126 protein-coding genes, 1 tRNA gene, 1 other RNA gene and 2 pseudogenes are annotated in these 109,918 nt (G+C 57.1%); 63 read left to right on the top strand and 67 right to left on the bottom strand.

The features are described 5' to 3' along the window. Positions 1-195 precede the first annotated feature (195 nt). The 4 genes from V7730_RS06035 to V7730_RS06020 form a co-directional block, all read right to left on the bottom strand. Positions 196-801 carry a hypothetical protein gene (locus tag V7730_RS06035; protein WP_335746693.1) on the bottom strand — a complete coding sequence of 202 codons (606 nt, stop codon included), beginning with the start codon at positions 799-801 and terminating at the stop codon, positions 196-198. A 168-nt stretch (positions 802-969) separates the two neighbouring features. Then, a complete protein-coding gene (locus V7730_RS06030; RefSeq protein ID WP_335746692.1) occupies positions 970-2,145 on the bottom strand; it encodes a M48 family metallopeptidase in 1,176 nt (391 codons plus the stop codon). Beyond that, entirely contained in the window at positions 2,142-3,458 is a 1,317-nt protein-coding gene (locus tag V7730_RS06025; RefSeq protein WP_335746691.1) for a DUF898 family protein, read from the bottom strand. Before V7730_RS06025 ends, V7730_RS06030 begins: the two co-directional genes overlap by 4 nt. Continuing rightward, a complete protein-coding gene (locus tag V7730_RS06020) occupies positions 3,439-5,742 on the bottom strand; it encodes a DNA topoisomerase IV subunit A (protein WP_335746690.1) in 2,304 nt (767 codons plus the stop codon). The genes V7730_RS06025 and V7730_RS06020 overlap by 20 nt, the downstream gene beginning before the upstream one ends. Before the next feature lie 198 nt (positions 5,743-5,940). Here V7730_RS06020 and V7730_RS06015 point away from each other — a divergent pair, with 198 nt between their 5' ends. The 6 genes from V7730_RS06015 to V7730_RS05990 all read left to right on the top strand — a co-directional run bounded on the left by V7730_RS06015 (position 5,941) and on the right by V7730_RS05990 (position 10,146). Then, positions 5,941-6,513: an SH3 domain-containing protein gene (locus V7730_RS06015; RefSeq protein WP_335746689.1), complete on the top strand. Its 573-nt coding sequence runs from the start codon at positions 5,941-5,943 to the stop codon at positions 6,511-6,513. 73 nt (positions 6,514-6,586) lie between these two features. Beyond that, positions 6,587-7,414, top strand: coding sequence for an SDR family NAD(P)-dependent oxidoreductase (locus V7730_RS06010; RefSeq protein WP_335746688.1), 828 nt, complete (start codon positions 6,587-6,589; stop codon positions 7,412-7,414). 59 nt (positions 7,415-7,473) lie between these two features. Continuing rightward, complete coding sequence (locus V7730_RS06005; RefSeq protein ID WP_335746687.1) at positions 7,474-7,671, top strand: twin transmembrane helix small protein; 198 nt, start codon at positions 7,474-7,476, stop codon at positions 7,669-7,671. A gap of 5 nt (positions 7,672-7,676) precedes the next feature. Next, the gene (locus tag V7730_RS06000; protein ID WP_335746686.1) at positions 7,677-8,249 is read left to right on the top strand and encodes a cob(I)yrinic acid a,c-diamide adenosyltransferase; all 573 of its coding nucleotides are present in this window, start codon (positions 7,677-7,679) and stop codon (positions 8,247-8,249) included. A gap of 212 nt (positions 8,250-8,461) precedes the next feature. Then, positions 8,462-9,220 (top strand): electron transfer flavoprotein subunit beta/FixA family protein, encoded by a 759-nt coding sequence (locus tag V7730_RS05995; RefSeq protein ID WP_335746685.1) that lies wholly within the window; start codon positions 8,462-8,464, stop codon positions 9,218-9,220. Continuing rightward, the gene (locus tag V7730_RS05990) at positions 9,220-10,146 is read left to right on the top strand and encodes an electron transfer flavoprotein subunit alpha/FixB family protein (RefSeq protein WP_335746684.1); all 927 of its coding nucleotides are present in this window, start codon (positions 9,220-9,222) and stop codon (positions 10,144-10,146) included. Before V7730_RS05995 ends, V7730_RS05990 begins: the two co-directional genes overlap by 1 nt. Before the next feature lie 63 nt (positions 10,147-10,209). Here the strand turns inward: V7730_RS05990 and V7730_RS05985 are convergent, their stop codons facing one another. Beyond that, complete coding sequence (locus V7730_RS05985; protein ID WP_335746683.1) at positions 10,210-11,034, bottom strand: DUF6473 family protein; 825 nt, start codon at positions 11,032-11,034, stop codon at positions 10,210-10,212. A 159-nt stretch (positions 11,035-11,193) separates the two neighbouring features. Between V7730_RS05985 and V7730_RS05980 the strand changes: the two genes are divergently transcribed. Next, positions 11,194-12,069, top strand: coding sequence for a 3-hydroxybutyryl-CoA dehydrogenase (locus V7730_RS05980; protein WP_335746682.1), 876 nt, complete (start codon positions 11,194-11,196; stop codon positions 12,067-12,069). Positions 12,070-12,078: 9 nt separating this feature from the next. Here V7730_RS05980 and V7730_RS05975 read toward each other — a convergent pair whose 3' ends face one another. From V7730_RS05975 to V7730_RS05945, 7 genes are read right to left on the bottom strand one after another with little or no spacing between them, the layout of a single operon-like run. Continuing rightward, positions 12,079-12,954 (bottom strand): lysophospholipid acyltransferase family protein, encoded by an 876-nt coding sequence (locus tag V7730_RS05975; RefSeq protein ID WP_443070191.1) that lies wholly within the window; start codon positions 12,952-12,954, stop codon positions 12,079-12,081. 54 nt (positions 12,955-13,008) lie between these two features. After that, positions 13,009-13,278, bottom strand: a complete 270-nt coding sequence (locus V7730_RS05970) for an HPr family phosphocarrier protein (protein WP_335746680.1) — start codon at positions 13,276-13,278, stop codon at positions 13,009-13,011. 12 nt (positions 13,279-13,290) lie between these two features. Beyond that, positions 13,291-13,683, bottom strand: a complete 393-nt coding sequence (locus V7730_RS05965; RefSeq protein ID WP_335746679.1) for a PTS sugar transporter subunit IIA — start codon at positions 13,681-13,683, stop codon at positions 13,291-13,293. After that, positions 13,680-14,576, bottom strand: coding sequence for an RNase adapter RapZ (rapZ, locus tag V7730_RS05960; protein WP_335746678.1), 897 nt, complete (start codon positions 14,574-14,576; stop codon positions 13,680-13,682). Before rapZ ends, V7730_RS05965 begins: the two co-directional genes overlap by 4 nt. Then, positions 14,573-15,004, bottom strand: a complete 432-nt coding sequence (locus V7730_RS05955; RefSeq protein WP_335746677.1) for an HPr kinase/phosphorylase — start codon at positions 15,002-15,004, stop codon at positions 14,573-14,575. The genes rapZ and V7730_RS05955 overlap by 4 nt, the downstream gene beginning before the upstream one ends. 3 nt (positions 15,005-15,007) lie before the next feature. After that, on the bottom strand, positions 15,008-16,726 hold the full coding sequence (locus tag V7730_RS05950; protein WP_335746676.1) for a sensor histidine kinase: 1,719 nt from the start codon (positions 16,724-16,726) through the stop codon (positions 15,008-15,010). A 9-nt stretch (positions 16,727-16,735) separates the two neighbouring features. Next, positions 16,736-17,437, bottom strand: a complete 702-nt coding sequence (locus tag V7730_RS05945; protein WP_335746675.1) for a response regulator transcription factor — start codon at positions 17,435-17,437, stop codon at positions 16,736-16,738. 401 nt (positions 17,438-17,838) lie between these two features. Here V7730_RS05945 and V7730_RS05940 point away from each other — a divergent pair, with 401 nt between their 5' ends. Further along, complete coding sequence (locus V7730_RS05940) at positions 17,839-19,437, top strand: phosphoenolpyruvate carboxykinase (protein WP_335746674.1); 1,599 nt, start codon at positions 17,839-17,841, stop codon at positions 19,435-19,437. Positions 19,438-19,514: 77 nt separating this feature from the next. Here V7730_RS05940 and V7730_RS05935 read toward each other — a convergent pair whose 3' ends face one another. Beyond that, on the bottom strand, positions 19,515-20,231 hold the full coding sequence (locus tag V7730_RS05935) for a hypothetical protein (RefSeq protein ID WP_335746673.1): 717 nt from the start codon (positions 20,229-20,231) through the stop codon (positions 19,515-19,517). A 64-nt stretch (positions 20,232-20,295) separates the two neighbouring features. Next, positions 20,296-21,249, bottom strand: coding sequence for a LysR family transcriptional regulator (locus V7730_RS05930; RefSeq protein ID WP_335746672.1), 954 nt, complete (start codon positions 21,247-21,249; stop codon positions 20,296-20,298). 127 nt (positions 21,250-21,376) lie between these two features. Between V7730_RS05930 and V7730_RS05925 the strand changes: the two genes are divergently transcribed. Then, positions 21,377-21,739, top strand: a complete 363-nt coding sequence (locus tag V7730_RS05925; protein WP_335746671.1) for a helix-turn-helix domain-containing protein — start codon at positions 21,377-21,379, stop codon at positions 21,737-21,739. Here V7730_RS05925 and V7730_RS05920 read toward each other — a convergent pair whose 3' ends face one another. Then, a complete protein-coding gene (locus tag V7730_RS05920) occupies positions 21,740-22,507 on the bottom strand; it encodes a sulfite exporter TauE/SafE family protein (RefSeq protein ID WP_335746670.1) in 768 nt (255 codons plus the stop codon). A 144-nt stretch (positions 22,508-22,651) separates the two neighbouring features. On the opposite strand from V7730_RS05920, the gene V7730_RS05915 reads away from it, so the two are divergent. The 3 genes from V7730_RS05915 to V7730_RS05905 all read left to right on the top strand — a co-directional run bounded on the left by V7730_RS05915 (position 22,652) and on the right by V7730_RS05905 (position 25,311). Continuing rightward, a complete protein-coding gene (locus V7730_RS05915) occupies positions 22,652-24,334 on the top strand; it encodes an acyl-CoA dehydrogenase family protein (RefSeq protein ID WP_335746669.1) in 1,683 nt (560 codons plus the stop codon). 63 nt (positions 24,335-24,397) lie between these two features. Beyond that, positions 24,398-24,919 (top strand): TetR/AcrR family transcriptional regulator, encoded by a 522-nt coding sequence (locus V7730_RS05910; RefSeq protein WP_335746668.1) that lies wholly within the window; start codon positions 24,398-24,400, stop codon positions 24,917-24,919. Then, a complete protein-coding gene (locus tag V7730_RS05905) occupies positions 24,916-25,311 on the top strand; it encodes an META domain-containing protein (RefSeq protein WP_335746667.1) in 396 nt (131 codons plus the stop codon). Before V7730_RS05910 ends, V7730_RS05905 begins: the two co-directional genes overlap by 4 nt. On the opposite strand, the gene recO is transcribed toward V7730_RS05905, so the two are convergent. The 11 genes from recO to folK all read right to left on the bottom strand — a co-directional run bounded on the left by recO (position 25,295) and on the right by folK (position 33,982). Further along, positions 25,295-26,020, bottom strand: a complete 726-nt coding sequence (gene recO / locus V7730_RS05900) for a DNA repair protein RecO (RefSeq protein ID WP_335746666.1) — start codon at positions 26,018-26,020, stop codon at positions 25,295-25,297. The genes V7730_RS05905 and recO overlap by 17 nt on opposite strands. After that, positions 26,020-26,349 (bottom strand): DUF1491 family protein, encoded by a 330-nt coding sequence (locus V7730_RS05895; RefSeq protein WP_335746665.1) that lies wholly within the window; start codon positions 26,347-26,349, stop codon positions 26,020-26,022. Before V7730_RS05895 ends, recO begins: the two co-directional genes overlap by 1 nt. A 49-nt stretch (positions 26,350-26,398) precedes the next feature. Continuing rightward, complete coding sequence (gene era, locus V7730_RS05890) at positions 26,399-27,316, bottom strand: GTPase Era (protein WP_335746664.1); 918 nt, start codon at positions 27,314-27,316, stop codon at positions 26,399-26,401. After that, complete coding sequence (gene rnc / locus V7730_RS05885) at positions 27,313-27,999, bottom strand: ribonuclease III (RefSeq protein WP_335746663.1); 687 nt, start codon at positions 27,997-27,999, stop codon at positions 27,313-27,315. Before rnc ends, era begins: the two co-directional genes overlap by 4 nt. Then, positions 27,996-28,832 (bottom strand): signal peptidase I, encoded by an 837-nt coding sequence (gene lepB / locus V7730_RS05880; protein ID WP_335746662.1) that lies wholly within the window; start codon positions 28,830-28,832, stop codon positions 27,996-27,998. Before lepB ends, rnc begins: the two co-directional genes overlap by 4 nt. Positions 28,833-28,898: 66 nt before the next feature. Continuing rightward, positions 28,899-29,300, bottom strand: coding sequence for a holo-ACP synthase (gene acpS / locus V7730_RS05875; RefSeq protein ID WP_335746661.1), 402 nt, complete (start codon positions 29,298-29,300; stop codon positions 28,899-28,901). Positions 29,301-29,345: 45 nt separating this feature from the next. Then, the gene (locus V7730_RS05870) at positions 29,346-30,098 is read right to left on the bottom strand and encodes a pyridoxine 5'-phosphate synthase (RefSeq protein ID WP_335746660.1); all 753 of its coding nucleotides are present in this window, start codon (positions 30,096-30,098) and stop codon (positions 29,346-29,348) included. Beyond that, positions 30,091-30,774 (bottom strand): DUF2062 domain-containing protein, encoded by a 684-nt coding sequence (locus V7730_RS05865; RefSeq protein ID WP_335746659.1) that lies wholly within the window; start codon positions 30,772-30,774, stop codon positions 30,091-30,093. Before V7730_RS05865 ends, V7730_RS05870 begins: the two co-directional genes overlap by 8 nt. Next, positions 30,771-32,924, bottom strand: a complete 2,154-nt coding sequence (locus V7730_RS05860) for a RelA/SpoT family protein (protein ID WP_335746658.1) — start codon at positions 32,922-32,924, stop codon at positions 30,771-30,773. The genes V7730_RS05865 and V7730_RS05860 overlap by 4 nt, the downstream gene beginning before the upstream one ends. Positions 32,925-32,967: 43 nt before the next feature. Continuing rightward, positions 32,968-33,321 (bottom strand): DNA-directed RNA polymerase subunit omega, encoded by a 354-nt coding sequence (gene rpoZ / locus V7730_RS05855; protein ID WP_335746657.1) that lies wholly within the window; start codon positions 33,319-33,321, stop codon positions 32,968-32,970. Positions 33,322-33,391: 70 nt separating this feature from the next. Then, on the bottom strand, positions 33,392-33,982 hold the full coding sequence (gene folK / locus V7730_RS05850) for a 2-amino-4-hydroxy-6-hydroxymethyldihydropteridine diphosphokinase (RefSeq protein ID WP_335746656.1): 591 nt from the start codon (positions 33,980-33,982) through the stop codon (positions 33,392-33,394). A gap of 176 nt (positions 33,983-34,158) precedes the next feature. Between folK and V7730_RS05845 the strand changes: the two genes are divergently transcribed. The 9 genes from V7730_RS05845 to V7730_RS05805 all read left to right on the top strand — a co-directional run bounded on the left by V7730_RS05845 (position 34,159) and on the right by V7730_RS05805 (position 39,949). Beyond that, positions 34,159-34,713 carry a LabA-like NYN domain-containing protein gene (locus tag V7730_RS05845; protein WP_335746655.1) on the top strand — a complete coding sequence of 185 codons (555 nt, stop codon included), beginning with the start codon at positions 34,159-34,161 and terminating at the stop codon, positions 34,711-34,713. A gap of 210 nt (positions 34,714-34,923) precedes the next feature. Next, positions 34,924-35,736 (top strand): helix-turn-helix transcriptional regulator, encoded by an 813-nt coding sequence (locus V7730_RS05840; RefSeq protein WP_335746654.1) that lies wholly within the window; start codon positions 34,924-34,926, stop codon positions 35,734-35,736. Positions 35,737-35,755: 19 nt separating this feature from the next. Continuing rightward, positions 35,756-36,706: a 4-hydroxy-3-methylbut-2-enyl diphosphate reductase gene (gene ispH / locus V7730_RS05835; protein ID WP_335746653.1), complete on the top strand. Its 951-nt coding sequence runs from the start codon at positions 35,756-35,758 to the stop codon at positions 36,704-36,706. A 7-nt stretch (positions 36,707-36,713) separates the two neighbouring features. Then, on the top strand, positions 36,714-37,175 hold the full coding sequence (locus V7730_RS05830; protein ID WP_335746652.1) for a pyridoxamine 5'-phosphate oxidase family protein: 462 nt from the start codon (positions 36,714-36,716) through the stop codon (positions 37,173-37,175). Positions 37,176-37,239: 64 nt separating this feature from the next. After that, complete coding sequence (locus tag V7730_RS05825; protein ID WP_335746651.1) at positions 37,240-37,854, top strand: LysE family translocator; 615 nt, start codon at positions 37,240-37,242, stop codon at positions 37,852-37,854. After that, positions 37,854-38,291, top strand: a complete 438-nt coding sequence (locus tag V7730_RS05820; RefSeq protein ID WP_335746650.1) for a DUF3429 domain-containing protein — start codon at positions 37,854-37,856, stop codon at positions 38,289-38,291. The genes V7730_RS05825 and V7730_RS05820 overlap by 1 nt, the downstream gene beginning before the upstream one ends. Beyond that, positions 38,288-38,881 carry a class I SAM-dependent methyltransferase gene (locus V7730_RS05815; RefSeq protein ID WP_335746649.1) on the top strand — a complete coding sequence of 198 codons (594 nt, stop codon included), beginning with the start codon at positions 38,288-38,290 and terminating at the stop codon, positions 38,879-38,881. Before V7730_RS05820 ends, V7730_RS05815 begins: the two co-directional genes overlap by 4 nt. After that, positions 38,874-39,329, top strand: coding sequence for a ribonuclease HI (gene rnhA / locus V7730_RS05810; protein ID WP_335746648.1), 456 nt, complete (start codon positions 38,874-38,876; stop codon positions 39,327-39,329). Before V7730_RS05815 ends, rnhA begins: the two co-directional genes overlap by 8 nt. Next, on the top strand, positions 39,326-39,949 hold the full coding sequence (locus tag V7730_RS05805; RefSeq protein ID WP_335746647.1) for a trimeric intracellular cation channel family protein: 624 nt from the start codon (positions 39,326-39,328) through the stop codon (positions 39,947-39,949). Before rnhA ends, V7730_RS05805 begins: the two co-directional genes overlap by 4 nt. Before the next feature lie 51 nt (positions 39,950-40,000). Here the strand turns inward: V7730_RS05805 and V7730_RS05800 are convergent, their stop codons facing one another. The 5 genes from V7730_RS05800 to def (V7730_RS05780) are packed head-to-tail and all read right to left on the bottom strand — an operon-like array spanning position 40,001 to position 42,664. Then, complete coding sequence (locus tag V7730_RS05800; RefSeq protein ID WP_335746646.1) at positions 40,001-40,237, bottom strand: hypothetical protein; 237 nt, start codon at positions 40,235-40,237, stop codon at positions 40,001-40,003. 4 nt (positions 40,238-40,241) lie between these two features. Continuing rightward, positions 40,242-41,156, bottom strand: a complete 915-nt coding sequence (gene fmt, locus V7730_RS05795) for a methionyl-tRNA formyltransferase (protein ID WP_335746645.1) — start codon at positions 41,154-41,156, stop codon at positions 40,242-40,244. Positions 41,157-41,160: 4 nt separating this feature from the next. Beyond that, positions 41,161-41,658, bottom strand: a complete 498-nt coding sequence (gene def / locus V7730_RS05790; RefSeq protein ID WP_335746644.1) for a peptide deformylase — start codon at positions 41,656-41,658, stop codon at positions 41,161-41,163. After that, on the bottom strand, positions 41,655-42,149 hold the full coding sequence (gene def / locus V7730_RS05785; protein WP_335746643.1) for a peptide deformylase: 495 nt from the start codon (positions 42,147-42,149) through the stop codon (positions 41,655-41,657). The genes def (V7730_RS05790) and def (V7730_RS05785) overlap by 4 nt, the downstream gene beginning before the upstream one ends. Further along, positions 42,146-42,664, bottom strand: a complete 519-nt coding sequence (def, locus tag V7730_RS05780; protein ID WP_335746642.1) for a peptide deformylase — start codon at positions 42,662-42,664, stop codon at positions 42,146-42,148. The genes def (V7730_RS05785) and def (V7730_RS05780) overlap by 4 nt, the downstream gene beginning before the upstream one ends. Positions 42,665-42,763: 99 nt before the next feature. Here def (V7730_RS05780) and V7730_RS05775 point away from each other — a divergent pair, with 99 nt between their 5' ends. After that, on the top strand, positions 42,764-43,933 hold the full coding sequence (locus V7730_RS05775; protein ID WP_335746641.1) for a MalY/PatB family protein: 1,170 nt from the start codon (positions 42,764-42,766) through the stop codon (positions 43,931-43,933). A gap of 50 nt (positions 43,934-43,983) precedes the next feature. Here the strand turns inward: V7730_RS05775 and V7730_RS05770 are convergent, their stop codons facing one another. Then, positions 43,984-44,328, bottom strand: a complete 345-nt coding sequence (locus tag V7730_RS05770; protein ID WP_335746640.1) for a hypothetical protein — start codon at positions 44,326-44,328, stop codon at positions 43,984-43,986. A gap of 173 nt (positions 44,329-44,501) precedes the next feature. Between V7730_RS05770 and V7730_RS05765 the strand changes: the two genes are divergently transcribed. Next, complete coding sequence (locus tag V7730_RS05765; protein ID WP_335746639.1) at positions 44,502-45,476, top strand: glutathione S-transferase family protein; 975 nt, start codon at positions 44,502-44,504, stop codon at positions 45,474-45,476. On the opposite strand, the gene V7730_RS05760 is transcribed toward V7730_RS05765, so the two are convergent. After that, positions 45,473-45,868: a response regulator gene (locus V7730_RS05760; protein ID WP_335746638.1), complete on the bottom strand. Its 396-nt coding sequence runs from the start codon at positions 45,866-45,868 to the stop codon at positions 45,473-45,475. The two genes, V7730_RS05765 and V7730_RS05760, sit on opposite strands and share 4 nt — an antisense overlap. Positions 45,869-45,998: 130 nt before the next feature. Between V7730_RS05760 and cobD the strand changes: the two genes are divergently transcribed. The 4 genes from cobD to V7730_RS05740 are packed head-to-tail and all read left to right on the top strand — an operon-like array spanning position 45,999 to position 49,498. After that, the gene (gene cobD, locus V7730_RS05755) at positions 45,999-46,988 is read left to right on the top strand and encodes a threonine-phosphate decarboxylase CobD (RefSeq protein WP_335746698.1); all 990 of its coding nucleotides are present in this window, start codon (positions 45,999-46,001) and stop codon (positions 46,986-46,988) included. Beyond that, positions 46,985-47,896, top strand: coding sequence for an adenosylcobinamide-phosphate synthase CbiB (gene cbiB, locus V7730_RS05750; protein ID WP_335746637.1), 912 nt, complete (start codon positions 46,985-46,987; stop codon positions 47,894-47,896). The genes cobD and cbiB overlap by 4 nt, the downstream gene beginning before the upstream one ends. Positions 47,897-47,913: 17 nt before the next feature. Continuing rightward, positions 47,914-49,086, top strand: a complete 1,173-nt coding sequence (locus V7730_RS05745; protein ID WP_335746636.1) for a lytic murein transglycosylase — start codon at positions 47,914-47,916, stop codon at positions 49,084-49,086. Between the two features lie 13 nt (positions 49,087-49,099). Further along, entirely contained in the window at positions 49,100-49,498 is a 399-nt protein-coding gene (locus V7730_RS05740) for a rhodanese-like domain-containing protein (protein ID WP_335746635.1), read from the top strand. 6 nt (positions 49,499-49,504) lie between these two features. Here V7730_RS05740 and smc read toward each other — a convergent pair whose 3' ends face one another. Together smc and V7730_RS05730 are read right to left on the bottom strand one after the other, a co-directional pair. After that, positions 49,505-52,960, bottom strand: coding sequence for a chromosome segregation protein SMC (smc, locus tag V7730_RS05735; RefSeq protein ID WP_335746634.1), 3,456 nt, complete (start codon positions 52,958-52,960; stop codon positions 49,505-49,507). 117 nt (positions 52,961-53,077) lie between these two features. Continuing rightward, positions 53,078-53,491: a hypothetical protein gene (locus V7730_RS05730; protein WP_335746633.1), complete on the bottom strand. Its 414-nt coding sequence runs from the start codon at positions 53,489-53,491 to the stop codon at positions 53,078-53,080. A 136-nt stretch (positions 53,492-53,627) separates the two neighbouring features. Here V7730_RS05730 and V7730_RS05725 point away from each other — a divergent pair, with 136 nt between their 5' ends. After that, positions 53,628-54,395, top strand: a complete 768-nt coding sequence (locus V7730_RS05725; protein WP_335746632.1) for an FCD domain-containing protein — start codon at positions 53,628-53,630, stop codon at positions 54,393-54,395. Between the two features lie 127 nt (positions 54,396-54,522). Here V7730_RS05725 and V7730_RS05720 read toward each other — a convergent pair whose 3' ends face one another. From V7730_RS05720 to V7730_RS05700, 5 genes are all read right to left on the bottom strand, one after another. Beyond that, on the bottom strand, positions 54,523-55,083 hold the full coding sequence (locus tag V7730_RS05720; RefSeq protein ID WP_335746631.1) for a F0F1 ATP synthase subunit B: 561 nt from the start codon (positions 55,081-55,083) through the stop codon (positions 54,523-54,525). A gap of 4 nt (positions 55,084-55,087) precedes the next feature. Further along, positions 55,088-55,651: a F0F1 ATP synthase subunit B' gene (locus V7730_RS05715; RefSeq protein ID WP_335746630.1), complete on the bottom strand. Its 564-nt coding sequence runs from the start codon at positions 55,649-55,651 to the stop codon at positions 55,088-55,090. Positions 55,652-55,735: 84 nt separating this feature from the next. Then, positions 55,736-55,960, bottom strand: a complete 225-nt coding sequence (locus V7730_RS05710) for a F0F1 ATP synthase subunit C (protein ID WP_025046967.1) — start codon at positions 55,958-55,960, stop codon at positions 55,736-55,738. A 61-nt stretch (positions 55,961-56,021) separates the two neighbouring features. Then, positions 56,022-56,780, bottom strand: coding sequence for a F0F1 ATP synthase subunit A (locus tag V7730_RS05705; RefSeq protein ID WP_335746629.1), 759 nt, complete (start codon positions 56,778-56,780; stop codon positions 56,022-56,024). A 61-nt stretch (positions 56,781-56,841) separates the two neighbouring features. Then, positions 56,842-57,135, bottom strand: coding sequence for an AtpZ/AtpI family protein (locus tag V7730_RS05700; RefSeq protein ID WP_443070190.1), 294 nt, complete (start codon positions 57,133-57,135; stop codon positions 56,842-56,844). 312 nt (positions 57,136-57,447) lie between these two features. Here V7730_RS05700 and V7730_RS05695 point away from each other — a divergent pair, with 312 nt between their 5' ends. Next, positions 57,448-57,789 carry an ArsR/SmtB family transcription factor gene (locus V7730_RS05695; protein ID WP_335746697.1) on the top strand — a complete coding sequence of 114 codons (342 nt, stop codon included), beginning with the start codon at positions 57,448-57,450 and terminating at the stop codon, positions 57,787-57,789. Positions 57,790-58,089: 300 nt separating this feature from the next. On the opposite strand, the gene V7730_RS05690 is transcribed toward V7730_RS05695, so the two are convergent. Both V7730_RS05690 and V7730_RS05685 read right to left on the bottom strand, forming a co-directional pair. Further along, complete coding sequence (locus tag V7730_RS05690) at positions 58,090-58,998, bottom strand: DMT family transporter (protein ID WP_335746627.1); 909 nt, start codon at positions 58,996-58,998, stop codon at positions 58,090-58,092. Beyond that, positions 58,998-59,873, bottom strand: a complete 876-nt coding sequence (locus V7730_RS05685) for a LysR family transcriptional regulator (protein WP_335746626.1) — start codon at positions 59,871-59,873, stop codon at positions 58,998-59,000. The genes V7730_RS05690 and V7730_RS05685 overlap by 1 nt, the downstream gene beginning before the upstream one ends. 278 nt (positions 59,874-60,151) lie before the next feature. Here V7730_RS05685 and ffh point away from each other — a divergent pair, with 278 nt between their 5' ends. The 12 genes from ffh to V7730_RS05625 are packed head-to-tail and all read left to right on the top strand — an operon-like array spanning position 60,152 to position 67,946. Further along, a complete protein-coding gene (gene ffh, locus V7730_RS05680) occupies positions 60,152-61,627 on the top strand; it encodes a signal recognition particle protein (RefSeq protein WP_335746625.1) in 1,476 nt (491 codons plus the stop codon). After that, positions 61,624-61,956 carry an NIPSNAP family protein gene (locus V7730_RS05675; RefSeq protein ID WP_335746624.1) on the top strand — a complete coding sequence of 111 codons (333 nt, stop codon included), beginning with the start codon at positions 61,624-61,626 and terminating at the stop codon, positions 61,954-61,956. Before ffh ends, V7730_RS05675 begins: the two co-directional genes overlap by 4 nt. Continuing rightward, a complete protein-coding gene (locus tag V7730_RS05670; protein WP_335746623.1) occupies positions 61,953-62,255 on the top strand; it encodes a chorismate mutase in 303 nt (100 codons plus the stop codon). The genes V7730_RS05675 and V7730_RS05670 overlap by 4 nt, the downstream gene beginning before the upstream one ends. Positions 62,256-62,268: 13 nt before the next feature. Further along, a complete protein-coding gene (gene rpsP, locus V7730_RS05665) occupies positions 62,269-62,655 on the top strand; it encodes a 30S ribosomal protein S16 (protein WP_335746622.1) in 387 nt (128 codons plus the stop codon). Between the two features lie 19 nt (positions 62,656-62,674). Further along, positions 62,675-63,304, top strand: coding sequence for a 5,6-dimethylbenzimidazole synthase (bluB, locus tag V7730_RS05660; protein WP_335746621.1), 630 nt, complete (start codon positions 62,675-62,677; stop codon positions 63,302-63,304). After that, positions 63,304-63,453, top strand: coding sequence for a hypothetical protein (locus tag V7730_RS05655; protein WP_335746620.1), 150 nt, complete (start codon positions 63,304-63,306; stop codon positions 63,451-63,453). The genes bluB and V7730_RS05655 overlap by 1 nt, the downstream gene beginning before the upstream one ends. Beyond that, a complete protein-coding gene (gene rimM / locus V7730_RS05650; protein ID WP_335746619.1) occupies positions 63,450-63,983 on the top strand; it encodes a ribosome maturation factor RimM in 534 nt (177 codons plus the stop codon). Before V7730_RS05655 ends, rimM begins: the two co-directional genes overlap by 4 nt. A gap of 2 nt (positions 63,984-63,985) precedes the next feature. Continuing rightward, positions 63,986-64,774 (top strand): hypothetical protein, encoded by a 789-nt coding sequence (locus V7730_RS05645; protein ID WP_335746618.1) that lies wholly within the window; start codon positions 63,986-63,988, stop codon positions 64,772-64,774. Continuing rightward, complete coding sequence (locus V7730_RS05640; RefSeq protein ID WP_335746617.1) at positions 64,774-65,562, top strand: hypothetical protein; 789 nt, start codon at positions 64,774-64,776, stop codon at positions 65,560-65,562. Before V7730_RS05645 ends, V7730_RS05640 begins: the two co-directional genes overlap by 1 nt. Continuing rightward, positions 65,559-66,356 carry a tRNA (guanosine(37)-N1)-methyltransferase TrmD gene (gene trmD / locus V7730_RS05635; protein ID WP_335746616.1) on the top strand — a complete coding sequence of 266 codons (798 nt, stop codon included), beginning with the start codon at positions 65,559-65,561 and terminating at the stop codon, positions 66,354-66,356. Before V7730_RS05640 ends, trmD begins: the two co-directional genes overlap by 4 nt. Next, positions 66,349-67,095 (top strand): polysaccharide deacetylase, encoded by a 747-nt coding sequence (locus V7730_RS05630; RefSeq protein WP_335746615.1) that lies wholly within the window; start codon positions 66,349-66,351, stop codon positions 67,093-67,095. The genes trmD and V7730_RS05630 overlap by 8 nt, the downstream gene beginning before the upstream one ends. A 2-nt stretch (positions 67,096-67,097) precedes the next feature. Then, a complete protein-coding gene (locus V7730_RS05625) occupies positions 67,098-67,946 on the top strand; it encodes a GNAT family N-acetyltransferase (protein WP_335746614.1) in 849 nt (282 codons plus the stop codon). On the opposite strand, the gene V7730_RS05620 is transcribed toward V7730_RS05625, so the two are convergent. Continuing rightward, positions 67,943-68,185 (bottom strand): YdcH family protein, encoded by a 243-nt coding sequence (locus tag V7730_RS05620; RefSeq protein ID WP_335746613.1) that lies wholly within the window; start codon positions 68,183-68,185, stop codon positions 67,943-67,945. The two genes, V7730_RS05625 and V7730_RS05620, sit on opposite strands and share 4 nt — an antisense overlap. A 13-nt stretch (positions 68,186-68,198) precedes the next feature. Then, complete coding sequence (gene ppk2 / locus V7730_RS05615; protein ID WP_335746612.1) at positions 68,199-69,080, bottom strand: polyphosphate kinase 2; 882 nt, start codon at positions 69,078-69,080, stop codon at positions 68,199-68,201. Between the two features lie 317 nt (positions 69,081-69,397). On the opposite strand from ppk2, the gene rplS reads away from it, so the two are divergent. From rplS to V7730_RS05585, 6 genes are all read left to right on the top strand, one after another. Beyond that, positions 69,398-69,772 carry a 50S ribosomal protein L19 gene (gene rplS / locus V7730_RS05610; RefSeq protein WP_335746611.1) on the top strand — a complete coding sequence of 125 codons (375 nt, stop codon included), beginning with the start codon at positions 69,398-69,400 and terminating at the stop codon, positions 69,770-69,772. A gap of 5 nt (positions 69,773-69,777) precedes the next feature. After that, on the top strand, positions 69,778-69,999 hold the full coding sequence (gene rpmE, locus V7730_RS05605; protein WP_335746610.1) for a 50S ribosomal protein L31: 222 nt from the start codon (positions 69,778-69,780) through the stop codon (positions 69,997-69,999). 61 nt (positions 70,000-70,060) lie between these two features. Then, positions 70,061-70,270: a hypothetical protein gene (locus V7730_RS05600; RefSeq protein WP_335746609.1), complete on the top strand. Its 210-nt coding sequence runs from the start codon at positions 70,061-70,063 to the stop codon at positions 70,268-70,270. Positions 70,271-70,675: 405 nt separating this feature from the next. Beyond that, positions 70,676-71,485, top strand: a complete 810-nt coding sequence (locus tag V7730_RS05595) for a division plane positioning ATPase MipZ (RefSeq protein WP_335746608.1) — start codon at positions 70,676-70,678, stop codon at positions 71,483-71,485. Positions 71,486-71,573: 88 nt separating this feature from the next. Further along, positions 71,574-72,809, top strand: a complete 1,236-nt coding sequence (locus tag V7730_RS05590; protein WP_335746607.1) for an amidohydrolase family protein — start codon at positions 71,574-71,576, stop codon at positions 72,807-72,809. A 357-nt stretch (positions 72,810-73,166) separates the two neighbouring features. After that, entirely contained in the window at positions 73,167-74,840 is a 1,674-nt protein-coding gene (locus V7730_RS05585; RefSeq protein ID WP_335746606.1) for an ABC transporter substrate-binding protein, read from the top strand. 288 nt (positions 74,841-75,128) lie between these two features. Here the strand turns inward: V7730_RS05585 and V7730_RS05580 are convergent. The 5 genes from V7730_RS05580 to clpS form a co-directional block, all read right to left on the bottom strand. Beyond that, a tRNA-Met gene (locus V7730_RS05580) sits at positions 75,129-75,205 on the bottom strand. 75 nt (positions 75,206-75,280) lie between these two features. Next, the gene (gene hemF, locus V7730_RS05575; protein WP_335746605.1) at positions 75,281-76,171 is read right to left on the bottom strand and encodes an oxygen-dependent coproporphyrinogen oxidase; all 891 of its coding nucleotides are present in this window, start codon (positions 76,169-76,171) and stop codon (positions 75,281-75,283) included. A gap of 78 nt (positions 76,172-76,249) precedes the next feature. Further along, positions 76,250-77,050, bottom strand: a complete 801-nt coding sequence (locus V7730_RS05570) for an SDR family NAD(P)-dependent oxidoreductase (protein WP_335746604.1) — start codon at positions 77,048-77,050, stop codon at positions 76,250-76,252. A 19-nt stretch (positions 77,051-77,069) separates the two neighbouring features. After that, the gene (locus V7730_RS05565) at positions 77,070-78,062 is read right to left on the bottom strand and encodes a class I SAM-dependent methyltransferase (RefSeq protein WP_335746603.1); all 993 of its coding nucleotides are present in this window, start codon (positions 78,060-78,062) and stop codon (positions 77,070-77,072) included. Positions 78,063-78,065: 3 nt separating this feature from the next. After that, a complete protein-coding gene (gene clpS, locus V7730_RS05560) occupies positions 78,066-78,404 on the bottom strand; it encodes an ATP-dependent Clp protease adapter ClpS (RefSeq protein WP_335746602.1) in 339 nt (112 codons plus the stop codon). A 90-nt stretch (positions 78,405-78,494) separates the two neighbouring features. Here clpS and V7730_RS05555 point away from each other — a divergent pair, with 90 nt between their 5' ends. From V7730_RS05555 to V7730_RS05545, 3 genes are all read left to right on the top strand, one after another. Beyond that, positions 78,495-79,217 (top strand): HAD family hydrolase, encoded by a 723-nt coding sequence (locus tag V7730_RS05555; protein ID WP_335746601.1) that lies wholly within the window; start codon positions 78,495-78,497, stop codon positions 79,215-79,217. Beyond that, positions 79,204-79,527, top strand: coding sequence for a hypothetical protein (locus V7730_RS05550; protein WP_335746600.1), 324 nt, complete (start codon positions 79,204-79,206; stop codon positions 79,525-79,527). The genes V7730_RS05555 and V7730_RS05550 overlap by 14 nt, the downstream gene beginning before the upstream one ends. A gap of 238 nt (positions 79,528-79,765) precedes the next feature. Further along, the gene (locus V7730_RS05545) at positions 79,766-81,310 is read left to right on the top strand and encodes a D-alanyl-D-alanine carboxypeptidase family protein (protein WP_335746599.1); all 1,545 of its coding nucleotides are present in this window, start codon (positions 79,766-79,768) and stop codon (positions 81,308-81,310) included. Positions 81,311-81,441: 131 nt separating this feature from the next. Here the strand turns inward: V7730_RS05545 and V7730_RS05540 are convergent, their stop codons facing one another. The 5 genes from V7730_RS05540 to V7730_RS05520 form a co-directional block, all read right to left on the bottom strand. Beyond that, complete coding sequence (locus tag V7730_RS05540) at positions 81,442-83,022, bottom strand: ABC transporter ATP-binding protein (protein WP_335746598.1); 1,581 nt, start codon at positions 83,020-83,022, stop codon at positions 81,442-81,444. Next, a complete protein-coding gene (locus tag V7730_RS05535; RefSeq protein WP_335746597.1) occupies positions 83,022-84,134 on the bottom strand; it encodes an ABC transporter permease in 1,113 nt (370 codons plus the stop codon). The genes V7730_RS05540 and V7730_RS05535 overlap by 1 nt, the downstream gene beginning before the upstream one ends. Then, entirely contained in the window at positions 84,134-85,279 is a 1,146-nt protein-coding gene (locus tag V7730_RS05530) for a microcin C ABC transporter permease YejB (RefSeq protein WP_335746596.1), read from the bottom strand. The genes V7730_RS05535 and V7730_RS05530 overlap by 1 nt, the downstream gene beginning before the upstream one ends. A 3-nt stretch (positions 85,280-85,282) precedes the next feature. After that, positions 85,283-87,211, bottom strand: coding sequence for an extracellular solute-binding protein (locus V7730_RS05525; protein ID WP_443070189.1), 1,929 nt, complete (start codon positions 87,209-87,211; stop codon positions 85,283-85,285). Positions 87,212-87,385: 174 nt separating this feature from the next. Beyond that, on the bottom strand, positions 87,386-87,886 hold the full coding sequence (locus V7730_RS05520) for a c-type cytochrome (RefSeq protein ID WP_335746595.1): 501 nt from the start codon (positions 87,884-87,886) through the stop codon (positions 87,386-87,388). 131 nt (positions 87,887-88,017) lie between these two features. Here V7730_RS05520 and V7730_RS05515 point away from each other — a divergent pair, with 131 nt between their 5' ends. Beyond that, positions 88,018-88,872, top strand: a complete 855-nt coding sequence (locus V7730_RS05515; RefSeq protein WP_335746594.1) for a prephenate dehydratase — start codon at positions 88,018-88,020, stop codon at positions 88,870-88,872. On the opposite strand, the gene V7730_RS05510 is transcribed toward V7730_RS05515, so the two are convergent. Next, entirely contained in the window at positions 88,869-89,333 is a 465-nt protein-coding gene (locus V7730_RS05510) for an SRPBCC family protein (RefSeq protein WP_335746593.1), read from the bottom strand. The genes V7730_RS05515 and V7730_RS05510 overlap by 4 nt on opposite strands. 95 nt (positions 89,334-89,428) lie before the next feature. Beyond that, a complete protein-coding gene (gene nudC, locus V7730_RS05505; RefSeq protein ID WP_335746592.1) occupies positions 89,429-90,397 on the bottom strand; it encodes an NAD(+) diphosphatase in 969 nt (322 codons plus the stop codon). Between the two features lie 181 nt (positions 90,398-90,578). Here nudC and V7730_RS05500 point away from each other — a divergent pair, with 181 nt between their 5' ends. Together V7730_RS05500 and ffs are read left to right on the top strand one after the other, a co-directional pair. Further along, positions 90,579-92,351 (top strand): 5'-nucleotidase C-terminal domain-containing protein, encoded by a 1,773-nt coding sequence (locus V7730_RS05500; RefSeq protein ID WP_335746591.1) that lies wholly within the window; start codon positions 90,579-90,581, stop codon positions 92,349-92,351. Between the two features lie 37 nt (positions 92,352-92,388). Next, positions 92,389-92,486, top strand: an RNA gene (ffs, locus tag V7730_RS05495) — signal recognition particle sRNA small type. Positions 92,487-92,615: 129 nt separating this feature from the next. On the opposite strand, the pseudogene ypfJ reads toward ffs, so the two are convergent. Then, positions 92,616-93,450: pseudogene (gene ypfJ / locus V7730_RS05490) on the bottom strand (KPN_02809 family neutral zinc metallopeptidase). A 59-nt stretch (positions 93,451-93,509) separates the two neighbouring features. Between ypfJ and V7730_RS22600 the strand changes: the two are divergent. From V7730_RS22600 to recR, 4 genes and pseudogenes are all read left to right on the top strand, one after another. After that, positions 93,510-93,802 (top strand): annotated as a pseudogene (locus V7730_RS22600) (DUF202 domain-containing protein). Between the two features lie 86 nt (positions 93,803-93,888). Next, positions 93,889-95,640 (top strand): DNA polymerase III subunit gamma/tau, encoded by a 1,752-nt coding sequence (locus tag V7730_RS05480; RefSeq protein WP_335746590.1) that lies wholly within the window; start codon positions 93,889-93,891, stop codon positions 95,638-95,640. Between the two features lie 65 nt (positions 95,641-95,705). Next, a complete protein-coding gene (locus tag V7730_RS05475; RefSeq protein WP_335746589.1) occupies positions 95,706-96,050 on the top strand; it encodes a YbaB/EbfC family nucleoid-associated protein in 345 nt (114 codons plus the stop codon). 63 nt (positions 96,051-96,113) lie between these two features. Next, positions 96,114-96,707: a recombination mediator RecR gene (recR, locus tag V7730_RS05470; protein ID WP_335746588.1), complete on the top strand. Its 594-nt coding sequence runs from the start codon at positions 96,114-96,116 to the stop codon at positions 96,705-96,707. Positions 96,708-96,720: 13 nt separating this feature from the next. Here recR and V7730_RS05465 read toward each other — a convergent pair whose 3' ends face one another. Together V7730_RS05465 and V7730_RS05460 are read right to left on the bottom strand one after the other, a co-directional pair. Then, a complete protein-coding gene (locus tag V7730_RS05465; protein WP_335746587.1) occupies positions 96,721-97,812 on the bottom strand; it encodes an endonuclease/exonuclease/phosphatase family protein in 1,092 nt (363 codons plus the stop codon). Positions 97,813-97,923: 111 nt separating this feature from the next. Beyond that, the gene (locus V7730_RS05460) at positions 97,924-98,688 is read right to left on the bottom strand and encodes a DUF1013 domain-containing protein (protein WP_335746586.1); all 765 of its coding nucleotides are present in this window, start codon (positions 98,686-98,688) and stop codon (positions 97,924-97,926) included. Positions 98,689-98,815: 127 nt separating this feature from the next. On the opposite strand from V7730_RS05460, the gene V7730_RS05455 reads away from it, so the two are divergent. Further along, positions 98,816-99,454 (top strand): ribonuclease T2, encoded by a 639-nt coding sequence (locus tag V7730_RS05455; protein ID WP_335746585.1) that lies wholly within the window; start codon positions 98,816-98,818, stop codon positions 99,452-99,454. 69 nt (positions 99,455-99,523) lie between these two features. Here V7730_RS05455 and V7730_RS05450 read toward each other — a convergent pair whose 3' ends face one another. Next, positions 99,524-100,510, bottom strand: a complete 987-nt coding sequence (locus tag V7730_RS05450; RefSeq protein ID WP_335746584.1) for an NAD(P)H-quinone oxidoreductase — start codon at positions 100,508-100,510, stop codon at positions 99,524-99,526. A 138-nt stretch (positions 100,511-100,648) separates the two neighbouring features. Between V7730_RS05450 and V7730_RS05445 the strand changes: the two genes are divergently transcribed. Beyond that, positions 100,649-101,848, top strand: a complete 1,200-nt coding sequence (locus V7730_RS05445; protein ID WP_335746583.1) for an AMP-binding protein — start codon at positions 100,649-100,651, stop codon at positions 101,846-101,848. Then, complete coding sequence (locus tag V7730_RS05440; protein WP_335746582.1) at positions 101,845-102,945, top strand: thiolase family protein; 1,101 nt, start codon at positions 101,845-101,847, stop codon at positions 102,943-102,945. Before V7730_RS05445 ends, V7730_RS05440 begins: the two co-directional genes overlap by 4 nt. On the opposite strand, the gene V7730_RS05435 is transcribed toward V7730_RS05440, so the two are convergent. The 4 genes from V7730_RS05435 to V7730_RS05420 form a co-directional block, all read right to left on the bottom strand. Beyond that, positions 102,934-103,485, bottom strand: a complete 552-nt coding sequence (locus V7730_RS05435) for a biotin transporter BioY (RefSeq protein ID WP_335746581.1) — start codon at positions 103,483-103,485, stop codon at positions 102,934-102,936. The genes V7730_RS05440 and V7730_RS05435 overlap by 12 nt on opposite strands. Continuing rightward, a complete protein-coding gene (locus V7730_RS05430) occupies positions 103,482-104,096 on the bottom strand; it encodes an energy-coupling factor transporter transmembrane protein EcfT (protein ID WP_335746580.1) in 615 nt (204 codons plus the stop codon). Before V7730_RS05430 ends, V7730_RS05435 begins: the two co-directional genes overlap by 4 nt. Further along, positions 104,071-104,784, bottom strand: coding sequence for an energy-coupling factor ABC transporter ATP-binding protein (locus V7730_RS05425; protein ID WP_335746579.1), 714 nt, complete (start codon positions 104,782-104,784; stop codon positions 104,071-104,073). The genes V7730_RS05430 and V7730_RS05425 overlap by 26 nt, the downstream gene beginning before the upstream one ends. A gap of 96 nt (positions 104,785-104,880) precedes the next feature. Next, positions 104,881-105,573 (bottom strand): COQ9 family protein, encoded by a 693-nt coding sequence (locus tag V7730_RS05420; protein ID WP_335746578.1) that lies wholly within the window; start codon positions 105,571-105,573, stop codon positions 104,881-104,883. Positions 105,574-105,681: 108 nt separating this feature from the next. On the opposite strand from V7730_RS05420, the gene rpsU reads away from it, so the two are divergent. Next, positions 105,682-105,888 carry a 30S ribosomal protein S21 gene (gene rpsU, locus V7730_RS05415; protein WP_005851231.1) on the top strand — a complete coding sequence of 69 codons (207 nt, stop codon included), beginning with the start codon at positions 105,682-105,684 and terminating at the stop codon, positions 105,886-105,888. A gap of 78 nt (positions 105,889-105,966) precedes the next feature. On the opposite strand, the gene V7730_RS05410 is transcribed toward rpsU, so the two are convergent. Together V7730_RS05410 and V7730_RS05405 are read right to left on the bottom strand one after the other, a co-directional pair. Continuing rightward, entirely contained in the window at positions 105,967-106,695 is a 729-nt protein-coding gene (locus tag V7730_RS05410) for an STAS/SEC14 domain-containing protein (protein ID WP_335746577.1), read from the bottom strand. Positions 106,696-106,776: 81 nt separating this feature from the next. Then, positions 106,777-107,232 carry an Lrp/AsnC family transcriptional regulator gene (locus tag V7730_RS05405; RefSeq protein ID WP_335746576.1) on the bottom strand — a complete coding sequence of 152 codons (456 nt, stop codon included), beginning with the start codon at positions 107,230-107,232 and terminating at the stop codon, positions 106,777-106,779. A gap of 140 nt (positions 107,233-107,372) precedes the next feature. Between V7730_RS05405 and ald the strand changes: the two genes are divergently transcribed. After that, on the top strand, positions 107,373-108,488 hold the full coding sequence (gene ald / locus V7730_RS05400) for an alanine dehydrogenase (protein WP_335746575.1): 1,116 nt from the start codon (positions 107,373-107,375) through the stop codon (positions 108,486-108,488). 55 nt (positions 108,489-108,543) lie between these two features. Here the strand turns inward: ald and mscL are convergent, their stop codons facing one another. Next, a complete protein-coding gene (gene mscL / locus V7730_RS05395; RefSeq protein ID WP_335746694.1) occupies positions 108,544-108,951 on the bottom strand; it encodes a large conductance mechanosensitive channel protein MscL in 408 nt (135 codons plus the stop codon). A gap of 174 nt (positions 108,952-109,125) precedes the next feature. On the opposite strand from mscL, the gene V7730_RS05390 reads away from it, so the two are divergent. Further along, complete coding sequence (locus tag V7730_RS05390) at positions 109,126-109,827, top strand: glutathione S-transferase family protein (protein WP_335746574.1); 702 nt, start codon at positions 109,126-109,128, stop codon at positions 109,825-109,827. The last annotated feature ends 91 nt before the right edge of the window (positions 109,828-109,918 follow it).

Genomic DNA, 109,918 nt, shown 5'->3' with positions numbered 1-109,918 from the left:
ATTGTGCCGATGTTGACGTGTGGTTTGTTACGTTCAAACTTTGCCTTTGCCATGGGGGCGCCCTTCCAAAAGTCCAAGGGCCCAACGCGGGCCCATATTGCGTATGGCGCGCGGCATATTTGGTCTGGCCGATAAAATCAAGCGGGTCTTGCCCTCTCGCTGCAGTTTCATGCCAAAGGGCCACAGCAAAAGGCGTCACTCGTCCTCGACCACGGCTGCGGCTGCGATCTCCGAATCTTCTGAAACGTCTTTTTTTGCAGCGCTACCGTTGAACCAGTCCTCTTCTCGGTTCTGGCGAACAAGGTAATTTTCGATTTGTTTAACCGCGTTCTGGCTAAGGTTCTTGAACTGCTCTTCAGCGGTCTTGGTATAGCCGGAACCGACCAACGGCCCCTGGTCCAGCGACTCGAATACCGTGATCTGATGCGCCTTGGAGTTAAGCTTTTTGTTCTTGGCGTCGTCCCAGACGGTAATGCGAATAATCATCACCGATTTTGGGGCCGCAACAACCGGAACACCCGGAGGGGCAAGGCAGTAGCCTTCGATGGAAACTCCGAAATGATAGAGGCGGTCGCCGTCATACCGCTCGAAACGTTCAGCCACGGCTTCTTGCAGCATTTTGGTCATAGTATCGGTGTCCATTTCGCGGCACAGCGGCACTTTCTGGACCTTCGGAGCAACGACGATGTTGTGGCCAAGGTGAAAGTCCCCCAGCGGCACGGCGGCTTTGTTAAGGTCGGAAGCGCCGTTACAAGCAGCCAGCGCGCCCACCAAAAGCATTGCGCCTGTTTTCCGCATCATCGTCATCCGACCCATTTCGCATTCCCTCCGAAATTGCTGGCACCGCGATACCTTAACCGCATGTTTGGTGCAATGCGCGCGCACAGTGGCAGGTATGGGCAAAGACCGTATGTTGTTAAGCGGACGCACAGAAGATTTCTGCCTGCCAAGTCAGGCTTCGTTATCTCGCTATTCATCATCGAAACTGGGCAACACTGTTTGGTCGCAAACAGCCTTCAGGGCCGACCATTCTTCATCCGACAGAATGTCGCTGTACTCCGATTCCGCAAGCGCGGCATCGCGGGATCGATCAATACGGCTCGACAAGGTCGGGTGGCTGACAAAATGCGAGACGACCCCTTCCGTATCGCCATATTTGGCCCGCAAACGTTCAAACATATCGCCAAGCGCGGCGGGCGAAACACCGGCATCTTCCAGCGCAACGTAAGCGAACTCGTCCGCGCCGGCTTCCGCGCCCTGCGCATAATTGGCACTGATCAGCTTCTCGGTCAGGAACAAGACGGCCGCCCCTCCCGCGAAGTCCCCGAACAGCAAGCCAAGGATACCTATAGAACCGGCAGAGCGCAGGGCATGTCGTGTCGGATCACGGTTCGCGACATGACCCGCCTCATGTGCCATGACCGCCGCGATCTCATTGGGGCTTAAAGCGGCATCAATCATGCCGCGGAAAAACACAACGTAGCCGCCCGGCAAAGCAAAAGCATTGACCATCTCGTGATCCAGCACGAATACCTTGATCGCGTCATCAGAGCCGCGCGGCACGCCGAGGCCCTCCAACATGGTCTCCAACGCAGCAAGGCCGAGTTCGTCCTCACAGGTAGGCAAAGGCGGCAAGCCTGTACCAGCCAGTGCCTGACGAATTTGTCCAAAGGTCGCCTCGCCCAGTGCCCGTTCTCCCGCAGGCGGAACGAAGGTGGCCAGCCTGTCGGCCAGCAATGGCACTAGCACGCCGATCTGAATTCCCACCCCAACGACCGCGGCCAGCGCCCATGCCGCTAGGCGAGCACGTCCCTTGGGCGGCGCGCGGCGTGTAAGTTTGGGCATGTGATGCAAGACAGCAAGGTCAGCCAAATGCAACCGCGCCAATGGATCGCCCATCCAGCGCAGGATGGCGCCGTCCCTACCGGCGATGTCTTCCAGCTTACGAATCTCGTCGAGTGGCCAGCGCACGCCTGCCAGATCACTCCCCGGCAGGCCGATTTCCAGAACCCGGGCCGGCGCATCAACCATTAACGTGACCGTGCGCGGAACAGGCGTGTCCCCGTCGAAATAGGAACTATGCAGGCCGTTGATTATGTTTCCCTGAACCTCAGACTGAGGAGGAAGATCAGGCGGCAGGGTCATATGGCAGCCCCCAAATCCAACGCCTCGGCAAAGCCTTCGGCCTCTGCGAATTCGTCGCGGGCACGCTGACTGACCTGCGCAAGACCGGCGACATTCAGAAGGCCAAGCGTCACAGCCATGTGCCGCATTAGAGCATAGGTCACGAAGGCGTGGTGCAACACGCCCCAAAACAAAAACACAGCCAGATAAAGCGCCGCGATAATCCCAACGGAAAGCCAACGCGGCAGGTCGCCAAATGGATCAGAGGTACCAATCTGCGCCTCCAAAAGCGCGCCCGATCCAAAAAACCCGAAAGCGACACCGACGATCCCAAGGATACCGAACACAAGGATCGAATAGGCAATCGTCGTTCCCAATACGTAGATCATCGAAATCCGCAGACCATTGAGCTTTGATCGCAGTTGCACGCCCGCGCAACGCTTGTGATCCGCCAGAATACGCTTGCTCACAAAGCGGTAGTGCACCGCGCCGTAGATCAGCCCCAAGGCCAGTGGCCCCAGCAAAACCATCCGCCAAATGCCCTGCCATCCAAGGACCGCAAAACCCAAAGTGTCCGGATCATCGAAACTGCTCATGATGTCCGCAAGCGGCGTCGCGCTGTCGGGGATCAGTGGATCGAGCCACACCAGCCAGCAAACAAGACCTGCCGTGAGCGCAAGCACGACAGCAAAAGGCACAGTGGCACGGTAAAGCATTGCCCAATGCCCGCCCTGCACCAGCTTGGCCGAGCCAAAGAAGGTACGGTCGGTTTTGTATTTTTCCAGCCAAAAAGTCATGCGCGGCCACAAAAGACCCAGCGTGCATATGGTAATGAGCCAATGCACCAGCGCGCGCCAAGCATAGCCCCAAGCCCCCGCCTCAAGCCCGAAGCGCACACCGCGCCAGCGCGTGCGCGCCAGAACGTAGCGCCGCGCACGGTACTGAGCATAAAACCAGATTGGAATGACCCCGAGAACGCTGCCAAAATACCCGACAACAGAGTTCTGAAACAATGAGAAGCTCACAAACATCAGCAACAGGTTCACGATGCCGATGTAGAAGGTCAGGAACACCACAGCGATGAAAAAGCCCAACAGCTTTTCCCACGGGTCGCCCACATACTCCAACGGGTGACCACCCGGACGGATCGCTGACCAGTACCAGCGGCGCAACCTCGTTTTCATCCAGAAACGGTAGAACCCAAGGCTTAGCACTGTCCAGAAACCGGATTTCAGCGCCAACCAGAACAGCGCAGAGCGGTTCCCGACAAACCACACGTCCAACCCCTGCTCAGGCAGGGGCGGAGGAGCGATATCAGGTAAACTTGTTGTCACGCGGGAAGCCACGAGGCGCCATGCGACCAGCGCTGGCACGTTTGCTGGTCCATTCGTCCAGTTTGGTCTGGGTGCGGGTACGGCCAGCCGGATCAAGCCAGCTTAGGCCATCGGCGCGCGTAAAGGTGATGGCATCGGACAGGCCGCCATCCTTGTACTTTTGTAGACGCACGCCCTTGCCACGGCCCATTTCGGGCAGCTCTTCAATGTCGAACACCAGCACTTTGCGGTTCTCGCCCACGGCAGCCACGCTATCACCGGTCACCGTTTTGCACACCAGTGCGCGCACGTCGCCGCGCACATTAAGAACCTGCTTGCCCGAGCGGGTCTGCGCGACGACCTCCGCCTCTGGAACGATGAAACCATCCCCTGCTGAAGACACGACCAAGAGCTTGCCATCGGGTTTGTGGATGAACAGATCGACCAGTTGCACTTCGTTGGGCAGATCCACAATCAGACGCAGCGGTTCACCCATACCGCGCCCTCCGGGCAGATTGGCGGCAGATACGGTGTAGAATCGCCCATTGCTGCCAAACGCCAGCAAACGGTCGGTCGTTTCGGCATGGAAGGTAAAGCGCGGGCCGTCCCCGTCTTTGAATTTCAGCTCGCGCGTGAGGTCGATGTGACCAGTCATCGCGCGAATCCAGCCCATTTCTGAACAAACAACCGTAATCGGTTCACGGTCGATCATTGCCTCCAGCGGCACATCTTCGATTTCGCCCGCCTCGGCAAAGGTGGTGCGGCGCGCGCCGCCTGCGTATTCCTTGCCGAACTGTTTTTTGGTTTCGCGGAGTTGGTCGGTGATGCTGTCCCACTGCAGGGTCTCATTTTCCAACAAGTCCTCAAGACCCGCGCGCTCTTCCATCAATTCGGACTGCTCGCGCAGCAGCTCAAGCTCTTCAAGGCGGCGCAAGCTGCGCAGGCGCATGTTCAGAATCGCTTCGGCCTGTACTTCGGACAACTCTCCATCGCCCGCAGGCGGAGAGACATAGTCCTTATCGTCGATCGCGCGCACATGGGACTTGCTCCAATCTTCGCGCATCAGCGCGTCCTTGGGCTCGTCATCATAGCGAATGATGTCGATCACACGGTCGAGGTTGAGGAAGGCGACGATAAAGCCCTCCAAGACCTCCAGACGGTGGTCGATCTTTTCCATCCGGTGACGAGAGCGACGCTCAAGCACTTCGCGTCGGTGATCAAGAAACGCACGCAGCACTTCCTTCATCGAGCAGACCTTGGGCGTGACCCCGTCGATCAGCACGTTCATGTTGAGCGAGAAGCGCACTTCGAGATCGGAGGCGCGGTACATCATGCCCATCAGCACTTCGGGATCGACATTTTTTGAGCGCGGCTCAAGCACCATGCGCACGTCTTCGGCGCTTTCATCGCGCACATCTGCCAGAATCGGGATCTTCTTGGTCTGGATGGCTTCCGCGATCTTTTCGATCAGTTTGGATTTTTGCACCTGATAAGGAATCTCGGTGACCACGATCTGCCACTGTCCACGGCCAAGGTCCTCGACCTCCCAGCGACAACGCAGGCGGAAGCCGCCTTTACCCGTGCGGTAAGCCTGTGCAATATTCTCTGCCGGTTCAACGATAATACCACCGGTAGGGAAATCCGGACCGGGCACGTATTTCAGCAACGTGTCATCACGTGCGTCAGGCGTTTTGATCAGATGGATACAAGCGTCACACAACTCGGCAATATTGTGGGGCGGAATATTCGTGGCCATGCCCACCGCGATCCCGCTTGAGCCGTTGGCCAGCAAGTTTGGGAACTGCGCAGGCAGCACCGAAGGCTCTGTTAGACGGCCATCATAGTTGTCGCGGAAATCGACAACATTCTCGCTCAGTCCCTCAAGCATCGCTTCGGCGACAGCAGTCATCCGTGCTTCGGTATAACGGCTTGCAGCGGGGTTATCGCCATCGATGTTACCAAAGTTACCCTGCCCGTCGACCAACGGGTAGCGGACGTTGAAGTCCTGCGCCAGACGCGCCATCGCATCATAGATGGCCGCATCACCGTGCGGGTGGAAATCACCCATGGTGTCGCCGCTAATCTTGGCGGACTTCAGAAAACCACCTGTGGAGTTGAGCCGCAGTCGGCTCATCGCATAGAGAATTCGGCGGTGCACAGGCTTCAGCCCGTCCCGCGCATCCGGCAGCGCACGGTGCATGATCGTGCTGAGCGCATAGGTCAGATAGCGATCCCCCAACGCACGTCGCAGCGGCTCTGAAGTTTCCTCGAAACGGGGGGGGACTGGTGTGGTTGTATCTGACATAAGTGCTGTGTAGCCGCGAGACAGACAGCCGACAAGCGTCTGGTTTTGGAATAATGACGCGCGCAGAACAAACCGTTGCTTTCGTGTGACGAGAAAACTTTCTTCCCTTTCCCCCTAAAAAAGAATCCCTTTCTTTGCTATGACAGCGGTGGGGGAAGCCAGACGTGTGGCTTCATAAGATTCTGCAGGAGCCACACCATGAAAACGTTTATTTTATTGACCTTTGGTTTTCTAGGTTTCGCCTTTTATGAAATGAGTGGCGGTGCGGAATTTGAACCGGCAAGCGCCCGCGTGGCCAAAGCTGCGCCAAAGGTCGCAGAAGCAAAACAAATCGTGGAAGCGACACCAAAAACAGGTAGTTCCGCGATCAACACAGCATCAATCACAAAAATTGACAGCACTCCCAACGTCACGCGCGCATCCCTAAACCTTGCAGATGCCAGCGAAGCGACTGCGCAGGCAACACAACAAATTGCGGCGGCAGCGACCGCAAAGGTGATCGATAGCGCGGACACACCGCAGATCATTCTGCCAAGCCTGATCGCGACAACCAACACACGCCCAAGCAGCGATGGCGACGTGCGTGTTGTCTCCGGCAACCGTGTGAATGTCCGCGGCGGCCCTTCCACTAATTATGGCATCGTCAGCAAACTTACCCGTGGCATTGAGGTTCGCATCCTCGAAGATAACGGCGATGGATGGGTGCGGATGCAGCCTCTGGACGGCGGCGAGGCGGGCTGGATGGCCGATTTCCTGCTCACTTCGGGCTGATATTTCCAAGGGCGATTGCCAAATCCCCGAAAAAAGCGCATTTCGGGCCTCGTCCCCGTACGAGGCCTTTTCCATGTCAAAACCTTCTATTCTAATTACTGGCTGTTCGTCAGGTATCGGCTATGCAGCAGCCTACGGTCTACGCGAGCGTGGCTGGCATGTTTATGCCGCCTGTCGGCAAGAACTGGATTGCGCGCGTTTGCGTGATGAAGGATTTGACAGCCCCCGCATCGACTACACCGATCCGGACAGCATCATCACAGCGCTTGCCGATGTGCTGGAGGATACCGGCGGCACGTTGGATGCAGTTTTCAACAACGGCGCACACGCGATTCCCGGCGCGGTCGAAGACCTGCCTACCGAAGCACTGCGCGAGATATTTGAGGCCAACTTTTTTGGCTGGCACACACTGACACGGGCCATCATTCCGATCATGCGCGCACAAGGGCATGGCCGCATTGTGCAATGTTCATCCGTACTGGGGCTTGTCGCGCTGCCATGGCGTGGTGCCTATAACGCGACCAAATTTGCGCTTGAGGGTTTGACCGACACCCTGCGCCTTGAGATGCAAGGCACAGGTGTTCATCCAATCCTGATTGAGCCGGGCCCGATCACCACCAAAATCCGCGCCAATTCGATACCCCACTTCGAGCGGTGGATCGACTGGGAAAACTCCGCCCGCTCGGACCAATACGAATCCGATCTTGCCCAACGGCTTTATGGCGAAGGCGGGCCGGATAAATTTGAGCTGCCCCCAGAGGCGGTCGTCAAGAAACTGATCCATGCACTCGAAGCACACCGCCCGCGGGCGCGCTATTATGTCACAACACCGACCTATCTGGCTGGAATATTGCGTCGCCTGCTGTCTACAAAGCTACTTGACCGCGTGATGAGCCGCTGAGGGGTTGCAGTGACCCAACGCACCGCTACATCGCGCAGTAGCACTGAAGGGAAACACCCATGTCTGATCCATTTTTTATTCTGGTTATCATCGCCATCATCGCAGTGGTCATTATTCTGCTGATGGGCTTGGGCGGATTTGCCGGCGGCGGCGCCTTCAACAAGGCGAACTCGAACAAGCTGATGCGATGGCGCATCATTGCACAATTCATCGCCGTAGTGCTGATCGTCATCTACGTCTATTTCTTCAAAGGGTAAGCATCATGGTGGTTCTGAACAAAATCTACACACGTACCGGAGACAAAGGTGACACCGCCCTTGGCAACGGAACGCGAGTGGCAAAGCACGATGTACGAGTCGAAGCCTACGGCACCTCGGATGAGCTGAACTGTTTTGTCGGCGTTGCACGCCTTCATGCTACGGGCGAGACCGACATCGCGCTTTCTCGCATCCAGAACGACCTGTTCGATCTGGGCGCAGATCTGTGCCGCCCCGACATGGAGAAGGACGCCGGGGCCGAATACCCGCCGCTGCGCATGATCGGCTCCCAAGTTGATCGTCTGGAAACAGAGATAGACGTGATGAATGCCGTCCTCGAACCGCTCCGCAGCTTTATCTTGCCCGGCGGCTCAGATCTTGCCGCGCATCTGCACGTCTGCCGGACAGTGGCCCGCCGAGCGGAGCGCCTTGCCACCCAGCTTGCCACTCTCGAAACTGTAAATGACGCCGCTGTGCGCTACCTAAACCGCCTTAGCGATTGGTTCTTCGTGGCCGCACGTGTGGCGAATAACAGCGGAAAAGACGACGTTTTGTGGGTCCCCGGCGCAAACCGCTGACTGGTACTGACATGCCAAAGACCACAGCAAACAAAGCCTCCCTGCGCAAGATTCTTGCGATTGGGCGGCCAAAAGAGAATGTAACGTGACGTGCCTCATCTGCCATGCGGCGATTTTGCTCTGTTTTGCGCGGGATTGCTTCGTTAGACATGGCCAAGATAAATTGACTGGCCCGCTCGGGGTCTGAGTCGCAACCAAGGAGATAATCGCTCATGAAGGTGCTCGTACCTGTCAAACGCGTGATCGACTATAACGTGAAAGTGCGCGTAAAAGCGGACGGTTCCGGTGTCGATCTTGCCAACGTCAAAATGTCCATGAACCCGTTTGACGAGATTTCGGTCGAACAGGCCATCCGTCTGAAAGAAGCTGGTCAGGCCGACGAGATTGTCGTCGTATCCATCGGCGTCAAGCAAGCACAGGAAACACTGCGTACAGCTCTCGCTATGGGCGCGGACCGCGCGATCCTAGTGGTTGCGTCGGATGATGTACACAACGACATTGAGCCGCTGGCAGTCGCCAAGATCCTCAAAGGTATCGTGGATGAAGAGCAGCCCGGCCTTGTCATGTGTGGCAAGCAAGCGATCGACAATGACATGAACGCAACGGGTCAGATGCTTTCGGCGTTGATGGGCTGGTCCCAGGCGACGTTTGCCTCAGAAGTTACGATCGAAGGTGACAAGGCTATTGTCACCCGTGAAGTTGACGGCGGTCTGCAAACAATCAAAGTCGGTATGCCAACAGTCATCACTGTTGACCTGCGCCTCAACGAGCCGCGCTATGCCTCCCTGCCCAACATCATGAAGGCGAAGAAAAAGCCGCTGGATGAAAAGACACCTGCCGACTACGGCGTGGATGTCACCCACCGTCTCGAAATCGTAAAAACTGTAGAGCCTGCCGCACGTGCCGCAGGTATCAAAGTAGGCTCGGTTGACGAGCTGGTGGCGAAACTCAAAGAAGCGGGGGCCGTGTAATGGCTGTTCTACTCCTTGCAGAAGTAAACGATGGCGAGCTGGCAATGGACGCAACGGCCAAGGCCGTGACCGCTGCGCAAAAGCTGGGTGATGTGACTGTATTGGCTTGTGGCGGCTCTGCTGCTGCGGCTGGTGAAGCTGCCGCCAAAATTGCTGGTGTGTCCAAAGTTCTGGTCGCCGAAGATGCGTCCCTTGGGCACCGTCTGGCCGAAACGACAGCAGCACTGATCGTTTCGCTGGCAGGTGACTACGATCACATCGTAGCTCCAGCGACGACAGATGCGAAAAACGTCATGCCCCGCGTTGCGGCGTTGCTTGACGTGATGATTATCTCCGACGCTTCCGGCGTTGTAGATGCAGACACGTTCGAGCGTTCGATCTATGCGGGCAACGCAATCCAGACAGTCAAATCCACTGATGCCAAGAAGGTTATCACCTTCCGCACATCGACATTTGACGCGGCTGGCGAAGGCGGTTCCGCCTCGGTCGAGACCATCTCTGCCGTTGCAAACCCCGGCCTGTCCGAGTGGGTCGAAGACAAAGTTGCTGCAAGCGATCGCCCAGAGCTGACATCAGCTGGTGTTGTTGTTTCGGGTGGCCGCGGTGTGGGTTCTGAAGAGAACTTCGCACTGATCGAGCAACTTGCCGATAAACTGGGTGCAGCTGTAGGTGCATCGCGCGCTGCGGTTGATTCGGGCTACGCGCCTAACGACTGGCAGGTTGGCCAGACGGGTAAAGTCGTCGCTCCGAACCTTTATGTCGCTGTCGGTATTTCCGGTGCGATTCAGCACCTTGCCGGTATGAAAGACAGCAAGATCATCGTCGCCATCAACAAAGACGAAGAAGCGCCTATCTTCCAGGTTGCTGACTACGGTCTGGTGGCTGACTTGTTCGAAGCAGTGCCGGATTTGATTGGCAAGCTTTGATCGGCGCAGACTGATCTGGGCCATTATGAAGGCCCGCCAGATATTGGCGGGCCTTTTTTCATTCTACATGAGCCGATCAAGCACAGGCAGTAGCGCCTGCGCCACAGCAGCATGAACACTTGGCGGCGCCACGGCTTTTGCGGCCTCTTCCTCAAGCGCGCTCACGATCATCCCTTCGTATCTTGTGTTCCCGTCGTCCAGGTTCGCGGGAACGTTGACGATTGCGCTTACAGTCCCTCGCAACCCTTCGATCATCGCGTCGTTCACCAACACAGGACCGAATCCCCGTCCCACGGGCCATGTTTGATCCCAAAGGTCACCACCAATGCGAAGGAGCACCACCTGCCCCCGGAGAGCGGCAATCAACTGGCGCATGCGCCGAAGCCAAGAACGCTGCAGGCTGCGGCGCACTGTGGAAAAGCGGTGACTGTCACGCTGGTGAAGGTCCGACAGCATATGCTGCGTGAAGTTGAACTGTGAAAAATCGACCTCCGGGTATAATTTTTGTAGATCCGGCGCTGTGCGCAGAAACCGGTCATTGCGGCGCGGATGCACAGAATAGAGCCTGTTGCTAAGATTGCTTGCGCCCAACACCTCCAACACTGTGATACGCGCACCGCTTGCCGCCCCCAACACCACCGGATCAGAAGCAAATACATCCAGCCCAGCATTCATCTGGCCTAAATTCACCGAAGTCACACCGGTCAAATGCTCCACCCTCAGCGGATAGGGCTGCTCAATGAACTTCCCAAACGTCTGCGTGCCCCCTAGGAAGGCAACATAGGGATCCTTCAACTCACGCTGCGGCCCCCGAAAAATCAATTTTGACGTGCCGTATTGGCACGGCAAATAGTCCAGAGCCCCTAGCCCCATTACATCATAGGTCATTACGCCCACCTTTTCTCTCACCCGAAGCCACAATTGTCAGGCGGCTCTTACGATTCGTTTAATGAGCAGTTTTGAGACAGTTTTTCCGGTGCTACAGCCCTTGCGGCGGTATGACTGTCCACCGTAAGCTACGGCAATCTCAGCAAAGGAACGCACCCCATGGACATCCAGACAATCGGCATCGTCGGCGCAGGCCAGATGGGTAACGGAATTGCACATGTGATGTCACTGGCGGGCTATGATGTGATGCTGAACGACATCAGCGAAGATGCCCTGAACTCCGCAATGGAAATCATGCGGGGCAATATGTCCCGTCAGGTTGGCCGCGGCAAGATCACCGAAGCAGACATGAACGCAGCGCTGGAGCGGATCAAAACCACGACCACGCTGATCGATCTGGGCCCCTCAGACCTTATCATTGAGGCCGCTACCGAGCGTGAGACCGTCAAACAGGCGATTTTTGAGGACCTGCTGCCGCACCTCAAACCTGAGACCATCCTGACATCGAACACGTCTTCGATCTCGATCACCCGTCTGGCAAGCCGCACGGATCGGCCTGAGAAATTTATGGGCTTCCACTTCATGAATCCCGTGCCGGTGATGCAACTGGTTGAACTGATCCGCGGGATTGCCACCAATGCGGAAACATTTGCCGCGTGCAAGGCCGTAGTAGACCGGCTGGAGAAGACCTCTGCCTCGGCCGAAGACTTCCCTGCCTTCATCGTGAACCGCATTTTGATGCCGATGATCAATGAGGCCGTTTACACGCTTTATGAAGGCGTCGGTAACGTTGAGTCCATCGATAGCTCTATGAAACTGGGCGCCAACCACCCGATGGGGCCGCTGGAACTTGCTGACTTTATCGGACTGGATACATGTCTTGCGATCATGAACGTGCTGCATGACGGTCTGGCCGATACCAAGTATCGCCCCTGCCCGCTGCTAACCAAATACGTTGAAGCCGGTTGGCTGGGCCGCAAAACCCAGCGCGGGTTCTATGATTATCGAGGTGAAGTGCCGGTGCCTACACGCTGATAGGGAGGCTCAATTACCATCCAGCCCCAACGTGCGCACCCGGAGCCACGCCATAAATGCACGAGGGTCGTCAACTCGTGCGTCAATCTCGGACTGGGGGATGGGCCCTCCGACAATCGGGGCCTGAGGCTTGTTACAGCTTTGCACGATCTCATGCAGCAAAAGCCCCTGCCGCAGCATTGGCGAAACCTGATTGGCGATTTGGTAGGCACGACTGTTCTGGCCGGGAAACTTCAACGGCACAACCTGAGCGCCCGAGCGGCGGATCATCTTGGCGGTAAAGACGTTCCACTCCGCCTCGATTGCGGGGCCCCACCATGTCTCTGACGTTGCGACCACGCCAGAGGGGAACAGCGCCACGACGCCGCCGTCCTTCAAGTGCGCCATCGCCTTGGCGCGCATTTCAACGCCTTTGCGCTGCGCGTCAGGATCATGCGGGAAGGGAACAGGGATCATGTAGCTTCCCGCGACCTCGTCGATCGAGGTCAACAACGAGCGCGTCAGGATACGGTAATCAGGTCGTACACGGCCGATCAAATCTGCAAAGATCATCCCGTCCACCATCCCGTGGGGGTGGTTGGCCACAACAATCACAGGACCCTCTTTCGGGATCAGATCAAGCTGCGCCTGCGGTGTCGTCAGGTCGATCCCCATCGTATCCAACGCTGCCCGCCAAAACCCCTGACCGCTTGGTGCGTCAAGTTTTTCAAACTGGCGGGTCATCTGCAGAATTTTCAATTTCCCAGTAAACAGCTCGATCGCAGAAATCATTCGCGACTTCCACGGGTCTTCGAAAGTCGAGGCATACGACAGGCTACGCCGGTCATAGCGGTTGAAACTCACTTGCGCAGTTTCCTCACCATCGGGTGCGTCGGAACCAACGATCTGAGTTTTCTCTGTCAAGTAAGGTACCCTCGCTGCCACTTCAGGCGCGGTACGTTACATGCCCTCGCCAAATTTGTCGGCCACCAGCGCGGTCAGAGCGCCGGCAAGCGCCTCTGCATCAGGGCCGGAGGTTTCCACGTCAATAAAGCTTCCCTTGGCCGCTGCCAACATCAAAAGCCCCATAATACTATCGCCAGACGCGTTCATACCGTCCTTTGACACCTCAGCGCTGGCGTCAAAGCCTTCGACGACTTCGACCAGCTTCGCGGAGGCGCGTGCGTGCAAACCTTTTTCGTTCACGATCTCAAGAGTGATATTGGTCATGGGTTTGCCCTGTTATTCCGTACTGACGTTTTGTGCATCAATATATTTCTTGCCAGCTTCAAGCGCGGCGCGAACTGCGTCCGTTACTGGTTTGTCCCGGCTTTTCGCCAGCTTGATAAGCATGGGAAGATTTGCACCATACAGAATCCGACGCCCTGCCGGCTGACACGCCAACATGCTGAGGTTCGATGGAGAACCACCAAACAGATCCGTGACCACAACAACGCCATGCCCCATATCGACAGCATCAGCGGCTTCGCAAATTTCGGCTTGCTTGGCCAAGCGGTCATGGTCAGCGCGAATTTCAATCGCACGTACACCGTTCTGGGACCCGACCACATGCTCGATCGCCGCAAGATACTCGCGGGCCAGTCCACCGTGTGCCACGATCACAATACCAATCACGTATCTTGCGTCCCTGTTCGTTGCCGCGCGCTTAACTCTCTGTGCCTTATTGACACCTGCCAGCCCTCCTCTGCAAGCCGCAAAGCATGGCTTTCAGCAAGGGTGACTGACCGATGCTGGCCGCCGGTGCAACCGAAGGCGATGGAAAAGTGGCTTTTGCCCTCTTCGCGGCAGGCGGGCAGGATGAGCAAGCTAAGATCGAGAACCTTCTGCGCGAACTCATGATAGCGCTTATCGGTCGCGACGTGCGAAGCCACGCGCGGATCGGTCCCGTTCAGATCGCGCAAACTAGGCTCCCAATAGGGATTTTTAAGGAAGCGACAGTCGTAAACCATGTCAACAGAGCGCGGCAGACCACGCTTGTAGGAGAACGATTGCACCGTCACGGTCATATGCCGTTTGCCGCCGGGGGCAAACCAATGCTCCACCTCCGCACGAAGTTCATGCACGTTCAAATCTGACGTATCAATCAACACGTCTGCCCGCGCACGCAAAGGCGCGAGCAAGTCCTGTTCCGCCTCGATCCCTTCGCCCGGACGGTCCGCAGGCGCCATCGGGTGGCGGCGGCGCGTCTCGGAGAAACGGCGCAAAAGAACATCTGTGCTGCAATCCAGAAAAACCAACTCGGCCACGATGCCTGGACGGGTCGCGAGGGTGCCAAGAAGATTGATGACCGTGTTTGTGGAAAAGTCGCGATTGCGGGCATCAATGCCAAGGGCAAGTGGACGGGTCTGGTCCGGCTCGTCAAACAACAGAGGGAGCAGTCGCATTGGCAGGTTATCGATCACCTCGAATCCTGCATCTTCCAACACGTTTAACGTCGAAGACCTACCAGCGCCTGAAGGCCCGGTGACAAAGACGATGCGGCGAAGGGATTGGTCAGGAGAAGTCATGATACCTCGGGTCCGGTATCTTCAAGATAAGCTAGAAGCGCGACAGGGAAATAGGGTGCGTCAACTTTGTGCAGGCATCGCACCGGTATGTCCAGCAGTGTGGCGCTACGGATATGCGGAAGGCGCATCGTTTCGATCACACCCATGTCAACCACCAGCTGCACCACTGCTTGCTCGACGTAGGCCACATGAAGTATTCCGATGCCCCGCGCCTCGATCATTCCAGCGATAGTAGGAGGCGGCGTCGCACGGACTTTTCCGTTGTCCGAGGTAAGATGCGTGCGGTCATCCGAAACAAGCACTGCTCCCAGAGCCATAAGCTGGAGCGCCAAAGACGATTTGCCGCTGCCTGCAGCACCCGTGATCAGAACGCCTTTGCCTGCCATGTCGACACAGGTGCCATGCACGATCAGGCCATCGTCTGTCATGGTCTAAATCGGCAGACCCACGACGAAACGCGCGCCGAGCGGGTCAGAAGTGATATCAGCATCGGTCGGACGGATATTCTCGGCCCAGATCACACCACCATGCGCTTCGACGATCTGCTTTGAGATCGCAAGCCCGAGACCGGAGTTGTTACCGAAATGCTCGTCGGGGCGTTGGGAATAGAAGCGTTTGAAAATCTTGCCGAGTGCCTGATCGGGAATGCCCGGGCCCGTATCTTCTACAACGATCAAAACACGGTTTTCACGCTTGCGCGCCCAGACGCGGATCGCATCGCCGTCTTCACAGAATGAAATCGCATTGGCAATCAGGTTTACAAAAACCTGTGCAAGACGAGCTTCTAGCCCCTGCACAACAATGGGATCTTTTGGCAAATCAACTATAAAGTCTATGCCCTTACCCTTGGCGTCCTCACCCAGATACTGGCCCAAATTCCCGAGCATGTTCACCAAATTGAACGGCTCTTCCTCTTCTTTCACCAGCTCGCTATCAAGCCGCGAAGCGTTAGAGATATCGCTGACCAAACGGTCAAGGCGGCGCACATCGTGGTCAATCACGTCCAGAAGTTTATCGCGCTGGTCCTCGCGTTTGATCATCCGCAACGTCCCAACAGCCGAGCGCAGGGACGCAAGCGGGTTCTTGATCTCATGCGCCACATCTGCGGCGAACTGTTCGTTGCCCTCAATCCGGTTGTAAAGCGCCGACACCATACCGCGCAAAGCGGCTGACAGGCGACCAATCTCATCCGGACGTGCAGTCAGATCAGGTATGCGGATTCGGCCGGGGTTCATCTTGCGCGCGTCTTTGTCGCGCCCCAATTCAGCCGCTGCGGCCAGATCGGCCAAAGGGTTTGCAATGGTCGAGGCTAAAACAAGGCTTAGACCAATAGAAACAAGCGTTGCGATAATGAACATCTGGAGGACACGCTCGCGTTCTCCGCGCACTAGGCGGTCAATCTCACCACTGGCGCTTGCGATGGCAACCGCGCCCACAGCAGCACCGTCAAGCTCGATAGGCGTGGCGACGGCCAGCAGCGTAGCACCCGCCTCGTCGCGTTCTTCTTTAATCTGCGCGCCGTTCACGAGAGCGGCTGCGATTACCGGTTTCAGCCGGTCTTCGATAGATACTTCCTGTGCGTCACCTCGAAACGGGGACGATACGGCATCCCACAGCCAACTTAATCCATCAGTCAAGATAGTCTTGCTCTCGACGCCGTCCGCACGACCTTCTGCGCGGGCATCACTGCCGCCTTCAAATCGAGAGATCAAAACACCGTCCGGATCGAAGACAAAGACTTGAATCCCGCTGCGCAGATCAAGCCCCAACAGGGTCTTGTGGACATCCACACCTTCACCAACTGACAGATCAACAGATTGTCCTTCGGGCAGCTGCGCTTCGATCACATCTGCAATCAACTCTGCCTCGGAAACCAGTGAAGCTGCACGTTGCACCGCAAGGCTTTCGCGCGATGAATTCAGGTAAAGAATTCCGGCGACAAGCACATTCAAAGCAATCAGATTGAATGTGATGATCTTCCGCGTCAGCGGTGACGCACGCAACGAAAACAGCCCCCGCCGTTCCCGGCGAGCTCTGATCTCATTTGGCGCAGCACTGTCCGGGGCGACCCAATCGTCGCCCAGAACAACATCACCATCACGTCTTGCGGGTGTCAGATCGCGCACGAATTTCCTTTCGGCAATCGCCATGATACCAGATCATTCTTCGTTATATCTGTAACCGATCCCGTAGAGTGTCTCAATCGCGGAGAATTCGTCATCCGCAGTCCGCATTTTCTTACGCAGACGTTTGATGTGGCTGTCGATCGTACGGTCGTCTACATAAACCTGATCGTCATAAGCCACGTCCATCAACTGATCGCGTGATTTAACAAAACCGGGGCGTTGGGCCAGCGCCTGCAAAAGCAGGAATTCCGTGACTGTCAGAGATACGTCTTTGCCTTTCCAGCTGACGGCATGACGCAATGGATCCATGCGCAAATCGCCACGCTCCATCACCTTGGTCTCTTCGGTATCGCCCACCTCGTCAGTCGCCACCGCCTCCTGACGACGCAGAAGGGCGCGAATACGCTCAACAAGCAAACGCTGAGAGAAAGGTTTTTTCACATAATCGTCGGCGCCCATGCGCAGGCCCAGAACTTCGTCAATCTCGTCATCCTTGGACGTGAGAAAGATCACCGGCATCGCGCTTTTTTGGCGCAAACGTTGGAGCAGGTCCATCCCATCCATGCGCGGCATCTTGATATCCAGCACGGCCATATCGGGCATTCGCTTGTTAAACGCGTCCAATGCGGCCTGACCGTCATTATAAGTTTCCACCTCAAAGCCTTCGGCTTCAAGAGTCATCGAGACGGACGTCAGGATATTCCTGTCGTCGTCGACCAATGCAATTTTTGACATTGCCTGTTTCCTTGTGCTGCTCAATGTATTTTTGTTTTTCCAAGCATTGATCACTCCTTTTGCTGTCGAATCAATCCCAAAGTGCGAATCGGCGGGCTATACTGACATATTTCAGCCATAATTTATTTAGGAATGGCTAAATTACCTCACCTTGCGCTTGCTGAATTCAACTCAGTAGACCCGTTAGACGTCCGTCAGCACCGCACACAGGCAAAACCGCGCCATTGTGTCGCGTCCTGCGGCAATTGGCAAAGTGGTGGCGCTAACTATGCAAACGCGCCTGTTCAACCTGTAAATCATCGTGTTAAGAGGCCGATATTCCATTGATGCCCGCGTGCGTTTGGTCCCGGGCATTCCCCATTACGCTGCGCGAGATGCGCAGTTTCCAAAGGAGACATTGCATGCAAACCGGACGGGTAAACCCTAACTTCAGCCTCGACGATCAAGGGATCACAGGGCTCGGCAATGTATATTACAACCTCATGGAACCTGCGCTGATTGAGACCGCTCTCAAACGCGATGAGGGGACACTGGGCAAGGGTGGCGCATTTTTGGTGACCACCGGAAAATTCACTGGCCGCTCACCCAAAGACAAACATGTCGTGATGAGCGACAGCGTAAAAGACACGATCTGGTGGGAAAATAACGCCGAAATGTCCGAGGCGGGCTTCGACGCTTTGTATGAGGACATGCTGGCCCACATGAAGGGCGGCGATTATTTCGTTCAGGACCTTGTTGGCGGCGCGGACCCCAAACATGCGATCAACGTTCGTTTTGTGACCGAACTGGCATGGCACGGCCTGTTCATCCGCCACATGATGCGCCGTCCCGACCGCGATCAACTGGACGACTTTCTGGCTGACTTTACCGTAATCAACTGCCCCAAGTTCTCGGCCGATCCGAAGAAGCATGATTGCCGCTCCGAGACAGTCATCGCGATGAACTTCGACCGCAAGATGATCCTTATCGGCGGAACAGAGTACGCAGGCGAGAACAAGAAATCTGTCTTCTCCCTGCTGAACTACCTGCTGCCCGGAAAAGGCGTGATGCCGATGCATTGTTCGGCCAACCACGCGGTGGGCAATCCTGTCGATACAGCTATCTTCTTTGGCTTGTCGGGCACGGGTAAAACGACCCTATCCGCTGATCCCGAGCGTATCCTAATCGGCGATGACGAGCATGGCTGGTCCGACACTGGCACCTTCAACTTTGAAGGAGGTTGCTACGCCAAGACGATTAGCCTCAGCGCCGAAGCAGAGCCTGAAATTTACGCGACGACAGAGAAATTCGGAACCGTGATCGAAAACATGATCTACGATGACGAAACCAAAGACCTTGATTTCGACGATGACAGCCTGACGGCCAACATGCGCTGCGCGTATCCGCTGCACTACATCTCAAACGCTTCCAAAAAGGCGATTGGTGGCCACCCGAAGAACATCATCATGCTGACGTGCGATGCCTTCGGTACGCTGCCACCCATCGCACGCCTGACACCAGCGCAAGCGATGTACCACTTCCTGTCCGGCTTCACCTCGAAGGTAGCAGGCACAGAACGTGGTGTGACTGAGCCAGAACCGACCTTCTCTACCTGCTTTGGCGCACCGTTCATGCCACGCCGTCCCGAAGTCTATGGCAACCTGCTGCGTGAAAAGATCGCCCAACACGGCGCGACCTGCTGGCTGGTCAACACCGGCTGGACCGGTGGCGCTTACGGAACCGGCTCTCGTATGCCGATCCGTGCTACACGTGCGCTGCTGACGGCCGCCCTTGACGGGTCGCTTGTGGCTGGCAAATTCCGCGTGGACGAAAACTTCGGCTTTGAAGTGCCCGTTTCTGTCGAGGGAGTAGCAGACATCTTGCTGGACCCACGTCGCACTTGGGACAATCCAGAAGCGTATGACCGCCAGGTGACAAAACTGGTGAAAATGTTCGCCGACAATTTCGAACAATACATGCCGCATATTGACGATGAAGTTAAAGCCGCTGTCATTCGCTAAATCGGCAATGAGATGTAAAGAAGGGCCGCTGTTCGGGCAGCGGCCCTTCTTTATTCAGCTATTACAATTTTAAATATTCAGGCTGCCATCTCGACCAAATCGTTGAGAGGCAACTCCAACACGTAATGTAGGTCTTCTCGGTCCATATAGGCCATGAACCCCTCAATCGGCACATCATTCCCCTTCAGGAACCAGCGCAGCGCGCCAGGCTGGGTGTGCATCCACCCTGTACGCTCCGCGAGGCCTTTAAACGCGATGCCCTTTGCCATGAACGCCACAATGTGGTCGGGATCCCAATGCTGAATCGCTTCAAAGAAACCATAACGCCCCAGAACGCAGGACATGCCCTGCCCCCGCAGGCTTTCCGCACCAGGCGCGATCCAGAACTCTCCATGATAGGCCACGGACCCGAACATCCGCATAGCCCCCGGCCCTGCACGGAACCGCGAACGTTCAAGATCAAGCGTCCGAACGGATGGCGGATACTCACGGAAACGGCGAGTAAAATACTCTCCGACTGAGAGCGAATGATTTTCAAGCATTCGTAAAGCTTGTGTATGAACAACCTTGCCTGCCGTGTTACGCCCGACGATCCAAAGGGCATTCTGCGCCGTCATTTCACGGAGTCGTGGATCATAAGGGGCTCCCAGTTCATGATCGGGACGCGCTTCTTTCAATAAACTGCGGTACTCTTCAAAATCATACCCGACCTCCAGTGTTACGCCATATCGCTGGAAAATTTCGGCACTATTGGCAACAAAACGGTCGCCAGTTTGCATCTTGATAAGTGTCATTTGGAATCGCCTTTTGCTCCGGTACACGCTTAGGTTACCGGATTGCGCGAAAAAACACCCGAATTTATGTTTCCTTTACGAAATCCACCCTTGCTTTGTCAGAGACCTGATCCAAAAGGCACTTGTCCACGTCTGTAATGAGTATCTCTTCCGCCCGATCTACGACTGAAATAATCGCGGGCGATCCGTCAGGCATTTGGACACCCAAGAGCAATCTGTCGAAAGCAATATATTGCATCGGCCCATCGCCGCTGAGACGCATTTTGCTTATAATTTGATCTATCCTGACACCATGGCTCTCGCTCACGTCAGTGAACGGAGCCGTAGCGAGGCTCATAAACTGCTCACCGCCGGGAAACTGATTAAGATTCCGCCCAATGCTGCTACGCGCTTCAGCCCACCCATACCAATTGGAGTAAAAGGACTTCTCCCCGACTTCGACGCAAATCCAGCTGTCAGCAATGTCGCGGTAGGCCAGAATGTAAGGCCGGACGTGCAGCATCCCCTTACTTTCAAGCCTGCCCTCACTCTGCGTCCAGGCCTTCAGCGCCTCGCGCAACAACTCTGACCTGCCTGACCAAATCCGGCTCATCGGAAGCTGCTGCTGGTGAAAAACCCAGCCGGTATCGCCTTCGAAAGACACCCGCAGCATGCCATCTACATCCTGAAATTGACCCTGCAACCAAACGCTTCCTTGATCAAGAAGCAGTCGGGCCGGCGCCAACGCACGCGTGCCGTGATCTGTTAATGTATAGCGGCGCTGCTGAATATCGAAGAGCTTGTGACCCATCGCTTCTTCTAGCTGACCGATATGACGACGCACGGTCTGGCGGGTGCTGCCCAATTCCTCAACAGCCTGAGACAAATTCAGAGTGTGCGCCAAACCGGAGAAAGAACGCATCATTTCATACAGCAAGGCCGGAGCAGGCTCTCGCTTTTTTTGAGGTAGAGATATTTTCAAATTTGATCCCATCCAAAATATTGACCACAAATCACCCATTAGGGCAACGAAAATCATCCGTTGTCGTGACGGCAATCGTTCATATATCTGACATAAATTGATCGAAACTTAATAAATCTATCCAATTGATCGAATGAGCGATTTTTCGCAAAATTGCACTCACACAACCAGAGGTTAATTATTTATGGCGCATCCAGTAGACGTACATGTCGGGCGAAAGCTCAGAGAAATGAGAACACTCCGTCGCTATTCGCAAACCGACGTCGCACAACGTCTTGGACTTTCGTTCCAGCAAATTCAGAAATACGAAATCGGATCAAATCGAATCGCGGCGAGCCGCCTTTTTGAATTAGGTCAGATATTCGAAGTTTCACCCGCCTATTTCTTTGAAGGGCTTTACGAAGATGCACACAGCAGTGTTTCCACCCGCGATACTGGGATGGAAATTGTAAACGCTCTGGCCTCTATTCAGGACGACAAAGTGAAATCTCGAATCGTGACGTTTATCGAAGATGTTTCTGGCATGACGGTGGCTCGGCAGGGGTAATCACCCCAGCCACGCCCGCCGGATCAGGTTTAGACCTGCAACCAAAAGCACAAACAGCGTCAAGCGGCGAAAAGCGGTCTGGTCGATTCGGTCCATGACCGATATCCCGATCGACATCCCGAGATACGCAGTTGGTACCATCGCCAGCGAGAAGCCTATCGTCTCGGCGCGTAATACGCCCGAGCCGACATGTGCTGCAAGCAACGCGACAGCACCGAGCCCATAGATCACGCCCTGAACCCGCATCTGGTCTTGCTTAGGTGTGTTCAGCGCAGTCAGGTACGCGACCGTTGGCGGCCCCCAGATACCAGAAAGCCCTCCCAGCGCGCCGGCAATAGTACCGGCAGTTACTTCGACCCGCATGTCGCGACCAGAGAGCTTGAACGTATACCCCACCAATTGCAGCAGCGCGAAGAAGGTCACTGGCACGCCTATAACACCTAGCATAACCTGATCCGGAAACACCCGGACAAGTTGTGCACAGGCGATCAGCGTCACACCGCCGCAGGCAAGAAACACGCGAAACTCAATAGTAGAACGGACGGCGGCCTGCATCCCTTGCCGCAGCGCCTGATGCGCATTGGTAACGAGGGTCGGCGCGATCAACCCTGCCAAGGCAAGCTCGGGAGGCATGAAGGTTGTGAGGCCCGAAATAAAGACCAATGGCATAGCGAATCCGACCACGCCTTTGACAAATCCCGCGAGAATCGCAATCAAAGCAGCAAGGCCAAGCTCGTATGGTGATAAAAGCGGGAAAATTGTGTCCATGGCCCTACATATCAAATGACATTCTCGACGCACTTAAATTCGGCAGCGAAACTTTCGACCACATTGACGCAACCAAACGTATCTTTGTTGCGCTGCACCTGCAAAGTGATTATGCCGAGCACTAAGTAAAAAAGGATGTAGATAATGGCACATGATGGACAGCTGAATATGGAGGCGCCTGCCCTCCTTGATGATCTGCTGAAGCTTACAGCATCGGCCGTGGCACCAGTTGAGGCAGTCCTTGTCCGCGCAACCGAAACAGTGCGCACGATGGTCACTGAAAACGGCCGCGTATCAAATGCGCTGGTTGAACAAAACCAGACTGCCGCTCACGGGCTGGCATGGCTGGCGACCTACGCGCAGGCCCTGCGCCAGATGCAATCCTGGGCCGAAGCGTTGGAAAAGGACAGCAAGTTCGGCGAGACCGAAGCCTTGATCCACCAGATCGCGTTCGGCGAATACCTGTGGCAGATCTACGGCGGCATCCAGATGAATCAGGGTGAGATCGTCCGCCTTCAGGATCTTGGCCTTGGTCAGGATGACCAGCTCGGCCTGATGGAGCCAGCGATCATGACGCTGACCCAAGGCGGCAACACTCAAGCCGCCCGCACCCGTCTTGTCGAGTTGATGCAAGAGCACTCCGCCAACGTCACGGTCGGGGCCTCTGGTCTTGATGACGAACTTGAGATGATTCGCGAGCAGTTCCACCGCTACGCAGTGGAGAAGGTAGAACCGTTCGCCCACGAATGGCACCTCAAGGACGAACTGATCCCGATGGAGATCATCGACGATCTTGCCGAAATGGGCGTATTCGGCCTTACCATCCCCGAAGAATTTGGCGGCTTTGGACTGTCCAAAGCATCCATGTGCGTTGTGTCCGAAGAACTCTCGCGCGGTTATATCGGTGTAGGCTCGCTTGGCACACGTTCCGAAATCGCAGCCGAGCTTATTATTGCTGGCGGCACGGACGAGCAAAAACAGAAATGGCTGCCGCGCATCGCAAGTGCTGAAACCCTGCCAACCGCCGTCTTTACAGAACCAAACACCGGTTCTGATCTGGGCTCCCTTCGCACACGTGCGATCAAAGATGGTGAAAGCTACAAAGTCACTGGCAACAAGACATGGATCACCCATGCTGCGCGTACACATGTGATGACCCTGCTGGCCCGCACCGACCCTGACACGACGGACTACAAAGGCCTGTCCATGTTCTTGGCCGAGAAGACCCCCGGGACTGATGAAAACCCCTTTCCGACCGACGGCATGACAGGCGGTGAGATCGAAGTGCTCGGTTATCGCGGCATGAAAGAATATGAGCTGGCGTTCGACGGCTTTGAAGTCAACGCTGAGAACCTTCTCGGCGGCGAAGAAGGCAAAGGCTTTAAACAGCTGATGGAAACCTTTGAAAGCGCGCGCATCCAAACAGCTGCCCGTGCCATTGGCGTGGCGCAGTCCGCGCTGGATATCTCCATGCAGTATGCCCTTGACCGCAAACAGTTCGGCAAAGCTCTGATCAACTTCCCGCGCGTCTCCAGCAAGCTGGCGATGATGGCCGTTGAAATCATGGTGGCGCGTCAGCTCACTTATTTCTCTGCGTTCGAGAAGGACGAAGGTCGCCGCTGTGACGTGGAAGCAGGTATGGCGAAACTGCTTGGCGCACGTGTGGCTTGGGCTGCTGCGGACAACGGTTTGCAGATCCACGGCGGCAATGGTTTTGCACTAGAATACAAGATCAGTCGCGTTCTGTGTGACGCCCGTATCCTCAACATCTTCGAAGGTGCGGCTGAAATTCAGGCACAGGTTATCGCCCGCCGTATCTTGGGCTAATCTTTGCCGACCAGAACGGGGCGCCCCTTGCGGCGCGCCCCGCCTGCGCATACCCTAAAAACTATGACAAGCACGCGACTTTCACCGGAAAAATGGATAGATGCTGGTTTCGCCGCACTTTGTGCGGAGGGCCCGGCCTGCCTTGCCGCCGAACCTATGGCACGCCGTCTTGGGGCCACTAAAGGGTCGTTCTACTGGCATTTCAAGGACGTCCCCACGTATCATGCTGCCCTCGTACGTCAGTGGCATACACGGGCTCTCTCTGATGTGATGGAGCGCTTAGAGACAGGGGACAGCGCAGAAACCGCTTTGCGCGCCTTCGGGCATAGTATTCTGGACACCCCTACCGAGTCTGCATTGCGGGTCTGGTCTCAATCCGACTCAGCCGTGGCTTCTGCCGTGGCAGAGGTGGACGCAGAACGCCTGACTTTTCTCCAACATTTGCTCAACCAAATCGGATTGCGCAATCCGGCGTTCGGGCAATCGCTGCTTGCGTCGCTTGTCGGCCTGCCACAAATTAAAGCAGAGACAGACACACACGCGGCCTTTGACGCCCTCGTGGATACGGTGCTTGCCCTAGCATGAAGTGGTTTACCTCGATTGCTTTACTGGTTGTCTCGCTGACAGCCTGCCGCGCCGACGACTTCCAGCGCATTTACGGCGGTGCAGATCGTGTCTGGCTGCTGAAAGAACTTAATGGCGCGCCCTTTCCTGTCCGTGCCACGCTCACCTTTCCCAAGGCGGGTGAAATCGCAGGCGAAGGCCCCTGCAACCGCTACTTCGGCGGTATGAAAGCCCCCTACCCGACCTTTGATGCCGGTCCCATTGGTAGCACCAGAAGGGGGTGTCCTGAAATTGAGGCTGAAATCGCCTTTCTTGCAGCGCTAGAAACTGCAACCAATTCCAAGGTTGATGGCGAAACGCTCGTGCTGACCAGTTCGGACGGTACCAAGATGCTTTTTAAAACGAGCGATTAAACGCTTCGACAAAGCGCGCTCGGGCCTGTGGCAGTGGCCTGCCCCCCAAACCAGCAGCAAGGTGATGCATCAGGAAGTATCCAGTTGTTTTAAAGCTTTCTGCAATCTCCGCATCACTGGCATCACCAACGCCACGCAACACATCCGGCAAGGGCAGCAACCGCTCGGCCCAGTCCCCCGCCCCTTCACGTGAAACCGCCCGCCCTGATTTGGGTGAGACATAGGCCAATCCGTCTGTTGCCCCCGTTACGGCGCAGCTACCCAGATCAAGGCCGTAGCCAAGCTCTTCCAGCAGACTCAGTTCCCAGCGGAGATAGGCCAGTGGCCAGATATCGTCCTGGCCCAGCAAGTCTAACAAGGCTTCCGTCCGGTGATAGAGCGGCAGATGGACCTCGCGTTCTGGCAGACTGAAACTGATCAATCCGGTCACCGCGTTCAGCCCTGCCAACGCCAGCCGCCCCCCCATCGCTATTGCGGCGCGGCTGCGCACAGGCTCTACGGCAAACGCTCCCATGTGATCTTCTAGCCGCGCGCGCCATGCCACATCCAACTGTGCGCCGGGCTGCAAAATTGGAGAAATTTTTCGACTGGTCCCGCCCCGCACAACGCCAGCGTGGCGCCCCTGCGAGGGCGTAAACATCTCGATGATCGCAGATGTCTCTCCATGGCGGCGTGCGCTCAGCAAGATGCCCTGATCGCGCCATTCCATTAGCCAAGACCCTCTTGATCCAGAAGATGCCGACCCTCTCGGTCTTCCACCTCTATCACCCAAAGATCGGGGTCGAACCCGCGCTGCTTACGCACCGCTTCGTCCACCTCAGACTCAGGGCCACCGGCCAGCTCTACCCAAACACGCTCTCCGCTCATCAGGTCGAAGGAGCGCTGAAATACCGTCGCTTTGCCATCCAACGTTGCCAGCTTCACCAGAACAGCACCGCCTGTGTCATCCCCGTGGGCTACGACAAAAGCGGGAATATCGAACATCCGCAGCCGTGCCAGATAGGCATCAACCCAGAACCTTGCCGTCAGACGCGGCACGAAAGCCCCTCAAGGACAACGCATCCAGAACCGCAGGCGATGCTGCACATCATTGGTTGCCGTCCTTGAACTCCAACCCCATCTCGGAATAACGCTCGGCGTCCTCAAGCCAGTTAGGCCGGACTTTCACCTTCAAAAACAGGTGGACCTTGCGCCCGAGAAACTCTTCCATTTCTTCGCGCGCAGCCTTGCTAACGGACTTGATCGTCTCACCCTTGTTGCCCAGGACGATCCCCTTGTGGCCGTCCCGCATAACATAGATCAACTGGTCAATCCGCGCCGAGCCGTCCTTGCGTTCTTCCCAGTTCTCCGTCTCAACGGTCAACTGGTACGGCAGCTCCTGATGCAGGCGGAGGGTCAGTTTTTCGCGCGTCATTTCGGCGGCGATCATTCGCATCGGCAGATCGGCGATCTGGTCCTCAGGATACAGCCATGGCCCTTCGGGCACCTCACCGGCAAGCCAGATCCGTAGCGCATCTACGCCATGCCCCTTCTCGGCGGAGATCATGAAGGTCTCGACGAAGGGATAAGCTTCATTCAGCTTCTTGCTGAGCCCCAGCAACACAGGCGCTTCGACACGGTCAATCTTGTTGATGGCCAGAGCGACGCGTGCGCCTTTACCAATCTCATTTAGACGAGTCAAAATACGCTCGACACCTTCGGTCACGCCACGCTGCGCTTCAACCAGCAGCACCACTAGATCGGCATCCGCTGCCCCACCCCAAGCTGCGGCAACCATCGCGCGGTCAAGCCTGCGACGCGGCTGGAACAAGCCGGGCGTGTCCACGAAAACAATCTGGCTTGCACCCTGCATGGCAACGCCACGGATGCGCGCACGTGTGGTTTGTACCTTGTGCGTGACGATGGAAACTTTCGCACCAACCATCCGGTTAAGCAGCGTCGACTTACCCGCGTTGGGTTCTCCGATGAGGGCAACGAACCCCGCGCGTGTCGGTGTTTCGGTCATGTGTCTCGCTCCAATTGCGCCAACAGCGATGCTGCGGCGTCTTGTTCTGCGGCGCGCTTGGCGCCCGCTGTCGCACTCGCTGTCTGTCCGGTCGACAGACGCGCGGCGATTGTGAATATCGGAGCATGGTCCGGCCCGCTCCGCTTCGTCAATACATAGGCAGGTGGTTCTAGCCCTCGGGCTTGCGCCCATTCCTGCAAGGATGTCTTTGCGTCCCGTGCATCATCTTTAACAGAAGTCGTCCGATCACCCCAGAGCCGAAGCACCAGCGCACGTGAGGCATCAAAGCCTCCGTCAATATAGACGGCGGCAATCACCGCCTCCATCGCATCGCCCAGCAGTGCTTGCTTGCGTCTCCCGCCTGACAGCATCTCTGACCGGCCAAGGCGCAGAACCGCGCCAATGTCGATATCACGCGCCACATCGGCGCAGGCTTCTTTGCGGACCAACGCATTAAAGCGCGGGGCCAACTGGCCCTCGGATGCCTTTGTATCAAGCTTAAGCAAAGCCTCAGCCATCACAAGACCCAGCACACGGTCGCCCAAAAACTCAAGCCGCTGATTGTCATCACGGTTCGCCGTAGACATTGACGCATGCGTCACCGCTTCGTTCAGCAATTGCGGCGACTGAAACGTGTAACCAAGACGTTTCTCGAACGCTCTGAGTTCAGCGGACAGCTTCACTTGATCGCTTTGAAAAAGCGATCAGAGCGCCACGTCCAGAAGAACAGCATCGAGCGTCCGCCCGAGCTAAACACGATCCGATCAGCGCGACCAATCAGGTTTTCGAACGGGACAAAACCGACGCCACCAGCCGTCTGAGCCAAACGGCTGTCGGCAGAGTTGTCGCGGTTATCGCCCATGAAGAAATAATTGCCCTCCGGCACGGTATAGACACCGGTACGATCAGAGGCTTGAGGACCAATGTCCAGAACCACATGGCTCACGCCGTTAGGCAGAGTTTCGATCGCGCGATCCTTGATGCACATGCCGCCCTGACCGACTGCACCGTTGGCGCAACGCGGGCGCAAGGCTTGAGGACCTTGGAGCTCCATAAGCTCTTCGAACTTGCCTGCGGGTTCTTGTGGTGCGGCAACACCGTTGATCTGAACAATTCCATTTGTGACCTGAATTTGGTCACCGGGCAGGCCAATCAGTCGTTTGATATAATCATGGCCGGAAATCGGATGCCGGAACACCACCACATCGCCGCGCTCTGGCTCACTGCCGAACAGGCGCGTGTTGTCGCCATCAAACACGCCACACAGCTTTTTGGCGTCTACGTTAATGCCGACGCTGGGCATAATCACGCTGGGGCAGGAGGCATAGGAATAGCCATACGCCATCTTGTTCACAAAGACGAAGTCGCCGATCAGAAGCGTCTCTTTCATCGAACCGGAAGGAATCCAGAAAGGCTGAAAAAACAGGGTGCGGAAGACACCTGCAATCAACAGCGCATAGACAACAGTCTTGATCGTTTCGACAATCACATTGCCTGTCTTTTCGGTCTTGGCCATCCGGCGCTCCTAGCATGTATTACGTGGGTTACATGCGCAGGGCAGCGCGTAGTGTCAAGGTGCGCGTCACCCTAGCGGGCGCGCCTCAATTACCACAAATGCCTGCGCCCATGGATGATCGTCCGTGAGGGTCACGTGAATGATGGCCTCATGACCTTCCGGGGTCATGGTCGCCAGACGCTCGGCGGCCCATCCGGTCACTTCCATGACTGGCTGGCCAGTTCGCAAATTGCTCACCGCCATATCGCGCCAGCTGATCCCCATGCGTAGCCCGGTTCCCAATGCTTTGGAGCACGCCTCTTTTGCGGCCCAGCGTTTGGCATAGGTTCCCGCCACATCCACGCGCCGCTCTGCCTTCGCCTGCTCTACCGACGTGAACACTCGGTTGCGAAAGCGGTCGCCAAAACGTTCAAGCGTACCTTGAATACGTTCGATATTCGCCAAATCAGTGCCAATGCCCAAAATCATCGCGTATCCTCGTGTTGCGCAAGCGGCCATGCGTCGGCAAAACGCCTAAACGGCGCGGGCCTCATCCATCAACCGGCGCATTTCTGCGATTGCTGGCTCAAGACCAAGAAAGATCGCCTCTCCAATTAGAAAATGTCCGATGTTGAGCTCCATGACTTCGGGAAAGGCTGCGACAGGAGTTACCGTGTCATAGGTCAATCCGTGTCCTACATGCACCTCAAGACCCAGCCCATGTGCAAAGACCGACATATCGCGCAGTTTTCCCAACTCGAGCTCAGCCTGCTCGAAACGGCCCTCATGATAGGCATCACAATAGGCGCCTGAGTGGAGTTCGATCACTTGGGCACCAATACGGTGCGCCGCTTCGATCTGACGCTGCTCTGCTGCGATGAAGATTGAAACTCGGCAGCCCACATCACGCAGGGGCGCGATGAAGTGGGCAAGGCGGTTTTCCTCGCGTGCGACTTCCAGCCCGCCTTCAGTTGTGCGTTCTTCGCGCTTTTCAGGCACGATGCAAACCGCGTGCGGCTTGTGACGCAAGGCAATCGCCTGCATCTCTTCGGTAGCGGCCATTTCAAAGTTCAAAGGCACTGTCAGAATCTCCATCAGCCCCTCAATGTCCGCGTCCGAGATATGGCGGCGGTCCTCACGCAAATGTGCAGTGATGCCATCAGCGCCGGCCTCTTGTGCGATACGGGCAGCGCGCAACGGGTCAGGCGTATTGCCGCCGCGCGCGTTACGCACAGTTGCGACGTGGTCGATGTTTACGCCCAAACGCAGCTTATTCTTGTCAGCCATTCGCTCTCTCTTTTTTGTCTTTTGCAGCCTGCTTTTTCTCTTCGGCTTTCGCGGCTGTCTTAGCTTTCAGCGCCTCGAACTTCGCCTTGATCACCCCCCTGCGGCGCTTTTGATACGCCCGCAAAACCGGAACAGCCATATAATAGGCCACTGTCGCAAAGAAGATACCGGACACAATGCCGCCCATCAAATAGGGATAAAAAACATCGCGAGAAAAAATGGCAAGACCGGACCAGTCCATTTTTTCTGGTGTAAAGATCGAGATAACATTGCGCCAAAGGTCGCTGCCTGCATCAGAGAACTTACGGCTGAGCGCGCGCAATTCGCCTTCCTGCAACTCCGTGCCCAATATCCAATGGCCTGATTTCAACGAAGACAGCGCGATGAAAACAAATGTCAGCGGGTTACCCACAAAGGTCGCCATGAGCGACGCAAGGATGTTGCCCTTCATCGCCCTCGAGATCAGCACAGCAAAGAGAAAATGCATCCCGAACAGCGGCGTGAATGTAATAAACACACCAGCCCAAATCCCTCGTGCGATCCGTTCAGGACTGTCGGGTAAACGGCGCATCCGGTGTTTGACATAGTGAAACGCGCGCGCCCATCCACCACGGGGCCAAAGGAACTCGGCCACAGAGCGGCCGAGTGATTTTGGATCACGGCGCTTGAATATCACGGCAGATGTCCCCCTGCCGCAGCACCCTCTCCGGTCGCGTTCACATTGCGATACCTGCTGACAGTGGCGACATCGCTTTCAGCTTCCAGCGTGAGCATTAGCGAATGAAGCTGGGCGGCGTCACGCAGCTCTACATGCACCAAAACGCGGAAGAAATCTTGCTTACGCTCAACAAAGTTGAGGTCAGCGATATTCGCCCCAGCCTCACCGATCAACGTGCAAATCCGGCCCAGAACACCGCGGTCGTTGGCAACCGTCAGATCAATGGTCGCACCGTAAACGGCGGGGTGACTGCCATCATGCCAGCGCAGATCGAGCCAACGGTCGGGCTGTTCTTCGTAATCACTCAGCCTGTCACAATCGATGGCATGCAGGGTCACGCCCTTGCCACGGAAGGTAATCCCGACAATGCGTTCGCCCGGCAGCGGCTCACAACATGAAGCCCGGTCAAAGGATTGACCCGGTTCAAGCCCGATCACTGCCCGCTTACGATCCACTTCTTCGCCGGTCACCAGACCAAGCTCAGGGTAAACTACGCTTACTACCTCGCGGCCAGTGCGGTTCGAACTCCCCAGCTGTTCCAGCAGGTTATCCACGCCCCCTACACGCAACGCACGCGCAGCGGTTGCCAGTACTTTGTCTGTCGCCCGTTTCCCAACATGCTCAAAAGCCGAACGGGCCAGTTCGCGGCCCAGTTTGATAAACCGCGCGCGGTCCACCTCCCGCAGGGAGCGGCGAATGGCAGTCTTGGCTTTACCCGTTGTTGCAATCTCCAGCCATGTGGTCTGCGGCGTTTGCCCTTCGGCTGTAATGATCTCAACCGACTGCCCATTTTTCACCCGCGTCCAAAGCGGCACGCGTAGGCCGTCAATCTTGGCGCCCACGCAGGCCGACCCGATGCGCGTGTGAATTGCATAGGCAAAATCAATTGGTGTAGCGCCGCGTGGCAGCTTGATCACTTCGCCCTTCGGCGTGAAGCAAAACACCTTGTCGGTATACATCTCCAGCTTGACCGCTTCGAGGAAATTCTCGTGATCGTCCTCACCGTCGAACTGTTCGGTGAGCTGCGCAATCCACTTAACCGGATCAACTGCAAAGGGGTTCTTGGAGCGGACACCGTCGCGGTAAGACCAATGCGCCGCAACGCCTGTTTCCGCCACATCATGCATCTGCCGCGTTCTGATCTGAACCTCGACCCGCTTACCATCACGGCCCGAAACGGTCGTATGGATAGAACGGTAACCGTTCGTCTTGGGCTGGCTGATATAATCTTTGAAACGTCCCGGTACCGCGCGCCACCGCCGGTGGATCGCGCCCAGCGCACGGTAGCAGTCTTCCTCGCTATCCGTAATCACGCGAAATCCATAGATGTCGGAGAGGCGTGAAAAAGATTGCTCCTTTTCCTCCATCTTACGCCAGATAGAATATGGTTTTTTCGCGCGACCAAAAACCTCGGCTTCGACGTCTGCCTTGGACAATTCCTTGCGCATATCCGTCGTGATCCGCGAGATCACATCGCCAGTTTCTTTCTGGAGCATGATAAAGCGGCGCATGATGGACTGGCGCGCCTCAGGGTTCAGAACCCGAAACGCCAGATCTTCCAGTTCTTCGCGCATCCACTGCATACCCATCCGGCCTGCAAGCGGCGCATAGATATCCATGGTTTCACGCGCTTTTTGCGCCTGCTTTTCAGGGCGCATCGCCTTGATCGTGCGCATGTTGTGCAAGCGGTCCGAAAGCTTCACCAGAATAACCCGCAGGTCCTTGGACATCGCCATGAACAGTTTGCGAAAATTTTCGGCCTGCTTGGTCTCGGAGGAATTCAGCTGCAGATTGGTCAGCTTCGTGACGCCGTCCACCAATTCTGCGACTTCCTTACCGAATTCCTCCTGCACTTCCGAATAGGAGGCAGGCGTGTCTTCGATGGTGTCGTGCAAGAGCGCTGTGATGATGGTGGCATCATCCAACTGTTGCGACGCCAGAATGGCGGCAACGGCTACAGGATGAGTAAAATAGGGCTCACCGGAATGCCGGAACTGCCCTTCATGCATGCGTTCACCGTACGCATAGGCCGCGCGGATCAACGCTTGGTTTGTTCTAGGGTTAAACCCGCGAACCAATGTGACAAGGTCGTCGGCAGTGGTTGTCATTATCTGCCTCAGCCCTCAAGCGGAACGGTCATTCCCGCCGCAATCACCCCTGCCCTTGCGCAGCCATCAACTGCCGCAAAAGCATTTCTTCGGACATGCTGTCTTCTTCCGGCTTGTCCTGCTCGGCACCCATAAGAATCGCCATGGCGTCCTCTTCAGGCTCATCCACTTCGATCTGGTTCTGGTTGCTTTCGATCAGACGCTCGCGCAGATCATCAGCCGACTGCGTCTCATCCGCGATCTCGCGCAGCGAAACCACAGGGTTTTTATCGTTGTCACGGTCCACAGTTACAGGAGATCCTGCAGCAATCTCACGGGCACGGTGAGCCGCAAGCATGACCAGCTCAAACCGGTTCGGGACTTTATCAACACAATCTTCGACGGTAACGCGGGCCATTGGATGCTCCAATAAATTATCTGCTAGAAGACGCTACCTAGGCCCGTTCAGCCAGATTTACAAGCAGGTATTATAGCGCACGCACCTCGTAGCGCATCGCCTCCGGCAATGCGTCATGCATCTCCCGAATACTCAGTCCAGTCACCGGATGGCGCCAGTCAGGTACGACGTCCAGCAACGGAACCAACACAAACGCCCGCTCCGCCAATCGCGGATGCGGCAGGATCAACTGCTCTGGCGTGGCGGCCCTTTGCATCTCTAGCGGCATCTTACGCCAGTATTGGTGTGTTTTCGCATCTGGCAACACCAAATCCCCTGCCGCGATCAAATCCAGATCTAGCGTACGCGCGCTCCAACGCACCTCACGGGTGCGGCTCAGCTCAGCTTCGACTGCATGCAATTGCGCAAGCACCTCGACCGGATCAATCTGCGCTTCAAGCACAGCAGCCGCGTTCACAAAGTCCGGACCTGCACCCGCTGGGAAAGCCGGTGTTTGGAAAAAGCGGCTCTGCGACCGAACCGCGAACCCCCTGCCCTGTAGAGATTTCAATGCCCTTTCAAGCACTTCAGCCGGAGCAATTTCGCCAACGCCCAAGTTTGACCCCAGGGCAATCAAGTAGCGGCATTCTGCCGCTGTTGTGCTATAATCAATATTTCCCATGACCCTCCCTAGCCAAATCTGCCATTCTTAAAGGATAGCCTCTTGGCGATGCAGGGCAGGCTTAAATATACTCAAGAACACCCTGACTGGCCAAAAAGTTAATTATCGATACCACATTCCCATTTGACGAATTTTAAAATGTGCTGCAATACGCTTCTGAATTTGAGGAATTAATTATGTTTTACAAGGACGAGCGTTTAGCTCTCTTCATCGATGGCTCCAACCTCTATGCAGCTGGCAAGACACTTGGATTTGACGTAGATTACAAGCTTCTACGCTCTGAATTCATGCGCCGGGGCAAGCTTTTGCGCGCCTTCTACTACACTGCTTTGCTGGAAAACGACGAGTATTCGCCGATCCGTCCACTGGTAGATTGGTTGCACTACAACGGCTATTCGATGGTCACAAAACCGGCCAAAGAATACACCGATAGCATGGGGCGACGTAAGGTAAAAGGGAACATGGACATCGAACTGGCCGTCGATGCGATGGAGCTTGCACCTCACCTTGATCACATTGTCATTTTCTCCGGCGATGGAGATTTCCGCCCGCTGGTTGAAAGCCTGCAACGCCAAGGTGTACGGGTATCCGTGGTTTCGACCATCCGCAGCCAACCTCCGATGATTTCAGACGAACTACGCCGTCAGGCCGACAACTTCATCGAACTTGACGATCTGCGTGATGTAATCGGTCGTCCTCCGCGAGAGCCATCCGAAAAAAACGCAGGTTGATAGCCTGAAAACATCCATAGGCGTTGCTGCAAAAAATAATGCACCGAGCCGTTCTCACGGCATCGGTGCATGGTCATCATTGAAATCTAGCAGGCCGTAAAAAAATCCGGGCCGGTAAATTGCAATCTCACTGCACGGCCCAGTGGCTTTGATAGCACGCTGGACCAAACCCTTCTCCCCCCTTAAAAGGGGGGTAAGGAAGTTTATTCGATGATTGTAGATAGAGCGGCTAATATCGAAAAAGGTCAGACGCTTGATGCCGTCTGGAGCGGTCTGCTAGATGTATTGCCCCTCATTGGGATGGACTTCGCCACCTATGTGAGCGTGACCAACACCTTTGAAGCCCAATTCGCGCTCAGCAACATTCCAGACCTTTACGAGGAAACGCCACCCGACAAAGATCCTTTCCTGATCCATTGCTGCAACAGCTATGATATCGTTCCCGTCGGGCCAGCCTTCTACCACAAATATTCCCAACTCACCGATGCCGACCGCGCCTTTATCGACAGGGCTGGCGCGCGCGGCTTCAATGCGGGGTTTGCCATTCCCATGCGCCTGAAGGGCAGCAGCCGGTTCGGCGGTTTCATCTTGGGCAATGGTACGAAAAATAACGATTTTTCCGCAAAAATCTTACCCAAAGCTGAAGAGCTTCGTCTGTTTTGCATGATCATCCACCGCCGCATCGAAGAGCTTATCGAGACACCGGAGCAGCCAGTACCTGCAGACAATCGCAAAGCGTTTTTGTCCCATGGGCTTCCCGATGTCTTTGACCAGCTTACGCCGCGTGAAAGCGAAGTGATCGTCTTGCTGTCACAAGGGAAGACACGTGCGGAAACAGCGCAAATTTGCAATATCTCGGTGCACACCGTGTCCGACTACGCCAAGCATGGCTACCGCAAACTGGGCGTGCACAACCGTGCCGAAGCTGCGGCCTTGATGCTCCCCCCGATATCAGGCTCTAGGAGCGTATATTTGCACCGCTTCTGGGCTGGACCTGACGCATCCGGCACCTTACCTCTGTAGGCCAATCACGGAGCAACCGATGAACAAGCCCCCTCTTATCCTCTACCTTGCTGCACCTCGCGGATTTTGCGCAGGCGTCGACCGCGCGATCAAGATCGTCGAGATGGCGCTCACCAAATGGGGGGCGCCCGTCTATGTCCGGCACGAGATCGTGCACAACAAATTCGTGGTGGACGATCTGCGCGAAAAGGGTGCTGTTTTTGTCGAAGAACTATCGGAATGCCCCGACGACCGGCCTGTGATCTTTTCAGCCCACGGCGTGCCAAAATCCGTGCCAAACGCCGCCCAAGCGCGCAACATGGTCTACGTGGATGCGACCTGCCCACTTGTCAGCAAGGTCCACATTGAAGCCCAGCGCCATGCTGACGCGGGCTTGCAAATGATCATGATCGGCCATGAAGGCCACCCCGAAACTGTAGGTACCATGGGCCAGCTTCCCGATGGTGAGGTGTTGCTGGTGGAAACTCCCAACGACGTGGCCCACGTCGTCGTGCGCGACGAGGCGAAGCTCGCCTATGTTACCCAAACCACGCTCAGCATTGACGACACCGCTGATATTGTCGCCGCGCTACAGGCGCGTTTTCCCGCGATTGTCGGCCCACACAAGGAAGATATTTGCTACGCCACGACCAACCGGCAGGAAGCGGTCAAAGCAATGGCGCCGAAATGCGATGCGATGCTGGTGGTGGGTGCGCCAAACTCCTCCAATTCGAAGCGACTGGTGGAGGTTGGTTCCCGCGCTGGCTGCGCCTATGCGCAATTAGTGCAACGTGCAGATGACATCGATTGGCGCGCGCTTGACGGGATCACCAGCATCGGCATCACCGCCGGCGCCTCCGCCCCGGAGGTTCTCATCAACGAGGTCATCGACGCATTCAAAGCCCGCTATGCCGTCACCGAAAAAATGGTCGAGACCGCCGTCGAGAACGTAGAATTCAAAGTTCCCCGCGTTCTGCGCGAATCTGCCTGACGGGATAGTGCCTACACCCTTCGAACCAGAGATCATTCTCGAACGGCCTTTGATGGCCATACTTGGTACATCAGCTGCGGATGGCAGCCCGCGCACAGCACCGGTTTGGTATCACTGGGAAGCAGGCATGTTGTGCATGTTAGGCAGCGCCGACAACGCAAGCACGAAGCGGGTCAGCGCAGATCCCCGCGTCAGCGTCGAGATAACGGATTTCGACACAACCAGCGGCCGCCTGCTGCACCTCGGACTGCGTGGTCGCGCCACAGTCGCCGCAATGGACCAAGCGCTGTTCGAGCGTCTTTTGACGCGATACCTAGGTCCCAAGGAAAGCTGGAACCCGTGGTTCATGGACAACATTGCGCGGATTGATGACCCGGAAGGGCGGCTGATCCTGCTGCGCCCTGACAGCATCTTCACGAACAACGTCTCATTTTTTCGAACAGGTCCGGATATCTTGCCCGCCAGATAGACGGCATGGACACCAATGGTGTCTTGCGGCATCGTGGCTTCGCACCACAGCAAAGGTACGTCCGATGATCACCCTCCACTTCCTGATTACCGCCCTCGTTGTTGTCATGGCTCCCGGTACAGGCGTGATCTACACTCTCGCTCTGGGTCTTGGCCAAGGTCGACGCGCAGCACTTTGGGCAGCACTTGGGTGCACCATCGGGGTCCTCCCACACTTGGCCGCCGCGACGCTTGGACTGGCAGCGGTTCTGCACACCTCCGCGCTTTTGTTTGCGGCGGTAAAGTGGGCTGGCGTCGCCTATCTACTCTATCTCGCCTGGCAAACCCTGAAAGACGACGGCGCGCTGAGCGTGCAGGAGACCAAAACACGTCAAAGCGGCTGGCAAATCGCGCGGCGCGGTGCCTTAATCAACATCCTCAACCCGAAGCTGTCGATCTTCTTTCTCGCCCTGCTGCCCCCATTCTTGTCCGGCAACACTGCCAGTGCCACGACCGAGATGACTGCGATGGGCGCCGTGTTTATGGCAATGACCTTTGGTGTCTTCGCGCTTTACGGCATATTCGCAGCTGGCGCGCGCCGCCAATTGCTTGGTTCCGCGCAGGTGATGGCGTGGCTGAACCGCTCCTTTGCTGGCATCTTCGCCGCACTTGCCGGTCGCCTCGCATTCGAGCGCGCCTGATGTTCGGCATTCCACGCGCCCCGCTGGTACTTGGCCTTGCCGGCTTGCTTCCGTTTATCGCGGCGGCATTCGCTTCAACGTTAGCACACAGCAATCCACTGCTCACCAAGGTGGACAGCCTTGAGGCGCTATTGCTTTACGGCACCATCATCCTGTCGTTCATGTCCGGCGTGCTCTGGGGGTTTGCAACCAAAGCTGAAGGAACGAAGGCCACCGTCGGCTATATCCTCTCGGTTTTGCCTGCGCTCTGGGCCTTCTTCATGCGCGGGGGTGCGGTTGCCGATACGCTCTTCTACCTCGCCATCGGTTTTATCGGCCTTCTCGTACTTGACTATTTCTTCTACCGGAACGGTTTGACCCCACGGTGGTGGATGCGCTTGCGCATTGTATTGACGGTCATCGTAGTGACCTGCCTCTCCATCGGAGCGTACCAATGAGCGATCCTGAAACCCTATCGGTCTATGCTGAACAGTCCGCGCATTATGCCTCCCTCACTGATACAGTGTTGGCCAAGGACCCCCTGCTGGCGGACTTTATCACCTCTTTACCCAAGGGCGGCCGCGCCCTCGACCTTGACTGCGGCCCCGGCGCGGCGGCGGCCGTCATGGCCCGCGCAGGACTGAAGGTGCACGCCACAGATGCTGTCCCCGAGATGATAGCACTCGCCAGCCAGCATTCCCTTGTTCACGCAGAGGTCAAAACCTTCGAACAGATTGACGGCACGGATTTATACGACGGCGTCTGGGCCAACTTCAGCCTCCTCCATGCAGACCGTGATGCTTTGCCTGTAATCCTGACGGCGTTGCACACCACAATAAAGGCAAATGGCCGCTTTCACATCGCGATGAAGCTTGGCTCTGAGACAGAGCGCGACGCGATCGGCCGCCAATACACCTACGTTACAGAGGCCGAACTGCGCGGTTTGCTGTCCGATGCTGGCTTCACCGTAATCAAAAAACACATAGGGTGTGATATGGGGCTGGACGGCACCCATGCGGATTGGATAGCACTCGCCGCATATGGCTAAATTATACGCATACACAGACGGTGCCTGTTCGGGCAATCCCGGCCCCGGTGGCTGGGGAGCATTGATGCAGGCAGTCGACGGGAAAACTGTCGTCAAAGAACGAGAGCTCAAGGGCGGTGAGCCTAACACCACCAACAACCGCATGGAACTTCTGGCTGCGATCCACGCTCTCGAAGCACTGGCGCGGGATACCGAGATCACAATTGTTACAGATAGCAACTATGTCAAAAACGGGATCACCGGCTGGATCTTTGGCTGGAAAAATAACGGCTGGAAGAATGCCGCCAAGAAGCCAGTAAAGAACGCTGAGCTCTGGCAGCGGCTTGATGCCGCGAACGCCCGCCACCGCGTCACATGGGAATGGGTCAAAGGCCACGCAGGCCACACCGAGAACGAACGCGCAGATGCGCTTGCCCGCGCCGGTATGGCACCCTTCAAATCCAAATGACCCTGATTAGTTTTCTTGATTACGCCTCGGTCATCGTTTTCGCACTGACCGGCGCACTTGTGGCGAGCCGCGCTCAGCTTGATCTGGTGGGATTCGCCTTTATTGCGTGTCTCACGGCGGTTGGCGGCGGCACAATTCGTGACCTGCTGCTGGACCGAAATCCGATTTTCTGGATTGCTGACCCGTCCTACCTCGGGGCCGCTGCAATCGCAGCGCTGATCACCTTCTTTACCGCCCACCTGCTGGAAAGCCGCCTGCGCACGATCATCTGGCTCGATAGCTTTGCGCTAGCCGTTGCCGTTGCTGCTGGCGCAGGTGTCGCCATGAGCTTAGACCAAGACCCAGTCATCGTCGTGCTGATGGGCATCGTGACAAGCTGTATGGGCGGCCTGATGCGCGACGTTGTGGTGGGTGACGTTCCAGTCGTGCTTAAACAAGGTGAGCTTTACGTGACCGCCGCCTTTGCAGGTGCCGCAACAAGCGTTTTGCTAAAAACCTACCTGCCCGACGTGCCCTACGGCCTTATCATCGGTACTGCTGTGACGTGGGTGCTGCGCGCAGGTTCAATCTTTTTCGGCTGGCACCTGCCAGTCTACAAAAGCGCGCCTCCCAAAAACTGAACCAGCTCAATTTCTTTGATAAAATGTTATTCGGGGCTCGCCCTAGAACACTTATTTCCGCCAGTGAAAGGGCACGATAATAAGTGCACCGATGGATGACACGATTGCGTTCACCCCCGGTGATGAGAACCCGAAACCGAACATCAATCGTATGAAGTAGAACAAGAACGCTCCGCCTACGCAAATAATGATGCTGGCCAATATGCCGTTATGTGTGAATTCGGTCTTTTCTGCGAGATAGCCGATGATCCCCGCAATCACGACAGTTCCGATCATGGTGGGAAACATAGGGCTATCCTTTGCTCAAATCCGTACCAACAGCGATCTGGGCGCCGCGTTGGAACACATCGACATCCTGCGCGCCTTTACCTGCCCTTTGCAAGCGTGTCAGCGCAACAGCACCTTCTCCGCAGGCCACGTGCAACGTGTCGGACAGGACCACGCCAGCTTCCCCGGCCCCTTCGACGCAATTCGATCCAAGCACTTTGATCCGGACACCGTCGTGTTCAAACCACGCGCCGGGAAAAGGCGAGAGACCACGGATCATTCTGTCGACCTGCGCAGCAGGCAGGCTCCAATCAATTCGGGCCTCGGCCTTGTCTATTTTCGAGGCATAGGTCACGCCCTCATCAGGCTGCACCTGTGGGGTCAATGCATCTAACTGGCTCAGCGCCTCGACAATCAGGCGCGCGCCAATCGTGCTCAACCGGTCGTGCAACTGCGCAGTGGTTTCCTGCGCACCAATGTCCAACGCCTCGCGCAGCAGGACGGGGCCCGTGTCCAGTCCCGCTTCCATTTGCATGATGCAGACACCTGTTTGCGCGTCGCCCGCCATGATCGCACGGTGGATCGGAGCGGCACCGCGCCAACGCGGCAGCAGGCTCGCGTGGATGTTCAGGCAGCCGTGCGCAGGTGCGTCCAGAATTGCCTGTGGTAGGATCAACCCGTAGGCCACCACAACGGCCACTTCTGCATCAAGCGCGGCGAAGTCGTCTTGGGATTCTGCCGTTTTTAGAGACACCGGCGTGCGCACATCAAACCCCAAAGCCTCTGCGCGCGCATGGACCGGACCGGGACGATCCTTTTTCCCACGTCCTGCGGGGCGGGGTGGTTGGGAATATACAGCTGCGATTTCGTGTCCGGCCTCGACTAAGGCATCCAGCACCGGCACCGAAAACTCGGGCGTCCCCATGAAGACAATCCGCATCGGCTTAGCCCTTCATTTTGCGCGCGCGGCGCAAGAGAATGTCGCGCTTGACCTTGCTCAGACGAGCAAAATAGAGCTTGCCGACGAGATGGTCGACTTGGTGCTGCACACTGGTCGCATCCAACCCGACAAAGTCACGCTCAACACTTGCGCCAGTTTCGTCAAGATACCGCACACGCACCCCGCGCGGGCGGCTTACTTTGGCTGATACACCGGGCAGACAAGGGGAGGCCTCTTCATGGACGTTCATGATGGCAGACGCGTCTACCACTTCGGGATTGGCAAGCCGGATACGTTTATCCCGCGCCTCCGAAGTATCCACGACCGCAAGCCGCAGCATCACGCCAATCTGTGGGGCACCAAGGCCGACGCCCGGCATCGCGTCCATCGTGTCGATCATGTCCTGCCAGATCGCCCGCACTTCATCGGTCACTTCTGTGACGTCTTCGCAAGAACTGCGCAGGCGCTTGTCGGGCCATTGTAATATCGTGCGGACGGTCATGCAGTATACTCCGCTTCCAATGCCGCGCGGGTTTGCGCGTCGAGATGATCAAAGGTGACGACACCGTCCAAATGGTCCAGCTCATGCTGGACGCAGACGGCGGCGAAACCTGTAAAACTTTGGACATAGCGCGCACCGTTCAGCCCGGTCCAAACCATCTGCACCTGCGCAGAGCGCGAAACGTCGGCGCTAATGCCGGGGATGCTGAGGCAACCTTCACTGTTGGTCGCGCAATCTTCGCTGACTTCCTGTAGCATCGGGTTGAGGCACACCAGCGGATCCGGCTTTCCCTCTTTCCAACTCACATCCATCACAAAGATACGCTGCATCGCGCCCACCTGTGGCCCGGCGAGGCCACGGCCCGGGGCGGCATACATAGTCTCCAACATGTCCGCTGCCAGCGCTTCGATCTCTGGGGTAATCGCCTCAATCGGAGCGCAAATATCCATAAGCCGCGGATCGGGCCATTTCAGGATCGGCAGCACGCTCATCCGCGGGCCAGCTCACGCTTGAACTTGATCATTTTGCGGGTAATCATTTGCCGCTTGAGCGGCTTGAGATGATCGATGAAAAGCTTGCCATCAAGGTGGTCAATCTCGTGCTGCACACAAGTGGCCCACAACCCGTCCATACCTTCGCGATGCTCTTTCCCGTCGCGGTCAATCCACGACACTTCGACCTCGGCCGGTCGCGTCACATCTGCGAACTGTTCAGGGATGCTTAGACAACCTTCTTCATAAGTGTTCAGCGCGTCCGACACACCAAGAAGCTGCGGGTTGAACATGATCAACGGGCGTTGCTTTTCACCTTCTTCCTTGACGCAATCAAGAACGATCAGACGCGTCAGCGCCCCCACCTGCGGCGCGGCAAGCCCCACACCGGGAGCGTCATACATCGTCGCCAGCATATCATCTGCCAGTGTCCGCAGATCATCAGTCAGATCATCAACGGGGGCACAGGATTTCTTCAGGCGCGGGTCGGGGTGGTATAGGATTGGGCGTTTCATGGAAGGTGATGTAGGGCATGCCCCCTGATCCCGCAAGCAGGGCTTGCACATAAGTCGTTCCGCGTTACGGTTCTGCGCAAATCTTTCTGGAGAAATATGATGAGCTTTGACACCCCGATTGAACGCCGCGGCACACATTGTGTGAAATGGGACGGCATGGAGCAGATCTATGGCGTGCCTGCTGATACGGGCATTTCCATGTGGGTGGCAGACATGGATTTCGCGACAGCGCCAGTTGTCCAGAACGCTGTGCAAGTGATGGTAGATCACGGCGTCTATGGCTACTTCGGAGACGACAGCAAATACCGTGCCGCAATTCAGTGGTGGATGAACGAACGTCACGGCTGGGATCTGGACCCCGCGCATATCTTCACCACGCACGGTCTGGTGAACGGAACAGCCATGTGCGTAGACGCATTCACGGCGCCGGGCGACGGTGTAGTGCTTTTCACCCCCGTCTATCACGCCTTTGCCAAGGTGATTAACGCCTCGGGTCGCAAGGTGGTCGAATGCCAAATGGTGCCTGAGAATGGCCGCTATCACATGGACTTTGATGCCTATGACGCGCAGATGACTGGCACCGAGAAGATGGTGATCCTCTGCTCGCCCCATAACCCAGGCGGATGCGTGTGGTCCCGCGAAGAGCTTCAGCAAGTCGCCGATTTCGCCAAGCGGCATGATCTGGTGCTGGTCTCGGACGAGATTCACCACGATCTGGTGATGCCCGGACACACCCATACGCCGATGACCTTGATTGACGGCATCGCAGACCGGCTGGTGATGATGACTGCGACCACCAAGACCTTCAACATCGCCGGAAGCCATTCGGGCAACGTGATTATTGCCGATCCAGACCTGCGCGCGCGCTTTGGTGCGCGCATGATGGCGCTAGGGATGTCGCCCAACAGCTTTGGCCTGTTCATGGCCACGGCGGCCTATTGCCCCGAAGGTGCCGCATGGGTGGATGATCTGATCGCCTATCTGGACGGTAACCGTCGTCTGTTTGACGACGCTGTGAATGCCATCCCAGGTCTGAAATCAATGCCTCTCGAAGCGACCTATCTTGCGTGGGTTGATTTCGAAGACACCGGCATGAGCCGCGAAGAGTTCACCAAGCGGGTCGAACAAGGCGCAGGCATCGCAGCCAATCACGGCCCCACCTTTGGCAGCGGCGGAGAAACATACCTGCGCTTTAACATCGCCACACCTCGCGCACGGGTGCAGGAAGCTTGTGACCGCTTAGCTGAAGCTTTTAAAGACCTTCAGTAAAATTGGAATGGCGCCCCGATGTGGGCGCCATTCGCATCCGTATGTAAATGTCACGATTCAGAAAAGCGCGCTGCCAATACAGCACCGTCAATCTCTGCTGCGGCTGCGTAGTCCAATTTCGCGGCACGCTTAACTGTAAAAATACGTTCTTCTCCGACCGTTTCACGGCCTTTGATCAGACATTGGCCCAAATGCTCTGTCCCCTCATAGAGATCAACCACGCCGTCCAGAGCGGGCACCTCGCCAGCTGAAACAGCAAACCCCGCAGCCCAACGCCGCAAAACGGGATAATGAACGCCGCCCGCATCAACACTCAACTGCGCCTGTCGGCGAGGTTGGCTAAAGCTGGCCCGATTCAAGCCCGGCTCAAAGCCTTTGGGTAAAAATACGTCCATGATTCTCTCCGACTGTTCCTACTTGAAGGTATTCCATAAGTTTCACACAGCAACAGAAAATTGGTTTTTATGTCGGCATGTGTATTTTCGCACGTTCTATGCGCGATGTCGTCTCTACGCTTTCTAGCGGATCAACATTACATTCGTGTTAAGCATGAAAAGAGGAGAAGAGCGTGGGATTGTTGATCGACGGCCAATGGCATGACAGCTGGTATGACACAAAAGACAACGGCGGCGCGTTTAAACGGCAAGAGGCAAACTTCCGCAACTGGATTACCGCGGACGGCAGCGCAGGCCCCAGTGGTGAATCAGGCTTTAAGGCCGAGCCGGACCGCTATCACCTTTACGTCAGCCATGCGTGCCCATGGGCGCACCGGGCCCTTATCTTTCGCACTCTTAAACAGCTAGCACCGTTCATTGAAGTCTCTGCCGTCCACCCGGACATGTTGGGGGACGGATGGACTTTCGAGACAGATTTTGACGGAGCAACCGGCGACCAGCAGTTCGGCCTACCCTTTGCACGTGACATCTATACCCGCGCAGTGCCAGATTTCACGGGGCGGGTCACGGTCCCAATCCTCTGGGACAAAGCCAGAGACACTATCGTCTCAAACGAATCGTCCGAGATCATCCGGATGATGAACAGCGCCTTTGACGGACTCACCAGCAACACCGATGACTACTGGCCAACTGCGCTGCACCCGCAGATCGAGGAAATCAACGCCCGTGTTTACGACACTCTCAACAATGGCGTGTATAAATCAGGCTTTGCCACAACTCAGCAGGCCTATGATGCTGCTGTGCATCCGTTGTTTGATACCCTCGACTGGTTGGAAGCGATTCTGTCCAACAACCGTTACCTAACCGGCGACCGGATCACCGAGGCGGACTGGCGGCTGTTTACCACCCTTGTCCGTTTCGATTGCGTCTATCACCAGCACTTCAAATGCAATCGTAGCCGGATCGTCGACTATCCGAACCTATGGGCTTACACCCGCGAACTGTTTCAATGGGAAGGTGTCGCCGAAACCGTGCATTTTGACCATATCGTGCGGCACTACCACTACAGCCATGAGACCATAAACCCGAACCGGATCATCCCGATCAATCCAGTCATCGACTGGAACACGCCACACGGCAGAGGTTAGCCCGCGCGCAGCTCAGCCCCGTAATGCGCTACCATCGCTGCCAGATCTTCTGGCGGTGTGCTGCTTTGCACAAAAGCGCGCGCATTGGCGGAATGCGCAAAAATCGACCCGTCTGAGAAAAAGCTGGTGTTGGTCACAAAGATGATCCGCGCTGCGGGCTGACGGTAATTTGCGTAGTCCGAAATCGCCAGGGCAGAGCCTTCGTCAATTACCAAATCTTGAATGATAATATCAGTCTCATGCTCTGACAAATAATCAATCGCTTCAGTTTGGCCATTCGCGCACGCGACATCCATGCCTTGGCGAACCAAGTGCCGCTGCCAAAGGATTGCAAGCTCGGGCACGCTTTCTACGATAAGTACACGCGTGGGATTCATTGTATTAACAGTCATTCGAAAGGCCTCCTCGGCCGTCGATAGCATGCATAAAATTGGTCGTATCTGGGAAAAAATCTCAAAAATATTCAGAAAATTAACACGCTATTGAATGTTACACAAAAGTCCGGTTTGTCAAACTGTGGAACTGGCAGAAATCAGCCGAACGGCCAAACAGCGGGTAGACCGATTGCAAAAAGTACAGCGAGATCACGGCGGCGGATTAGATGCGGCAGCAACCAAGTTTGGAGGGGTGCGTAAGGACTGGATTGATCTGTCTACAGGTATCAATCCTGTATGCTATCCCGTGGGCGAGGTGTCGCAGGATGCGTGGAAGGCCCTCCCCGATAGGGCGGCGTATAGCGCGTTGATCGCCACCGCACGCCAATTTTGGCAAGTGCCTGACGGCGCAGATATCCTCGCCACGCCGGGCGCGTCGGCCCCCATCGCCCTGATCCCGCGCCTGCGCGATAAGGGGCGCGTTCACATCGTAACGCCCACCTACAACGAACACGCTGCAGCTTTTGCCGCGGCTGGTTGGACCGAAACAGCTGATCTACGTCATGCAGATGCACAGGTCATCGTGCATCCCAACAACCCTGACGGGCGACTGTTTGACTTGAATGCACTGCAGGCCCACTTACGCGTAATCGATGAAAGTTTCTGCGACGTCGCTCCGCGCGACACGCTGATTGCGCAAGCCGCAACCGATGGCACGATTGTTCTCAAGAGCTTTGGTAAATTCTGGGGGCTGGCGGGTCTGCGTCTAGGTTTTGCGATCGGCGACCCTGCCCTGATCGCACAGCTAGAGCAGATGCTGGGACCGTGGCCTGTGACAGGTCCCGCTCTTGAAATAGGAGCGCGGGCTTTGCGCGACCCTCATTGGGCAGATCAGACACGCCAAAGATTAGGAAATGACGCAGCGCGCCTTGATACCATGATGCAAGAAACCGGTGTCGGGGTCTTGGGCGGCACCTCTCTGTTTCGTCTCTATGAGACTGAAGATGCCTCCGTTTGGCAAGAACGTCTTGCCCGCCACCATATCTGGAGCCGTGTCTTCCCGTATAACCCGCGCTGGCTGCGTCTTGGCCTTCCGGCACCGGATCAATGGGACCGGCTTGCGGCGGCGCTTACATGAGCACTGCTGCAATCCTCTTTTTCGCCCTGCTGCTTGATGCGATCATGGGTGAGCCGAAATGGCTTTGGGATCGGCTTCCGCATCCTGCCGTCCTGATGGGCCGCGCCGTTTCCCTGTTGGACAATCGCTTCAATCCCGCACACGGCGGGTTCAAGGCCGGTGCTTTGACCTTGGTGCTCCTAATGTCCGGTGCTTACCTACTGGGCTGGGGGCTAAGCCAGCTTGGCGGTGTTGTCCAAATTCTAGTCACCGCGATTCTGCTCGCACAACGATCATTAGTTCAACATGTACGCGAGGTTGCCGATGGATTGCGCGTGTCCCTTGGTGATGGACGGCGCGCAGTTGCGATGATTGTCAGCCGGGATACTGGCGCGATGGACCGCTCTGCCGTTGCACGCTCCGCCATTGAAAGCGCCGCCGAGAACCTCTCCGATGGCGTCATCGCCCCCGCTTTCTGGTTCCTTGTAGGCGGCCTGCCGGGTTTGATGGTCTACAAGGTCGTTAACACAGCGGACAGCATGATCGGCTACCGCACCCCCCGCTACGAATACTTCGGCAAGGCCGCAGCGCGCATGGACGATGTGATGAACTGGCTCCCCGCGCGGCTCACGTGCGCCTTGATCGCACTGCCTGCCGGTGTCGCGGGCGCGTGGCGCGCCATAGCCCGCGATGCCGCGCAGCACCGTTCCCCGAATGCAGGCTGGCCCGAGGCCGCGATGGCACGCGCTATAGGTGTAGCGCTGGCAGGTCCACGCGCCTATGATGGCAAGATGCAGGAGTTTCCTTGGGTCGGCGGCGCGGGCGCGCGTATAATTGGTCCTGAAGCGATTGATGCGGCCTTGCACAGACTTTGGCAGGCGTGGGGCTTGATGCTGGGCCTGGTACTTATTTTTGCCCTTTTCGGATAATTTTCTATAGGTATTTCATGCGGTCCCATTTTTTCGCGGCTCTCCTGACCCTTTCGCCTCTATCTGCTCTGGCAGACGTCCCCTGTGGTGGATCGTTCAGCAATTTCCTCGATGACCTTAACGTCGAGGCCCAAAACCACGGCATAGACGCGGACACCGCAGCGCGTTTCTTGCGCACTGTGCGCAAAAATCCCGCTGTGTTGCGTGCCGATGGCGCACAGGGTGTCTTCCAACGTCCCTTTGTCGATTTTTCTCGCCGTCTGATTTCGGATGACCGGATCAACCGCGGTCGTGGCAATGCGCAGCGCTATGGTAACGTTTTTGACCGGATCGAAGCCGAGTTCGGCGTGGATCGAAATATCCTGCTGGCCTTTTGGGCGTTCGAGACTGACTACGGCGCGATTCAGGGCGACTTTAACACCGCCAATGCACTGGTGACTCTCGCCCACGATTGCCGCCGCCCCGAACTTTTCCGCCCGCAAATCTTCGCCGCGATGGAACTGTTCGCCCGTGGTGATTTCGATCCAACCACCACAAAAGGCGCTTGGGCCGGAGAGATTGGCATGGTCCAAATGCTGCCCCGCGATATTCTTGATAACGGTACTGACGGTGATGGTGACGGTCACGTTTCCCTCAAAACATCTGCCCCTGACGCGCTGATGTCAGGGGGCAAAATGCTCTCCTCTCTCGGGTGGCGCGCAGGTGAGCCCTGGATCGACGAAGTAAGCGTACCTGATACCTTTGATTGGTCGCTCAGCGGGCTGGAGATTGAAAAGTCTGGCGCGCGGTGGGCCGCTCTAGGTATCACAGCACGTGACAGCGCGTTGGAAAGCAGTCTGCCCGCCTCACTGATCCTGCCGCAAGGTCGGCGTGGACCAGCGTTCCTTGTCTACCCGAACTTTCGCGTTTATTTTGAGTGGAACCAAAGCTTTACCTACGTTCTTACCGCAGCCTATTTCGCCACCCGCCTAGGAGGCGCGCAGGTTTACGACGCGGGCACCCCCGAAGCAGGTCTGAGCGGCGAGCAGATGAAGCAACTGCAAATCAGACTTCAGGCACGCGGCTATGATGTAGGGGATATTGACGGTATCCTTGGTTCCAAGACACGTCAGGCTGTGCAGGCCGAACAGCAACGCCTTGGCCTTCCCGCAGATGCGTGGCCCACGCCCGCACTCTTGTCAAAAATTTAGAATAGGAGACCCCATGCCCCTTAAGATCACCGCCGCCCAAATGGTCGCCAACGCACGCGGCCGGATCGAAGAAATTGGCGCTGCCGATGCTATCGCACTGGTGGATGATCCCACCGTACAAATCGTTGATCTGCGCGATCCACGGGAGCGTGAGCGCACCGGATTCATCCCCGGCAGCTTCCACTGCCCCCGCGGCATGTTGGAATTCTGGGTTGATCCCGACAGCCCCTATTTCAAGGACGTCTTTGCACAGGACAAAAAATTCTTGTTCCATTGCGCATCCGGCTGGCGCTCGGCTATCTCGGTCGCCACGCTTCAGGATATGGGATTTGACGCGGCGCACATCACCGAAGGCTTCGGCGGCTGGGAAAAGGCAGGCGGCCAAATTGAAAAGGTAAAACCACGCAGCTGATTGCGCTTACGCCACCAGCGTCTCGGCCTTCTTCAGATCGACCGAGACAAGCTGGCTCACGCCCTGCTCTGCCATCGTTACTCCGAACAGACGGTCCATCCGTGCCATCGTCACCGCATGGTGCGTGATAATCAGGAAACGTGTGTCAGTCTGGCGGCACATCTCGTCCAGCAGGTCACAAAAGCGCGTCACGTTAGCATCATCCAGCGGCGCGTCCACCTCGTCCAACACACAAATCGGGGCGGGGTTGGCTAGGAACACGGCAAAGATCAGCGCCATCGCTGTCAACGTTTGCTCGCCCCCCGACAGAAGGCTGAGCGTGCTCAGCTTTTTGCCCGGTGGTTGGCACATAATTTCGAGGCCAGCTTCCAGCGGATCATCGGATTCAACCATCACCAGATTGGCTTCACCACCGCCAAACAAATGGGTGAACAGCAACGCGAAGTTCGTATTTACCTGCTCGAAAGCGGTCAGCAAACGCTCACGACCTTCTTTGTTCAGGCTCGCGATGCCAGAGCGTAGCGTCTTGATCGCTTCTTCCAGATCAGCTTTTTCCGTGACCAAATGGTCATGGTCTTCCTGCACCTCTTTGGCGTCTTCCTCGGCGCGCAGGTTCACCGCTCCCAGCGCATCCCGCTGACGTTTCAGCCGGTTCACATCGGCTTCCAATACATCCGCTGCGGGCATCTCGTCAGGGTTCACATCCAACTGGGTCAGCAACTGGTTCGGCGTCAACTGCTGGTCTTCGGCGATACGTTCTGCTGCGGCGGCCACGGTCTCCTTGGCCGCATCGCTGCGTGCCTCGGACCGCGCACGGGCCTCCCGCGCCTCGGACGCCGCACGCTCTGCTTCGCGCTCGGCCAACGTTGTATCACGCAAGATACCCTCCGCGGTGGAGAGCTTATCCATCGCTTCGGCACGGCGTGCTTCGGCCGTCTCAATACCGCTGTTCAACTCGTCACGCTTGGCCGCAATCTCTAACGGCTCAGCGCTCGCCTCTTTCAGCTCTGCTTCGGAGGTTTGCTTGCGGTCTACCAACTCTGCACTGCGCTTTTCGGCTGTCTCCAAGCGGTGCCGCCAGCCGCTCAACTCCTTGGTAACTTCTTGCGCACGTTTCAGGCGCGCATCACCTTCGCGGCGCAATTCATCATGGTTCGACCGGCGCGACATCATCGTGATCCGCGCTGCTTCAACCGTCATGCGCAGGTCTTCAACCGCGCCGCGCGCTTCACCCAGATCACCCAGATCAACCAGCGCGCGCTCTGCCTCCACCACGCGGGCGCGCGCTGCCATTGCTTCTTCTTCATGGCGTGCCACAGCAAGGCCGAGGCTCTCAAGACGGCCTTCCGCCAGATTACGATCCGCCTCAACGCGGCTCAGCGCGCGGCCTGCGTCGGCCACCATGCGGTCCCCATTGCGCCTTGCTTCGCGGGCCATTTTATCTGCTTCCGTCTGGGCAGCCAGATGCGAGGTCAGGCTTTCATGTGCTGCACGCGCCCCTTCGGCACGTTGGCTGGCTTGCTCCAACGACTGCTTTAGCACTTCCAAACGGTTCAGCTGCTGCAACCGCAGTGCCGCAACCGAGGGCGCATCCTCGGCCCAAGCACGGAACCCATCCCAACGCCACAAATCACCCTCAAGCGAAACAAGCCGCTGGCCTGGCTCCAAATCTGCCTGAAGTCTTGGCCCGTCGTCAGCATCCACAAGCCCGATCTGCCCCATCCGGCGCCCCAGCACATCGGGGCAGGACACGTGATTTGTAAGCGGAGTGACTCCGTTCGGCAGTGGTTGAACCTGCGCGTAGGAGGGCAGCGTGGACCAGCCTGACGGGCCGTCCGCATCAACTTCAGGCGCGCGCAGATCATCTGCCAGCGCCGCCCCCAGCGCCTTTTCAAAACCGTGTTCAACTTGCAAGAGGTCGAGGATCTGGCCACCCTCAGCTGTGTCACGCTGCACCAGCTTGGCCAACGCGGTTGTCTCTGCCCGAAGCGCGTTCATCTCGCCCTCGGCTTCAGAGCGTTCGGCACGCGCATCCGCTTCGCGTGCCTGTGTCTCTGCCCGCATTTCCTCTGCGTTGATCAGCGCTTCTTCAGCGGCCTCGGCCGCGGCGACTGCGGCAGCCTCTTGCACCGATGCAGCCTCAAAATCTGCTGCTGCTTTTGCAAGCGCCGCTTCACTTGCTGCAACTGCCTCGCGGGCACGCACGGCTTCAGCTTCTGATTTGGCCTGCGTCTTTCGGCTGTCCTCCAGCAGACGTTCCGCCGAACCGTACCGCGCAGCAAGCCGCGCCACATCTTCTGTCTGTTGGCTTAGATCGCCTTCACGTTCCTGCAAAACCGACGCCGCTTCCCGCGCCATTTCCGCTGCAGCTTCCAAAGCATCGCCGTGCCCTTCGCCAGCCTTTGCAAGCTCGCGTGCTTCCCATTCGAGACGCTCAATCGTTTCGCCTGCGTCGCGGTTCAGTCCACTTTCGCGATCAATGTCGAGGGCAAGCTGTGCAATCCGCCCCTGCAAGGTCTCAATCATCGCAGTCGCCCGGCTTTCTTGGTCGCTGAGCGTGTCGCGCTGTACGATTAGCCGCTGCACCACGGCAGCTGCAATCGCATCCTCTTCGCGCAGCGCTGGCAAGGCATCTTCCGCTTCCTGTCGCGCCGCCGCTGTGCTGCGCACCAGCCCTTCAGCCTGCGCGGCCGAAGTGAGCCGAGCGCGCAATTCCTCTTCAGCACGCGCGCGCGCATCATCAGCTTCACGCCAGCGGCGATACAAAAGGGTGCCTTCGGTCTGGCGCAACTGGTCACCGATCTCGCGGTAGCGCGCCGCCTGCCGCGCCTGACGGGCAAGCTGAGCCAATTGTGTTGCTAATTGTTCAACTACATCGTCGACACGCACTAGATTGACCTCTGCGCCGTTGAGCTTCAGCTCCGCCTCATGGCGCCGCGCATAGAGCCCCGAAATCCCAGCAGCTTCTTCCAGAATACGGCGGCGATTCTTTGGCTTCGCGTTAATCAACTCACTGATCTGGCCCTGCCGCACAAGTGCCGGAGAATGAGAGCCTGTCGAGGCATCGGCGAAGAGCATCTGCACATCACGCGCGCGAACATCCTTGCCGGCGGCCTTGTAGGCGCTGCCCACATCACGGGTAATCCGCCGGACGATCTCCAACGTGTCAGCGTCGTTGAAACCCGGCGGGGCCAGCCGTTCAGTGTTGTCTATTTGTAAAGAAACTTCAGCAAAGTTTCGCGCAGGACGCGTGGCTGCACCCGCAAAGATCACGTCTTCCATACCGCCGCCACGCATGGCTGTCGGCCGGTTTTCTCCCATGACCCACCGCAGCGCTTCCAACAGGTTCGACTTCCCACAGCCGTTCGGCCCCACAACACCGGTCAGACCATCCGCGATGGTCAGATCGGTGGGGTCAACAAAGCTTTTGAAGCCTGTCAGTCTGAGTTTTGAAAAGCGCATTTACCGCCTGAGTGGTGATTCCAGATCGTGCAATAGCGTGACTGTTTTGACAGGTAGCTGTCAACCGGCCGCCACAATCTACAGCACCATTGCGCCAGTTATCCACAAGATATTGCGCTAGAGACTCGGTTCACACTCGATCAGGATCGAATTGCCACCCATTTGCTTCACTTCCGTCCCGCGTAACGGAACACAATCGATATCAACGGGCGTCGGACGAGAACGCCTGCGTGGTCCTTTGCCGCATTTCAAAATGCCCGTAGCTTTTGACTGATCTCCGCGAACTTCTTCCGCCTCACAACCGCTTACCATCGCCATCGCGCGACCTGCGCGTTCGCGGATCGGCCCAAAGCGGGGGGCGTATTCAGAGTTCGTGCGGATCGCTTCTGCAAGTTCACCACGCACCCGCACGTCAAATGTTGAGCCATCCACAGTTATGGTGGTCGCTGGCAGTCCGCGAAAATGCGGACCGGCAGTGTTGCAGGCGACCAAAGGGACGACAAGTGTAAGAGCAAATACTAGGTTCTTCATGCCTCAATCCTGCAACCATCATCCTTAACAAATGATAAAGACGCGCATGAATTCTTTTAACTAGCTCAATTCTTCCGTTGCGTGCTTGCCCACCCCAAGCACTGGTCATATAATTTGACCAATTGAAGGATACCCCATGCCATTTCGCCCCGTCAGCCCAGAAAAACTCTCGTCGGCCGTCGTGAGGCAAGTGGAAGAGCTCATCCTGCGTGGGATTCTGCAACCGGGAAAACGCTTACCACCGGAGCGGGAGCTTGCCGAAAGGTTGTGCGTTTCCCGTCCTTCCCTGCGCGATGCGATTGCGCAATTGCAGGACGCAGGATTATTGACGGCAAAGCCCGGCGCGGGTGTGTTTGTGGCGAATGTGCTTGGCTCCGCCTTCTCCCCTGCCCTCGCGGCTCTGTTCTCCCGCCATGATGAGGCCGCGATGGACTACCTCGCGTTTCGTCGCGACATGGAGGGGCTAGCCGCAGAGCGTGCTGCACGACTGGGGTCCGATACCGATCTGGCTGTCGTTACTGCTGTATTCCGCAAGATGGAGACCGCCCACGATACCCAGAGCGCAGAGGACGAGGCCGCGCTGGACGCGCAGTTCCACATGAGCATCATTGAGGCGAGCCATAATGTGGTGATGCTGCACATGATGCGGTCGATGTATGAACTGTTGCGCAGTGGTGTGTTCTACAATCGGCAGATCATGTTCAAACAGCAGACAAAGCGCGCTGTCTTGCTGGACCAGCACCGTGCCATTCATGACGCATTGATTGCCCGTGATGCTGCTGGCGCCCGCGAAGCTGTTGAGGCGCACCTCACCTATGTTGAGCGGGCGCTGCTGGACCAGCAACGTGCCGCGCGCCATGAGGATGTAGCGCGGCAACGCCTAGATCAGGAACTGGACGGTTAGCGGCAAAACTGGCACTCCAGACCTCATGACAGTTCTGCAGGACATATCGTACCGAAGCACTGGGCATCGGTACAAAAGCAAATAGCCCCACCAAATGGCGGGGCTTTTGTATTAGGATTTGAGCAGCTTAGTGAAGCTTGGCGTCAACCTGTGCGATGCCATCTTCGATCAGCTTGTTGCCATCCGTTGCAGTCATCTGCTTGCCAATGATGTCGCGGGATGCGGCGATTGCAATTTGAATGGCTTGATCGCGGACTTCCTTGATCGCGGCGGATTGAGCAGACCCAATCTGTTCTTCCGCAGCAGCCAAACGACGTTCGACTGATTTGGCGAGATCAGCGCGCGCTTCCTCGCCCGCAGCCACAGCTTCCTGCTTGGCTGTGGCAACAATACGATCGGCTTGCTCCTGCACTTCTTTCTGCTTGCGCTCGTAAGAGGCCAACAGGCTCTGCGCGTCTTCACGCAGCTTTCGGGCTTCTTCAAGCTCAGTCTGGATGCCTTCGGCACGTTTGTCCAGCATACCACCGATCAGCGACGGCACATTGAAATAGAACAGGACCGCAATGAACAGCAAGAAGGCCAACAGAACGACAAAGTCTGTGTTACCCAGTGAAAAGAACGGACCCGAAGCCGCAAAGGCAGGGGATGCGCCCAGAAGGGACAGTACGGATGTCAGTGTAAAACGCATGACGTTATCCTTTCATCCGTGAGGTCACAGCGGCGGTGATGGTTTTAGCATCTGCCTTGCCACCCATGGCTGCAACGATTTCTTTGACAGTGTCTTTGGCGACCGTTTTCACGTTCTCCGCAGCACCGGCACGAATTTCTGCAATCGCTCTTTCAGACTCGCCTGATTGCGCTGCAATCTGCTCGTCCGCTTTGGCGATGGCTTTGTCCAGATCGACCTGCATGTCTGCCTTGGCCTCTGCAATGATGCGCTGTGCTTCTGCACGTGCATCCAGCAGCGCCTTGTCATAGGCTGCTTCTGCATCTGCGGCTTTAGACTTGAGGTCCTCAGCGGCAGCAATATCGTTAGTAATGGTGCCCTGACGCTCGGCCAGAACGGCCGCGATACGTGGCAGGGCCACGCGCGACAGGATCAGGTAGATCGCGATCAACGCAAGAACGAGCCAGAAAATCTGGTTGCCCCAAGTGGAAAAATCCAGCTGCGGCATGCCCGCATTTCCTGCGCCGGAATGTTCCGCAACGCCCGTGGCGTCTGCCAGACCATCGCTATGTGTGGTTTCGGTTGCCATCATGGCCTCCTGTCAGAACATTCAATCCAATGGGCGGTGCAGTGTACCACACCGCCCAATGCGTAAGGAATAACCGTCAGTCGCTTAAACTGCGAACATCAGCAGAAGTGCTACGAGGAACGAGAAGATCCCCAGCGCTTCGGCGAACGCGATGCCGATGAAGAGTGTTGCAGTCTGCGAAGCAGCTGCGGATGGGTTGCGCAGAGCGCCTGCCAGGTAGTTGCCAGCAACGTTACCAACACCGATAGCGGCTGCGCCGGAACCGATTGCTGCCAGACCTGCGCCGATGTGTGCGAGTTCGCCTTCCATGTGAATTCTCCTTACGATTGGAAGTTGAGTAGATAGTGAGACGGAAATGTTCCGCCTGTCGTTAGTGGTGTGGGTGCAGCGCGTCCTTGAGGTACACGCATGTCAGGATCGTGAAAACGTAGGCCTGAATGAAGGACACGAGGACCTCCAGACCGTACATCGCCGTGATCCCGAGGATCGCGATGGGCGACACAGCAACCAGTGCTGCGAAACCCGCGAAAACTTTGATGACCGCGTGGCCCGCCATGACGTTACCAGCCAAACGAATGGAGTGGCTCACGGGACGTACGAAGTAAGAGATAAGCTCGATGATCGCCAGAACCGGGCGCAAGGCCAACGGTGCGGAAGCAACCCAGAACAAGCTCAGGAATGCGGTGCCGTTTTTGACAAAGCCCAGAATAGTCACAACCAGGAACACAGCCATTGCCAGCACAACTGTTACAGCGAAGTGCGATGTGGGTGTGAATGCTGTCGGGAGCAGGCCCAAGAAGTTGGCGCAAACGATAAACATAAACAATGTCATAATATAGGGGAAGTATTTAACCCCCTCTTTGCCGCAGATGTCTTCGACCATTTTGTAAACAAAGCCGTAGGCCAGTTCAGCCACGGATTGCATCCGGCCCGGCACAACTGCGCGCTTGGACGTTGCGACCACGAGCAGCAAAAACACTGCGATAACAGCGAAGCTGGTCCACAACGCTGCGTTGGTGAATGTAAACCAATATACGGGACCATCGCCGCCCAAGGGGGAAACGATAAATTGGTCCATCGGGTGAAAGACCAGACCGCCTCCTTCCGCGCCGTGTGCTTCTGTTGCCATCTCTAGGCCCCTTCACTCATCGCCCCCAGTGAGGCGGTTAACAATTGCCCCGAACGGGGCGTTATTCTTCTCCGGCCTCTTCGGCCACTTTCTTGTCCTGTATCTCCTGCGCGGAGCGGAGCATCGTCTTTACCCCGGCCGCGAGGCCCAACATGACAAACAGCACCATAAATATGGGCAGCGTTCCAAAGAACAGATCCAGCCCGTATCCGATGCCGAAGCCGATCCCAAGACCGGCCACAAGCTCTATCACCATCCGCCAGGCCATCTGCGCCTGTGAGTGATGTTCTTCCACCCGCGACTGGGGCGCTTTCACACCCCTTGCCGCTGCAATCCGCGCCTCGATCGCGGCCATTTCCGCTTTGCGATCCTGGTCGTTCAAAGTAGCGCCCCCGCTGGGATATCGTGGGCAGTAAGTACTGCGCGCCAGCGTTTGAGTCAACGGCGCATGAGAGACACATAAGACGCTGAATAAAAACGATAAATGAAACCACACGTATCCGCATCGCAGGAAAAACCCGTCAATTTGCACCCAAATTTCGCCAAAACGTTATTCAACCCACTGGTTGATCTTTCCCGCATCCGCACCGTCGTGACTGACAAACCGCCCCCCTGCTGCTGAAGCACGAGGGCTTGACGACGCGGCGTCGACATGGCCATTGAACACATGCCTCCAACGCTCGATGCCACATTTGCGGCCCTAGCCGATCCCACCCGCCGCGCGATCCTCGCGATGCTGCTGGAAGATGATATGGCCGTGACCGATGTGGCAGAGCCATTTCAGGTCTCTTTGGCGGCAATTTCGAAGCACCTGACCGTTCTTACTACCGCAGGTCTGATAAGTCAGGAAAAGCACGGGCGGGTTAAGTGGTGCAAGCTGGAACCGGACGCCCTGCGCGCAGCCTCTGTCTGGATGCAAAGTTTTGGCCAGTTCGAACCAGTACATCTAGACGCTTTTGAGCGCTTTCTGGAGAAAGAGCTGGGCAAGGGTGGCGATCACACCCCCTGAAACGCAAAAGAGAGCCCGAAGGCTCTCTTGAACTCGCAAAAACCCAAAACGAGTTGTTACATTACAAAACGGACAATCGCCAAAACAATCACGACGAGACCGACAAGATAAATGATACCACGCATTGGGTTTTCCTTTCAAAAGTTGGTGTACCGACGCACAGAGCACCGGGTCATCAGAAGGAGAGCTGCACAATAACCCAGGTCACCGAGGTAAAAATGCTCCGGCTCATTGCGCGGCTTTCGCTTCGTTATGCACCAAACGCGATCCAAACCAATCTGGTTCCGTGGCTAGGGAAATTTAATTGCGAGAGACCTTCATAGGCAGCGCGTCATCATCCCGCACCAAAAGCAACAGGGCAAGAATGGTCAGGCCCGTCCCCGCGATGATCAGCGTGGGCGGTAGGCTGTTGCCCAACGCCGCTTCCCAAACAATCACCCAGCTTGGCACCAGATACGTATAGGCCATCACCTTGGCCGAAGGCAGACGCAGTGCTGCGAATTGGACCAGCACGAATGTAATCGCGCTCGCCCCGAGCGATACATAAAGGATAGTGACCCAGACCATCGAGCGCAGGGCGCTCCAATCAGTCGCAAGAATATCGCGCGCACCGACCAACCCCAACCAGATTGCCCCCGCAACAAGTGTCCCGAAGGAGAAGACAACAGCCGTCTCACCGCGATTAAGCAGACGCACCAGCGGCGTATAAACGGCATGAGCGATACAGCCGAAGAAAAAGATCACCTCGCCGCGTCCGACATCAAACGCCAATAGCGCACCAAGGTCGGCGCGGAAAATCACCCATACAGCGCCAAGACCGCCAATGCACAGCGCCAGCCCTATCCTAGGTGTGATGCGCTGGCGCAGCATGAACCACGCGAACACACCAGACATTGCAGGCGCCAGCGTGAACACCGCTGCCGAACTAACCGGCGCCGAGGTTTTCAACCCTTCGAACATCAGCACAAAATAGATCGCAAACAGCCCGCCCAGCAAGAAATAGCGCCACGGTGCTGCGAAGGCGCTGCGCGAGATGCCCGTTGTCGCCAAAGCGACTGCTCCGACCGCCACGCCAGCAATCACAAAGCGCACAGCATTCAACGCCAGCGGCGCGATCTCGTTCGCAACCATCCCACCAAGAGAGAACGAGCCAGCAACAAGCGCCGAGAAAAGCAGCATCGCGAGATGCCCCTGTGTTTGCGGAGCCATTATACTGTGTCCTTGATCCGGGTTTTGAGGAATTTCACCAGCGCCTGCACCTTACTTGTCCGGTGCAGATCCACATGGGTAACAAGCCAAAGCCGTGCTGCCCATTCGGCCCGCGGAGCGGCGATTTCGACTAACTCTGAATGCGTGGCCGCGTCCTCTTCCGTAAGAAATCCGATCCCCGCCCCTGCGCGAATAGCCAGCACAAGCGCATGCGCGTCATCACTTCGGTAGACAATGTTCTGTCGCGGCACCGTCGTCGCCAACCATTTGTGGAAAGGGGCACGCGTGTCCGGATCGTCATGCCCGACAAAACGGTGACTGGCATAGTCTTGTGTGGTCTTGGGCAAACCGTGCTTTGCGACATAAGCCTTGGACGCATAAAGCCCGATGGCCTGAGCAGTCAGCGGCTGGACCACATTATCGGGCTGCTCCGGCGCTGCTCCCGCGCGGATCGCCACGTGCGCCTCGCCATACTCCAGCCGGAACAACCGCTCACCGGTCAGGTAGCGCACGACAATACCGGGGTGCTCTTGCTGGAATAGCACCAGCAGTGGCGCAATTCGTGGCGTCATCGCCTCGACAGAGGTTACAACCAGATCCCCTGAGACATCAGTGCCGTGCCCTTTGATCCGGCTGACCAGCTGGCTGAACTGGTCTTCGGTGGCCTGCGCCACCCGCAACAGGTCCTCTCCCGCTTCCGTCGCTGTGTACCCGCGCGCATGGCGCTGGAACAATTTAATGCCCAGCCGATTCTCCAATGCATCGATATGGCGAATAACTGTCGCATGGTGGACCCCGAGGACTTCAGCCGCACCACTTACTGTGCCCATTCGGGCCACTTGATAAGCAGTCCGCACCTCATCCCAGTTTTGCATGCCGCCGCTCCCTGTGCGCAGATGAACACTCGTGCGCCCACTTTCGTATATTCGCACAGAAGTGCAAGGGCGTGCGTGCCCGTGCAGCGCCCACGCTTGACTCAGCGCGACCATCAGCATAAACGACATGCAAATCTCCGGAAGCAAAGACTTCCGGTCCTGACCCGATGTCAGGATCGCCCCCAGTCAGCGTGTTACGCCCACTGGGGCATTTGTGCATTTACGCGACTGCTCCTACATTGGGGTTAGACGCAACCGACGAAAAGGGGCTTCCGCCCATGTTTGAGAATCTCAGTGAACGCCTCTCAGGTGTTTTTGACCGCCTGACCAAACAAGGCGCGCTTAGCGAAGAGGACGTCAAAACCGCCCTCCGCGAAGTCCGCGTGGCCCTACTGGAAGCGGACGTATCGCTTCCTGTGGCGCGTGATTTTGTCAACGCTGTGCAGGAAAAGGCCACTGGTCAGTCCGTAACCAAGTCCATTACGCCAGGCCAGCAGGTCGTCAAAATTGTACATGACGCCCTGATTGACGTGCTTAAAGGCGAAGGCGAGCCGGGTGCACTGAAGATCGACAACCCGCCTGCCCCGATCCTGATAGTCGGTCTGCAAGGCTCCGGTAAAACCACCACCACTGCCAAGCTGGCAAAACGTCTGAAAGAAAAAGACGGCAAGCGCGTGCTGATGGCGTCCCTCGACGTGAACCGGCCCGCCGCGATGGAGCAGCTTGCGATCCTTGGCGTTCAGATCGGCGTGGACACCCTGCCGATCGTTAAGGGTGAAAACCCTGTTGCCATTGCCAAACGCGCCAAGACCCAAGCGGCGCTTGGCGGTTATGATGTCTACATGCTCGATACCGCAGGTCGCCTGTCGATCGACGAAGAGCTGATGGCGCAGGTCGAAGCGGTCCGTGACGTTGTCTCTCCGCGTGAAACGCTGCTGGTGGTTGATGGCCTTACCGGTCAGGACGCCGTGCAAACCGCCGAGAACTTCAACCAGCGCATCGGCATCTCCGGCGTTGTCCTGACCCGTATGGACGGTGACGGCCGCGGTGGCGCAGCGCTTTCCATGCGCGCCATCACGGGCAAGCCGATCAAATACGTTGGTCTGGGCGAAAAGATGGATGCGCTTGAGACGTTCGAGCCAGAGCGTATCGCCGGCCGCATCCTTGGCATGGGCGATATCGTTGCCCTCGTAGAACGCGCCCAAGAAACCATCGAGGCCGAACAAGCCGAAAAGATGATGAAGCGCATGGCGAAGGGTCAGTTCAATATGAACGACCTCAAGATGCAGCTTGAGCAGATGATCAAGATGGGTGGCATGCAAGGCATGATGGGCATGATGCCCGGCATGGGCAAGATGGCCAAACAGGTCGAAGACGCAGGCCTTGATGACCGCATCCTCAAACAGCAGATCGCCCTGATCAACTCGATGACCAAGAAAGAGCGCGCCAATCCTGCGCTGCTTCAGGCCAGCCGCAAAAAGCGCATCGCCAAGGGTGCCGGCATGGAGGTCAGCGACCTTAACAAGCTGATGAAAATGCAGCGCCAGATGTCCGACATGATGAAAAAAATGGGCAAGATGGGCAAAGGTGGCATGATGAAACAGGCCATGAAACAGATGATGGGCAAAGGCGGCATGGACCCTGCGGCGATGGCGCAAGGCATGGACCCCAAAGCGCTTGAAGCAGCAGCAAAACAGATGGGCGGCGGCATGGGCTTGCCCTCTGGCCTCAGCGGCTTTGGGAAGAAGAAATGATCAGCTGCTCCGTCAGATATGAAATCGACCCGGACAAACTGCCCGAGTTCGAAGTCTACGCGAAAGCTTGGCTGCATCTTGTCGAAAAGCTCGGCGGGACACATCACGGCTATCACATGCCGCATGAGGGCCCGAACGACATCGCCTATTGCCACTTTTCGTTCCCCACGCTGGCTGATTATGAAGATTACCGCGCCCGCATGTGGAAGGACCCCGATTGCATCCGCGCCTATGACCACGCCAAGCGCACCAAATGCATACGCCGCTACGACCGCTCCTTCACAAAACCGCTTTTCAATGGCGCAACGGTAGAGGAGTTGGGCCTATGACCGATCACGTCAAACTCGCCGCTGAGGTCCTCAAGGGTCACCGCGCCAGCATCGACCGCCTTGATGCGATCCTTGTCTACACACTTGGCGAGCGGTTCAAACACACTCAGGCTGTGGGTAAACTCAAAGCCGAGCATGACCTTCCCCCGTCCGATCCAGATCGCGAAGCGACCCAGATTGCACGGCTAGAAGATTTGGCGGAACAGGCCGATCTGGATCCTGAATTCGCCAAGAAGTTTCTCAACTTCATCATCGCTGAAGTCATTCAGCACCACAAACATCACCAAGATAACACCTAAAGGAATCTACACCATGTCCATGAAAATTCGTCTCGCCCGCGGCGGTTCCAAAAAGCGCCCGTTCTACCGCATCGTTGCTGCTGACAGCCGCATGCCACGCGATGGCCGCTTCATCGAAAAGCTGGGCACGTACTCTCCGCTGCTGCCAAAAGACAGCGAAGACCGTGTAAAAATGAACGTTGAGCGCATCGAATACTGGATGAGCCACGGCGCCCAGCCAACCGAGCGTGTTCAGCGCATGCTGGAGGCCGCAGGCGTGAGCCCCAAGAAAGAGCGCAACAACCCAAAGAAGGGTACGCCTGGCAAGAAAGCGCAAGAGCGCGTTCAGGAGAAAGCCGACAAGGCAGCAGCAGAAGCCGCAGCAGCAGCACCAGCAGCAGAAGAAGCAGCCGCTGAGTAAATCAGGAAACGGCCCCGGCATGCATGCGTTTTCGGATGAGTTCCGTGCCGGGCTGACCGACCTGATGCGATGGCGCCGCGATGTGCGCCACTTTCGCACCGATCCCGTGGAGGAGGCACTTGTTCAAGTGTGCCTCTCCACACTCTCTCTGGCCCCTTCTGTGGGCCTGTCAGAGCCTTGGCGCGTGCTGCGCGTTCGCTCCGACACCGCGCGCAATGCTGCGCTGACCAATTATCAACACGCAAATGAAAAAGCGCTTGAGGGCTACTCGGGCGATAAGGCAGCACTTTATGCCTCGCTCAAGCTGTCCGGCATGCGCGAGGCGCCTGAGCATATCGCCGTGTTTTGCGATGACAGCACTCCAAAGGGCGCAGGGTTAGGCGCAGCGACCATGCCTGAGATGCGCCGCTATTCCGTTGTGGGGGCGATCACGCTGATGTGGTTGCATGCCCGCACCTTGGGGTTGGGAATTGGCTGGGTCTCTGTGCTTGATCCCGAACAGCTTTGTCGTGATCTTGATGCACCGGAAGACTGGTCGCTTGTCGCTTACCTTTGCCTTGGCTGGCCTGCCGATGTATCCCTAACCCCAGAGCTTGAAACCAAAGGCTGGGAAGCGCGTGCCGCTGCCCTGCATATCGAGGATCGTTGATGTTTGGACTGCTGAAATTCGGAGCCACACTTGCCCTAGGCGCTGTGCTGGGCTTTTACCTAAACGGAATGCTGATGCGCGCCGAATGCTCGGCAGGCGAAGGTCAGTGGACTGGCACCATCTGCGTAAATTCGGAGTTGCTGCAATGAACGATACCCACATCTGTGTCGGCGTCATCTCAGGCTCATATGGCGTGAACGGCGAACTGCGTATCAAAAGCTTTTGCGCCATCCCCGAAGACATCGAGACCTATAGCCCACTCACAGACGAGAGCGGTGACCGTCAGTTTGAGTTGGCCATTTTGCGTCCGATTAAAAACGGCTTTGCTGCCCGCCTGCCTGATGTCACAACAAAAGAAGAAGCTGACGCGATGCGCGCCACGCAACTTTTTGCCCGCCGTGAACAGCTGCCATCTTTGCCTGATGACGAATTCTACCACGCCGATCTGATCGGACTAGATGTGTATGACACAGGCGGCGAATTGCTGGGCCGCGTAAAAACCGTACAGAACCATGGCGCTGACGATCTGCTGGAACTCCAGCTGAGCGGCTCGTCTACGACAACCTTCCTGCCTTTCACCAAGGCTGCAGTGCCAACCGTTGATCTGGCCTCGCGCCGTATCGTTGCAGACCCGCCAGAGGGTATTTTGCCTACGCCCAAGCCTGCACCGCAGGAGTAGCAATGCGGCGGGTCATCATCCACGCCGGATTTCACAAAACGGGCACGACCAGCCTGCAACAGACGCTGCGCGCAAACCGCGCGGCGCTGCGTCCTGACATCCGTCTGGTGTTACGTCCCGGTATGACCGCCCTATGTGACAGCGCCCGCGCCTACAGCCGCTCGCGTGAAGACTATGATCTGGGCATGGTGAAGTACGAGGCCGCGTTATTGATCGAGTCCCTTCAGGCAGAGCAAGCAACCACACTTATCATCAGCTCCGAAGACTTGAGCGGCCATATCCCCGGCCGCCACGGCCTGCACGGCTATGGTGCGGCCCCGCATCTGATGCGCGCGCTTTCAGTCGCGTTCAAAACTACGGCGCCCGATGACGAAGTGAGCTTTTTCTTCACCACGCGCGCGGCAGAGCCGTGGCTGCGCAGCTGCTATGCCCAGCACCTGCGGGCATCGCGCATGGTGTGGGATGAGGCCGACTATCTCAAGCGCCGCAAAGCATCTGCCGAGCACGACAGAATCTTGGACGAGATTAAACGCGAAGTGCCCGGTCATGCTTTGATAGACGCACGCCTTGAGGAGCATACAGACCGCCGCCTTGGCATTTCCGAAGCATTGCTTGATTATCTAAAGCTGGACGAACAGCGGCGCTCAGCGCTGGTGGCGGCGCCGGCACAAACGCGCAATCCAAAACTGCCCGCAGCCCTGCTAGCTGATTTTTTGGACCTCAACCGCTCGGATCTGGGCCCGCAAGAGTTGAAGAAAGCCAAGCGCGGCCTGATCGAGGCAGCAAGCTGATGCCGCGCAAAATCGTCATCCACGCAGGCTTTCACAAGACAGGCACCTCAAGCGTGCAGGCCGTGTTGCGCGCCAACCGTAAGGCTCTGATGCCTGCCGTTGCAATCCGCCTCAAAGGTCAGATGCAAGAACTGATGCACGCGACGCGAGGCTACTCCACTTTTGGCAACGAAGACGCGTTGAACAAAGTCAGCCACCGGTTCGATGCACTGCTGGCCGATTTGCCAGGCATGCCCCGCCGCACCTTGCTGCTGAGCGCCGAAGAGCTGTCTGGCCACATGCCCGGACGCGGCGCCTTGGGGGATTACAGTGCCGCTCCGGTACTGATGTATCTTTATTGGCAGCGCGCGCAGGCCGCGTTCCCTGAAACACCGATGGTCTTCTGCTTTGGCACCCGCGCGCCCGCCGACTGGCGCCGCTCCGCTTGGGCAGAGCATGTAAAATCATCGGCAATGGCCCTCGATTATGCGAGCTTCAGCGCCCAATACCCTGATGCGCATGATCTGGACGGGATCGTGAACGAAGTGCGCCGCCGCGTACCAGCACCGGTAAACAGCTTCGCATTGGACAATTGCGCGGAACTGCCACTAGGCCCAGCAGATCCGGTATTGGACCTTTGTGATGTTCCGGCAGACCTGCGCGCGACGCTCACGGCCCAACCGCCCCAGAACACACGACTTGATGATGACACCCTTGCCGCCTTGCTGGAGATCAACAGAACGCATAGGGACACGGACGCACGAAACGCCGCCAAGGCCGCATTGCTCCACAAAGGACCACAGACATGACCCCGCCAAACCGCTCCCACGGCAAACAGCGCGTGGTGCCCATTTTGAAGCCGCGTGATTTGATGAGCAACACGCCGGATTATGCGGATGTCTGGCAAGCCCATATCATCACCCTATTCCCCGAGCTTTTCCCAGGCGTGCTGGGGGCCAGTCTGACGGGCCGCGCGCTTCAGGAAGGCCGCTGGCAGCTGCATCCCCATGATTTGCGCAAATTCGGCCTGACCAAACACCGCAATGTCGATGACACCCCTGCAGGTGGTGGCGCGGGCATGGTCCTGCGCGCCGATGTCGTTGGCCCCGCAATCGAAGCTGTGCAAGCGCGTGCACAGGGGCGCTGGCCGATCCTTTATATGTCGCCGCGCGGGCTCCGGTTTGATCAGGCCATGGCCCGTGATCTGGCGGACTGCGCCGGAGTGACCATGCTTTGCGGTCGGTTTGAGGGCGTGGACGAGCGGGTGATCGAACACTACGGCATTACCGAAGTTTCCTTGGGTGATTTTGTGATGACTGGCGGTGAGCTGGCAGCACAAGCGATGATCGACGCCACCGTCCGGCTGCTGCCCGGCGTGCTGGGCAATGCCGAAAGCACGATAGAGGAAAGCCACTCCGCCGGTCTACTGGAGCATCCGCAATACACCAAACCTGCCGAGTGGCAGGGCCGTGCGATCCCGCCTGTGCTGATGTCCGGCAACCATGCAGAGATTGAAAAATGGCGCCGCGAGATGTCTCACAAGCTCACAAAAGAGCGCAGGCCTGACCTTTGGGCTGCACTTCAGGCGCGTGAAGATGTCTGATTGGGCCGCCCTAGATACCGAGTTAGAGGCTTGGGAAGCAGTCGGCTTACGCCCGCGCCTTTGGTGGCGCGACGATGATGCCCAAACCGTAACGCCTGATCTGGAAACATTGCTGGACCTTTCACAGCGGCACGCCGTACCAGTGCATCTGGCCGTGATCCCTGACGGTCTGAGACCCGATCTTGCCGTGCGACTACGCGACACGGATCAGGCCTTCGTGCTGCAACACGGGCTTTGCCATATCAACCATGAACCCAAAGGCCTGCCAGCCTCAGAAGTGGGCGACACCCGCGACCTTGCACTGCAAGAGCAGGACCTGCGGCGCGGATGGGCACTGCTGAAGGATGCACAGATGCCGCGCCTGCTGCGCGGGTTTGTGCCGCCTTGGAACCGGATTGGCGATGCCACACGCCGTCGCTTGCCCGATTGGGGTTACACGTTCCTGTCCGCTTACGAAGGGCGCGGTGATGATGCGGTTGTTGCAGGGCTGTCTCACATTGATGCCCACCTTGATCCAATCCGCTGGAAGTATGACCGCGTCTTTCGCGGTGAAGATAAAATGCTTACCATGATGATCGAGTATCTGGCAGAGCGGCGTCATAGCGATCCGACAAAGCCATTGGGCTATGTCACCCACCACCTACAAACTCCACCTGCTGTCTGGTCCTTCTCGGACCGCCTATTCACCCGAACACGCGGCATGTGGGCGGCGGTCCAGCACATGCAACAGGAAGCCTGAACATGGTCGACATCACCTTTGCCACAGCCGACCAACGCGAAGAGGTCGAGGGGTTTATGCACACCGCTTTCCCCCGCGCCAAATGGGGTGCCGATGGCTGGACCCGACTTCTTGCAAATCGTTGGGGTGGAACGCGTGGCGAATTTGCCGTGACCGCACGGGACAACGGCGCACTGGTCGGCGTGATGGGCATGAACGACAGCCTGCGCCACACGCCACGCGGGCCACAGCGCTACCGCAACCTGACATCTTGGTATGTGCTGAAAACTCACCGTGGCATGGGGTTGGGTGAACGCCTGATGCACGCTGCGATGGCTGATCGGGAAGTCACCTCGACCAATCTAACAAGCGCCAAAGGTGCGCTGCCTCTGGTGGACAGAATTGGTTTCAAGATCCTTGATGCCCAGCGCCATGTCTGGCGACACAGTGGTGGAGCGCCCCTGTCACACACGTTTGATCCGCTGAACGAGGCGACGTTGAATTTGGTGGATGCACAAGTATTGGCGGATCACGCAGATCTGAACCTCAAGCCCGTGGTGGTTGAGACTGCGGACGGGCCGCTGACGCTGGTGCTATCGGTGAAGCAAAAGGTCGACGAATATGTCACCCATGAGATGCTTTACGTTGGTCAACCGGATCTGCTGACACGCCATGTGCGGGCAGTGGCAGACACCTTACTGCCCACCGAGGCTGCAGTTTTCAGCGGGGACAGCCGCCTGATTTTAGACGCGCACCCCGATGCGACAGAGCCGATCGAGGTGCCACGGTTTTATAAGGGCGACAGCATGCTGCCGTCCGAGATTGATCACATGTATTCAGAGATCGCCCTGATGGACATGAAGCTCTACTAGGCCTTTTCACGCAGGTAGTTTGCGATCTCGTCTTTCAGCGCCAGCCGCTCGCGGCGCATCTGCTGCATGTGGTCATCGCTGGTCGGCTCCACATCTGCCTCTGCGCGGTGAATGGCGCGGTTCACAGTGTGATAGCTTTCGGACAGTTTCGCAAAGTGGTTATCCGACTGACGCAGTGCGGCCATCTGCTCAACCTGCTGTGGAAACTCTTCGTTCAGTTCGTGGGGTGTATGGGACATTGGTTTTTCCTTGTTACGTTTTGCGGTGTTTGGGGTGAAGTGAAGTCGCGAGGATATGCTCGGACTGTTTTAAAAGCGCCTCCGCCTGATGATAGATTTTTGGATCAGGCGGTTGCGCGACAGAGGGGTCTTTTTCGGGATAATCCAACTGTGACAGGAAATGCCGCATGCACGTCAGGCGCGCGCGCTTCTTGTCATTAGGGCGGATCACGGTCCAAGGCGCATCAGCGGTGTCCGTGTAAAAGAACATCGCCTCTTTGGCTTCGGTATAGTCGTCCCACTTATCAAGGCTGGCACGGTCGATGGGCGACAGCTTCCAACGCTTGAGCGGATCAGTTTCGCGGGACGCAAAGCGCTGTCTCTGCTCTTCTTGCGTAACCGAGAACCAGTACTTGAACAGACGGATGCCGCTGCGTGTCAACATGCGTTCAAACTCAGGCGTCTGGCGCATGAACTCCAGATATTCGGCGGGGGCGCAAAAATCCATGACCCGCTCTACTCCGGCACGGTTGTACCAAGACCGATCATACAGGACCATCTCGCCAGCCGTTGGCAGGTGTTTGATGTAGCGCTGGAAATACCATTGGCCGCGTTCTTCGTCTGAGGGTTTGTTCAGGGCTACGACCCGGACGGCTCGGGGATTGAGATGCTCAGTAAACCGTTTGATCGTGCCCCCCTTGCCCGCTGCGTCGCGACCCTCAAAAAGCAGAACAAACTTCTGGCCCGTTTCTTGAACCCAATGCTGGACCTTCAGCAGCTCAACCTGAAGCGCGGCTTTCTCCGCCTCATAGGCGGCGCGGGACAGTTTGGTTTTATACGGGTATTCACCTTGCTCGAATCCGGCAATTGGCGCGCTTCGAGACACCCTATTTTGCTCATTGCTTCCTGCTGTCATGGGCTCCCCTTCCGGTCTGCTGCATCCGTCTATTAGTATGGCGATTATGTGCTACTTTGCTTTGATGTGGATCAACTACGCGGCACAACTCAGCCCTTGATCTGAAGGCCTATCAAGCCTATACGGCTATCAACCTCGGAATCGCATCAGTGCGGATTGGGGTCTTTGCGCTTTGGGCGCAGCAAAAGCAAAAGATGATGCTATCTCCGGTGGGCTGCCCCCTGACCAGATCAGGCCAGACCCGACAGACAGACCGAAGCTCTTGGATCGACAAACAACTTCGTGGCATACCACGAGCATTATAGGAGTCGCGTCAGATGAACCTGATTGCACAGATCGAGGCGGAACATATCGCCGAACTCGCCAAGGAGATCCCAGATTTCCGCGCAGGCGATACCATCCGGGTTGGCTTTAAAGTCACCGAAGGCACACGTACCCGTGTGCAGAACTACGAAGGTGTTTGCATCAGCCGCAAGCACGGCAAAGGCATTGCCGGCGCATTCACCGTTCGCAAGATTTCCTTTGGCGAAGGTGTGGAGCGTGTATTCCCGCTGCACTCCACCAACATCGACAGCATCACCGTGGTTCGCCGTGGTCGCGTGCGTCGCGCCAAGCTGTATTATCTGCGTACACGTCGTGGTAAATCCGCGCGTATCGTCGAGAACGCACATTACAAAGCTCCGAAGGTGTAATTCAGATGAAAACCGAAACACATCCAGAATACCACACGATCAACGTCAAAATGACCGACGGCACAGTCGTGGAAATGAAATCGACTTGGGGCAAAGAGGGCGATCAGCTGTCGCTTGATATCGACCCTTCCGTGCACCCTGCATGGACCGGCGGCACAAGCCGTCTGATGGACACTGGCGGCCGCGTGTCCAAGTTCAAAAACAAATACGCTGGTCTTACTCTGTAACTCAGAGCGACCTTCACAAAACGTGGAAATGGCGCAGCTTTCGGGCTGCGCCTTTTTTCGCTTGGAACAACTGAAGCAAGATCCCGATCTGGAGATTATCAGCTTTGAGCGCCGCGTCTGGGACGCCCTTGTGAGCGGAGACACAATGGCCGATGGATACCTTCCTGCACGATGGTTTTATCGGCGTCTACTCAGATGGGTTTGCGGACAAAGCGGCCATACCGGCCAGCTTGCCGCTGGTCCTACCGTCAGCAGCTACACCCTTGACTAAACCAGGTCAGAGAGACTGGGCGAGGATCACCCGCTCATCTGTTATCGTGCTTCCCTCAAGCGACGGGCACGCAACACACCCGCCTTTTAGGCAGCCAGCCCTACCCCGATCACCTAACACTCATCACGCGTAAGCGCGGGTCTCACAGGCCGCTGCGTGGTGCGCGGCCCGTGGCATCCGCCACGCCCTATCTGCGGGTATCTACCTTCCGTGGCGCCCAAGCAGCAATCCTGAGCATCCAAATGTGGGTCTGGCTCAGCGTTCTGGCAGCTAAAGTGTAGTGACCTGCACGCCCCACTGCGCAAGCATTGGGGCGTTCACCGCTTTCCAAAGGTCTGATCCCTAAATATAGTGCACCCAATATTACCCTGCGCTAATGCAGGCTACGTAAAAAGGGCATCGGACATGGCGCATATTATCGTCGTCGGAAACGAAAAAGGCGGCGCGGGAAAATCGACGGTCTCGATGCATGTGGCCACCGCATTGGCCCGCATGGGCCACAAGGTCAGCGCGCTTGATCTGGATCTGCGTCAGCGCACATTTGGCCGCTATTGCGATAATCGGGCCTCCTTCCTTAAGGAAGCCGGTTTGGACCTGCCCAGCCCCAAGTGCCACCCACTGCCCGAGGTTGATCCAAGTACGCTGAAGCCCGGTGAAAACATCTATGACCACCGCCTGTCCGCTGCAGTCGCCGAGCTTGAGCCAAATAACGGTTTCATTCTTATCGATTGCCCCGGCTCGCACACACGGCTGAGCCAGGTAGCGCATTCGCTTGCCGATACGCTTGTGACACCGCTAAACGACAGCTTCATCGACTTTGACCTGCTGGCCCATACCGATGCTTCCGGTGACAAGATCACTGGCCCTTCTGTCTATTCCGAAATGGTCTGGAACGCGAGGCAGCTACGCTCTCAAGCCGGTTTGCCTGCGATTGACTGGGTCGTAGTGCGCAACCGCATGGGCGCGCAGCGTATGGTCAACAAGGACAAGATGGAGCGTGCGATCCTGAACCTGAGCAAGCGCATCGGTTTCCGCATCGCTCCAGGCTTTAACGAACGGGTGATTTTCCGCGAACTCTTCCCCCGCGGCCTGACCCTGCTGGATCTAAAAGACATTGGCGTCAAGCAGCTCAACATTTCCAACATTGCCGCACGGCAAGAGCTGCGTGATCTGATCAAAGCGTTGAAGCTGCCCGGCGTTGACGCTGACTTTTAGACTCTGCCATCCAGCCTAGTCAGCATATAGAAGTTGGACGAGAGCGATCGCCCTGCTAACTTCTATTGCAACAAAGTAGAGACGCTTCATGCAGAACATCAAAGTCCCGTGCGTCCTGCTGCGTACTCCTGAACGCTTTGGTGGGCAGAAAGACGGAGACTGCCAGATCGGGGCTCCAATAATCCGGAATGACCGCCTTGTCGGACTCGACGCCCCCGTTCCTGACATTCCTGTGCAGATGGTTATTCCGGCGCTTACGGAAGCCCACTGCCATCTGGATAAGTGCCACACGATTGCGCGCCTCGGTCCAGTGGCAGGTGATCTGCAAACTGCAATCGCGGCCCAGTTGCGCGACAAAATTCATTGGACCCACGAGGACATTCACACACGCGCGACACAAGGTCTGACAGAAGCAAGGGCCGCCGGTGTCCTAACGCTGCGCAGTCACGTTGACTGGGGCGATACTCCGGAACCTCCGCTATCATGGCACGTCTTGTGCGAAATCGCGCAGGAACATCAGGACGTAACCCTGCAACTCAGTCCGCTGACAGGCATCGACAAGATGGCCGACGGCAGCTTCACCCGATCACTTGCCCGCGCCACGGCCGATGCGCATGGTGCCTTGGGGGCCTTCCTGCACGGTCATGACAAAATGCGCGAAGGGATCTTTCAAATGATCCGCGCTGCCAAGGAGTACGGGCTTCCGCTGGATTTTCACGTCGACGAGGGCCTCGACGAATGCAACGGGATTGAGGTGATTGCCGATGCGATCCTTGAAGCGGGGTTCGAGGGGCCGGTTCTCTGTGGTCATGCGGTGAGCTTGATGAACCGCGACCCGGAACATCTCAAACGCATCGCAGACAAACTGGCGCGCGCTGGTATCGCCGTGTGTGCCCTGCCAACCACCAACCTATATCTGCAAGATCGCCGTGAAGGGACGCCGGACCGTCGCGGCATGACCCGCCTGCGGGAATTGCGCGCGTCTGGTGTGCCGATCCTCACTGCGTCAGATAACGTCGCAGATGCCTTTTGCCCGCTGGGTCAGTTCGACCCGATGGCCGCACTACATCTGACGGCACTTGCCGCGCATCTAGATCCGCCTATGGCGCGATGGTTGCCAATGATCACCATCGACGCACGACGCGCCATGGGGCTTGATCCATTCTTTATCGAAGACGCCCCGCTGAGGACACTGCGCCTGAGTGATGCCATCGATTGTGAGGGATTGGTGGCTGGTCGTAGCCCGCTTCGAGATCTGAAAAAAGCGCTAGATTCGCGAAACAGCTCAACTTCGAGATTCAAAGCACGTTGGCAACCGCTTTAGCCAATCGTCACAACGTGAGCTTCCGATTGCGGCATTCGCGCCGTACCCGTCGCGATGCGAGCACATGCGCGACCTCCTAGGCCGCAAGATGTCGCTCAGAGGAAACTGGCGCCTTGAACCCTTGGCTGATAGCCTCAACATAAGAACAGATATATTTTCCGCACGCTCACCGCCCCTTGATCCATCGGAACGATAGGGTTGACGAGAGGGGCATATCGCCGGATCATCAAACTAGAGCTGCCGTTCGAGCAGACCGGAAAGCAGGATCAACCTGCAATCACCGAACCCGCAAGACCGGGTTTTATGTGGCAGTGCGCCCTGATGCGCACCGGCACACCTACAACAGAGAGGAAGATCATGACATTCACAACACGCACCGGAAAGCCGCTGCCGCAGTCCATACTGGACAGCGCAGAGCAGGCCAAGGCCGACCCCGTCAACCGCCGCGAGTTCCTCGCGCTTGCCAGTGCCTTTGGTGCTACAACTGCCACGGCCTACGCCATGCTTGGCATGGCCGCACCCGCGCAGGCTGCGTCCCACTCTGACAAGAAGATGGGCGGCACCGTGCGCATGCAGATGGAAGTCCGCGCGCTGAAAGATCCGCGCACCTATGACTGGTCTCAGATCGCCAACTTCTCCCGCGGCTGGCTCGAGTACCTCGCAATTTGGGAAAACGACGGTACGTTTACGCCTGCCTTGCTGGAAAGCTGGGAAATCAATGACAACGCCACTGAATATACTTTGAATGTCCGTAAAGGCGTCAAATGGAACAACGGTGACGATTTCACAGCCGAGGACGTGGCCCGCAATATCACTGGCTGGTGCGACAAGAAGGTTGAAGGCAACTCCATGGCGGGCCGTTTTGCGACCCTGATCGACGCCACGACCGAAAAAGCCATCGAAGGTGCTATCGAAGTTGTAGACACCCATACCGTCAAGCTGAAGCTGCCGACACCGGACATCACCTTGGTCGCCGGCATGGCCGATTATCCTGCCGCAATCGTACACAGCTCTTTCAGTGCAGATACGATGACCGACAATCCTGTTGGCACAGGCCCGTTCCTGCCAGAATTGCTGGAAGTTGGCGTCAAAGGTGTGCTGGTCAAGAACGAAGACCACACGTGGTGGGGCACAGAAGTCTACGGTGGCCCCTATATCGACCGTCTGGAATACATCGACTACGGTACAGACCCTTCCGCATGGATCGCGGCAGCCGAAGCCGAAGAAGTTGACGCTTTCTACTCTATGGAAGGCGATTTCATCGACATCCTGACTGGCCTTGGTGGCTGGGTCGAGCATGAGATTGCAACCGGCTCAACCATTGTCATCCGGCCTAACCAATTGGCCGAAGTTGACGGCAAGCGCCCTTACGAAGACGCCCGTGTGCGTCGTGCCTTGGCGTTGGCCGTGGACAACAACGTGCTCCTTGAGCTTGGTCAAGCCGGACGCGGCCTTACTGCAGAAAACCACCACGTTGGCCCGATGCACCCCGAGTATGCAGAACTGCCGCTTATCAAAGCCGATCCAGCAGCAGCCAAGGCGCTGATGGAAGAGGCAGGCATGGCCGATTTCGAGCATGAGCTGTTCTCGATCGACGATGCATGGCGCAAGGACACCACCGATGCTGTGGCTGCTCAACTGCGCGACGCAGGTATCAAAGTGAAGCGGACGATCCTGCCCGGCTCCACGTTCTGGAACGACTGGACGAAGTATTCCTTCTCCTCCACCAACTGGAACCCGCGCCCGCTGGGTGTGCAAATCTGGGCGCTTGCCTACCGTTCAGGTGAGGCATGGAACGAGTTCGGCTGGTCCAACGCCGAGTTTGACGCCATCCTGACCGAAGCACTGGCGACGCCAGACATCGAAAAACGCCGTGCGCTGATGGCGAAGGGTCAGAAACTGATTCAGGACGAAGGCGTGACGATCCAGCCGTACTGGCGTTCGCTTTACAACCACACCAAAGAGGGCCTGACAGGTGCTGCGCACCACATCGCCTTCGAATACCACCCTGCACGGATGGCGTGGACCTAACCCTCTGCCGTCAAAGTTAGACACCTACAAAGGGCCGCACATGTCGCGGCTCTTTTTTCATGTCCGGCAGCAAAGTGCTTTGTCAGCAGAGCACGAACAGGGTGATCGAAATGCACTCTTGGCAACGCTGTCAGCGCTATGAACATGATATCCATGCCCCTTCCCCTTTTTGCCCCCCCAGAGCAGTAACGGCACACGCCCGATTGAACGCTACTAGCGCTACAGACAACAGTAGTGTTGTCATGCGCTACGCAGCCCTGTTTGGCTGAGGTTTGGATGGGGGAGAAGTGGTGGCGTTACCTGGATTTGAACCAGGGACCTAACGATTATGAGTCGTTCGCTCTAACCAACTGAGCTATAACGCCGTGGGCCGTGAACTATGATAGCGGCCAGCCCACGTCAAGCCAGAAACAGCATGCCATGTGCTGCAAAATTTCTGGTCAGACCCACTTGGCCATGGGTGGCAGGCTCATCAGGACCGCATTCGCGTCATGGCCTGTCTCAAGCCCGAACTTTGTGCCGCGATCGTAGACAAGATTATATTCCGCATAGAGGCCCCGATGGATCAACTGTGCGTCCTTGTCTGCTTCGGTCCAGACTTGGGGTTTACGCTTTTCTACCAGTGGCAAATAGGCTGGTAGGAAGGCGCGCCCGATGTCTTGGGTTAGGGCAAAATCCGCCTCCCAATCGCCTGTGTTCCGGTCATCCATAAAGATGCCGCCAACGCCGCGCGCACGATTGCGGTGGGGGATATAGAAATACTCGTCAGCCCACTCCTTGAGCTTTGGGTAGATGTCGGCCCCGTGGGGATCGAGATGCTCTTTCTGGGCCGCGTGGAAGTGCGCCGTGTCTTCATCGTATTCGATACAAGGGTTCAGGTCTGACCCGCCACCGAACCACCATGCGCCCGGCGTCCAGAACATGCGGGTGTTCATGTGAACTGCCGGCGCGTGAGGGTTCTGCATATGCGCCACCAGACTGATGCCAGAGGCCCAGAACCGTGGATCATCTTCCATCCCTGGCACACCGCGCGCGGCCATGGCCTTTTGCGCGCGTGCGCCCAGCGTGCCGTAAACGGTGGAGATATTCACTCCGACCTTTTCAAAAACGCGCCCGCCGCGCATCACGCTCATCAGGCCGCCGCCCGCGTCAGAACCATCCTCGGACGTTCGCGTTGTCTGGCTGACCTCAAACCGGCCCGGCGCCATATCACTGAGCGGCCCTTCGGCGTGGCTATCTTCAAGACCCTCGAACGCTGTGACGATATCGTCGCGCAGACTACTGAACCACGTGCTTGCGCGATCTTTTTCGGTCTCAAAATTTGCTGTCATGGCCGTGCTCTCTGTCAGATTAGCTGACGCGCTTACAGCACAATTTCTCTTAGGTGAACAGGGTGACGTCTTGCCGCGTCAGTGCGCTGGCGCACTAACCGCATCCAGCAGCGACCGGCCACCATCCACCACCATCACCTCGCCTGTGATGAAGCTGGAGCTTTCTGCCGCCAGAAACTGCACTGCTTCAACCAGTTCCCCCGGTGACGCGATGCGACCCAGTGGCGTGTGGCTGCGGATATCATCCCGCCACTCACGATTTTCCGCCACCGACGCCTTGAGCGATGCAGACATGACAGAACCGAAAGCCACCGCATTCACGCGGATGCGGTGAGGCGCCAAAGCAAGCGCCATGGAGCGCGTCATTTGGTTCAGCGCAGCCGAGGCAATGGAATAGCCCATGAGTTCCGACTGTGTATGAGAGGCCGCCGTCGAGCTAAGGTTTATGATAGAGCCAACAGCACCATTGGGCTGGTCTTCAGCCTGCTTCATCATCCGCTTTGCAACCTGTTGGGACAGGCGCAGCGACGTCATCAGGTTCTGCTCCAGCAGCAACTCGACGGACTGGTCTTCCACATTCAGGGCTTCGGTCGGCATCACCTGCCGCGAGGCATTCACCAGAATGTCCACTTGCTCGAACGCGTCGATGGTCGCAGACACCAGATTTGCGATCGTCAGACGCTGGCGCAAATCACCGGCAAAGAAACGTATATTTCCTTCGTCGCGGACATCGCCCAGCTCTTCCTTGAGCTTTTTCTCATCCATATCGGCGCACATCACGTTTGCGCCCTTGTCAGCAAAGCTGCGCGCAATGGCGAGGCCGATGCCGTTGGCTGCACCAGTAACAATCGCGGTCTTGCCGGAAATCGAAAATGACATGTTGTGTCCCTTGAACCGGTCAGCGCCGCTTACGTAGGGGGCGTGACGCATGGAAAAGTTTGAACCGCGCATCGCCGCCTATCTCTTCGACCTGCACAAAGCGGGTTTTCAACTCTGCCTCATAGGGCAAATGACGATTCGCCACCATCCAAAGATGCCCTTGAGGCGCCAATAGGCGGGCGGCTGACGCTACGAAAGCCTGCCCGATCTGCGGCTCCGCTGCGCGGCCCACATGAAACGGGGGGTTCATGACAACGGTGTCCATCTTGTGCTCTGGCGCCCAGTCGGTGCCGTCAGCCCAATGGAAGCGCGCGCGCGGGTCCGTGACATTGCGTTTGGCACACTCAAGCGCGAGGTGCCCAGCCTCTACCAGATGCACAGCCTCAACGCCTTCGCGGGCCAGCACATGGGCCGACAAAAAGCCCCACCCTGCGCCAAGGTCGCAGACATGTTTGCCCATCTTCTGGGGAAGTGCATCCGCAAGCAACGCGGACGCAAGATCAACGCCGTCAGCCGAGAATACGCCCGGAGCGGTCCAAAAACCACCTTCGGTCAGTGATGGGCCAGCCTCCCAATCGGCAAAGCAATCAGCGGCCGGCGCATCAATCCAGAAAAGCTTACCATGTGTTTTGGTCACAGGGCCGTGCACTGTCACACGGGCCCTCATCGCCTTCAGGATACTTTCAACGCCATCTGTCTTCTGGCCGTCAATCACGACGGCACCATCGCTCAGCGCACAGGCCTTGGCGATCATTGCACGTGCTTCCATCTTGGAACGCGGCAGACAGACCACAGCAGCGCTGTAGCGCCCCTCGCTAAGCACGTTCACGTGAAAGCCGCGCCCAGCCCAAGCGGCATGTGCCGGATAATAATCCTGAATAATCTCGGCGCGGTCTTTTGGTATACCGTCCAGATCAGCATCCGCACTTGGCGCAAATACGGCAATTGGGCCGCTTTCGGGCCACTCAAGGCCGCCGCCATCAAGCGCCAGCGGCAATCGCGAATCAAGCATCGCTTATTCTTCTTTTTCCATAGTGCATTGCAGCGGGTGCTGATGACGGCGGGCAAAATCCATCACTTGCGCGACTTTCGTCTCCGCAATCTCGTGACTGAACACACCCACAACCGCCAGCCCCTTTTTGTGAACGATCAGCATGATCTCGAACGCTTGCGCGTGATTGAGGCCAAAAAACCGTTCCAAAACATGCACAACGAATTCCATCGGCGTGAAATCATCATTCAGCAGCATCACCTTATACATCGGCGGCCGCTTCGTCTTTGGCTTCACTTTGGTCAGCAGCTCGGTTTCGTCACCGTCTTGCGGGTCTGCCATGGATATCGGATCAAGGTGCATCGCTGCTCCTGCGGTTAAGGCATGTTCATCGGGGTTGTGTATTGTCTATATAACGTGACGCCCCGTTTAGAAAAGAGGCAGCGCACCAATATGTCCAACACTCTGACGACAATCGGTTTCGATGCCGACGACACCTTGTGGCATAACGAACGTTTTTTTGCTCTGACACAGGAACGGTTTTCTGACCTGCTGGCCGATCACACGGACCGCGGAACGCTGATGGCGCGGCTACTTGAGGCAGAGCGCCGCAACCTGCCCCACTATGGCTTTGGCATCAAAGGCTTCACTTTATCCATGATCGAAACAGCCGTTGAGGTGACAGAGGGGCGCGTTTCCGCATCCGTGATTGCGCAGCTTCTGGATGCCGGTCGCGATATGCTGAGCCATTCCGTTGACCTGCTCCCGCACGCGGCTGAGACCATCGAAGCGCTGCGCCATAATTATAAAGTCCTCGTCATAACCAAGGGCGATCTTCTGGATCAGGAGCGCAAGCTGGCCCAGTCCGGCCTGCGCGACCTGTTTCATGGAATCGAAATCGTCTCAGCCGAGACGCCTGATACATACGCCCGCATTTTCAGCCAGCATGGCACCGGTGCGGATCAAGGTTTAATGATCGGAAATTCGATGGCGTCGGATGTGATCCCGATGATCAATGCAGGTGGTTGGGGCGTCTACATCCCACACGGTCTAACCTGGGAGATCGAACATGCACCGACACCAGATCACAGTAAATTTCATAAAATCAGCATCTTGTCCGTACTGCCGCCGCTGATCCAGACTCTCACCAACGGAGACACTAATGCCCCAAGCTGACCTAAGTTTTTCCGCACATATCGCGCTTGATCCAACAGTTATCCTCGCGAAAATCGAAGGGGTAATAGGCGCTTACGACAGCAACGCAGGCGACTGTAAAGGCCGCGCATTTGCCTTGGAAAAAACACACCACGCTCACATCCTGCTGAGACTACGCATGTTACGTAAACCACATCGTGACGACGCCTTTATGCAAGGCCTGCTCGCAGCACTTCAGACCGAGCTCCGCAGCCACATTCCGCCCCCTTGCATACTGGGAGTCGAATTGGGGTTTCTTGAGACGCATTATAGCTCGCTCACGCTGGAATGAATCGCCCGCCTGAAATGCGGCGGAGCACGCCCAGATCCTGCCACAATCTTGCCACAATGGCGGGTGTTGTGGTTGTTGATTTGGCGGCATCTACATATGCTATGCCGCATTGCAGAAGATCGCCTAATTCCTTTTCAAATAAGGGTTATCAGAAACGAAAATTGCTGCTATCCTTTACCTATAAATAATACGGCCACCCGAAAAATCGGGGGTCATAGGCAGAGTTAGGCAGGTTACCATGAAGGTTCGGCGCATGCAGCCGGCCCGTTTCGGGCTATTCATAATTGCGGCTATCTGGTTGTTCGTCATCGTTCCGATGAGCGCCCTTGCAGCACCCTATGCTGCCTATGTTATTGATGCGCGCACCGGCGAGGTGCTACATGCGCGCAACGCAGATACACGCCTCCATCCAGCATCCCTGACCAAGATGATGACGCTCTACATCGCATTTCAAGCGATTGAGCGCGGTGAGATTTCGCTTGATACAAAAGTAACTATTTCCCAGAATTCAGCGTCTGAGCAACCCAGCAAACTGGGCCTGCGCTCCGGTCAAAAAATTGCCCTGCGCTATCTGGTCCGTGCTGCAGCGGTCAAATCCGCAAATGACGCGGCGACAGCAATTGGTGAGGCGATTGAAGGCTCTGAAGCAAAGTTCGCCCGCCGGATGAACCGCACTGCAAAACAACTGGGCATGACGCGCACGACCTTCAAGAACGCACACGGCCTGACCGAAGACGGCCACCTCTCCACGGCCCACGACATGACCGTGATGGGCCGTCACTTGCTGTATGACTTCCCCCAGTACTACAACCTGTTCTCCCGCATTACCGCAGACGCAGGCGTGCGTCAGGTGTCCCACACCAACCGCCGCTTCCTGTCGTCCTACAAAGGCGCAGACGGGATCAAGACGGGTTATACTCGCGCCGCAGGCTTTAACCTTACTGCCTCGGCCGAGCGCGGCAATGAACGCATTATCGTGACTGTTTTTGGTGGCGCCTCCACATCCGCGCGTAACGCAAAAGTGGCCGAGCTGATGGACCTCGGTTTCCGCCGTGCACCATCCTCCGCCCCCGTACGCAAGCCAGCAGTTCCGGACTATATCGCTCAGGCAGATCCGGAACCCGCGACCCAGCAAACAGCATCAGCAGCGTCTGCCCCCGGCGCGAAGGGTAAGACAATCCGCCTGATCCGAGCTGTGAAGGAATCCAAAAGGCCCAAAATTCGCCCCGGTTCGGACGAGGCAGTCCTGGCCGCCGTGGCCGAAGCCTCTGACGCCATGAGTGACGTCCTCAGCTCAGCAATTGATGCCGCTGTTGCACAGGCGAACGCCACGCCCGCCCCTGAGGCACCAAAAGTGGCTTCAGCGGCCCCTGTCCCCATCAAGCCCGCCGCCGCTGAAGCTGTTGAGCAGGTCATCCTCGCCGTAGCTAACACATCCGCGCGCCCGACCCTCCGGCCCAAGGGCCTTGTTGTCATTGGAGCGCAACCGAAATCTGAAAAGCAGGCAGCCCCACAAGAAGTTGTCACACGGGTATCCACATCAGGCGGACGTCATTGGGGCGTGAACGTGGGACGCTTTGGCAGCCGCTATGCCGCCGAAAAGGTATTGATCAAAACCGCCTTGGCCGAGATGGCAACGCTCGATGGCTCGCTGCGAAAGGTTGTTCAAAAGCCACAAGGGTTTGACGCCAATTTCCTTGGTATGACCCGCGAAACAGCCGATCTGGCCTGTCGTCGCCTGAAAGCACGCAATGTTAGCTGCTTTATGATCGGGCCAGGCTAAGCTTCAAGGCTTCAGCCCTTCCCCACCAATCCATATCCTGAGCAGACTGCCTCCAAGGCAGTCAGTGTGGAGCTATTCGCTTATTCCATGATCGGCGCCGCATCGGCGCTTATGTCCGAGATGGCCAAGCTTTAGGTTGCGGCTTGCAACAAGCTCCGCGTGTATTCGGTTTTTGGGTTGTCGTAGAGCGCGTCTGCATCGCCATATTCCACTACATCGCCCCGCTTCATCACGATGACGCGGTGCGACATCGCGCGCACGACTTTCAGATCATGGCTGATGAACAGATAGGCCAGCCCGTATTTGACCTGTAATGCGCGCAGCAGATCGACGATCTGGACTTGAACGGTCATATCCAGCGCCGAGGTAGGCTCGTCCAGCACCAGTAGGCGTGGCCGCAGCACCATCGCGCGCGCAATCGCAATCCGTTGGCGCTGACCGCCAGAGAACTCATGTGGGTAGCGGTCCATAGTGGCAGGGTCGAGCCCGACCTCAACCATCACATCATGCACGAGCTCACGCTTGTCGCGGTCCGGGTCCACTTTGTGGATGCTCAGGCCTTCTGCGATGATCTGCATACAGGTCATACGGGGCGAGAGGCTGCCGAACGGATCCTGAAAAACGATCTGCATGTCTTTGCGCAAGCGGCGCAGGGCCTTTGTGGACCACTTACGGACATCGTCCCCCATGAAGGTGATCCCGCCCTCTGACGCGATCAGACGCATGATGGCTAGCGCTAGCGTTGTCTTGCCAGAGCCGCTTTCACCCACGATGCCGATTGTCTCACCAGCGCGCACGCTGATGGTCGCGTCGTTGACCGCTTTGACGTAACCCACTGTGCGGCGCAGGAGACCCTGCTGGATCGGGAACCAGATTTTCAGATGATCGGTCTGCGCGATTACTTCGGCATCGGCTGGAACAGGCGCAGGACGGCCCGTAGGCTCCGCACCTAGCAACTTTTGCGTATAGGGGTGCTGCGGGTTGTCGAAAATGTCTTTGGTTGGCCCCTGCTCGACGATCTCACCCTGTTGCATGACGCAGACACGGTCCGCGATGCGGCGCACCACACCCAGATCATGCGTGATGAACAGCAGGCCCATGCCCTCACTGTCTTTAAGGTCTTTGAGCAGGTCCAGAATTTGCGCCTGAATGGTCACGTCCAGCGCGGTTGTCGGCTCATCCGCGATCAGCACGTCAGGCTTGTTCGCCAGCGCCATCGCAATCATCACTCGCTGGCGCTGCCCGCCCGATAACTGGTGCGGATAGGAACCAAGGCGGCTTTCGGCATCGTGAATTCCCACCTTCTCCAACAATTCGAGAATACGCTGATGCAACGCGGCGCCGGTCAGCCCTTGATGCAAGGTCAGGCTTTCGGCCAACTGCTTGTCGATGGTGTGTAGCGGGTTGAGCGATGTCATCGGCTCTTGGAAGATAAAGCTGATGTCGTTGCCACGCACCTTGCGCAATAGCGCGTCATTTGCGCCGATCATCTGCTGCCCGTCATACGTCACCGACCCTTCGACATGGGCCGTGTCACCCAGCAAGGAGACGGTGCTGAGCGCGGAGACAGACTTGCCCGAGCCGCTCTCCCCCACCAGCGCCACGGTTTCGCCGCGTTCAAGATGGAAGGAGATCCCCTTAACCGCCGGAGTGAGCGTGCCATCCTGCCGGAAAGAGACACGCAGGTTTTGTACATCCAGAAGCGGAGCCATCAGGTGAACGTCTTTCTGGGATCAAACGCATCGCGGATCCCTTCAAAGATAAATACAAGCAGCGACAACATGATCGCAAAGGTGAAAAAGGCCGTGAAAGCCAGCCAGGGCGCTTGCAGGTTCTGCTTGGCCTGCAATGTCAGCTCGCCAAGCGAGGGCGCAGAGGACGGCAGACCAAATCCGAGGAAGTCCAGTACCGCGAGGGACGAGATAGTGCCAGTGATCAGGAACGGCAGCATCGTCAGCGTGGCGACCATCGCGTTGGGCAGCATGTGCCGGAACATGATCGTGACGTTGCCAACACCGAGCGCCCGCGCCGCGCGGACATACTCAAGATTGCGGGCGCGCAGAAACTCGGCACGGACAACGCCCACAAGGGCCGTCCAACTGAACAGCACCAACAAGAACACCAACAGCCAAAAACTGCGCCCCAGAATCGCGAACATAATGATGATCACATACAGCGACGGGGTGGATGTCCAAATTTCGATCACGCGTTGGAAGATCAGGTCAAGCCAACCCCCAAAGAAGCCCTGCACCGCGCCAGCCGCGACACCAATCACGGTGCTAAGGCCTGTTACCAGCAAAGTGAACACAATAGACAGGCGGAAGCCGTGTATCACGCGAGCCAACACATCACGCTTGGTCCCGTCCGTGCCCAGCAGGTTCTCACTATTGGGTGGCAGCGGTGCCGCACCGGGACGGTCCACGGCAGTATCAAAACTGTAGGGAATAGGCGGCCAGATCGACCATCCTTTTTGGAAGCCCTCGACACCTTCGCCGAAGGTGCCTTCAGAAATCTGCGCGACAATCCCTTCGGGATCATCAAAACAATCCTCAAGCCCACCACTAGCAATCAGGCATTTCACCTCTGGATCGCGGTAGGCGGCTTCGGTCTGGAAATCCCCGCCAAAGGCCGTTTCGGGATAGAAGTTGAAGATCGGCATAAAATAATCGCCGCGGTAGTTCACCACGATCGGTTTGTCATTCGCCAGAAACTCCGCAAAGAGCGACAGCGTGAACACCACCAAAAATATCCATAGGGACCAATAGGCACGGCGGTTGCGTGTAAAGTTGCGCCAGCGGCGTTGGTTGAGCGGAGACAGAGCCATCAGCCTTCCCTCTTGTCGAAATCAATGCGCGGATCAACCAGCACATACATCAGATCCGAAATGATCCCTACGACAAGGCCGATCAGACCAAAGATAAACAGCGTGCCGAACACGATGGGATAATCCCGCGCCACGGCAGCCTCAAAACCCAGGCGCCCCAAACCATCGAGCGAGAAGATCGTTTCGATAATCAGGCTAGACCCGAAGAAGACTCCAATGAACACCGCTGGAAATCCTGCAATCACAATCAGCATCGCGTTGCGGAATACGTGGCCATAAAGCACCCTACGCTCTGACAAGCCTTTGGCGCGGGCGGTCATGACGTAGTGCTTTTTGATCTCATCAAGAAAGCTGTTCTTAGTCAGCAGCGTCAACGTGGCAAAGGCGGAAATGGTAGAGGCCAGCACCGGCAGCGTGATGTGCCAGATATAGTCCTTTACCTTGCCCCACGCGCTGAGTTGATCAAAGTTATCAGAGGTCAGACCGCGCAGCGGAAAAAGCTCGTAACAGGTCGGGTTAAACGTCGCCCCACCGGGCCACATATCGGACAGACCGGGGATGCGGAAACAGTTGGCCGGGACGAACAGCACCAGCAACAAGATCGCAAACAAAAAGCCCGGAATCGCATAGGCGGCGATAATCGCACCAGAGGTCCATGTGTCAAACCGTGATCCGTCGCGCACTGCCTTCTTGATGCCCAACGGAATCGAAATGAGATAGGCGATCAGCGTAGACCACAGCCCCAGCGTGATCGACACTGGCAGTTTTTCCTTGATCAGATCAATCACAGAGATCGAGCGAAAGTAACTCTCTCCGAAGTCGAACATCATATAGTTGCCCAGCATACGGAAAAACCGTTCTACCGGCGGCTTGTCGAAGCCGAACTCTTTCTCCAACTCAGCGATAAACTCAGGTGGCAGCCCTCGTGAGCCCACGTAATTGTCGCTGCCTCCCAAATCCACAGTCTCTGAATCAGACCCTGAACCGGCGAAGCCGCCAAAGACATCGCCGCCACCCTGAATTCGCGCAATAGCCTGCTCAACCGGTCCGCCCGGCACGAACTGCACCAATGCAAAATTGACCAGCATGATCCCGAACAAGGTGACGGGAATCAGCAATAGCCGTCTGAGAATATAGGCGCCCATATTTTACCTCAGCGCGCCTGCCGCGCGCAGTTTTTCTGCTTTGTCGGCGTCGTACCACCAGAAATCCAGATAGCCCAGCGCATAGGCGGGCTGATCCTCTGGGTGACCATACTGATCGTAATATGCGGTCCAGTAGACGTCATTGTACCATGCCGGAATCATAATGAACTCATGCCGCAAGGCACGATCAAGGGCAGTCATGGCCGCCTCTTCCTGTTCGCGGGTTTCGGCCATCAAGGATGCCTCGATGATGGCGTCTACCATCGGGCTTGCCAGACCAGCGGGGTTGAACAGCGAATAGCCTGCTGCTTCTGATCCGTACCGCTGGGAGAGACCTGTTCCGGTCCCAAGGAAGGCCGCATATTGATCGTAGACCATGTCATAATCGCGGTCCCGTTCGCGCGCGGTATATTGTGAGCTGTCGACTTTCTCCAGAACCGCGTCGATCCCGAAGTTTGACAAATTTGACATGAAGTTCTCGATCACAGCCGACAACGTCGCAGAGCCGGAAGAGTTCAGCAGGAAGGTCAGCTTGAGCGGCTCACCGGCGGCATCGCGCCGCTTACCGTCATCGCCCACGGCCCAACCGGCCTCGTCCAACAGCTTCATCGCGGTACGTGCGTTGCGCCTGTCTAGAAGACGGTCTGAGCTAGACGTATGCGGCTGACGCACCTCTTCGGTAAGCATCTCGGGCGGGATGACAGCACCAAGGCTTTTCAGAAACTCCAGCTCCGGCCCTTCCGGCAGACCCGATGCCATCAATGGGGTGTCCTGAGTGAAGGATGCGCGCTGCTTGAACAACCCATACTGGAGCGATTCGTTGATCCATTCAAAGTTGAACGCCAGCGACACAGCCTCACGAACCCGCTTGTCCTGCAACACGTCGCGGCCAAGATTGAACACGATCCCCGTCGGTGTCGGAGGTGAGCCATCAGTGATTTCTTCTTTCACCACAAAGCCATCAGCAACCTTCGGGAAATCATAGGCTGTCGCCCACTGCTTGGAATTCCCTTCGTTCCGAAAGGTGTATTCGCCGGATTTGAAGGCCTCGAAGGCTGAGTTTTCATCGCCGAAATACTCTACGCGGATGCGGTCAAAATTGTTACGGCCCACGTTGAAGGGCAAATCCTTACCCCAATAGTCAGGGTTGCGCTTGTAAACGATGCGGCGGTTCACATCGACAGTTTCGACCATATAGGCGCCGGAACCGTGCGAAATCTCAAGACGGCTTTCATCCAGTCGCGCGCCAGTTTCCTCGTACCACTTCTTAGACCACGCAGGCACAAAACCCACCTGATCAATCAGCGAGCGGCGCGAGATACCTTCTGTAAAGTAAAATTTCACCGTCAGGTCGTCGATCACTTCGACCTTGGGGATACGTTTGCGCACCGCATCGGCGTAAGATTTCAAACCCTGATCCAAAAGCAGATTGTGGGAGAAAGCGATGTCATGCGCCGTGACCGGATCACCGTTGGAGAAGCGGGCCTCTGGGCGCATCCTGAAGATCACCCAATCTTTGCTTTCGGGGTATTCGACGCTCTCACACAGCAGGCAGTAGTATTCCGAATATACATCCGCTGGCGCAGCCTCCCCACCTACACCGTCACCCAGCAGGCTTTCATACATGACTGTACTCAGCGCGCCGCCACGGCCCTTGCGGGAATAGGGGTTCATCGAATCGAAAGTGCCGAGGGTAGAGATCGAAATCTCTCCGCCTTTCGGCGCTTCGGGGTTCACGTAATTGAAGTGTGGAAAATCGAAGGGATAGCTCAAATCACCGTAAAATGAATAGCCGTGGCTCTTGACCATCTTGTCATGTTCGTCCGCCTGAACCGCATCCCCCCAGATCACCGCACACGCACTCACCGCGAGGGCAGAACAAAACTGCGCGATGGAGAGGGGACGCTTGGGGGCGAGAGTGTCTGACGTCATGAAAAGGCTCCTTGGGGCAAATCAAACGGCTGTGCATTCAGAAATGTAAGCTAAAGGCCACGCAGGCCAAGATACAAGTTGCAACTCTGTGATCTGGCGGAAATCTGTCGGTAAACAGCAAAAAGGCCGCCCGAAGGCGACCCATTCAAAGTGTAGCGCTTATGTAGCCTCGGTTCAGTCGTCGAGGCTGTCGAGATAGGCAATCACATTTGCGCGGTCTTCAGGCTTGCTCAAGCCTGCGAAACCCATGGTTGTGCCTGGCGCCCATGCGCTTGGCTTTTCCAGAAACGCATAGAGGTTCTCAGGGGTCCAGACATCGCCTGATTCCTCAAGTGCGCCTGAGTACTGAAAGCCCTCGACAGCATCGATCGCACGACCCACAACACCGTAGAGGTAAGGACCGGTTGCATTCGCGCCCTGCTCTGCCTTGTGGCACGCGGTGCATTTGCGGAACACTTTGGCGCCATCATCAGCAGAGGCTGTGGCAAGAAGTTCTTCGAAAGGCACTTCTGCCTCGGGCTCTGCGGCCTCTCCGCCTTCAATTGCGATCGCATAGGACGGCTCGCCGTGCAGTTCGGAATGGTACAGTTCATCGCCGGCCCAGCCGCCCAACAACAGCACAAGCCATGCGCCCAAAACACCAGCAGCTACTTTCGTAAGGGTCATTGTATCCATGGGTCAGTCCATCGTTTTAAAAAATTTTCAGTCGTTTGACGGGCTATCTATTGCTTTCCCTCCCCGCAAGCAAGGTGTAGTTACCGCGACCAATTGCCCAACGCGCCATGTTTTTACAAAGGACCGATGTGATGACCGTGAAACAGCCACAACGCATCGCGTTTCAGGGCGCTCTGGGCGCCTACAGCCATGAGGCCTGCTTGCAAGCGCGCCCTGACGGAATTCCCGTGCCTTGCACGACCTTTGAAGGTGTCTTGCGCGCCGTGCGTGAGGGCCGCGCAGATCTGGCGATGCTTCCGGTCGAAAACACGACCTATGGCCGTGTCGCTGACATTCACCGCCTTCTGCCCGAAAGCGGCATGTACATCATTGATGAAGCTTTTGTGCGCGTGCGGATCGCCTTGATGGCGCGTCCAGGCATCACGCTGGAACAAGTCAAACATGTTCGCGCGCATTTGGTTCTATTGCCACAGGCCCGCAGTTACCTTGAGGCGCGCGGAATCACCTCAGAAGCCGCCGCCGACAGCGCTGGCGCCGCAGAAGAGTTGGCCGCAGGCGGGCCCGCCCATGAGGGCGTTCTGGCCAGTGCGGTCGCTGCAAAAATTCATGGGCTGGACGTATTGGCCGATGGCATTGAGGATCTGGATCATAACACCACTCGCTTCTTGCTGATGGCGCCTGAAATCGATCTTACACGCCGTGGCACCAAGATGATGACCACCTTCGTGTTCGAAGTGCGCAACATTCCCGCAGCTCTGTACAAGGCGATGGGCGGCTTTGCGACGAACGGCGTCAACATGACCAAGCTTGAAAGCTACATGGTCGGTGGATCGTTCACCGCGACGCAATTCTACGCCGATATCGAAGGCCATCCTGATGATCCTGCGGTTCAGCGTGCGCTAGAAGAGCTGTCGTACTTTACAAATATGCTGGAAATTCTCGGCGTCTACCCTGCACACCCCGGACGCTGGGACATCCCGACCTAGGCGCTCAAGTGCCGCTCTTCTAGAGACTTCACAAACTCTGCGACGCGCAGTTTGTACTTCTTGTTCAAAGAGGTTTTTGCCAGCTTAAGCGACTGCACCAGCAGACGTGCAGACAGGTTCAACGGCTTGACGTCAAAGCTCATCATGATTCGCGTGCGGCTTCTGGAAAGCGCCACCAGCTCAACCGTCATCAGTGAGATCAACCCCTGCGAGCGGCACTCGAAAACCATCTCATTGGGTTTATCGAAGGTAATCATTTCGATCTCAACCTGACGGCGCTTGCCACGCAGGCTAAAGGCCGTCTGCCACCCCATTCCGACACCCGGCACCGACTTCATATCTGTTCGCTGGACCTCAGCGCCGCGGCGCATGGCAGCGCGTTCGAACATTTCGAAATCACACAACATCTTAAAAACAGCATCAATCGGTGCCTCGATGTCTTCTTTGGTCGAGAATTTCATGACTGCCTCGTTTTATTGTTTTTATATGCCATGGTGATCCTAAAGTCTCTCGGGACGGGTTCAAGCCACTTCGTAGCGTAATCGTTAACGCCAAATTAATCCAGCGCGTCCGCAAGCCAACGCTCAATCAGAAAATGCGCAATCGCGCCTTTTCGTGCAGGCATGATCTCCGGATGATGACCCTGTGAAACAGCCATCATCTCTTCGCGGGCAACCCAACGGGCATCCTCAATCTCGACTGGATCGATAGTGATTTCGCTGCTGGTGGCATGGCCCCAACATCCAAACATAAGCGAGGCAGGAAATGGCCACGGCTGGCTTGCCAGATATCCCACTTCACCAACGCGCACGCCAGCCTCTTCAAACACCTCCCGCCGCACGGCGGCTTCCAGTGTCTCCCCCGGTTCGACAAAACCGGCAAGCAGCGAATACATCCCCTTCGGCCAACCCGGAGAGCGGCCAACGAGCACTGAATTGCCATGCGTGATCAACATAATCACTACAGGGTCGGTGCGTGGGAAATGAGAAGCACCACAAGACGGGCAACTACGCTGCCAGCCGCCCTGGGAAAGCTCTGTCTTCGCGCCACAGCACGCGCAGAATTGGTGGATTTCATGCCATCCGAAGACCGCCTTACCAGACGCCGCAAGCTCCGCGTCGCGCGGCGTCAGCCATGTCATCACGCGGCGCAATTCGGCAAAAACCATCCAATCCGGTAAGCTAGGGTGGCGTTGCTCGCTCGGGTCCATAAAACCGCCAAGATTGTTTTCATCCAGACTGGAGGGCGTCCAAGCCGACAGGTCGACTGCAAAGGTCGGCCCACCCTCTTCGCGCCCAAGCAAGATCGGCGGCGTATCTGAATCGCGCAGCGCCGCGTGATCCATTGGCAGACGGATCAATCCTGCAGGACGCTCCGCCGAAATGAGTGGCTTGCCGCGCCAGAACACAACTGCACGGGCTGAAGGATCAGCCAAAGCTTCGCTCAACGCCTGCGGATTGCCGCGCAGCTCTCCGGCGCGGTCAAGGCCGGAGCCGCCAAATGTCACGTGTTCTGCATTCTTCATTCGATATTCCTCTTAGTCCACCCGGACATTTCAGGATGTTTGAGCGATCCGATGAAATCATGCAACGCCTACGCACATTCCGATTTACCTTCACAACTCAAAGTGGTAATTCTTTTTAATGGCCGCCCCATTCATTCAGCCTGAGCGATCCTCAAGCCGGCCCGCCGCGCAAATTCGCATTTTGGCAACAACTGACCTACACGGCCATATTCTGCCCTATGACTACATTAAGGATCGACCAACACAAGGCGGTGGGCTTGCTGGGCTTGCCACACTGATGGCCGAGGCAAGGGCACAGGCCGAGGCAGAAGGCGTACCTGTAGTGCTGCTGGACAACGGCGATACGTTTCAGGGCACCCCACTGGCCAGCTATCTGGCCGAAGAGACGGTGCAACCGGACCATCCTATTGTCTCCGCCCTTAATTACCTGAACTACGATGCAGTCGGGCTGGGCAACCACGATCTCGACCATGGACTGCCGTATCTAAAGGCGGTCGCTCGCGCGTTGAAGATGCCTATGCTCAACTCGAACCTGCGAGGGAATGACATCCACCCGATGCAACAAAGCCTGCTGCTGCCCGTGGACATTGGCCCAAACGCCCCCGCCCCTTTGACGATTGGCGTGCTGTCGGTCCTCCCCGAACAAAGCGTCGCGTGGCACAGCCATCACCTGAGCCCGCAGACGACGCTAAATCCGCCGTGCGCAACAATTCGAACAGCGGCTAATGATCTCCGGCAAGCAGGCGCAGATCTGATCGTCGTGCTCGCACACCTGGGCGTAGGCCAACTCGACAGCCCCCACCCGGCGGTGCGGGCTGCGCATGCGATTGTGCCGGAAGGTCAGATTGATGCGATGATCCTCGGCCACACGCACCGCCGATTTCCATCACTGGATTATGACGGTCGCGAAGGCGTTGATCTGCGCCGGAGCACGGTTGGTGACGTCCCTACGGTTATGCCGGGGCATGCAGGCTCTGATCTGGGCATGATCGATCTGGATTTGGGGTATGACGCGGTGCAAGGCTGGCACGTGGTCGGATACCGGAGCGTGCTGGTGTCAAATAGTGGCACTGATAGCCCGACCCATTCTGCCGCCATCGAAACCCTTGCGGCGACAAAGCACATCGAGGTCAGGGCAGCATTGGGCGCGCCGGTAGGGAGCACTAATAAGAACCTTCACAGCTATTTCTCCCTTGTTGCCCCCGCATCTACGCAGTTGCTTCTCGCTCGCGCGCAGCTTGGGCTTGTATCCGGGGCGCTCGCGGGCACGCTATATGAAGGGGTACCGGTGCTTTCGGCAGTGGCGGCACACAGCGCGGGTGGGCGAGACGGTCCGGACAACTTTATGTTCATCCCGAAAGGCACCGTCCTAAAGCGGCACATCGCGGGGATGAACCTGTTTGCCAATCAAACTGTGGCGATCCGGATCACCGGAGCAGAGCTGAAGGATTGGTTGGAACATTCAGCGCTTTTGTTCAACGCGTTGCAGGCCAATCAACCGGGGCAGACGCTGGTAAATCCGGACATCCCCGCATTCCAGTTCGACACGATTTTTGGCCTGCACGTCCAGATTGATCCGACAGCACCGCACTACGCCCGCATCACGGAAATGAATTTCGAAAATGCGCCTGTGCACCCTGAGCAAGAATTCATATTAGCCACAAACCAGTTTCGCGTCGCGGGCGGCGGAGGCTATCCGCTCAGAGACCCCGAACGAATCGTGGCGCGCAGCGAAGCGTCTCTTCAGGATGCCATCATCAATATCTTGCGCAACTCCGGCCCCCTGCCCTACGCAGGGCCGCCACCGTGGCGCTTTGAGCCGCTCGGCGGCATCGAGGCTGTTTTCCATACACATCCGGATGCGCTAAACTCCCTCGAAGAAATCGCACATCTGATACCACGGTTCATAGAACAAACGCCGCAGGGCTTTGTGGCCCTTTCTGTCACGCTCTAGACTTGCAGGATCGCGACAGATTGCCTATATCGCTTGTTGAGAGGTTGGTGCGGGCAGGCGCCTCGCCAACCTGGTCAGATCCGGAAGGAAGCAGCCACAACGAGTCCCGCTTGGGTCGTTATCAATCTCTCACCTAAGCGCTTTTTGCCCCGCAAAAAGCGTGAAAGTCTGGCTGGGCATTCGCAGAATTCCCCCGCGAGGACAAAGCCCTCCCACAAAGCACCTCATCACAGCGCCCGCACAAAGACATTTAAGCCCGCCTCGTTACAATCGGTTCGCGGCGAACGTATCGCATTCTCCCACAGCACCTGTGTCAAAGCCGAGCCCGAACCAGCGCGCGCTGTTCCGATGTGCCGTGCGTAAAGGTATGCGGCTGAGGTACGCGCCCCGCCTGCCGTTGGAGATGGTCATCACCGATCTTGCGCGCGGCATTCAGTGCCTCTTCCAGATCACCGCGTTCCATCAAGCCTTGAACATTGCGGGCCCATACACCCGACAGGCAATCCGCCATGAGCTCCAACCGTACGGTAAGCGCGTTCGCCTCTGCCTCGGACGCGCGCTGTCGCGCAGCGTTGACCTTGGGCAGAATGCCCAACTCATTCTGGACGTGGTGCGCCACTTCGTGCGCGATGACGTAGGCTGCCGCAAAATCACCGCCTGCGCCCATCTGCCGGCCTAGTGCACGGAAAAAGTCGGTGTCTAGATACGCTTTGCTGTCAGCAGGGCAGTAAAACGGTCCCGACGCGCCGCTGGCACCGCCACAAGGGCTTTGAGTGACGCCATCAAAAATAACCAGCTTTGGTGCTTCATAGGTGCGGCCCAGTTGGTCGCGGAATACGGTTGTCCAGACTTCTTCAGTGGTGGTCAGCACCTGCGCGCTGAATGCACTGGCTGCATCATCACCAGAGGCTGTACCGCTGGTTTCCTGCTGAACGCTGCTGCCCTGTATCAGGGGAGATACATCAATACCCGTGAAATAGCCGATTGCCAGCACCGCCAGCACACCCGCCACGCCAAGGCTGCTTTTGCCGCCCATCCTACGCGTGCCACCGCCACGCCGCTCAACATTGCTGCTACGTCGAATTCCCTTGAGCCGCATTGCACCCTCCATGCTGGTCGCCACTTGTCACACTAACACTATTGCGGCACAAAAGTTCAATATCACAAGAAAACGAACTTGCCCAAAACCGCACCGAATGGGCGGAAGACCGGACCATACTTGCCAATGAACGGACGTTCGCCGGCTGGATGCGTACCGGCATGGCCGCTGTGGCGGTGGCCATCGGCCTGCGCGCGGTGTTCGGCGCGTTCGAGCCCACGTGGCTCGCCAAACGTTGTCACAGCTGAACGACAACCAAGCCCACGCACAACCGGTCAGACGCATGCAGACGATCGCGATACTTCTTGCCCTTGGTGCTGTGGCGACAGGTGGCATCCTTTGGGCGCTCTAGCCGTATAATACCCGCCTGCCCGTTGCCCCCGCGCGCACCAACGCCTACTTTATAGTAACCTCCCGAATCCCACCGTCAGGATCCTCATGTCAGACGCCACCGCCTACCGCGTGCTTGCCCGCAAATACCGCCCCGAAACCTTCACCGATCTGGTGGGGCAAGAGGCGATGGTGCGCACGCTTAAAAACGCGTTCGAAGCTGACCGCATTGCGCAGGCATTCATCATGACTGGCATCCGTGGGACCGGCAAAACCACAACCGCGCGGATCATCGCCAAGGGCATGAATTGCATCGGTCCCGATGGCACATCCGGCCCCACCACAGAGCCTTGCGGCGCGTGCGAGCATTGCACAGCAATTATGGAAGGGCGCCACGTCGACGTGATCGAGATGGACGCCGCATCCAACACAGGCGTGGCCAACATTCGCGAAATCATCGACTCCGTTCACTACCGCGCGGCCTCGGCCCGCTACAAAGTCTATATCATCGATGAAGTTCACATGCTTTCTACCGGCGCGTTCAATGCCCTGCTGAAGACGCTCGAAGAGCCCCCCGAACACGTCAAATTCATCTTCGCCACCACTGAGATTCGCAAAGTCCCCGTGACTGTCCTGTCGCGGTGCCAACGCTTTGATTTGCGCCGGATCGAACCGGAAGTGATGATTGCGCTTCTGAAAAAGATCGCCGGCAGCGAAGGCGTAGACATTGCCGAAGACGCGCTTGCCCTGATCACCCGCGCCGCCGAAGGCTCTGCCCGCGATGCGACCTCCTTGCTGGATCAGGCCATCAGCCACGGTGCGGGCGAGACTACCGCTTTGCAGGTTCGTGCAATGCTGGGCCTCGCCGACCGCGCGCGGGTGCTTGACCTGCTGGATATGATTCTGCGCGGCGATGCTGCCGGGGCGTTGACTGAAATTGGTGCACAATACGCTGAAGGGGCCGATCCGATGGCGGTTCTGCGCGATTTGGCCGAAATCACCCACTGGATTAGTGTAGTGAAGATCACGCCTGACGCCGCCGAAGACCCGACGGTCTCACCCGAAGAACGCGACCGCGGCCGCGTCATGGCCAGCGAGCTTCCCATTCGTGTGCTGACCCGCCTTTGGCAGATGCTGCTCAAAGCGCTGGAAGAAGTTGCAGGCGCGCCCAATGCGATGATGGCTGCCGAAATGGCGATCATCCGCCTGACGCATGTGGCAGATCTACCCTCGCCGGACGAGCTGGTGCGGACATTGCAGAACACACCGGCACCTGCACCCGGCACCAGGTCGGCCCCGAGCCCTTCCTCACCCACAGGCAGCGCGGGGGCACAGGCTGTGACACATGTACAGACGCGGATGGCCTCGGCCCCGAATGCAGCAGGGCAAACCGCGGCATTGGCCCATGATCCCGTCTCTGCGCTGGCGCATTACCCAACATTCGAGCATGTCCTCGAACTGATCCGCCACAACCGCGATGTGAAGTTGCTAGTCGAGGTGGAAACATCGCTGCAACTTGCGGCCTACCAACCCGGTAGAATCGAATTTGTCCCGACGGACTCTGCTCCGCGCGATCTGGCCCACCGCATTGGCGCAAAGCTTCAACTGTGGACTGGCAACCGCTGGGCAGTCACTGTCGTCAACACTGGCGGCGCGCCCACCATCGCCTCATTGCGCGACGCCAAACAGAACGCCCTGCGCGCGGATGCAGAATCTCATCCGCTGATGCTGGCTGTCTTGGCACAGTTCCCAAATGCCAAAATCACCGAAATCCGCACTGCCGAAGACATCGCTGCCGCAGCCGTTAGCGAAGCCTTGCCCGAGGTAGAAGACGAATGGGATCCTTTCGAGGACAGCTAAGCGCCCCTTGTCGACCCCGATACAAACCAACATATACTAAAACAACCCATCGACAGGAGAACACCATGTTCAAAGGATTAAGCGGCCTCGGCGATATGGCCGGCATGATGAAAAAAGCCCAGGAAATGCAGGGCAAAATGGCTGAACTGCAAGACGAAATGCATAACATCTTGGTCACCGGCGAAGCTGGTGCAGGCCTTGTTAAAGCAACCTGCACAGCCAAAGGTGAGCTGAAATCGCTCGATATTGATCCATCGATTTTCAACGGCGATGACAAAGAAGTCGTCGAAGACTTGATCCTTGCCGCGATCAAGGATGCCCAAGGCAAAGCATCAGATCGCGCCGCCGAAGAGATGGGCAAACTGACCGAAGGTCTTGGCCTGCCCGCCGGCATGAAGCTGCCGTTCTGAGCCTGATCGCTTTTTTGATTTGGCTTTCAAACCCAAACCCTCTGATGCCGCGGGTGTGACCAAATGAGTTCGACCCGCGACATCGACGCCTTGATCGAGCTGATGGCAAAACTGCCCGGCCTTGGCCCCCGTTCGGCCCGCCGCGCGGTTCTGCATCTGATCCGAAAGCGCGCCCTGCTGCTGACGCCACTGGCTGATACCATGAAGCAGGTGGCCGAGACGGCCCGCGAATGTCTTAATTGCGGGAATGTGGGCACGTCAGACATTTGCGATATCTGTGACAACAATAAGCGCGCGAACGGAGAGCTCTGCATCGTTGAGGATGTGGCCGATCTCTGGGCGATGGAACGCTCTGGTGTCTTTCATGGCCGCTACCATGTGCTGGGCGGCACTCTGTCTGCACTCGATGCCGTAGGTCCCCAAGAGCTGCGCATTCCCCGTTTGCTGGACCGCGTGCAAAGCGAAGGGATCACCGAAGTTATCCTTGCGCTCAACGTTACCATAGACGGGCAAACCACCGCGCATTACATCGCCGATCAACTCGAAGGTCAGGTGCAAATCACGTCTCTGGCACAAGGCGTGCCAATCGGCGGAGAGCTTGACTATCTTGATGATGGGACGATCACCGCAGCAATGCGCGCCCGCAAAAGCATTTAGTCACCGCACTGCTTCAGTCTTCCCAATCGGTCCCGATTGGATAGCGCTCGCGCTTGCGTTCCTGCTCAATCATTCCACGAATATCTGTCTTTTCTTCGACATCTACCGTGCCGGTTTCGCTGTTCTGTGCAGGATCTTCTGCGAGTGCCAGTTTGAACAACATAGGAAAGTGGTCCGAGCCGATTTTCTCAAGCCGGGCCATGCTGATCAGACGGAACTGGGGGTCGTGGAAAAGATGATCCAAGGGCCACCGCGCCCACCAATGAAATGCGCTGAATGTGTTGAAAAATCCCCGCCCCACACGTGGATCCAGTAATACTGAAAGACGCTGAAAGGATCGCGTGGTTGTCGACCAAGCCACATCGTTCAGATCGCCAGTGACAATCGCGGGCAGCGGATCATGCGCAGCCTCCATCCCGATATGCGCAATCTCGCTGTCACGCCCTTTGGTATCGTGGTCAATAGCCGGTGGTTCAGGATGCACGACATAAAGTCGTAGCTGCGCGCCGGTGCCAAGGGTCACGGTCGTCCGCACCGACGGCACTCCATCCATCACAATTTCGCGCACCTGAGAGCCAGACAAAGGCAGGCGCGACATCACACACATCCCGTAACCGGTTTCTTTCGGTACTGAAATCCAGTGCGGATACTCCGCCTTCATGCGCCCCTCTAAGGCGGCAATCCAATCTCCATCGACTTCAATCACCATCACGATATCCGGGTTATATCTACACGCCAGATCAACCAAAGCGGTGTAATCACGGTTTGATTTCTTAATATTGGCGGCCAGAAGCGAGACATGACACCTGCTGTCTTTTTTCAGATGCACGTCGGCATCTACCGATTGCCGTGACCAAATCGGTGTGAATTTCACAATATGGGCAAGCTGAACCAGCGCGACTAGCGCCAGCAGAAGGGCCAGCCAGTCCCCCTTTGGCACAGCGAAGGACGCAACGATGAGCCCAACGGCCATCCAGAACAATTGAACCCTTGGAAAAGCGAGACCACGGATGGCGCCGAAACGAGCCCTACTGAAGGGTAGCAGGGTGGCAGCCACCAAAATGGCAGTCAGTCCATACAACAGCCACTTAAAGTAATCGATCATGTCGGGTTCGCCCTGCCTTGAATTCAACAAGGGGCGCCCGTGGCCGGACGCCCCTTGGAAGACAAACACGATCAGCTCTGCTTTGGTTCCGTAACCGCAGGACCGGGGCGATTACTTGTCGTCGTCGTCATCTTCGTCTTTATCGTCGGGAAGGTTGAAGAAGCTGTCGGCGTTAGAGAAGTCGCCCGGCGTCTTTTTGTCTTCGTCATCCTCATCCACATCGCCGGACAGGGTGAATGTCTCAAGACCCTCGATGGCGGTTGGCATGCGGGTTTCGGTGCCCATGCCAAGGCTCTGCTCGGTGCTCACCAGCTTGCGACGTTCGTCATCCGACATGACACCGCCCTCAGCTGCCTTCTTGGCCGCTGCTTTTTGCACCATTGCATCCAGTTCAGACTGCTTACACAGGCCAAGGGCAACAGGGTCAATCGGCTGGATATTAGAGATGTTCCAGTGGGTCCGCTCGCGAATCGCCTGAATTGTCGGCTTGGTTGTGCCGACAAGCTTGCTCACCTGAGCGTCTGACAATTCCGGGTGAAACTTGACCAACCACAAGATTGAGGCAGGACGGTCCTGACGCTTGCTGAGCGGTGTATAACGCGGGCCGCGGCGCTTTTCTTCGCCCTGTGCGGCAGCGTTGAATTTCAGCTCCAGCTTGTGCAGCGGGTTGTCCTGCGCCTTGTCGATCTCTTCTTGGGTAAGCTGGTTGTTTGTAACGGGATCAAAGCCTTTGACGCCGGCAGCCACATCACCATCCGCGATGCCCTGAATTTCCAACTCGTGCATACCAACGAAATCTGCGATCTGCTTGAAGCCGATTGTTGTGTTGTCTACCAACCAAACGGCGGTGGCTTTTGCCATAATCGGTTTTGCCATGTCTCTCTCCTATAAACGCACCTTCCCCGTCGCCTGACTTAGGCTGTCCCGGAGGCCGGAACGGTTTCCAATTTGGGGGAACTTATGGCTTATATAGATAAAGACCGACCATAAGGAAAGACCTCACATGCGCCGCATCTATCTCGTCGTCCTGCTATCGCTCAGCGCACTGTGCGCCCGCGCCGAAGGCGAACGCGCAGGAGACTTCGATTATTTCGTGATGGCGCTAAGCTGGTCGGCGAACTGGTGCGCGCTGGAAGGCGATGCGCGCCGGTCCCCGCAGTGCGATGCATCAGAGGACCACGGCTGGATTTTGCATGGTCTGTGGCCGCAATTCCACCGTGGATATCCGTCGTTTTGCCAAACTGCACAACGCCCCCCTTCACGCGGCATGACTGCGCAGATGGAGGGCATCATGGGCACCCCTGGCCTTGCGTGGCATCAATGGAAAAAACACGGCAGCTGCACTAATCTAAGTGCAGAAGATTACTACGCCCTGTCGCGTCGCGCATATGGCACGGTCACCCGTCCGGCGATCTTCCGAAAATTCGACCGTGCGGTCAAACTGCCGGCCTCGGTCGTTGAAGAAGCCTTTCTCAAAGAGAACCCAAAACTCACTCCAGACAGCATCACGATCACTTGCCGCAAAGGCTACATTCAGGAAGCCCGCATCTGCCTTTCGCATGAGCTAGAGCCCGTCCCCTGCGGCCGCGATGTGATAAAGGACTGCACACTGAAAGACGCCCTGTTTGTGCCGCTGCGCTAAGGCCGACAAATGCGTCGGCCTTAGCTTCATTTCACCAGAAGCCTCCGCTTCTGATCGTGGCTTAGCCCCTTAGCCGCCAACCTTGAGCACAAGCTTGCCGATATGGCCGCTTGCTTCCATATGGGCATGCGCGGCTGACGCGTTCTCGAACTCGAACTCGCTGTCCATCACGGGGGCTATGCGACCTGTTTCCAGCAACGGCCAGACGGCCTCGCGCAGCTCCGTTGCGATGCGAGCCTTGGCCAGATCAGACTGCGGGCGCAGGGTCGACCCTGTCATGGTCAGACGGCGCATCATCAGCTGAGCAAAGTTGATCTCGGCAGTTGCGCCTTGCAGGAAGGCGATTTGTATCAGACGGCCATCCATATCCAACGCCGCGAGATTGCGCGCGATATAATCACCACCAACCATATCAAGGATCAGATCGGCACCGCCTTCGGCCTTCATGACCTCTACAAAATCCTCATTCCGGTAGTTGATCGCGCGCTCTGCACCCAGCTTGACACAAGCTTCGCATTTTTCGTCATTGCCCGCAGTCACAAAGACCCGCGCACCAAAAGCACTGGCCAGCTGGATCGCTGTCGTCCCGATCCCGGAGGAACCGCCATGGATCAGAATCCGCTCACCTGCTTTCAGACCACCGCGCATGAAGACGTTTGACCAGACAGTGAAAAATGTCTCAGGCAGGCAGGCTGCTTCTTTCAGGCCAAGGCTCTTTGGCACTGGCAGGCAATGCGCCGCCGGAGTGGCCACGTATTCCGCATATCCACCGCCGGGCAGCAAGGCACAGACCAGATCACCCACCGCAACGTCAGAGACACCCGCGCCGACGGCAACCACTTCGCCTGACGCCTCAAGCCCAGGCAAATCACTGGCCGTTGGGGGCGGAGCATAGGCACCAGCGCGTTGCAGCGCGTCGGGACGGTTCACACCGGCCCATGCAACCTTGATCACCACCTGCCCTTGTGCGGGCTGGGGAATAGGACGCTCTGTTACTTTCAAAACATCCGGCCCACCGGGTTCGGTAATCTCGACTGCGCGCATCATCTCGGTCATAACATATTCCTCCAAAATTGTTTTTCTACCGCAACATAGGATAGCACAGGACGGAGTACAGCCCCTTTGCGCCTCATCAGTGGTCAGCCCAGTTTAACTTTGCTAGAGCGGAAGGCGGACCGCCAAAAAGGACACCCGATGCCCGAAGGCCACTTTCACTGGCACAGCAAGTCCCGCGCGTTCGCGGGCGACCAAGAGGTTGCGCTGCACGCTGCCGATGCCCCCCTAACGATACCGTGCGATCCCGTCAGTGATGCGTTGCAAATGCTCTATAGCGCCGTAACCGGTACCCGTGCCTTTTGCGTAAGCAACAGGGCCTTGCCCGAGCTGGACCAATTAACTGCTGGCCAGCTTGCCACGCTGACAGGTGGCACATCTGGCGCGCCGAAAGTGATTGTGCGCACGCATGCATCATGGATCAAAAGCTTTGAGGCGAACGCCGCGATGTTCACCTATATCGCCAGCGACAGCATTGCCGTACTCGGAGCGCTCAGCCACTCGCTTGCTCTCTACGGCGTGTTAGAAGCAGCGCATCACGGGCTGGAAATCCACGCCCTCTCACCGCTCAAACCTTCCGGCCAATCTGCCCGTATGCAGGAGCACGGATGCACCATCCTCTACGCCACGCCAACGCAACTGCGCCTGCTGCCAAAAAGTACGCACCTGCCCGAAGTGCGGCTGATCCTATGTGGTGGTGGCGTGCTCAGCGATGAGACGCGTCGCCACATCTTGGCCCTATGCCCCAATGCAAAGCTGCATGTGTTCTACGGTGCTGCCGAAACCAGCTTTATCACGCTCGGTGGACCGGACACACCTGCGGGCTCCGTTGGCCGCCCCTACCCCGGCGTCGAACTGGCGGTGCACGCCCCCGACACCGCTGGCACAGGTCAGATTTGGGTGCGTAGCCCGTATCTGTTTGATGGATACCTACATGGAGACAGCCAACATACACAGCGGGACGGCGATTGGCTTACCGTGGGAGAGCATGGCTATCTCGACGCGGAGGGCCATGTATTTCTGCGCGGCCGTGCCGGACGGATCATCAACATCGCAGATCAAACCGTCTTTCCTGAAGAGCTTGAGGCACAATTCAATGCCTTGAGAGGCATCAGCCAATGCGCAGTGCTTGCGCGACATGACGCGCTTCGCGGCCACCACCTTGTCGCAGTTCTGGAGGGATCGGATGATGCAATACTTGCCCAAAAACTTCGTGACTACTGCGCCTCTAACGCGCTGGTCGCGCCACGCGATGTGATCTTTCTTGATCCCTTTCCACTTCTGGCGTCCGGCAAACCCGATCTGCAACGTATCGCAAGTCTGACGGAGAGCACGCCATGACGGCCCATATCATCGCAGCCTGTCGCAGCGCAGTTGTCCCCCGCGGAGGTGCTTTTTCAGCCCTGTCACTTGATACACTCGGCGCGCCGGTGCTGCGCGCGGCACTGTTACAGGCAGGGATAACACCCGATCAGGTGGACGAGGTGATCCTCTCCAATGCCATCGGCGGTGGCGGCAATCCTGCGCGGCTTGTCTCGCTGGCCGCCGGATTACCAGATCATGTCGCGGGTCTGAGCATTGACCGGCAATGCGCTGGCGGACTTGATGCGCTCTTGCTAGCCAAGGCGCTGGTCGAAAGCGGTGCAGCGCAGGTCGTCGTGGCAGGCGGGGTCGAGAGCTATTCTCGCCGTCCACAACGCCTGCGCACATTCGCAAATGGACGCCCCCCCCAACCCTATGATCAGCCGCCTTTCACGCCGTGGCCCGACCGCGACCCCGATATGGCCGAAGCCGCTGATAAATTTTCCGAAACCTTGGACATTAGCCGCGCAGCACAAGATGATTGGGCCATCCGCAGCCACGAAAAGGCTCTTGCCGCTACTCCCTATGACGGAGAAATCCTGAGCCTCGAAGGACAGGACCGCGACCCATTCGCGCGACTGCTTTTCCCTGCGCTGGCTGCGCGGGCAAAGGTGGTGTGCGGCACCATCACCGCCGCTAATATGGCAGTGGCCGCAGATGGTGCTGCGTTTTGTGTTGTCGTATCTGAGCAAATATATCGCCAGCTTGGCAGCAAAGGGATCGCCCTGCTAGGCGGAGCGACAAGGGGTCACGCGCCCGACATGCCCGCCCTTGCGCCCGTCGCGGCGATTGACGCTGCGCTGAAAACCACCGGCATGCGTATCTGCGATATCACCAACGCCGAGGTCATGGAGGCTTTTGCAGTTCAGGCCATCGCATGCGTCCAAGGCGCTGGCCTGAACCCTGCATTCGTGAATACAGGCGGAGGTGCATTGGCCAGAGGTCATCCGATCGGCGCCTCTGGCACAATCAATGCTGTGCGCTTGTACCATACGCTGATGGCGGAGAATGGTACAGGGCTTGCCGCGATTGCGGCTGCGGGCGGTATCGCAACCGCCCTGATCTTAACCGCGTGACATCACGCTGTGTGGACGTGCACGGTACAGCGCGGCAGTGATCACACCAGCCAACGCTGCCTTGATCAGATCACCGGGGATAAAGGCTGTGACCAGCGCTGCCGCTTCAAGCACGGACCGCTCCAGCACCAACGACATTCCGGCAATGCCGAAAGCATACAGCACGACCACACCGCCGATGACGGCAGCAAGTCCGGCGGCCCAACCGACGGATAGACGGCTCAGCTTCTCCATCGCGTAACCAGTGAAAAATGCCGCGAAGGGAAAGCCGATCAAAAAACCTGCCGTGGGAGATGTGAACAAGCCCAACCCGCCGCGTCCGCCTGCAAGCAATGGCAGCCCGATCGCGACCAGACCCATAAACAGCAATGCGGCATACGCGCCACGTTTTGCACCCAACACGGTCCCGCACAGCATCACCCCAAGGCTCTGTGCCGTGATCGGCACACCAGAGGCCAGCATCAGTTGCGGGATCAGGCCCAGCGCTGCGATCAGGGCTGTAAACAGCGCAATCTGCACTACGTTGTGTTCTGAAGTCATTTACTCTCGTCCATTCCAAATCCGCCGCGCGCGCGAAGCGCCTCGGCCACATAATCGGCATCGTCCAATGCCAAAACCAAAAACGGCAGGATCACGCGCCAGCTTGCCCTGCGTCGCGCGCGGGCACGCCATGCCATCGCCAAGGCCGCGCCCTTCTCTGCCAGAACGGGAGTAAAGCGGATCACCATTGCAGCTGCAAGTTCAATCTTGCGCAGGTTAACGCCGAGCCTTGCGAAGGGCCTCAGCAGCCGTTTCACAACCCCCATCATCGATTCTAGCGTTGTGGTCATGGTCACCAGATTGGCCAACGCAACGGCACTAAGCATCCGCAAGACAATCACTGCCCCCTCACGTGGAGCACCTATAAACAGATGCCACGCCAACAGCAGCCCAACAAAGGGCCAGAGCGGCCAAAGACGGCGCCGTCCATAGCGCAAGAATATCCGGCCCGGCAGGGCATATAAGGCCGCCACCGCAAGTGCTGCCACCAACTGCACCTGCCAAAAGGGCAAGGCGAACAGCACAACCGAAGCCACGCAAAGCGCCAACAGCTTGGCCCCCGCGGGCCAACCATGGGCGCGCGTTTTAACCGGAGAGGTCAGCGAGATCATCGCGCTCTCCCATCTCAATCATCGCCGCCTCGAATACAGGCGCGACGTGGTCCGCTGCCCCTGACATCTTCACAGCACCTTCGTCGATCCAAAGCGCGTGGTCATATCCGGTAATCATGCGCGGATCATGAGTGATATGGACAAGAGCGGCCTTGGTCCGCTCCAATACCCGCGTCAGATGCATGGCAGTAGGAATGTCCAAACCGGCAAAAGGTTCGTCCAGAATGACCACCTTCGGGTCCATTGCCAGTATCGCCATTAGGCAGACAAGTTGGCGTTGCCCCTGTGATAGCTGGTGGATCGCAGCGTCATGCCAATGCGCTTTGCCAAACTGCGCAAGGGTCTCAGCAACGCGCGCCGCGACCTGCGGCTTGGTCAGGCCCATTTGCCCTAGACCGAAGCCAAGTTCTTCGCCCACGGTCGGAAAGATGATCTGGTGATCGGGGTTCTGGAACAGGATACCGATGGCCCCCAAGGCACCGCGTCTGTCGCTGGCCACGTCCACTCCGGCAATGCGCACTGTGCCGCTGTCTGTCCGTTGCAGCCCCGCCATCACCCGCGCCAGCGTCGTCTTGCCAGAGCCGTTACGCCCCAGCACGGCAACGCGCGGCGCATCTGACTGCAGCGATACGCCGCGCAAGATGCTGCGCCCGTCAACCTTCAGATCAACAGCCTCCAGATGCAGCAATGTAGTCGGATTAACGATGGCCCATGATCCCTTGCAGGTTTCAATCTGCGTTGCGATCTAACAGGCCCCCACCCCGGCGAAAAGCGCGAAAGTCCCTCAGGACCGCGTCCAACGTCCAGGCAGTCCTGCACGTGGCATCTGTTGCGGCGCCTTGATGTGGCTCAGCAGCCAGTTCGGTCCGCTCATCAGCTTGCTCAGGACAGGGCTGTTGTTCACCTGCGCCTTGAGCTTTTCGATCTGCATCACGTTTTCGATTCGGCGGTCAAGGAAAGCCCAAGTATCCGCATGATCCTCACTGGTGTCGCCTAGCCAATAGAGCACGGTCGCGGAATACACACCGCTAAGCGTCGCGCGCTTCGTGTACCAGTTCACATCGTCAGATGTGTCGCCCAGCGCGGTCCAGATCGCGTCAGCCGTGCCCCAGATCGCCTTGGCCCCGGCCGCCGCATACATCGGCAAAGCAAACAGCGCTGAGCCGCGTCGCACGATCTCCTTGTCCTCCACGGCCTCCAGCCGGAAGCGGACAGCAGCGGCCACACGGGCACTATATTTCAACTCTTCCAGATCCGTTTCAGCCAGACGCGCCAACATCGCGGCGTCGCCTCGGCCGTGGTAGTGCAGCGCCAGATCAACAGCACCGCGCGGACAGACGCTTTGGGCGACGGTACGCTCTACGCCCGAATCAGCAATCGCAGCGTCAAAGGTGGCCTGCGACCAGCCGTCAAAGGGCACATGCATGATGGCCGCCTGCAAAAGCTGGTCTTTCGGGGTGTTTTGTGCAGAAGTCATGGCGGCTCTCCTATGGGGCAAGACACTGGACAATATAGCACAGCTTTGCTATATCGCCACTTCCTGCAAATCCTTGCAACTTCAAACTAGAAAGGTGGTGAAAACCACATGCAGGTTAGTGTTCGCGATAATAACGTCGATCAAGCGCTGCGCGCCCTGAAGAAAAAACTTCAGCGCGAGGGTGTGTTTCGTGAAATGAAGCTCAAGCAACATTTCGAGAAACCTTCCGAGAAAAAAGCACGCGAGAAAGCCGAAGCGATTCGCCGTTCCAGGAAACTGGCACGCAAAAAGCTTCAGCGCGAAGGTATGATGTAAATCATCCCCACCGCTTTTGCGTAAGAATAGAAGCCCCCGATACATATGGTGTCGGGGGCTTTATTTTTCCGACTGGCTTTAATCAGCCTTGACCCAAGCCTTTGCCGCTTCAAAATCGTTATTATCGAAGTAACGCGCCTCTGTGCCGATCAGGCGCTTAACCACCTGCACAACCATCGACTTCCAGCCCGCATCACCGACAATCGCTGCCTTTTCCAACTGACCGGCATGATCGCGAATGATGCGGAAATGCGCCGCCATCGCGCTTAGCCCCTGCCAACCTTCAAACTCACGGATATCAAGCAGCAGGCGGAACCGCTCATTCTTGCGGATAAAGGCGTTCAGGTCCTCGGTCTCTTCGGCGTAAACGTCTGCCTCGACCTTACCCAACAAGGCGACATGCAGCGTGCCATCCCCCAAATCTGTCTGATGGATCGAACCTAGCGATTCAAACAGCCACAAGCGGGCCTCGTCTTCAGAGTATTTCGGAAAAACCGATACGGGACAGGGCATAAAGATCGAGAACCCACGCACAAGCCGCGTCATTGCTGCATTCGCAGTGACGATAGCGATCCGGTCAAAGCCGCCCCAGCGGGTGATCCCCATTTTAGTATCGTCCCAGAGAGCACCCATGGTGAAATCGCCCAGATCGGCGTTCATCACCACCAGCATGCGCAAAGTTCCCGCACTGGCAAGTGCAGTATCCAGCGCCGGCATAAGCACATCTTTGTAGTCTTTGTCCATCACAGGCGCCGACATGTGCACCTCCAACAAACCTTCTTGTGAACCTGTTTTAACCTCGATCATCGTCGACCCTCCTTTTAAGTGATGCCAGCAGCCTAGAGGGGGAACGCAGGAACGGCGTTGATCCAAGTCAAAATGCGCGGCCTAGACAGGTAGCGCTGTCGTCTTGCACACGGTCCGCAAAGCAAAGCTGGATTGCATCTGCCCCACACCAGGTAGCCGCGCCAGATATTGCCGATGAATACGAGCGAAATCCTCAGTGTCTTCGGCCACCACCTTAAGCAGATAATCCGCCGATCCTGCCATTAAGTGACATTCCAGCACATCCGGAATCCGCGCCACCGATTTTTCGAACGCATCCAAGATTTCATCGGCCTGCCCTTGCAAAGTAATCTCAACGAACACGGTTGTAGGAACGCCCAACTTACGGGCATCCAACAGCGCAACGTAATCGCGGATGTAGCCGTCAGCCTCCAACCGCTGCACGCGGCGGTGACAGGCCGAGGGTGACAGGTTCACCTGCTCGGACAGTTCTCCATTGGACATCCGCCCGCGCTTTTGCAGCGCAGCAAGGAGCTTTCGGTCTATCGAATCCAGCATTCTTGCAACTCCTTTGCGCAAAAAATCTATTTCGCGCAACATTATTCCACATATCCCGCTCTTGGCGAGCCATAATCGCCACCAAATTGCAGATAAAGAGTTGTATCCTTGCCCATCCAACACCGGAGGAGGAATTTCCCATGAAAATCGGCTGCCCTAAAGAGATCAAACCACAGGAATTTCGTGTCGGCATGACGCCGAACGCCGCGTTCGAGGCTGTGAAGAACGGTCATAGTGTCATCATCGAAGCTGGCGCAGGCGCTGGTGCCGGATTTGAAGACACGGACTATGAAACGGTCGGCGCAACAATCATTGGCACCGCCGCAGAGATTTTTGCCGCCGCCGACATGATTGTGAAGGTGAAAGAGCCTCAGGCCGTTGAGCGCAAAATGCTGCGCGAGGGACAGATCCTGTTCACTTACCTGCATCTCGCGCCCGATCCAGAGCAGACGAAAGACTTGCTCGCGTCTGGCGCGACCTGCATCGCCTATGAAACTGTTACGGACCGCTCGGGTGGCTTACCCCTGCTGGCGCCTATGTCTGAAGTGGCCGGTCGTCTTGCGCCTCAAGTTGGCGCATGGACCCTGCAAAAAGCAAACGGCGGACGCGGCGTTCTGATGGGCGGCGTCCCCGGTGTTGGTCCCGCTAAAGTCGTTGTAATCGGCGGCGGTGTTGTTGGCACCCACGCGGCCCGTATTGCCGCAGGTATGGGCGCAGATGTAACCGTTCTGGACCGCTCCCTGCCACGGATGCGTTACCTTGATGATGTCTATGGTGGCACTTTCAAGACCAGTTTTGCCTCTGCCGGCAATACAATTGAGCTTGCTCGTGAAGCAGACATGATCATCGGAGCGGTTCTTGTCCCCGGTGCCGCCGCACCAAAGTTGATCAGCCGCGCACAGCTGTCAGAGCTTAAGCCAGGTGCCGCTCTTGTGGATGTGGCGATTGATCAGGGCGGTTGTTTTGAGACGTCACGCGCCACGACCCATCAAGACCCTATCTATGAAGTAGATGGCGTCATGCACTACTGCGTTGCCAACATGCCTGGTGCCGTTTCACGTACGTCCACGATCGCGCTTGGCAATGCCACGATGCCCTTCATGATCGCGCTGGCCAATAAGGGCTGGAAGCAAGCCTGTGCAGATGACGCGCACCTGCTTGCCGGTCTCAACGTACATGCAGGTCAGATCACATATGAGGCCGTCGGTCAGGCGCTGGGGATGGATTACATCACAGCCGAACAGGCCATCGCCTGAACGAAAAAGGGGGCCGCGAAACCGCGACCCCCTCCTTATCTCTGTGCCGTTAGACTCAGGCTTTTTTCAGCGCGACCAGAATTTGGGCCAGCAGCTCTTCTTGTGTTGGGCCTGCAGGTGCTTCTTCAGCAACTTCTTCCGGCTTTGCGGATGCTTCTTTGATCTTGTTGACCTGCTTAACCAGCATGAAGACAACAAATGCGATGATCAGGAAGTTGATGATCGCCATGATGAAAGAACCATAAGCGAATATAGCCGCGCCGCTTTCACGTGCCGCTTCCAAAGACGCACCTTCAGCTACATCGCCGCTCAGAACAGCGTAAGCATTTGTGAAATCAATGCCGCCCATGAACAGGCCGATGATCGGGTTGATCAGATCGCCAACCAGCGATGCAACGATCGCCGTGAAAGCTGCGCCGGTAATGATACCTACAGCCATGTCCATGACATTGCCTTTGGCAATAAAGTCTTTAAATTAGTTCATCATTTTCCATTTGTCCCTTTGTACATTTTCCGGCTACAGGCTTTCCCGCCCTTTGCACCGTCGCACACGGATTAGCACATCAGTGCACCGTGATCACTCTATATCTATAGGGAAAAGGCGCTAGATTGCGCCAGATAGAAAAGGAGATATTTCATGATTAACCCCGCCTCATTTCCGATTAGCGCCAAGTGGCCTGCAAAGAATCCCGACGTGATTCAGCTCTACTCGTTTCCGACGCCCAACGGAGTGAAGGCTTCGATCATGCTCGAAGAAACGGGCCTGCCCTATGAGGCACATACCGTTACCCTTTCGGATTCCGATGTAAAAAGCACCGAGTTCCTCTCACTCAACCCCAACAACAAGATCCCCGCCATCGTTGATCCACATGGTCCCGATGGCACGCCCATCGGTTTGTTCGAGAGTGGTGCGATCCTGCTTTATCTGGCTGAAAAGTCGGGTCAACTTATGGGGCAGACCGCAACGGACAAAGCCAAGGCGACGCAGTGGCTAATGTTCCAGATGGGCGGACTAGGTCCCATGCTTGGTCAAATGGGTTTTTTCACCAAATTTACCGGCTCTGAATGGGAAGATAAGCGCCCGCAGGAACGATATATCGCCGAAGCCAAGCGTCTGCTGGCGGTGCTGGAGGGAGAGCTTGCGGGCAAGGAGTGGATCATCGGCCAGCACTACACAATTGCTGACATCGCGATCGCGCCGTGGCTGCGCGCGCTTGAGTTCTACGGCGTCAAAGACCGGCTTGCCTGGGCATATCACCCTAATCTGGTCGCCTATGTCGAGCGGTTCGAGGCAAGGCCCGCCGTTCAAAAAGGTCTAATCACTCCGCCACGCGGGTAGGCCTAGCTACGCACTTAAAGCATCCACGCCAGCCCCAAGAGAGGTGGTCGCGGGAATTCGGACCAGTAGTTAAGGTGGATCAACTTGTGAA

The sequence above is a fragment of the Sulfitobacter sp. genome (assembly GCF_036961165.1).
Lineage (GTDB): Bacteria > Pseudomonadota > Alphaproteobacteria > Rhodobacterales > Rhodobacteraceae > Sulfitobacter.
Note: the sequence above shows the minus strand (reverse complement) of the source record. Positions and strands in the feature narration are given on the sequence as shown.

What these genes read in the sequence shown, in the direction of transcription:
- V7730_RS05705 (WP_335746629.1), bottom strand. Translation starts at nt 56,780, where the DNA reads ATGGCAACAGAAGCACACGGCGCGGAAGGAGGCGGTCTGGTCTTTCAC.
- V7730_RS05550 (WP_335746600.1), top strand. Translation starts at nt 79,204, where the DNA reads ATGCCCCAAGCTGACCTAAGTTTTTCCGCACATATCGCGCTTGATCCA.
- rplS (WP_335746611.1), top strand. Translation starts at nt 69,398, where the DNA reads ATGAACCTGATTGCACAGATCGAGGCGGAACATATCGCCGAACTCGCC.
- V7730_RS05525 (WP_443070189.1), bottom strand. Translation starts at nt 87,211, where the DNA reads ATGACGTCAGACACTCTCGCCCCCAAGCGTCCCCTCTCCATCGCGCAG.
- V7730_RS05970 (WP_335746680.1), bottom strand. Translation starts at nt 13,278, where the DNA reads ATGACCAATATCACTCTTGAGATCGTGAACGAAAAAGGTTTGCACGCA.
- V7730_RS05480 (WP_335746590.1), top strand. Translation starts at nt 93,889, where the DNA reads ATGTCAGACGCCACCGCCTACCGCGTGCTTGCCCGCAAATACCGCCCC.
- rimM (WP_335746619.1), top strand. Translation starts at nt 63,450, where the DNA reads ATGAACGATACCCACATCTGTGTCGGCGTCATCTCAGGCTCATATGGC.
- V7730_RS05465 (WP_335746587.1), bottom strand. Translation starts at nt 97,812, where the DNA reads ATGATCGATTACTTTAAGTGGCTGTTGTATGGACTGACTGCCATTTTG.
- ispH (WP_335746653.1), top strand. Translation starts at nt 35,756, where the DNA reads ATGAACAAGCCCCCTCTTATCCTCTACCTTGCTGCACCTCGCGGATTT.
- V7730_RS05690 (WP_335746627.1), bottom strand. Translation starts at nt 58,998, where the DNA reads ATGGCTCCGCAAACACAGGGGCATCTCGCGATGCTGCTTTTCTCGGCG.
- V7730_RS05930 (WP_335746672.1), bottom strand. Translation starts at nt 21,249, where the DNA reads ATGATTTTCGTTGCCCTAATGGGTGATTTGTGGTCAATATTTTGGATG.
- V7730_RS05565 (WP_335746603.1), bottom strand. Translation starts at nt 78,062, where the DNA reads ATGCTTGATTCGCGATTGCCGCTGGCGCTTGATGGCGGCGGCCTTGAG.
- V7730_RS06020 (WP_335746690.1), bottom strand. Translation starts at nt 5,742, where the DNA reads ATGTCAGATACAACCACACCAGTCCCCCCCCGTTTCGAGGAAACTTCA.
- rpoZ (WP_335746657.1), bottom strand. Translation starts at nt 33,321, where the DNA reads ATGGCCCGCGTTACCGTCGAAGATTGTGTTGATAAAGTCCCGAACCGG.
- acpS (WP_335746661.1), bottom strand. Translation starts at nt 29,300, where the DNA reads ATGATTTTGGGCATTGGCACTGATTTGGCGAATATCGAACGTATTCAA.
- V7730_RS05760 (WP_335746638.1), bottom strand. Translation starts at nt 45,868, where the DNA reads ATGACTGTTAATACAATGAATCCCACGCGTGTACTTATCGTAGAAAGC.
- era (WP_335746664.1), bottom strand. Translation starts at nt 27,316, where the DNA reads ATGACCGAAACACCGACACGCGCGGGGTTCGTTGCCCTCATCGGAGAA.
- V7730_RS05800 (WP_335746646.1), bottom strand. Translation starts at nt 40,237, where the DNA reads ATGTTTCCCACCATGATCGGAACTGTCGTGATTGCGGGGATCATCGGC.
- def (WP_335746644.1), bottom strand. Translation starts at nt 41,658, where the DNA reads ATGACCGTCCGCACGATATTACAATGGCCCGACAAGCGCCTGCGCAGT.
- V7730_RS05775 (WP_335746641.1), top strand. Translation starts at nt 42,764, where the DNA reads ATGAGCTTTGACACCCCGATTGAACGCCGCGGCACACATTGTGTGAAA.
- V7730_RS05510 (WP_335746593.1), bottom strand. Translation starts at nt 89,333, where the DNA reads ATGAAATTCTCGACCAAAGAAGACATCGAGGCACCGATTGATGCTGTT.
- V7730_RS05950 (WP_335746676.1), bottom strand. Translation starts at nt 16,726, where the DNA reads ATGGCGATTGCCGAAAGGAAATTCGTGCGCGATCTGACACCCGCAAGA.
- bluB (WP_335746621.1), top strand. Translation starts at nt 62,675, where the DNA reads ATGCATGCGTTTTCGGATGAGTTCCGTGCCGGGCTGACCGACCTGATG.
- V7730_RS05555 (WP_335746601.1), top strand. Translation starts at nt 78,495, where the DNA reads ATGTCCAACACTCTGACGACAATCGGTTTCGATGCCGACGACACCTTG.
- V7730_RS05870 (WP_335746660.1), bottom strand. Translation starts at nt 30,098, where the DNA reads ATGGCTGACAAGAATAAGCTGCGTTTGGGCGTAAACATCGACCACGTC.
- V7730_RS05805 (WP_335746647.1), top strand. Translation starts at nt 39,326, where the DNA reads ATGACCCTGATTAGTTTTCTTGATTACGCCTCGGTCATCGTTTTCGCA.
- V7730_RS05910 (WP_335746668.1), top strand. Translation starts at nt 24,398, where the DNA reads ATGACAAGCACGCGACTTTCACCGGAAAAATGGATAGATGCTGGTTTC.
- V7730_RS05985 (WP_335746683.1), bottom strand. Translation starts at nt 11,034, where the DNA reads ATGACCTATGATGTAATGGGGCTAGGGGCTCTGGACTATTTGCCGTGC.
- V7730_RS05645 (WP_335746618.1), top strand. Translation starts at nt 63,986, where the DNA reads ATGCGGCGGGTCATCATCCACGCCGGATTTCACAAAACGGGCACGACC.
- def (WP_335746642.1), bottom strand. Translation starts at nt 42,664, where the DNA reads ATGAAACGCCCAATCCTATACCACCCCGACCCGCGCCTGAAGAAATCC.
- V7730_RS05860 (WP_335746658.1), bottom strand. Translation starts at nt 32,924, where the DNA reads ATGACAACCACTGCCGACGACCTTGTCACATTGGTTCGCGGGTTTAAC.
- V7730_RS05915 (WP_335746669.1), top strand. Translation starts at nt 22,652, where the DNA reads ATGGCACATGATGGACAGCTGAATATGGAGGCGCCTGCCCTCCTTGAT.
- V7730_RS06015 (WP_335746689.1), top strand. Translation starts at nt 5,941, where the DNA reads ATGAAAACGTTTATTTTATTGACCTTTGGTTTTCTAGGTTTCGCCTTT.
- V7730_RS05430 (WP_335746580.1), bottom strand. Translation starts at nt 104,096, where the DNA reads ATGATCTCGCTGACCTCTCCGGTTAAAACGCGCGCCCATGGTTGGCCC.
- V7730_RS05410 (WP_335746577.1), bottom strand. Translation starts at nt 106,695, where the DNA reads ATGATCGAGGTTAAAACAGGTTCACAAGAAGGTTTGTTGGAGGTGCAC.
- V7730_RS05420 (WP_335746578.1), bottom strand. Translation starts at nt 105,573, where the DNA reads ATGACTTCTGCACAAAACACCCCGAAAGACCAGCTTTTGCAGGCGGCC.
- clpS (WP_335746602.1), bottom strand. Translation starts at nt 78,404, where the DNA reads ATGCACCTTGATCCGATATCCATGGCAGACCCGCAAGACGGTGACGAA.
- ald (WP_335746575.1), top strand. Translation starts at nt 107,373, where the DNA reads ATGAAAATCGGCTGCCCTAAAGAGATCAAACCACAGGAATTTCGTGTC.
- V7730_RS05540 (WP_335746598.1), bottom strand. Translation starts at nt 83,022, where the DNA reads ATGGCTCCGCTTCTGGATGTACAAAACCTGCGTGTCTCTTTCCGGCAG.
- V7730_RS05725 (WP_335746632.1), top strand. Translation starts at nt 53,628, where the DNA reads ATGCCATTTCGCCCCGTCAGCCCAGAAAAACTCTCGTCGGCCGTCGTG.
- V7730_RS05545 (WP_335746599.1), top strand. Translation starts at nt 79,766, where the DNA reads ATGAAGGTTCGGCGCATGCAGCCGGCCCGTTTCGGGCTATTCATAATT.
- lepB (WP_335746662.1), bottom strand. Translation starts at nt 28,832, where the DNA reads ATGGCCAAGACCGAAAAGACAGGCAATGTGATTGTCGAAACGATCAAG.
- rpsP (WP_335746622.1), top strand. Translation starts at nt 62,269, where the DNA reads ATGTCCATGAAAATTCGTCTCGCCCGCGGCGGTTCCAAAAAGCGCCCG.
- V7730_RS05955 (WP_335746677.1), bottom strand. Translation starts at nt 15,004, where the DNA reads ATGACAGACGATGGCCTGATCGTGCATGGCACCTGTGTCGACATGGCA.
- V7730_RS05625 (WP_335746614.1), top strand. Translation starts at nt 67,098, where the DNA reads ATGGTCGACATCACCTTTGCCACAGCCGACCAACGCGAAGAGGTCGAG.
- V7730_RS05455 (WP_335746585.1), top strand. Translation starts at nt 98,816, where the DNA reads ATGCGCCGCATCTATCTCGTCGTCCTGCTATCGCTCAGCGCACTGTGC.
- V7730_RS05935 (WP_335746673.1), bottom strand. Translation starts at nt 20,231, where the DNA reads ATGACACTTATCAAGATGCAAACTGGCGACCGTTTTGTTGCCAATAGT.
- rnhA (WP_335746648.1), top strand. Translation starts at nt 38,874, where the DNA reads ATGGCTAAATTATACGCATACACAGACGGTGCCTGTTCGGGCAATCCC.
- ppk2 (WP_335746612.1), bottom strand. Translation starts at nt 69,080, where the DNA reads ATGACAGCAGGAAGCAATGAGCAAAATAGGGTGTCTCGAAGCGCGCCA.
- V7730_RS05630 (WP_335746615.1), top strand. Translation starts at nt 66,349, where the DNA reads ATGTCTGATTGGGCCGCCCTAGATACCGAGTTAGAGGCTTGGGAAGCA.
- V7730_RS05825 (WP_335746651.1), top strand. Translation starts at nt 37,240, where the DNA reads ATGATCACCCTCCACTTCCTGATTACCGCCCTCGTTGTTGTCATGGCT.
- V7730_RS05685 (WP_335746626.1), bottom strand. Translation starts at nt 59,873, where the DNA reads ATGCAAAACTGGGATGAGGTGCGGACTGCTTATCAAGTGGCCCGAATG.
- V7730_RS05435 (WP_335746581.1), bottom strand. Translation starts at nt 103,485, where the DNA reads ATGACTTCAGAACACAACGTAGTGCAGATTGCGCTGTTTACAGCCCTG.
- V7730_RS05990 (WP_335746684.1), top strand. Translation starts at nt 9,220, where the DNA reads ATGGCTGTTCTACTCCTTGCAGAAGTAAACGATGGCGAGCTGGCAATG.
- nudC (WP_335746592.1), bottom strand. Translation starts at nt 90,397, where the DNA reads ATGAAGAATGCAGAACACGTGACATTTGGCGGCTCCGGCCTTGACCGC.
- V7730_RS05840 (WP_335746654.1), top strand. Translation starts at nt 34,924, where the DNA reads ATGATTGTAGATAGAGCGGCTAATATCGAAAAAGGTCAGACGCTTGAT.
- V7730_RS05515 (WP_335746594.1), top strand. Translation starts at nt 88,018, where the DNA reads ATGACCGTGAAACAGCCACAACGCATCGCGTTTCAGGGCGCTCTGGGC.
- recR (WP_335746588.1), top strand. Translation starts at nt 96,114, where the DNA reads ATGAGTTCGACCCGCGACATCGACGCCTTGATCGAGCTGATGGCAAAA.
- V7730_RS05655 (WP_335746620.1), top strand. Translation starts at nt 63,304, where the DNA reads ATGTTTGGACTGCTGAAATTCGGAGCCACACTTGCCCTAGGCGCTGTG.
- trmD (WP_335746616.1), top strand. Translation starts at nt 65,559, where the DNA reads ATGACCCCGCCAAACCGCTCCCACGGCAAACAGCGCGTGGTGCCCATT.
- V7730_RS05640 (WP_335746617.1), top strand. Translation starts at nt 64,774, where the DNA reads ATGCCGCGCAAAATCGTCATCCACGCAGGCTTTCACAAGACAGGCACC.
- recO (WP_335746666.1), bottom strand. Translation starts at nt 26,020, where the DNA reads ATGGAATGGCGCGATCAGGGCATCTTGCTGAGCGCACGCCGCCATGGA.
- V7730_RS05720 (WP_335746631.1), bottom strand. Translation starts at nt 55,083, where the DNA reads ATGCGTTTTACACTGACATCCGTACTGTCCCTTCTGGGCGCATCCCCT.
- V7730_RS05845 (WP_335746655.1), top strand. Translation starts at nt 34,159, where the DNA reads ATGTTTTACAAGGACGAGCGTTTAGCTCTCTTCATCGATGGCTCCAAC.
- V7730_RS05570 (WP_335746604.1), bottom strand. Translation starts at nt 77,050, where the DNA reads ATGTCATTTTCGATTTCCGGCAAGACCGCGATTGTTACTGGTGCAGCC.
- V7730_RS05770 (WP_335746640.1), bottom strand. Translation starts at nt 44,328, where the DNA reads ATGGACGTATTTTTACCCAAAGGCTTTGAGCCGGGCTTGAATCGGGCC.
- V7730_RS05815 (WP_335746649.1), top strand. Translation starts at nt 38,288, where the DNA reads ATGAGCGATCCTGAAACCCTATCGGTCTATGCTGAACAGTCCGCGCAT.
- V7730_RS05405 (WP_335746576.1), bottom strand. Translation starts at nt 107,232, where the DNA reads ATGCTGGATTCGATAGACCGAAAGCTCCTTGCTGCGCTGCAAAAGCGC.
- V7730_RS05595 (WP_335746608.1), top strand. Translation starts at nt 70,676, where the DNA reads ATGGCGCATATTATCGTCGTCGGAAACGAAAAAGGCGGCGCGGGAAAA.
- V7730_RS05620 (WP_335746613.1), bottom strand. Translation starts at nt 68,185, where the DNA reads ATGTCCCATACACCCCACGAACTGAACGAAGAGTTTCCACAGCAGGTT.
- V7730_RS06005 (WP_335746687.1), top strand. Translation starts at nt 7,474, where the DNA reads ATGTCTGATCCATTTTTTATTCTGGTTATCATCGCCATCATCGCAGTG.
- rpsU (WP_005851231.1), top strand. Translation starts at nt 105,682, where the DNA reads ATGCAGGTTAGTGTTCGCGATAATAACGTCGATCAAGCGCTGCGCGCC.
- V7730_RS05675 (WP_335746624.1), top strand. Translation starts at nt 61,624, where the DNA reads ATGATCAGCTGCTCCGTCAGATATGAAATCGACCCGGACAAACTGCCC.
- folK (WP_335746656.1), bottom strand. Translation starts at nt 33,982, where the DNA reads ATGGGAAATATTGATTATAGCACAACAGCGGCAGAATGCCGCTACTTG.
- V7730_RS05390 (WP_335746574.1), top strand. Translation starts at nt 109,126, where the DNA reads ATGATTAACCCCGCCTCATTTCCGATTAGCGCCAAGTGGCCTGCAAAG.
- V7730_RS05730 (WP_335746633.1), bottom strand. Translation starts at nt 53,491, where the DNA reads ATGAAGAACCTAGTATTTGCTCTTACACTTGTCGTCCCTTTGGTCGCC.
- smc (WP_335746634.1), bottom strand. Translation starts at nt 52,960, where the DNA reads ATGCGCTTTTCAAAACTCAGACTGACAGGCTTCAAAAGCTTTGTTGAC.
- rpmE (WP_335746610.1), top strand. Translation starts at nt 69,778, where the DNA reads ATGAAAACCGAAACACATCCAGAATACCACACGATCAACGTCAAAATG.
- V7730_RS05695 (WP_335746697.1), top strand. Translation starts at nt 57,448, where the DNA reads ATGCCTCCAACGCTCGATGCCACATTTGCGGCCCTAGCCGATCCCACC.
- V7730_RS06000 (WP_335746686.1), top strand. Translation starts at nt 7,677, where the DNA reads ATGGTGGTTCTGAACAAAATCTACACACGTACCGGAGACAAAGGTGAC.
- V7730_RS05945 (WP_335746675.1), bottom strand. Translation starts at nt 17,437, where the DNA reads ATGTCAAAAATTGCATTGGTCGACGACGACAGGAATATCCTGACGTCC.
- V7730_RS05995 (WP_335746685.1), top strand. Translation starts at nt 8,462, where the DNA reads ATGAAGGTGCTCGTACCTGTCAAACGCGTGATCGACTATAACGTGAAA.
- V7730_RS05925 (WP_335746671.1), top strand. Translation starts at nt 21,377, where the DNA reads ATGGCGCATCCAGTAGACGTACATGTCGGGCGAAAGCTCAGAGAAATG.
- V7730_RS05440 (WP_335746582.1), top strand. Translation starts at nt 101,845, where the DNA reads ATGACGGCCCATATCATCGCAGCCTGTCGCAGCGCAGTTGTCCCCCGC.
- V7730_RS05590 (WP_335746607.1), top strand. Translation starts at nt 71,574, where the DNA reads ATGCAGAACATCAAAGTCCCGTGCGTCCTGCTGCGTACTCCTGAACGC.
- V7730_RS05905 (WP_335746667.1), top strand. Translation starts at nt 24,916, where the DNA reads ATGAAGTGGTTTACCTCGATTGCTTTACTGGTTGTCTCGCTGACAGCC.
- V7730_RS05585 (WP_335746606.1), top strand. Translation starts at nt 73,167, where the DNA reads ATGACATTCACAACACGCACCGGAAAGCCGCTGCCGCAGTCCATACTG.
- V7730_RS05940 (WP_335746674.1), top strand. Translation starts at nt 17,839, where the DNA reads ATGCAAACCGGACGGGTAAACCCTAACTTCAGCCTCGACGATCAAGGG.
- V7730_RS05450 (WP_335746584.1), bottom strand. Translation starts at nt 100,510, where the DNA reads ATGACCGAGATGATGCGCGCAGTCGAGATTACCGAACCCGGTGGGCCG.
- fmt (WP_335746645.1), bottom strand. Translation starts at nt 41,156, where the DNA reads ATGCGGATTGTCTTCATGGGGACGCCCGAGTTTTCGGTGCCGGTGCTG.
- V7730_RS06010 (WP_335746688.1), top strand. Translation starts at nt 6,587, where the DNA reads ATGTCAAAACCTTCTATTCTAATTACTGGCTGTTCGTCAGGTATCGGC.
- V7730_RS05715 (WP_335746630.1), bottom strand. Translation starts at nt 55,651, where the DNA reads ATGGCAACCGAAACCACACATAGCGATGGTCTGGCAGACGCCACGGGC.
- V7730_RS06035 (WP_335746693.1), bottom strand. Translation starts at nt 801, where the DNA reads ATGATGCGGAAAACAGGCGCAATGCTTTTGGTGGGCGCGCTGGCTGCT.
- V7730_RS05520 (WP_335746595.1), bottom strand. Translation starts at nt 87,886, where the DNA reads ATGGATACAATGACCCTTACGAAAGTAGCTGCTGGTGTTTTGGGCGCA.
- hemF (WP_335746605.1), bottom strand. Translation starts at nt 76,171, where the DNA reads ATGACAGCAAATTTTGAGACCGAAAAAGATCGCGCAAGCACGTGGTTC.
- V7730_RS05740 (WP_335746635.1), top strand. Translation starts at nt 49,100, where the DNA reads ATGCCCCTTAAGATCACCGCCGCCCAAATGGTCGCCAACGCACGCGGC.
- V7730_RS05820 (WP_335746650.1), top strand. Translation starts at nt 37,854, where the DNA reads ATGTTCGGCATTCCACGCGCCCCGCTGGTACTTGGCCTTGCCGGCTTG.
- V7730_RS06030 (WP_335746692.1), bottom strand. Translation starts at nt 2,145, where the DNA reads ATGACCCTGCCGCCTGATCTTCCTCCTCAGTCTGAGGTTCAGGGAAAC.
- V7730_RS05530 (WP_335746596.1), bottom strand. Translation starts at nt 85,279, where the DNA reads ATGGGCGCCTATATTCTCAGACGGCTATTGCTGATTCCCGTCACCTTG.
- def (WP_335746643.1), bottom strand. Translation starts at nt 42,149, where the DNA reads ATGAGCGTGCTGCCGATCCTGAAATGGCCCGATCCGCGGCTTATGGAT.
- V7730_RS05670 (WP_335746623.1), top strand. Translation starts at nt 61,953, where the DNA reads ATGACCGATCACGTCAAACTCGCCGCTGAGGTCCTCAAGGGTCACCGC.
- V7730_RS05475 (WP_335746589.1), top strand. Translation starts at nt 95,706, where the DNA reads ATGTTCAAAGGATTAAGCGGCCTCGGCGATATGGCCGGCATGATGAAA.
- ffh (WP_335746625.1), top strand. Translation starts at nt 60,152, where the DNA reads ATGTTTGAGAATCTCAGTGAACGCCTCTCAGGTGTTTTTGACCGCCTG.
- V7730_RS05535 (WP_335746597.1), bottom strand. Translation starts at nt 84,134, where the DNA reads ATGGCTCTGTCTCCGCTCAACCAACGCCGCTGGCGCAACTTTACACGC.
- V7730_RS05710 (WP_025046967.1), bottom strand. Translation starts at nt 55,960, where the DNA reads ATGGAAGGCGAACTCGCACACATCGGCGCAGGTCTGGCAGCAATCGGT.
- cbiB (WP_335746637.1), top strand. Translation starts at nt 46,985, where the DNA reads ATGAGCACTGCTGCAATCCTCTTTTTCGCCCTGCTGCTTGATGCGATC.
- rapZ (WP_335746678.1), bottom strand. Translation starts at nt 14,576, where the DNA reads ATGACTTCTCCTGACCAATCCCTTCGCCGCATCGTCTTTGTCACCGGG.
- V7730_RS05700 (WP_443070190.1), bottom strand. Translation starts at nt 57,135, where the DNA reads ATGGCCGCGATCGAGGCGCGGATTGCAGCGGCAAGGGGTGTGAAAGCG.
- V7730_RS05460 (WP_335746586.1), bottom strand. Translation starts at nt 98,688, where the DNA reads ATGGCAAAACCGATTATGGCAAAAGCCACCGCCGTTTGGTTGGTAGAC.
- V7730_RS05980 (WP_335746682.1), top strand. Translation starts at nt 11,194, where the DNA reads ATGGACATCCAGACAATCGGCATCGTCGGCGCAGGCCAGATGGGTAAC.
- V7730_RS05920 (WP_335746670.1), bottom strand. Translation starts at nt 22,507, where the DNA reads ATGGACACAATTTTCCCGCTTTTATCACCATACGAGCTTGGCCTTGCT.
- V7730_RS05445 (WP_335746583.1), top strand. Translation starts at nt 100,649, where the DNA reads ATGCCCGAAGGCCACTTTCACTGGCACAGCAAGTCCCGCGCGTTCGCG.
- V7730_RS05745 (WP_335746636.1), top strand. Translation starts at nt 47,914, where the DNA reads ATGCGGTCCCATTTTTTCGCGGCTCTCCTGACCCTTTCGCCTCTATCT.